Origin of the sequence: Desulfitibacter sp. BRH_c19, assembly GCA_001515945.1 — a bacterium.
GTDB lineage: Bacteria > Bacillota > DSM-16504 > Desulfitibacterales > Desulfitibacteraceae > Desulfitibacter.
Genome location: LOER01000022.1, coordinates 1 through 90,046 on the forward strand (window position 1 = coordinate 1; position 90,046 = coordinate 90,046).

Annotated in this window: 87 protein-coding genes and 2 pseudogenes; 78 read left to right on the forward strand and 11 right to left on the reverse strand. The window is 36.1% G+C overall.

Annotated elements, in window-relative coordinates; all coding sequences use genetic code 11:
• The 22 genes and pseudogenes from APF76_15040 (at position 1) to APF76_15145 (ending at position 21,959) form a co-directional block, all read left to right on the forward strand.
• Positions 1-630: pseudogene (locus APF76_15040) on the forward strand.
• Positions 631-996: 366 nt separating this feature from the next.
• A complete protein-coding gene (locus tag APF76_15045; protein ID KUO51699.1) occupies positions 997-2,490 on the forward strand; it encodes a hypothetical protein in 1,494 nt (497 codons plus the stop codon).
• Positions 2,491-2,532: 42 nt separating this feature from the next.
• Positions 2,533-3,936 (forward strand): hypothetical protein, encoded by a 1,404-nt coding sequence (locus tag APF76_15050; protein KUO51700.1) that lies wholly within the window; start codon positions 2,533-2,535, stop codon positions 3,934-3,936.
• Between the two features lie 74 nt (positions 3,937-4,010).
• Complete coding sequence (locus APF76_15055) at positions 4,011-5,063, forward strand: hypothetical protein (protein ID KUO51701.1); 1,053 nt, start codon at positions 4,011-4,013, stop codon at positions 5,061-5,063.
• A 95-nt stretch (positions 5,064-5,158) separates the two neighbouring features.
• Positions 5,159-5,980: a hypothetical protein gene (locus tag APF76_15060; protein ID KUO51702.1), complete on the forward strand. Its 822-nt coding sequence runs from the start codon at positions 5,159-5,161 to the stop codon at positions 5,978-5,980.
• On the forward strand, positions 5,965-6,753 hold the full coding sequence (locus APF76_15065; protein KUO51703.1) for a nitrate ABC transporter ATP-binding protein: 789 nt from the start codon (positions 5,965-5,967) through the stop codon (positions 6,751-6,753). The genes APF76_15060 and APF76_15065 overlap by 16 nt, the downstream gene beginning before the upstream one ends.
• A gap of 370 nt (positions 6,754-7,123) precedes the next feature.
• On the forward strand, positions 7,124-7,948 hold the full coding sequence (locus APF76_15070; GenBank protein KUO51704.1) for a hypothetical protein: 825 nt from the start codon (positions 7,124-7,126) through the stop codon (positions 7,946-7,948).
• 48 nt (positions 7,949-7,996) lie between these two features.
• Complete coding sequence (locus tag APF76_15075) at positions 7,997-9,790, forward strand: hypothetical protein (GenBank protein ID KUO51705.1); 1,794 nt, start codon at positions 7,997-7,999, stop codon at positions 9,788-9,790.
• A gap of 63 nt (positions 9,791-9,853) precedes the next feature.
• A complete protein-coding gene (locus APF76_15080) occupies positions 9,854-10,516 on the forward strand; it encodes a branched-chain amino acid dehydrogenase (GenBank protein KUO51706.1) in 663 nt (220 codons plus the stop codon).
• The gene (locus tag APF76_15085) at positions 10,509-11,171 is read left to right on the forward strand and encodes an acetate CoA-transferase (GenBank protein ID KUO51707.1); all 663 of its coding nucleotides are present in this window, start codon (positions 10,509-10,511) and stop codon (positions 11,169-11,171) included. Before APF76_15080 ends, APF76_15085 begins: the two co-directional genes overlap by 8 nt.
• 18 nt (positions 11,172-11,189) lie before the next feature.
• Positions 11,190-11,561, forward strand: a complete 372-nt coding sequence (locus APF76_15090; protein KUO51708.1) for a hypothetical protein — start codon at positions 11,190-11,192, stop codon at positions 11,559-11,561.
• Positions 11,562-11,792: 231 nt separating this feature from the next.
• Positions 11,793-12,272 carry a hypothetical protein gene (locus tag APF76_15095; GenBank protein KUO51709.1) on the forward strand — a complete coding sequence of 160 codons (480 nt, stop codon included), beginning with the start codon at positions 11,793-11,795 and terminating at the stop codon, positions 12,270-12,272.
• Positions 12,273-12,288: 16 nt separating this feature from the next.
• Entirely contained in the window at positions 12,289-12,906 is a 618-nt protein-coding gene (locus APF76_15100) for an SAM-dependent methyltransferase (GenBank protein KUO51710.1), read from the forward strand.
• A gap of 248 nt (positions 12,907-13,154) precedes the next feature.
• A complete protein-coding gene (locus tag APF76_15105) occupies positions 13,155-14,162 on the forward strand; it encodes a peptide ABC transporter permease (protein ID KUO51711.1) in 1,008 nt (335 codons plus the stop codon).
• A gap of 15 nt (positions 14,163-14,177) precedes the next feature.
• Entirely contained in the window at positions 14,178-15,035 is an 858-nt protein-coding gene (locus tag APF76_15110) for a peptide ABC transporter permease (protein ID KUO51712.1), read from the forward strand.
• Between the two features lie 17 nt (positions 15,036-15,052).
• The gene (locus tag APF76_15115) at positions 15,053-16,039 is read left to right on the forward strand and encodes a peptide ABC transporter ATP-binding protein (GenBank protein KUO51713.1); all 987 of its coding nucleotides are present in this window, start codon (positions 15,053-15,055) and stop codon (positions 16,037-16,039) included.
• Positions 16,040-16,041: 2 nt separating this feature from the next.
• Positions 16,042-17,013 (forward strand): hypothetical protein, encoded by a 972-nt coding sequence (locus APF76_15120; protein ID KUO51714.1) that lies wholly within the window; start codon positions 16,042-16,044, stop codon positions 17,011-17,013.
• 47 nt (positions 17,014-17,060) lie between these two features.
• Entirely contained in the window at positions 17,061-18,632 is a 1,572-nt protein-coding gene (locus APF76_15125) for a hypothetical protein (protein ID KUO51715.1), read from the forward strand.
• A 58-nt stretch (positions 18,633-18,690) separates the two neighbouring features.
• Positions 18,691-19,890, forward strand: coding sequence for a hypothetical protein (locus APF76_15130; GenBank protein ID KUO51716.1), 1,200 nt, complete (start codon positions 18,691-18,693; stop codon positions 19,888-19,890).
• Positions 19,891-19,933: 43 nt separating this feature from the next.
• Entirely contained in the window at positions 19,934-20,794 is an 861-nt protein-coding gene (locus APF76_15135; GenBank protein KUO51717.1) for a hypothetical protein, read from the forward strand.
• A 115-nt stretch (positions 20,795-20,909) separates the two neighbouring features.
• Entirely contained in the window at positions 20,910-21,377 is a 468-nt protein-coding gene (locus tag APF76_15140; protein ID KUO51718.1) for a hypothetical protein, read from the forward strand.
• Between the two features lie 30 nt (positions 21,378-21,407).
• Positions 21,408-21,959: a methionine sulfoxide reductase gene (locus APF76_15145; GenBank protein ID KUO51719.1), complete on the forward strand. Its 552-nt coding sequence runs from the start codon at positions 21,408-21,410 to the stop codon at positions 21,957-21,959.
• A 64-nt stretch (positions 21,960-22,023) separates the two neighbouring features.
• Here APF76_15145 and APF76_15150 read toward each other — a convergent pair whose 3' ends face one another.
• Positions 22,024-22,668: a TetR family transcriptional regulator gene (locus APF76_15150; protein ID KUO51720.1), complete on the reverse strand. Its 645-nt coding sequence runs from the start codon at positions 22,666-22,668 to the stop codon at positions 22,024-22,026.
• Between the two features lie 246 nt (positions 22,669-22,914).
• On the opposite strand from APF76_15150, the gene APF76_15155 reads away from it, so the two are divergent.
• From APF76_15155 to APF76_15215, 13 genes are all read left to right on the forward strand, one after another.
• The gene (locus APF76_15155; protein KUO51721.1) at positions 22,915-24,399 is read left to right on the forward strand and encodes a glycine/betaine ABC transporter permease; all 1,485 of its coding nucleotides are present in this window, start codon (positions 22,915-22,917) and stop codon (positions 24,397-24,399) included.
• A gap of 77 nt (positions 24,400-24,476) precedes the next feature.
• Positions 24,477-25,865, forward strand: coding sequence for a trimethylamine methyltransferase (locus tag APF76_15160; protein ID KUO51722.1), 1,389 nt, complete (start codon positions 24,477-24,479; stop codon positions 25,863-25,865).
• Positions 25,866-26,141: 276 nt separating this feature from the next.
• Positions 26,142-27,596: a hypothetical protein gene (locus APF76_15165; GenBank protein KUO51723.1), complete on the forward strand. Its 1,455-nt coding sequence runs from the start codon at positions 26,142-26,144 to the stop codon at positions 27,594-27,596.
• 145 nt (positions 27,597-27,741) lie between these two features.
• Positions 27,742-28,446 carry a hypothetical protein gene (locus APF76_15170; protein ID KUO51724.1) on the forward strand — a complete coding sequence of 235 codons (705 nt, stop codon included), beginning with the start codon at positions 27,742-27,744 and terminating at the stop codon, positions 28,444-28,446.
• A gap of 60 nt (positions 28,447-28,506) precedes the next feature.
• Entirely contained in the window at positions 28,507-29,682 is a 1,176-nt protein-coding gene (locus APF76_15175) for an MFS transporter (protein KUO51725.1), read from the forward strand.
• 262 nt (positions 29,683-29,944) lie between these two features.
• Complete coding sequence (locus APF76_15180; protein KUO51726.1) at positions 29,945-30,487, forward strand: hypothetical protein; 543 nt, start codon at positions 29,945-29,947, stop codon at positions 30,485-30,487.
• Between the two features lie 155 nt (positions 30,488-30,642).
• Entirely contained in the window at positions 30,643-31,395 is a 753-nt protein-coding gene (locus APF76_15185; protein ID KUO51727.1) for a hypothetical protein, read from the forward strand.
• A gap of 49 nt (positions 31,396-31,444) precedes the next feature.
• Positions 31,445-32,161, forward strand: a complete 717-nt coding sequence (locus APF76_15190) for a hypothetical protein (protein KUO51728.1) — start codon at positions 31,445-31,447, stop codon at positions 32,159-32,161.
• The gene (locus APF76_15195) at positions 32,146-33,009 is read left to right on the forward strand and encodes an ABC transporter (GenBank protein ID KUO51729.1); all 864 of its coding nucleotides are present in this window, start codon (positions 32,146-32,148) and stop codon (positions 33,007-33,009) included. The genes APF76_15190 and APF76_15195 overlap by 16 nt, the downstream gene beginning before the upstream one ends.
• A complete protein-coding gene (locus APF76_15200; protein KUO51730.1) occupies positions 32,999-33,415 on the forward strand; it encodes a hypothetical protein in 417 nt (138 codons plus the stop codon). The genes APF76_15195 and APF76_15200 overlap by 11 nt, the downstream gene beginning before the upstream one ends.
• Positions 33,416-33,534: 119 nt before the next feature.
• Complete coding sequence (locus APF76_15205; protein ID KUO51731.1) at positions 33,535-34,956, forward strand: histidine kinase; 1,422 nt, start codon at positions 33,535-33,537, stop codon at positions 34,954-34,956.
• A 247-nt stretch (positions 34,957-35,203) separates the two neighbouring features.
• Positions 35,204-36,187 (forward strand): hypothetical protein, encoded by a 984-nt coding sequence (locus APF76_15210; protein KUO51732.1) that lies wholly within the window; start codon positions 35,204-35,206, stop codon positions 36,185-36,187.
• A 99-nt stretch (positions 36,188-36,286) separates the two neighbouring features.
• Entirely contained in the window at positions 36,287-36,700 is a 414-nt protein-coding gene (locus APF76_15215; protein KUO51777.1) for a trimethylamine methyltransferase, read from the forward strand.
• Positions 36,701-36,818: 118 nt separating this feature from the next.
• Here APF76_15215 and APF76_15220 read toward each other — a convergent pair whose 3' ends face one another.
• Positions 36,819-37,778, reverse strand: a complete 960-nt coding sequence (locus APF76_15220) for a choline kinase (GenBank protein ID KUO51733.1) — start codon at positions 37,776-37,778, stop codon at positions 36,819-36,821.
• Between the two features lie 589 nt (positions 37,779-38,367).
• Here APF76_15220 and APF76_15225 point away from each other — a divergent pair.
• The 22 genes and pseudogenes from APF76_15225 (at position 38,368) to APF76_15330 (ending at position 58,842) form a co-directional block, all read left to right on the forward strand.
• Entirely contained in the window at positions 38,368-39,585 is a 1,218-nt protein-coding gene (locus APF76_15225; protein ID KUO51734.1) for a homoserine kinase, read from the forward strand.
• A gap of 39 nt (positions 39,586-39,624) precedes the next feature.
• Positions 39,625-40,620 (forward strand): hypothetical protein, encoded by a 996-nt coding sequence (locus tag APF76_15230; protein KUO51778.1) that lies wholly within the window; start codon positions 39,625-39,627, stop codon positions 40,618-40,620.
• 84 nt (positions 40,621-40,704) lie between these two features.
• Positions 40,705-41,013: a hypothetical protein gene (locus APF76_15235; GenBank protein KUO51735.1), complete on the forward strand. Its 309-nt coding sequence runs from the start codon at positions 40,705-40,707 to the stop codon at positions 41,011-41,013.
• A 149-nt stretch (positions 41,014-41,162) separates the two neighbouring features.
• Positions 41,163-42,605, forward strand: a complete 1,443-nt coding sequence (locus tag APF76_15240) for a trimethylamine methyltransferase (GenBank protein ID KUO51736.1) — start codon at positions 41,163-41,165, stop codon at positions 42,603-42,605.
• Between the two features lie 117 nt (positions 42,606-42,722).
• Complete coding sequence (locus tag APF76_15245) at positions 42,723-43,349, forward strand: haloacid dehalogenase (protein ID KUO51737.1); 627 nt, start codon at positions 42,723-42,725, stop codon at positions 43,347-43,349.
• A gap of 253 nt (positions 43,350-43,602) precedes the next feature.
• The gene (locus APF76_15250; protein ID KUO51738.1) at positions 43,603-44,967 is read left to right on the forward strand and encodes an ethanolamine ammonia-lyase; all 1,365 of its coding nucleotides are present in this window, start codon (positions 43,603-43,605) and stop codon (positions 44,965-44,967) included.
• Between the two features lie 17 nt (positions 44,968-44,984).
• Positions 44,985-45,884 carry an ethanolamine ammonia-lyase gene (locus tag APF76_15255; GenBank protein ID KUO51739.1) on the forward strand — a complete coding sequence of 300 codons (900 nt, stop codon included), beginning with the start codon at positions 44,985-44,987 and terminating at the stop codon, positions 45,882-45,884.
• Between the two features lie 40 nt (positions 45,885-45,924).
• Entirely contained in the window at positions 45,925-47,391 is a 1,467-nt protein-coding gene (locus tag APF76_15260; GenBank protein ID KUO51779.1) for an ethanolamine ammonia lyase-activating protein, read from the forward strand.
• 45 nt (positions 47,392-47,436) lie between these two features.
• Positions 47,437-48,096, forward strand: coding sequence for a microcompartment protein EutL (locus APF76_15265; GenBank protein ID KUO51740.1), 660 nt, complete (start codon positions 47,437-47,439; stop codon positions 48,094-48,096).
• A 39-nt stretch (positions 48,097-48,135) separates the two neighbouring features.
• Positions 48,136-48,867: a hypothetical protein gene (locus APF76_15270; protein ID KUO51741.1), complete on the forward strand. Its 732-nt coding sequence runs from the start codon at positions 48,136-48,138 to the stop codon at positions 48,865-48,867.
• Between the two features lie 17 nt (positions 48,868-48,884).
• Positions 48,885-49,706, forward strand: a pseudogene (locus tag APF76_15275).
• A gap of 82 nt (positions 49,707-49,788) precedes the next feature.
• On the forward strand, positions 49,789-50,055 hold the full coding sequence (locus APF76_15280; GenBank protein ID KUO51742.1) for an ethanolamine utilization protein EutN: 267 nt from the start codon (positions 49,789-49,791) through the stop codon (positions 50,053-50,055).
• A 13-nt stretch (positions 50,056-50,068) separates the two neighbouring features.
• Positions 50,069-51,400, forward strand: a complete 1,332-nt coding sequence (locus APF76_15285; GenBank protein KUO51743.1) for an NADH dehydrogenase — start codon at positions 50,069-50,071, stop codon at positions 51,398-51,400.
• On the forward strand, positions 51,400-51,948 hold the full coding sequence (locus APF76_15290) for a propanediol utilization protein (protein ID KUO51744.1): 549 nt from the start codon (positions 51,400-51,402) through the stop codon (positions 51,946-51,948). Before APF76_15285 ends, APF76_15290 begins: the two co-directional genes overlap by 1 nt.
• A gap of 79 nt (positions 51,949-52,027) precedes the next feature.
• Positions 52,028-52,723 (forward strand): hypothetical protein, encoded by a 696-nt coding sequence (locus APF76_15295; GenBank protein ID KUO51745.1) that lies wholly within the window; start codon positions 52,028-52,030, stop codon positions 52,721-52,723.
• 91 nt (positions 52,724-52,814) lie between these two features.
• A complete protein-coding gene (locus tag APF76_15300; GenBank protein KUO51746.1) occupies positions 52,815-53,090 on the forward strand; it encodes an ethanolamine utilization protein EutM in 276 nt (91 codons plus the stop codon).
• Positions 53,091-53,240: 150 nt separating this feature from the next.
• Positions 53,241-53,732 (forward strand): hypothetical protein, encoded by a 492-nt coding sequence (locus tag APF76_15305; protein KUO51747.1) that lies wholly within the window; start codon positions 53,241-53,243, stop codon positions 53,730-53,732.
• A 78-nt stretch (positions 53,733-53,810) separates the two neighbouring features.
• A complete protein-coding gene (locus APF76_15310; protein KUO51748.1) occupies positions 53,811-55,271 on the forward strand; it encodes an acetaldehyde dehydrogenase in 1,461 nt (486 codons plus the stop codon).
• An 89-nt stretch (positions 55,272-55,360) separates the two neighbouring features.
• The gene (locus tag APF76_15315) at positions 55,361-55,972 is read left to right on the forward strand and encodes a phosphate propanoyltransferase (protein ID KUO51780.1); all 612 of its coding nucleotides are present in this window, start codon (positions 55,361-55,363) and stop codon (positions 55,970-55,972) included.
• Positions 55,973-56,221: 249 nt separating this feature from the next.
• Positions 56,222-57,322, forward strand: coding sequence for a methylornithine synthase PylB (locus APF76_15320; protein ID KUO51781.1), 1,101 nt, complete (start codon positions 56,222-56,224; stop codon positions 57,320-57,322).
• Complete coding sequence (locus APF76_15325; GenBank protein KUO51749.1) at positions 57,319-58,488, forward strand: hypothetical protein; 1,170 nt, start codon at positions 57,319-57,321, stop codon at positions 58,486-58,488. Before APF76_15320 ends, APF76_15325 begins: the two co-directional genes overlap by 4 nt.
• Before the next feature lie 24 nt (positions 58,489-58,512).
• On the forward strand, positions 58,513-58,842 hold the full coding sequence (locus tag APF76_15330; protein ID KUO51750.1) for a hypothetical protein: 330 nt from the start codon (positions 58,513-58,515) through the stop codon (positions 58,840-58,842).
• A 35-nt stretch (positions 58,843-58,877) separates the two neighbouring features.
• On the opposite strand, the gene APF76_15335 is transcribed toward APF76_15330, so the two are convergent.
• Positions 58,878-59,702 carry a hypothetical protein gene (locus tag APF76_15335; protein KUO51751.1) on the reverse strand — a complete coding sequence of 275 codons (825 nt, stop codon included), beginning with the start codon at positions 59,700-59,702 and terminating at the stop codon, positions 58,878-58,880.
• 33 nt (positions 59,703-59,735) lie between these two features.
• Positions 59,736-60,572: a Pyrrolysine--tRNA(Pyl) ligase gene (locus APF76_15340; GenBank protein KUO51752.1), complete on the reverse strand. Its 837-nt coding sequence runs from the start codon at positions 60,570-60,572 to the stop codon at positions 59,736-59,738.
• 189 nt (positions 60,573-60,761) lie between these two features.
• Here APF76_15340 and APF76_15345 point away from each other — a divergent pair, with 189 nt between their 5' ends.
• The 4 genes from APF76_15345 to APF76_15360 all read left to right on the forward strand — a co-directional run bounded on the left by APF76_15345 (position 60,762) and on the right by APF76_15360 (position 64,798).
• Positions 60,762-61,247, forward strand: coding sequence for a hypothetical protein (locus APF76_15345; GenBank protein ID KUO51753.1), 486 nt, complete (start codon positions 60,762-60,764; stop codon positions 61,245-61,247).
• A gap of 25 nt (positions 61,248-61,272) precedes the next feature.
• Positions 61,273-62,649 (forward strand): hypothetical protein, encoded by a 1,377-nt coding sequence (locus tag APF76_15350; protein ID KUO51754.1) that lies wholly within the window; start codon positions 61,273-61,275, stop codon positions 62,647-62,649.
• Between the two features lie 206 nt (positions 62,650-62,855).
• Positions 62,856-63,194, forward strand: coding sequence for a hypothetical protein (locus tag APF76_15355; protein KUO51755.1), 339 nt, complete (start codon positions 62,856-62,858; stop codon positions 63,192-63,194).
• Positions 63,195-63,241: 47 nt separating this feature from the next.
• Positions 63,242-64,798: a carbon-nitrogen hydrolase gene (locus tag APF76_15360; GenBank protein ID KUO51756.1), complete on the forward strand. Its 1,557-nt coding sequence runs from the start codon at positions 63,242-63,244 to the stop codon at positions 64,796-64,798.
• A gap of 70 nt (positions 64,799-64,868) precedes the next feature.
• Here the strand turns inward: APF76_15360 and APF76_15365 are convergent, their stop codons facing one another.
• On the reverse strand, positions 64,869-65,882 hold the full coding sequence (locus APF76_15365; protein KUO51757.1) for a hypothetical protein: 1,014 nt from the start codon (positions 65,880-65,882) through the stop codon (positions 64,869-64,871).
• Between the two features lie 309 nt (positions 65,883-66,191).
• Here APF76_15365 and APF76_15370 point away from each other — a divergent pair, with 309 nt between their 5' ends.
• The 9 genes from APF76_15370 to APF76_15410 all read left to right on the forward strand — a co-directional run bounded on the left by APF76_15370 (position 66,192) and on the right by APF76_15410 (position 73,281).
• Positions 66,192-66,713, forward strand: a complete 522-nt coding sequence (locus APF76_15370; protein ID KUO51758.1) for a peptidylprolyl isomerase — start codon at positions 66,192-66,194, stop codon at positions 66,711-66,713.
• Between the two features lie 108 nt (positions 66,714-66,821).
• A complete protein-coding gene (locus APF76_15375) occupies positions 66,822-67,817 on the forward strand; it encodes a hypothetical protein (GenBank protein ID KUO51782.1) in 996 nt (331 codons plus the stop codon).
• Between the two features lie 20 nt (positions 67,818-67,837).
• A complete protein-coding gene (locus APF76_15380; GenBank protein KUO51759.1) occupies positions 67,838-68,710 on the forward strand; it encodes a hypothetical protein in 873 nt (290 codons plus the stop codon).
• Between the two features lie 365 nt (positions 68,711-69,075).
• Entirely contained in the window at positions 69,076-69,294 is a 219-nt protein-coding gene (locus APF76_15385) for a hypothetical protein (GenBank protein KUO51760.1), read from the forward strand.
• 166 nt (positions 69,295-69,460) lie between these two features.
• Positions 69,461-71,104 carry an AAA family ATPase gene (locus APF76_15390; protein ID KUO51761.1) on the forward strand — a complete coding sequence of 548 codons (1,644 nt, stop codon included), beginning with the start codon at positions 69,461-69,463 and terminating at the stop codon, positions 71,102-71,104.
• Positions 71,097-71,615 carry a hypothetical protein gene (locus APF76_15395; protein ID KUO51762.1) on the forward strand — a complete coding sequence of 173 codons (519 nt, stop codon included), beginning with the start codon at positions 71,097-71,099 and terminating at the stop codon, positions 71,613-71,615. The genes APF76_15390 and APF76_15395 overlap by 8 nt, the downstream gene beginning before the upstream one ends.
• Before the next feature lie 7 nt (positions 71,616-71,622).
• A complete protein-coding gene (locus APF76_15400) occupies positions 71,623-72,009 on the forward strand; it encodes a lactoylglutathione lyase (GenBank protein KUO51763.1) in 387 nt (128 codons plus the stop codon).
• Between the two features lie 94 nt (positions 72,010-72,103).
• Positions 72,104-72,691 carry a hypothetical protein gene (locus APF76_15405; GenBank protein ID KUO51764.1) on the forward strand — a complete coding sequence of 196 codons (588 nt, stop codon included), beginning with the start codon at positions 72,104-72,106 and terminating at the stop codon, positions 72,689-72,691.
• Positions 72,692-72,837: 146 nt separating this feature from the next.
• Positions 72,838-73,281, forward strand: a complete 444-nt coding sequence (locus APF76_15410) for a DNA-binding protein (GenBank protein ID KUO51765.1) — start codon at positions 72,838-72,840, stop codon at positions 73,279-73,281.
• Between the two features lie 8 nt (positions 73,282-73,289).
• On the opposite strand, the gene APF76_15415 is transcribed toward APF76_15410, so the two are convergent.
• Entirely contained in the window at positions 73,290-74,510 is a 1,221-nt protein-coding gene (locus APF76_15415) for a hypothetical protein (GenBank protein KUO51766.1), read from the reverse strand.
• Positions 74,511-74,915: 405 nt separating this feature from the next.
• On the opposite strand from APF76_15415, the gene APF76_15420 reads away from it, so the two are divergent.
• Together APF76_15420 and APF76_15425 are read left to right on the forward strand one after the other, a co-directional pair.
• Positions 74,916-75,308 carry a hypothetical protein gene (locus APF76_15420; GenBank protein KUO51783.1) on the forward strand — a complete coding sequence of 131 codons (393 nt, stop codon included), beginning with the start codon at positions 74,916-74,918 and terminating at the stop codon, positions 75,306-75,308.
• A 36-nt stretch (positions 75,309-75,344) separates the two neighbouring features.
• A complete protein-coding gene (locus APF76_15425; protein KUO51767.1) occupies positions 75,345-77,366 on the forward strand; it encodes an NADH oxidase in 2,022 nt (673 codons plus the stop codon).
• Positions 77,367-77,535: 169 nt separating this feature from the next.
• Here the strand turns inward: APF76_15425 and APF76_15430 are convergent, their stop codons facing one another.
• On the reverse strand, positions 77,536-78,426 hold the full coding sequence (locus APF76_15430) for a hypothetical protein (protein ID KUO51768.1): 891 nt from the start codon (positions 78,424-78,426) through the stop codon (positions 77,536-77,538).
• An 88-nt stretch (positions 78,427-78,514) separates the two neighbouring features.
• A complete protein-coding gene (locus APF76_15435) occupies positions 78,515-79,264 on the reverse strand; it encodes a hypothetical protein (GenBank protein KUO51769.1) in 750 nt (249 codons plus the stop codon).
• Positions 79,265-79,906: 642 nt separating this feature from the next.
• On the opposite strand from APF76_15435, the gene APF76_15440 reads away from it, so the two are divergent.
• The 6 genes from APF76_15440 (at position 79,907) to APF76_15465 (ending at position 85,575) form a co-directional block, all read left to right on the forward strand.
• Complete coding sequence (locus APF76_15440; GenBank protein ID KUO51770.1) at positions 79,907-81,247, forward strand: transporter; 1,341 nt, start codon at positions 79,907-79,909, stop codon at positions 81,245-81,247.
• A gap of 269 nt (positions 81,248-81,516) precedes the next feature.
• Complete coding sequence (locus APF76_15445; protein KUO51771.1) at positions 81,517-81,810, forward strand: hypothetical protein; 294 nt, start codon at positions 81,517-81,519, stop codon at positions 81,808-81,810.
• Entirely contained in the window at positions 81,779-82,573 is a 795-nt protein-coding gene (locus tag APF76_15450) for an ABC transporter permease (GenBank protein KUO51772.1), read from the forward strand. Before APF76_15445 ends, APF76_15450 begins: the two co-directional genes overlap by 32 nt.
• A gap of 18 nt (positions 82,574-82,591) precedes the next feature.
• Positions 82,592-83,584 carry an ABC transporter substrate-binding protein gene (locus APF76_15455; protein KUO51784.1) on the forward strand — a complete coding sequence of 331 codons (993 nt, stop codon included), beginning with the start codon at positions 82,592-82,594 and terminating at the stop codon, positions 83,582-83,584.
• A 50-nt stretch (positions 83,585-83,634) separates the two neighbouring features.
• Positions 83,635-84,381, forward strand: coding sequence for a hypothetical protein (locus tag APF76_15460; protein ID KUO51785.1), 747 nt, complete (start codon positions 83,635-83,637; stop codon positions 84,379-84,381).
• A gap of 288 nt (positions 84,382-84,669) precedes the next feature.
• Positions 84,670-85,575 carry a hypothetical protein gene (locus APF76_15465; protein KUO51773.1) on the forward strand — a complete coding sequence of 302 codons (906 nt, stop codon included), beginning with the start codon at positions 84,670-84,672 and terminating at the stop codon, positions 85,573-85,575.
• Positions 85,576-85,585: 10 nt separating this feature from the next.
• Here APF76_15465 and APF76_15470 read toward each other — a convergent pair whose 3' ends face one another.
• The 3 genes from APF76_15470 to APF76_15480 form a co-directional block, all read right to left on the reverse strand.
• On the reverse strand, positions 85,586-86,797 hold the full coding sequence (locus tag APF76_15470) for a pyridine nucleotide-disulfide oxidoreductase (GenBank protein KUO51774.1): 1,212 nt from the start codon (positions 86,795-86,797) through the stop codon (positions 85,586-85,588).
• Between the two features lie 23 nt (positions 86,798-86,820).
• Positions 86,821-87,141, reverse strand: coding sequence for a thioredoxin (locus APF76_15475; GenBank protein KUO51775.1), 321 nt, complete (start codon positions 87,139-87,141; stop codon positions 86,821-86,823).
• Between the two features lie 106 nt (positions 87,142-87,247).
• On the reverse strand, positions 87,248-89,272 hold the full coding sequence (locus APF76_15480; GenBank protein ID KUO51776.1) for a nucleotide pyrophosphatase: 2,025 nt from the start codon (positions 89,270-89,272) through the stop codon (positions 87,248-87,250).
• Positions 89,273-90,046 lie beyond the last annotated feature (774 nt).

Genomic DNA, 90,046 nt, shown 5'->3' on the forward strand with positions numbered 1-90,046 from the left:
TATGATGTCTTATTGATGATGGACGAGGTTGTTTGTGGCTTTGCAAGAACTGGAACTATGTTTGGATATGAGCACTATGGAATAGTGCCAGATATGGTGACAATGGCTAAAGGAATGGCCAGCTCGTACATGCCCATATCAGCAACCGTTGTAACCCAGGAAATATTTGATATGTTTGTTGATGATCCGTCTAAACCGTTAGCATATTTTAGGGATATTAGTACTTATGGGGGCTGTGCAGGTGGTTGTGCGGCTGCCCTAGAAAATATTCGTATTATCGAAGAAGAAAACCTCTGTGAAAATAGTGCAAAGGTAGGCGCTTATTTTATAGCTAGATTAAACGAACTCCTTGACCTGCCAATTGTAGGAGATGTACGTGGTAATGGATTGTTTGCTGGCATTGAGATAGTAGAAGATAAGGCATCAAAGACACCTATGAGTGATGCTGTACTTGGACAAATAATGGCCAACATTGCTAATGAAGGTGTTTTAGCAGGTAAAACTAATAGAAGCTTCCCTAATCAGAATAATGTAATCGCATTTGCGCCTGCATTGATTGCGACTAAAGATGATATTGATAGAATAGTTTCAGCTGTGAGAATAGGGCTTGAAAATTCATGTAAGAAATAGCTTCTGCTAGATGATGTAAAGATTTTAATAGAAAAAAGGCATACAAAGAGATGTATAGTTGCATCACGATGCAACTATACATCTCAACAATTATAAAGATTACTATAATAGAGACTGCAAATGATGCTAATATGCATCATTTGCAGTCTCTATTATTATACTATGTAAATTTTACTTGATACAGTAGGAGTATGAAGACCATAAATTTTTGGCATACTTATTGCTTATAAATAGATTAAATAAAGTTCATTTTAATAACTTATAATTATTATTCCTGGTTTCTAAAAAAGGGGGTGTTGGCACACAGGCTATATTGTTTAAAAATTTGTTTTTATCAAACACATTAAAAATACAGGAGGGATTTTTGTGTCAAAGTATCAAGGATGGCCAAGAGAAAGTATGTATATTCCACCAGGAGACGCACTTACTAAACCAAATAAAGATACTGTATATGATGCTATTTTTATAGGTGGAGGAGCAGCGGGTAGATTTGGATCTTCATTTTTACGTGCACTAGGAGGCACGCAGTTTACATTTGAAATTGACAATCACTTAGGCGGGCAATGTTGTAAACATAATTGTGTACCTGAACATTTTGCATATGACAATGCTGTAAATATGGATCACTTGCGTTGGTTTGCTGGGCACATGTGGTATCCAGAAATTCCTGAGAAAATACCCATGGTACCCATATTTGATACCTTTAGAAAAGTTCGTGATACTAATGTTTATAAATTCATGACAGATCAAAGTAAGGGACAGCTAGGAATGGAATTTGAGGTTTTTAAGGAAGCAAAAATCATTGATCCTAATACGGTAGAAGTAGCAGGTGAAAGATACAGGGCCAAAAATATAGTTATTGGGACGGGTGCTAGGCCCCAAATACCAGATATTCCAGGAGTGAATTTAAAAAACGTACTTACTAACCGTGACCTAGTAAAGCTAGACTACGAACCAGAAAAGGTTGTAGTAATAGGACAAGGTAAAACTTCTGCTGGGTATACATCATTTTTTAGTGCATGTGGCTGTGATGTAACAATAGTAAACCGGTCTAGGATTTATCGTTGGCTAGATGATGAAGTACGTGATTTTGTAATATCTAATATGAAAAGACGGGGTATTAAGATACATGAAGGTGTAACTATTAAGGAAATAAAAGGAAGTGAAAAAGTAGAAGCAGTTATTTTTGAAGAGAATGGCAGGATTGTTGAGGTGCCTTGCGATACTGTCTTATTGGGAACAGGAGTAATTCCAAATTCTGAAATAGCAAAACCTTTGGGAGTTGAGATAGGACCTAACAATGAAATTGTAGTTAACAAGAAATTCCAAACTAGCATACCAAATGTGTATGCAATTGGAGACGTAAATGGACCTCCTTATGTGATGTCAGCAGCTCGCCAATCAGGAATGATAGCAGCGAAAAATATCATGGGTGAAGAAACAGAAATGATGGATAGAACTATGCCTGAATTTATGTTCACAACCTATGAAGTGACTTGGGTAGGATTAACTGAGAAAGAGTGTATAGAAAAATACGGCGATGCTGTTGTAATTAAAATGCCACCTTTTAATCTAGACATTGGTTTACCTTTAGCTGAAAGATCAATGGTAATGGCTCATGTACATCCAGAAATGTCAGGCTTCCAAAAAGCTATCATTGAGCCTAAGTCTCGTAAATTTGTAGGATTTCATCATGTAGGGTATGGAGCCAAAGCAGCGTTTCAATATCTAGCTGTGCTTCTAGATAAAGGACTAACAGTAGATGAGCTTGCAACATATCACGAATTGTTCCTTAATGCAGAGCATTTCATACAGTTAACACGTCTCAGAGCAGGACAGAAGAATTTATCTAGCCTATAAAATGCAACAACGTATTTAAAGTATAAGGAAGGTGAAAAGAGAGTGAATTATAAAAAAGTACTTGTTGATTATTACGATCACAAAAAAGAAATTATGGTGCCAGAGGATTCAGTAATTGTTGAATCATCCCCCCCAGATGGTGCAGAAGATCCTCAACAAATAGTAAAAGATGCATTGGCAAACCCTCTAGGAATGCCAAGAATATATGATTCAATTAAACCGGGATATAAAGTAACCATTGCTATGGATGATTGTACCCGTCCAGCCAGACCAAGACAAGTTATGTTGCCCATAATAATTGAAGAGCTAAATAAAGCTGGAGTTCCTGATGCTGACATTACGCTGTTGCTAGGTAATGGTAATCATCAAAAATTTACTCAAGAGCAGATTAGGCAATATGTTGGAGATGAGATTTTTAGGCGTTTTTGGCCCAAAGGTACAGCTAATAGTATCATAAATCATGACTGTGCCGATCCTGATAACTTAGTTTTCATGGGTGTATCAGAAATGGGAGACTATGTGGAGTACAACAAACTTTTATATGAATCAGATTTCTTTATTTATTTAGGTTCTGTACTACCTTCCAATTGGGGTGGAATGACTGGTTGCGGAGTTATTATTGGCTTAGCTGGTGCTAGGAGTATGCGTTCTACTCACGGTTGGGATGTTGTAGGGGATAAAGATTCTTGTCATGCTGACCAACATAAAATGCTCTATAGAAAGCATAAAGATGCAATTATGGATCAGATTGAAAAATTCTGTGGCAAAAAAGTTTTTTATGTAGATTCTATTTTGGGCAAGGATAAAGAAATAGTTGCTGCCTTTGCAGGTCACTACAAAGAAATACAAAAGCCTGCTTGGGAACTTGTAGAAAAATATTATAGGGTAGAAGTACCTCAGGCTGATATAGTGGTAATAGGTTTACCTAGAAATTTCATGTATGGCTCAAGTGATAATCCAATGATGCCTTTTGTAGGCACTTGTACTGCACCAAGGCATTGGGTAAATAAACCTCTTGTACGTGAAGGTGGAGTAGTTATAGGTGTATGTAGGAGCTCTGGTGAAATAAGCGAAAGAGATCATCCAAACCATAAACAAGCGTTGGAATATTGGAAAAGGTGTTTTGATGCTTCAGAAATGCTTAACTATGAAGATGAGTGGAACAACCATCCTGAGTTTATATTTAAATATAGACATTGTTATGGTTATCACCCAGTACATGCAAGTTGGTTGTTCTATGAAAGCCAGTATATGTTAGATCATTGCAGCAAAATAATCATGGCAGGAGAGATTAATCCTGGTCCATATAGAGCACTAGGTGTTACGCCAGTTCGTGATTTTGAGAAAGCAATGATTAAAGCCAAGCAAATTGTGGGTGAAAATCCTAAGGTGGTAGTATTACCTAGTTTTTGGACTAAACCTAGAATGCAACTTTATGTAAAGTAAATTTTTAAAAATATAGAGGTAAAGGCTATTTAAGATCTTTACCTCTAAATAAAACAATGAGAGGAGGAAGATTGGTGAAAAATTTTGTTATAATCCCCTTACTTGCTGTATTGATATTTACTATTATAGGTTGTAGTGATGAAAAAATAGAAGAAAACAACAATACTAAAATCATTCAAAGTGCTCCAGTTGATATGCTTAATAGGTTAAAAGCAGGCGAAATAGATGGATTTATTGCCTGGGAGCCATTTAATTCAGAAGCTGTACAGCAGGATATTGGAAGATACTTGGTGCAATCTGGAGATATATGGGATCAACATCCATGTTGTGTGCTAGCTGTAAGTAAAGACTTCCAAAATGAAAATGTCCTAACAGCAGTAGTGTGGGCTCATATTAAAGCTACACAATTCATCAATAACCCCAACAATTTGGAAAGTATATTTGAACATGCTGCAGCATTTACTGGCAAAGATAGGAAGATTGTTGAAAAAGCTTTAGAAAACATTGAATATGTTGAGTATCCCCAAACTGAGGGTTTTATAACATACTACACAAAACTCCAAGAAAATGGTTTGTTAGTTCAAGAGCATCAGGACATTGGTTATAGTGGGGGTGATAGTTTTTTTGAAGACTTTTTACGCAAAGACATTTACAATTTGGTTCTAACAGAAATGTCAAAAGATGATAATTGGAGGCCGCTAGTAGATGAAACAACAAAAATTACTATTGGTTTCCTTGCGAGGGATTTACACCAATTAGCGTTTTTTGTAGCTCAAAAGGAAAAATATTTTGAAGAAGTGGGGTTAAAAATTGGCGACAATATAGAAATTAGAGAATATGCTAATGGTGTCGCAGTCATGGAAGCATTTAGGGCCAAAGAAATAGATTTTGCTTACCTAGGTGGCGCACCTGCTATGTTGAAACGTGTGAATGATGATATCCATATTCAGGTAATTGCAGGTGCAAATAATGAAGGATCAGCAATTGTAGTAGGCAAGGATAGTGGAATTAGTAATATAAATGACCTAGGCGGTAAAACGATAGCTATACCTGGTATAGGTACAGTACAACATTTTGTGGTTGATAGTGCTCTACGTGAGGCAGGGATAATGCCTGTATTGGAATAGTTCATTTATTTACTAGAATAGGATAAACATAGAGTTTATCCTATTTCAATAAATATCCACCAATCAATTAATCAAAAAATAAGGAGGACCTTTTTTTGAATAATGATACAGGTGTCTCCATAAAGCATGGTCGCGAAAAATATAAAAACAACAATTCCATCATAAGTATGAGTTCGTTAATCATCTTTTTCCTTGTATGGTATTTTTTGGCACACAATAATCTAGTCAATTTGCCTGGACCTGTGCAAACCATGAAAGTATTTTTTGTACTTATTACAACTGGAGATCAACTTTATAACAAAAGTATTCAAGAGTTAACTTTATCTAGCTTGAAAGTTGTACTACAAGGAGTATCTCTCAGCTTTATTCTAGGATTTAGTCTAGGAATGATTATGGGGTATTTTAAAACTTTTGAACTTTTTATTAATACAATAATTGAGATGTTAAGGCCCATTCCTCCGCTTGCCTGGATTCCTTTGGGATACATTTTATTTGCTTTTACTGATAAACCAAGTACCTATGTGCAGTTGTTAGTAGTTTTTGTTGGAGCATTTTTCCCCGTGCTAGTAAATACCGTAATGGGTGTAAAACAGATAGATAGAATACTTCTGGATGCAGCTAGAAGCTGTGGTGCCAAGAAAAAGGATATTATTTTCAGAGTGATTTTTCCAGCTGTATTACCATCAGTCATTACAGGTTTAAGGATTGGTTTAGGGGTTGGATGGATGTGTATTGTTGCAGCGGAATTTGTAGGAGGTAGATCCGGTATAGGCTATTATATTTGGTCTGTTTATAGCATTGGGGGAAGAAGTGCAGAAATAATTTCTGGGATGATAGCAATTGGAGTAGTCAGCTACTTCTTAAATAAGAGTGTACTAGTGTTAGAAAAGAGGTTGACTCCATGGCGCTATTGTTAAATTCAATTTGTAAAAACTTTAATGAATTGGTTGTGTTAAAAGACATCTCATTACAAGTAAATGAAAGAGAGTTTATCTGTATTGTGGGCCCAAGCGGTTGTGGTAAAAGTACACTTCTTAGAATAATTGCTGGATTTGAACATCCAACCTCTGGCTCTGTAAAAATCGATAATGAAAAGGTGTACCTGTCCGATGGCGATATAGGTTTTGTTTTTCAAGAAAACTCTTTGTTCCCCTGGTTGACTGTAAAGGAAAATATTGCTTTTGGATTGAGAGTAAATACAACAAAATCCAGAAAGAATGAAAAAATCATTCATTATTTTTTGGATTTAATAGGATTAAAACACTTTGCAGATTATTATCCTCATCAGCTATCAGGCGGAATGAAACAACGAGTTCAGATTGCTAGGGCTATGGCATATAATCCGAAACTATTACTAATGGATGAACCGTTTGCTTCTCTTGACGCACAAACAAGAAACATGATGCAAGATGAATTGTTAAATATTTGGTTTAGGGAACAAAAGACGGTTCTTTTTATTACACATAGTATTGATGAGGCAATTTATTTGGCTGATAGGATATTGATTTTTGACATAAACCCTGGAACTATTAAGGAAATTTTAGAAGTTAAAATTCAAAGGCCTCGTGTAAGAACAGCTAAAGATTTTAATGAAATTAGGGAGTATGCATTAAAATTAATAGAAAATGAAGAGACTTCTTCGGGAGCTCAAAAAAATGGGAAAATTATCAAATTATCAGTTAACAGATAAAAACTAAAGCCTAAAAATTATGTTTATAACAAACAGGATTCTTTATTCAGTTGGAGTTTCCCACAGGATTAGTTCAACTAGAGTTCCGGGAAAAGCACCTGAACTAAGTTTCACTGAATGACTCCATCTGAATAATATAGAGCGAAACTTGCCAACTTGTTTGGCGTAGCTGAGCTAATCCTTTAGGGAAAACCGTTATCCAGGGGCTTAGTACCACTTATCTTCCACTACGCCAGTAGTTCTAGCAGTGTGATTTAGCAATGCGTAGAAATACCAGTGCAAAGCAAGAGGTGGGAGTCTTAGTGGTAGTTAGCCATCGGATAAAATTTCAAACTAATCTTAAAGTGGAAACAGTAGAGGAGGATTGTGTATGCTTAGTGAAGAAATTAAAACTTTAGTGGCTGAACGTTATAATAAATTTTCCAGATATGGTGGGGTAAAAAGGTACCGGTCTCCAGGTAATATGGGTCCGGGACTTGGATGTATAGGACAAAAACTTTATACTCCAGATGAAATAGAAAAAATTCCAAATTTTGCTTTTGACTATTCTATGGGTTGTACTACCCCTACTAGGTTAGTTGAAATTAAAAAGGATAATGTGGTTTTAGACATCGGTTGTGGAGTTGGAATTGATGTTATTCTTGCAGCGAAAAAAGTAGGTGATAAAGGCAGAGTATATGGAATTGATATTTCTACGTGGATGATTAAAAGGGCTACGAAGGCTGCAAAAAAAGTAGGATTACAAAATGTAGAATTTCATGTTGCGGATATGGAAAAATTACCATTAAAAAATAGTTTTGTAAACATTATTATTTCTAATGGAGCAATTAATTTAAGTATTGATAAGGTAACTGTGTTTAATGAAGCCTATCGAGTTATGAAACCAGGAGGAAAAATGGCAATAGCTGATATTGTTACTTCAGAAAAAATTGACCCAAGAGTATTAGAAAATTTTAAAACTCAGTGGCTTGGATGCATGGGTGGTGCAACATCAGAAGAAGAATATCTTAATGCTATTAAAGATGCCGGATTTAAAAAGATAGAGGTTCTATCTAGACGTAAACTATGTCCTAATGAGCTGAGTATGATGGTAAGGTGTCCAGGTGAAGATTTTACACCCGCCCCAATGAAAGAGGATGTTGAAGCTATCCAGGGTAAAGTAATAAGTATTAAAATAATTGCTAGCAAGCTATAGAAGTAGTATGAAACGGTTCTTAAGGTTCTCTGTCTGGGAGGGAGATAAATGGGGAAAAGCGATGAAACAAGTAAAGAACTAGTATCTTTGATTAATGACAATTCTGAAATTTTAAATGTAATTTATAGCGGTGTGTTAATTATTGATTTAAAAGGAACCATTGTTTACTGTAATCCCGCTGCTCATAGGATTATAAATAAAACATTTAGTGACATAATCGGAAAAAATATAGAAGAAATTAATAATAGTTCTTTATTGTACACAGCAATAAAAGAAGATAACAGCTATGAAAATACATTGATTCAATTTGAGGGTAAATCCATACTCACAAGCGGAACTACAATTAAAAAAAATGGCCAAAAAATAGGCGGAGTATCTATCTTTCATGATGTTAAGGACTTTGAAGATGTCTTTGTGAACGAATTTAAGGTAATACAAGACATAAATAGGGAACTCAATGCTATCATAGAGTCATCTTATGATGGTATATGGATAAGTGATGGTAAAGGCGTTACTTTAAGAGTAAATAAAAGTTATGAAGATTTCGCAGGAATTAAAGCAGAAGAAGTTGTGGGACATTCCTTGTATGATCTTGTTGGTGAAGGATATGTTACTGATTCAGCTGCCCTCCGTGTTATTGAAAATAAAGCTCCGGTAACATTAATCCACGAGATTAGGACAGGGAAAAAGGCAATGGTAACAGCCAAACCAATTTGGGATGAAAATGGTGAAATCTGGAGAATAATTACTAACGTTCGTGATATCAGCTTAATAAATAATATGAGGGAAGAAATCGAGCGATTAAGACAGAAATCCATCAGGGATGAAATGGAACTGAAACAACTTCGAAAAGAAAACCTTCACATTGAAATAATTGGTTCTAGCATAGGAATTTTAAAAGTAGTCGATTTTTGTAAAAAAGTAGCTGACGTTGATTCTACTGTTCTATTACTAGGAGAATCAGGTGTTGGAAAAGATGTTTTTGCAAGACTAATTCATAAGTGTAGTCCACGCAAAGAAGAACCCTTTGTTAAAATAAACTGTGGGGCTATTCCTGATAATCTTATTGAATCTGAATTATTTGGATATGAAAAGGGTTCTTTTACTGGTGCTAACATTTCTGGGAAACTAGGGATGTTTGAAATGGCAGACGGTGGCACTTTATTTCTTGATGAAGTGGGCGAATTACCCCTTAGATTGCAAGTTAAATTATTACAAGCCATTCAGGAGTGTAAGTTTTATAAAGTTGGTGGCACCCAACCAATAAAAGTTAATGTTAGAATACTAGCTGCTACCAATCGAGATTTAATATCTATGATAAGAGAAGGAACATTTCGAAAGGATCTTTACTATCGTTTAAATGTGGTATCCTCAGAGATACCTCCTCTAAGAGAACGAAGAGAGGATATACCCTTGCTGGTTAAGTATTTTTTAAACAATTATAATAATGTTTTTAAAATTAAGAAGATTATTGATGCGGATGCAATGAAGTGTTTAATAGATTATGATTGGCCAGGAAACATACGTGAACTAGAGAATATAATAGAAGGTTTAGTTGTATTAACCAGAGATCAAATTATTAAGAATTATGATTTGCCTAAGCATATTCAAAAGAAAGCCTTAGATAATTCTGATAGTAATAATTATAGTGATGAATTAACTCAAATTACTATTTCAAAAAATAGTACCTTAAATGATGCCATTGAAGTTATCGAAAGAAAAATATTAAGCGAAGCTTTAATTGAACATGGTAGTACAAGACAAGTTGCGAAACTTCTTAATGTTGACCAATCTACAATAGTTCGAAAGGCACAAAAATATAATATAAAATGGGCCAAATAAGTTTTTTGAATTTCAATCTAAAAACAATTATTAATTGGATTTGAGGATATAGGAGGATAGAGCATGGTACAAATACTTTCCGCTAAACAAGCTATAAGTAAAATGGAGGATGGAATGACTATAGCCGTAGGTGGCTTTCTTGGATGCGGCTGTCCTGACATGCTAATAGATGAGGTTATTAAACAAGGCTGTAAAAACCTAACACTAATCTGCAATGATAGTGGTTTCCCTGGAAAAGGAGTAGGAAAACTTCAAGATGAAAATAGACTTTCAAAGGTTTATGCATCATATATCGGAGGTCACCCCGAAACAGGTAAACAAATGCAGACAGGGGAGATGGAAGTAATCCTTACACCTCAGGGCAGCCTAGCTGAAAAGCTAAGAGCTGCAGGTGCAGGGTTAGGGGGGATCCTAACACCAACCGGTGTAGGAACCATAGTAGAAGAAGGAAAAGAAGTTATAGTAGTAGACGGAAAACAATATTTATTAGAATTACCATTAAAAGCAGACATTGCATTACTAAAGGCACATAAGGCTGATGAAAAAGGTAATCTTGTATATAGGAAGGCAGCAAGAAACTTCAACCCCGTAATGGCAACAGCCGCTGACCTGGTAATTGTTGAAGCAGAGGAAATCGTAAAAGCAGGTGAAATAGATCCTGATATGATACATACACCTGGAGTATTTGTCAACATTTTGGTAAAAGGAGGTAGCCAAAATGGATAAAAAAGAGGCCAGAATAATGATAGCAAAAAGAATTGCCAGAGAGCTTGTAGGTGGAACAGTTGTTAACCTTGGTATTGGCATGCCAACCTTATGTGCCAGCTATGTGCCAAAAGATATTGACGTGATGTTTCAGTCTGAAAACGGTTTTATTGGCATAGGACCAGCACCCAAAGCTGAGGAAATGGACAAAGACTGCGTTAATGCAGGAGGAAGCCCAGTTACGATACTGCCTGGCGGATGCTGCTTTGACAGTTCAACCTCCTTTGGGATTATAAGGGGAGGCCATATTCATACTACTGTACTTGGAGCATTGCAGGTAGATCAGGATGGAAATCTGGCTAACTGGATGGTACCTGGCAAAATGGTACCGGGCATGGGTGGAGCAATGGATCTTGTAGTAGGTGCAGGCAGGGTGATAATTGCTATGGAGCATTTAGCTAAAGACGGAAGTACCAAGATATTGAAAAAGTGCAATTTGCCGCTTACTGCGAAAAATGAAGTTGATTTAATAGTAACTGACATGGCTGTAATGGAAGTTACCAAAGATGGTTTGGTATTAAAAGAAATTGCACCTGGTATTACTGTAGAAGAAGTTGTTAACTCTACTGAGGCGGATTTAATAATATTTACAAATATAGAAACCATTTCTGTTTAAAAAGGAGGAGAAACGAGAATGTATTTTGATAAGAATACTCTTACAGAACATAAGGCGCTTGAGCCATTTACGCGATACGCTAAAATTATTTTTGATGACAGAACTATTGATAAAGCCTCGTTGAGTATAGGTGTATTCCGTTTCGGAGAAGACCAAACAGGTCCCAAACATAGTCATGAAACAGAGGTTGAGGTATACTTTTGCTTAAAAGGTGAGGGTTGTGTAATAGTTGATGAAAAAGAATTTATATTAAAAGAGGGTAATATTTTGTACATTCCCCCTAAAGCAGTACATGAAACTAAAAATGTAGGGAATAGTGATTTTGAGTTTTTAGCGATTTTTTCTCCATGCTTAAATATGGATAATATTAGACAGTGGCCAGCAGTATGAAGAGACGTTTAAAGAAGGGGGAAAAGTAGTTCATGAAAAAAGCAGTTATAGTAAGTGCAGTAAGAACACCAATAGGTGCCTTTGGAGGTACATTAGTAAATACGCTAGATACTGGTTCTTGGGATATAAGGGGGTAACTAATCCCCTTTTCTTTTTTTATTCAGATTGTGGTAGAATGTTCATAACAAATATTGAATTTTAGCTTTGGAGGAGATTGCCATCAATTCGGCTTTGATTATAGTTAACTGTATAAATAAGTATTTTGATTTAAATGGTGAAAAATATCTAGGAAATAACTGCCAACAAGTAATTAGAAATATACGTGAGAAACTAATCATAGCAAGAAAAGTAGGAAATCCAGTTATTTATGTTAATGATGGTATGCCCCAACCAAAAACAAAAAGGCAAAAATTTAATAATGCTGTTAAAGAAGAGCTTGAACTACTAGCTGGGGAAAGTGTAATTTATACGGATACAATAAGCTCTTTTTATAATACTTCTTTGGAGATGGAATTAGATAGAAAGAACATAAATGAAATTATACTGGTAGGAGCCCATACAAATACCACTATTTTTTTTACTGCTGTTGAAGCTAGGATTAGAGGGTTAAGCGTAATTGCTTTCGAGGAGTGCATTATTTCTAATGATAAGATAGCCCATGCAGTATTTATTAATCAAATGGTAAAAAACCATGGGATAGAAGTTTTTTGATATTCGGGAGGTACGTATGGTTGATTATACTGGTGAAAGAGTTATCCCAAAACTCATGAATCGCGAAAATGGCCTTCTTATTGAGCATATTGCCAGGTACAAATTTGCAAGCAACTTCACATGGGGAAGGGTGTTAGATATTGCTTGTGGAGTAGGGTACGGTAGTGAAATTATATTAAAAGGACCTAGTAGATGGTTAATCAAGGAAATGGTTGGGGTTGACAATGACTTAGCTACCATCGAGTATGCTAGAAACTATTACTCTCTTCCACTAGCTAAATACGTATTGGGGGATGCCCTAGATCCAAATCTAAAGAAATCTCTAGGTGGCTTTGATGTAATAATTAGCTTTGAAACAATTGAACATCTAGAACAAGATGAAGCATTTATACATAACTTAAAAAGTCTCTTAAACGATGATGGACAACTTATTATTTCTACTCCATTGGGGCAGGGCAGAGAATATCCATGCATTTGCCCATTTCATTATTTTCAATATACTATGGAAGAGTTTGAGGACTTGTTAAAGAGAAACTTCAGAGAAGTGGATATATATTTGCAGAAAGGTATAATAATTGAAAAACCCATTCCTGATAAAAAGTATTATCTTGCAGTAGCTGTTTGTAAGCAATGACATTAGAAGATGCGACATGTGAGTCTCCTTGATTAAGGAGGCTTATTTCGTTTTACTGTTGATAGATAATATAATGGATTTTGTCTGTCTTTGAATAGTCAAAATTATTTAAAATTTCAAAATAGGCTTGAAATTATATTCTTGTACATGTTATAATGAAAAAAATAAATCATATAATATTATATGAAAATAATTTTTCATATAAAGCATTATTTCTTATAAGCCTTTTAGGAGATGAGATTTAAGATATGGCTTTCTACAAATATTTTATTAAACGATTTTTTCTTACCGTACCTACATTAATTGGAGTAAGTATTATTGTATTTTTATTAATACACATGATACCTGGAGACCCTGTTACTGTCATGTTAGGAGAGAGGGCAACTGATGCAGCAAGAGTTGCTCTTGAACAAAGGCTTGGACTTGATAAACCATTACATATTCAATATTGGAATTGGGTTAGCCATGCCATTAGGGGTGACTTTGGGATTTCTATTAAGAGCCATGAACCAGTTTTTAGGGAGATCATCAGTAGACTACCTGCCACTCTTGAACTTACCTTAACAGCAATGTTTATAGCTATAACTTTTGGGATGTTGTTTGGAGTAACTGCAGCTAGGTATAGAAATACAGCAATTGATCAAATGGCAATAGGTGTTTCATTATTGGGAGTATCCATTCCAATATTCTGGTTGGGAATGATGATGATTTTCCTCTTTTCAGTAATAATGGGTTTATTGCCTGTATCAGGGCGTATTACTATGGGCCTAACTATATCACATGTTACTGGTTTTTACTTAATTGACACTATCATAACTGGTAACATGCTGCAGTTTTGGAATGCTGTAAGGCATCTTATTATGCCTGCGACAGCTCTAGCTACAGTTTCTTTGGCCCTGATAGTGAGGATTACCAGATCTAGTATGCTTGATGTATTAAATGAGGACTACATTCGTACTGCTAGAGCCAAGGGGTTACCCATGAATATAGTTATATATAAACACGCTTTAAAAAATGCAATGATACCTATTGTTACAGTTGTGGGGTTACAGTTTGCAAAGCTCCTTGGGGGAGCAATTTTGACTGAAACAGTCTTTTCATGGCCAGGAATTGGAAGGTTACTGATAACAGCAATAGGTAACAGGGACTATCCTATGATACAAGGTGTTGTGTTTTTCATTTCATTTGCATTTATCTTAATTAATATCTTAGTTGATATGCTTTATGCTTATTTAGATCCGAGAATACGCTATTAATAGGGAGGTGAGCTAGTGAATAACGAGTTGAGCCAAATTGTAAGGCAATACAGAAAAAACAAACCAGCTGTATTTGCATTTTTTGTAGCAATTATATTAATCTTTTTAGCAGTCTTTGGTCCTATGATGGCACCTTATGATCCAATTGATACAAACTTAGAGAATAGACTTCTTCCGGGTTTTTGGGCAGGTAATACAGATAATCCATTAGGCACAGATAATTTGGGAAGAGATATCTATTCAAGATTATTATATGGTGCAAGTATTTCCTTAAAGATAGGTTATTCAGTAATTTTTATTACTGCGATAGCTGGAATCTTTCTGGGTATTGTATCAGGGTATTTTGGTGGCATAGTAGATAATATTGTCATGAGATTTGTTGATATACTCCTTGCTTTTCCTCCGCTGTTATTGGCCCTAGTAATTGCAGCTTCACTAGGTACTGGCATCGAAAAGGCAATGCTTGCTATTGCAATTGTGTATATTCCTAGTCTCGCTCGTATTGTGCGGGGTTCAGTACTGACAGTAAAGGAACTACCCTATATTGAAGCCTCTATGGCGATGGGTGGAAATCACTTCTGGATTACTCTAAGACATGTCCTACCAAACATTATGACACCGGTTGTAGTATATTTAACATTACTTTTAGGGGACGCAATTTTGTATGCCGCTGCTCTAGGGTTTTTAGGGGTAGGAATAGATCCGTCCATGCCAGAATGGGGTGCAATGTTAAGCTCAGGAAAAGATTTCCTGCTTCTTGGCAAATGGTGGATAACAGTATTTCCAGGAATTATGATATTTTTCGCAGTATTATCATTTAACCTTTTAGGTGATGGTTTAAGAGAAGCAATAGATTCTAAACTTAGAATATAGTGGAAGAGGTGCTAGTAGTGACTAGTGAGACAATCTTAAATGTGGAAAACTTACGCGTAGAGTTTGAAACTGGACGGGGAAAGGTAATTGCCATAGATGGAGTCGATTTTACTCTGCGTAAAAACCAAACCCTTGGAATTGTAGGAGAATCAGGTTGTGGCAAAAGTGTTACAGCTTTAACAATTATGGGACTGTTAGCAAATAATGCAGTAACTGGGGGAAAGGTATTATTTAAGGAAGAAAATCTCTTGGAAAAATCAGAAAGGGAATTGACTAAAATCAGGGGAAACAGGATTTCAATGATTTTTCAAGAACCAATGACTTCACTTAATCCAGTCTTTACAATAGAGGATCAGCTCTCAGAAGTTATATTCCTACATCAGGGCGGTACAAGAAGAGAAATTCAGAAGAAGGCTATTGATATATTAGCTAAGGTTGGAATACCTAACCCAGAAAGAAGAATGTTGGATTATCCACATAGATTAAGTGGAGGCATGCGGCAAAGAATCATGATTGCTATGGCATTAGCATGTAATCCTGATATTTTAATCGCTGATGAGCCGACAACTGCTCTGGATGTTACCATTCAAGCTCAAATCCTATTGCTGATAAAAGGATTGCAGGAAGAGTTGGGAACAGGCGTAATTATGATAACCCATGATTTGGGGGTTATTGCACAGGTTGCCCAAGAGGTAGCTGTAATGTACGCGGGGCAAATTGTTGAATATGCAAAAGTAGCCAATATTTTTGAAAGACCTTTACATCCATATACTCAAGGACTTATTAGAACCATACCAAATATTAAAAAAGAGCAGGTAAGGTTAGAGGAAATAAAAGGAATGGTTCCTGAACTATCTCTTCTACCTAAAGGGTGTCGCTTTCATCCGCGTTGTCCAGAAAAAATTGAAAGATGTCATTTGGATACGCCAGACATGATAGCATCTGATATTGGGGCTGTGAGATGCTGGTTGTGGCAAAATAACGAACTGTTTAAAGGAGCATAGCTATGGTTGAACCTATTATAACAGTTAAGGATCTTAAAAAATATTATCCGATTAAGAAACAAGATAGTTTATTTAAATACGATTACCTAAGAGCAATTGATGGTATAAGTTTTAAACTATATGAAGGGGAAACACTAGGACTAGTTGGAGAATCTGGCTGTGGTAAATCTACAACTAGAAAACTTCTATTAAATGTTGAGCCTCCAACTCAAGGAGAAGTTTTGTTTAATGAGAAAAATATTTTCACGATGAATAATCATCATATTAAGGACTATCGAAGGAATGTGCAAATGGTATTTCAAGATCCTTATGCCAGCCTTGATCCTAAATGGAAGGTAATAAACCTTATTTCCGAATCACTTAGAATACATAAAATTGGTAGCAAAAAGGAACAAACCGTTAAAGTCTTAGAACTAATGAAGCTTGTTGGGCTGAAAGAAGAGCACTGCCACAGATATCCACATGAGTTTAGTGGCGGACAAAGACAACGTATATGTATTGCCAGGGCTTTGGCTTTAGATCCCAAGGTGATTGTTGCAGATGAACCAGTCTCGGCATTGGATGTTTCTATCCAGGCACAGGTATTAAATCTTTTTAAGGACTTAAAAGAAAAGCTTAACCTTACATATCTATTTATATCCCATGATTTAAATGTTATTAAATACATTTCCAACAGGGTTGCAGTAATGTATTTAGGAAGAATTGTTGAAATTGCTGATACCCAAAAGCTGTTTAATAATCCCAGACACCCGTATACAGAAGCTTTGATGAATGCTATACCTGTACCTGACCCTAGAGAATGCATGGAAATGAGAGTTTTAGGAGGTGAAGTACCAAGTCCAATAAATCCACCTGATGGATGTACCTTTCATCCAAGATGTCCAAATGTTATGGAGATTTGTAAAACTATAATTCCTTCCTTAACAGTAATAAATAAAAACCATCAGGTAGCATGTCATTTGACAAAATGTTAGCATATCTACTTATCTATAAGGAATTAATTTGGTGGGGAGGTAAAAAGATGGAGAAGAAGTATAGACTCGTTGCTTTAGTATTAATTTGTTTATTTACGGCTTTTATTTTTCTCGGATGTGGTGGAGGTAATGAGCAGGTTGAACCAGTTGATGAAGAAAAAATATTTATTATTGCTAGAAGTAATGATGCTGGAACACTAGATGCTGGATATGGTTATTCAGAAAGTGAAATAGATTTAGTATATCATTTATATGAAGGTTTAGTTCAGTTTGTCGATGATGACTTAAACGTTGGTCCCGCACTAGCTGAAACATGGGATGTATCAGAAGATGGAAAGGTATGGACGTTCAATCTAAGACAAGGAGTAAAGTTTCATGACGGAACAGATTTCAATGCTGATGCAGTAGTTTTTAGTTTTATGAGAGTATTGGATGAAAGTCACCCATACTATGGGCTGGGAGACTATTCATATTTTGATTACCTTCTTTCAGAAGCAGTAAATGATGTCAAAGCTATAGATGAGTTTACTGTTGAAGTAACACTTAATGATGTTTTTGCACCTTTTCTAACATATATGGGCTTATACTCACAGTTTATCGGAAGCCCAACTGCCGTTGAGAAGTATGGGGAAGAGTACTTTAAAAATCCTGTGGGTACCGGTCCTTTTATGCTGGAGGAATGGAAAAGAGATGAGTATATTAAAATCACCAAGTTTGAGGATTACTGGGGATCAAAACCGGAGATGGACACTATAATTTGGAAGGTAGTTCCAGAGGGTTCTACTCGTTTAATGGAACTACAATCGGGACAAGTGCATGCAATTAAAAATATTATGCCTGAACAGGTAGCGACTATAACTAATGATGATAGTTTAGAGCTTATAAGAGTACCTGGTGCAAACCTATTTTATATTGTCTTGAATCATCAGGCTGAACCAATTGATAATTTGAAAGTTAGACAGGCTATAAGTCATGCCATTGATTTTGATAAGCTAGTAGATGGGATTTATGAAGGTCTTGGAACACGTGCTATCAATCCAATGCCATCTACAATTTACGGATTTAATAATGACATAAAACCGTATGCTTATGATCCTGATAAAGCCAAGGAATTGCTTGCTGAGGCAGGCTATGCTGATGGTTTTGACATGGACATTCATGTATTCTCTGGTGCAAGAACATATGTAGGAAGGCCAGTTGATGCAGCAGAGGTAATGGCTGATGATTTAAATAAAATCGGCATCAAAGCAACTGTTGTTGTGAATGAGTGGGGTTCTCATAAAACTGTACTAGATAATTTCGACCATCAGTTTGGGTTAATTGGTTGGTTTGATGTACCATATCCAAGTAATTTCCTAAAGGTAATGCTTTTAGAAGGAGCTCGTACAAATTATCATTCAGAGGAACTTGTGGACCTTGCTAATAAGGCTCTAAGCTCCTATGACAGAGCGGAGCAAGAAAAGTATTATCAGGAAATACAATTAAAGGTTCATGAGGACGTAATAATTATACCTATCGCTCATAGTGATTATACAGCAGCCATTTCAAAGAATGTCAAAGGTTTTAGAATAGATGCAATAGGTAATGCATTAATTCATAATGTAACCCTTGAGAACTAATTTTTGGGAGCAGACCAATTTGGTCTGCTCTACTCACAAAGTGAGGTTGAGCTAAAAAATGAAAACAATATTAAGAGGAGCCACCCTTATTGATGGCACAGGAAGACCTCCTATTTATAATTCAGTAATAATTGTTGATAATGGAATAATAAAAAATGTTGGAGCTACATCGTATACTGATACAATAGAAGGTGGTGCACAAGTCATAGAATTAGATGGTCATACTATAATTCCTGGCTTAATTGATGCACATATTCACATGGATCTTCACGGCATGGCCAATACATATGAAGAAAACCTTGTTGAGGATAAGTTACGTTCCATAAGAACAGCTTGTGATATGGAGGTTACTTTGAAAAGGGGAATAACTACCATTAGGAATGCAGGAAGTGTTAATCACATAGATTTTGCGGTAAAAGAAGCTGTTGATAATGGTTGGTGTAATGGACCAAATATTATTACTTGTGGTAGAATACTCAGTATAACTGCTAGCGGAAATGATTATTTCAAAGGAATGTACAGAGAAGCAGATGGTGTGCATGAGGTGCGTAAAGCTGCTCGTGAACAAATAAAAAATGGTGCGGGTTTTCTAAAAGTTATGGCAACAGGTGCATATATGAACCCGGGAGGTGTACCTGGGGCTACTCAATTTGAAGAAGATGAATTAAAAGCAATTGTTCAAGAGGCAAACAAGCTAGAATTGAAGGTAGCTGCCCATGCTCATGGTAAGGAAGGAATAATGAATGCTATAAGGGCAGGGGTAGATACAATTGAACATGGGACCTTTATGGATGATGAAGCAATTGATTTGTTAATTGAAAAGCAGATTTATTTAATACCAACCTATGTTGCCGGACATCTAATGTTGAAAAATGGAGTAGAAAATGGTGTACCTGCTCACATGATCCAAAAGAATTCACGTATCAGAGAGATTAGAGGTAAAAACCTGAAGAAAGCTATAGATGCAGGAGTGAAAGTAGCATTTGGTTCAGATGCCGGAACAAACTATAATTACCATGGCAATAATGCGCTGGAATTAATTCTATATGTTAACGAAGGTTTTATGGATTCTATTAAGGCAATTTGTAGTGCTACAAAGATGTCTGCCGAGGCTTTAGGGATATCAGATAAAACAGGAACTTTAGAAGTTGGTAAAGCTGCGGATATAGTAGTTGTAAATGGAGTACTTGAACAATCTCTAGAGCCTTTAATGGATTCTGTTATTATGGTGTTTAAGGATGGACAATTAGTAAAATAGTTTCACTTAGGATTATTATTAATATAAAAGGTGTGGACATCAATTGCAAAATCAAAGTTCATTTTTTGAAAAAGTTAAAGAAAAGAGCCATGAATTATCTCCGAAACAAACTCAACTTGCTAAATATCTTATGAATAACTATAAAAGTGCAGCTTTCCAGAATATTATCAAAATTGCTAAGGACGCAGAGGTTAGTGAAGCTACTGTTGTACGATTAGCAACTACTCTTGATTATTCTGGCTTTCCAGAAATGTTGGATGATCTGCAAAAGATTGTTCAGTATGAATTAAGTGCTTTTGAAAGTATTAGAAATACATACAAGGGAGAAAAAATTAAGCAGTTAAATGTTTTGGAAACAGTAATAAATTATGACCAAAAAAATGTACAAAAGACTTTGCAAAGTGTATTATTATCTGATATTGAATGGATTGCCCATGCTATACAGGCCTCAAAAAAAGTGATAATCGTGGGTTTATATGCATCAAGCTTTTTAGCACAATACTTTGGCTATAATTTGGGAAAGGTAAAGGAAAATGTTCATATAATTAATGAAGATAGCGTGGTATTAAATAACATATTATTGGATTGTGGACCTGATACCATAGTATTTTTAACTGCTTTTCCTAGATATCCTAAAAAGATTCAATACTTAGGAGAGATGTTTAAGAAAAAAGGAGCAAATGTAATTGGGATAACTGACAGTATCCTATCGCCTTTAAAGGCTGTATCAAATAAGCTATTAATTGTACCTCTGCAGTATATGTCCTTTACAGACCCATGTTGTGCAATTCTTTTTTTGCTCCAGTCAATTATCATGGAATTCATGTCAATAGACCCAGAAGGGGCGGAAGAAAAGCTAGGAGCTTTTGATGATTATGTAGAACAGATGAAATATTTTAAATAAAACCATATAGATAAACTCAATATGGTTTCCTTATAAAAACTCACAATTTATATACAATAATTCTTCATTTTGGGTAAAATAATATCAAATATCCACAGGAGGTATAGATTTTGCCATGACTAATTCTAAGGAAAAAGAAACTATTGAAAGTAAAAATAAGACAACTATTAATAAAACTGAAGATGAGTGGAAAAAGCAACTTCCTCCGGAGGCTTATCATGTATTAAGAGAAAAGGGAACAGAAAGGCCCTTTACAGATAATAAGTACTATGAACACAAGGAGAAGGGTTTATACAGCTGTGCTGGATGTGGAAATCCATTATTCAGTTCAGAAAAGAAATTTGACTCTGGAACAGGATGGCCAAGCTATTATGATGTTCTCTCAGAAGAAAGTGTTGAAGTAAAAAAAGATCGGAGTCTCGGAATGGAAAGGACAGAGGTTCTTTGTGCAAAGTGTCGGGGTCATTTAGGGCACCTATTTGATGATGGTCCCCAACCCACAGGGCAACGATACTGTATAAATTCAGCTTCATTAGATTTTAAAAAGGATGAAAAACAGAAGGCTTCTTTTGGATTGGGTTGATTCTGGGGCCCAGATGCCCAGTTTGGGTTATTGAATGGAGTCATAAGCACAAAGGTAGGGTATGCAGGAGGAACAACAATTAATCCTACATATAGAAATATGGGAGACCATACTGAATCATTGGAGATTGAATATAATCCTACTGTTATAAGTTATGATGAAATAGTAGATTTCTTTTGGAACAGTCATAATCCAACTAGTGAGCCATGGTCAAAGCAGTACATGTCTATAGCTTTTTACCATAGTAATCTACAGAAAGAAGTCTTACTTACCTTGAAAAAGGAGCAGGAGCTTAAGAAGGGTAAAAAAATATATACGGAATTGATGGAAGCAGATATGTTCTACTCGGCAGAGGATTATCACCAGAAATACTATCTACAAGGAGTAAGCGAACTGATGAAAGAATTGCTAGCACTTTATCCTAACTTTAATGACTTTGTAAAATCAACAGCAGCAGCAAAGATTAATGGTTATGTTGCTGGTTATGGTTCTATTGAAAATCTAAAACTTGAGATAGATAGTTTTGGCTTATCAAACAAAGGGCAGGAACATCTCACGAGATTGGTAAAGAAATTAATATAGATTATGAAATAGCGGTGTATATATGAATACTGATATATACACCGCTATCTGTTTAACTGCTTTTTTACCTATATGCATAAATTATTTTTTTTATGTATTTCATAGTTTTTTGAACTGCCTCATCAACAGAATAATCAACCTGCTTATTTATTATCCTCAGTAGCATTCCTTGGTATATAAGTAAAACTACCTCATTTACTTCTACTAGGTCTTTCTCTTTTATATACCCCTCTTTGACACAAGCCTCTAAGATAGTCCTTGCTCTGGCGTATATATCTTGTTTCAATAGCATTGGCAACAAATCTTCAGGTTGCTCTCCAAGATCCTGGGGGTAGAGTTCATAATATATTTTTATGGATTCCTCTAATGGAATATCTAGCTTAGCAAAAAATATAGCATGATATATTTCCGGTTTATCATATGAATAAAAACAAAAAGTCTCCCATACTCGAAAGTATCTTTCTAAAGCATTGGTTATTCCAGTAACATATCTTGGTAGGCTTTGTGCATATTCCCTAAGAAATCGCATGGATGCAAAAAATATAAGGTGATCTAAATTTTGGAAGTAGTTATACAATGTTGCACTATTATAGCCAGCTAGATCAGCTACTTTTCGAACTGTAACACCACCCAAACCTTCTTCTTCAACAATTTGGGAAGCTGCTTCTATAAAGTAACGCATCATTCTTTGCTTTTGAATTTCTCTCATGACTCTCCTCGCAATATCCATTTAATGATTCCTTGAACAGATTATATATTATAGAATATATATTTACAATGCATAAACACATTTGTTTTAATATATATGTTTACTAAATAAACATGATTATGATAGAATATATCCATAAATACGATAATTTAAAAAATTGATGAAAGGAGAAAAGGATTAGAATTGCCTAAATTTTAAGAAAATTTACTATTATTTACCTTACAAAATATTCTAAGGAGTGTTAAAATGGAACATAAAGGCAAGATTGACCCTATAGTTTTTTATGTGTCATTAGTTCTATGTATGATTTTTGTTGCTTGGGGGGTAATATCACCAGCAAATCTAAACAGTGTTTCAGGAGCTGTTTTAAACTATCTTATTGCTAATTTTGGATGGTTATATCTTTTGTCAGCATTTATATTTTTAATTTTTGTGATTTATTTAGCTGTATCACGATATGGAACAATAAAACTAGGCAAGGACAATGAAAGCCCAGAATATTCAACTTTTGCCTGGCTAGCAATGCTTTTCACAACAGGCATGGGAATTGGACTAGTATTTTGGAGTGTTGCTGAACCTATGACTCATTATATAAATCCACCCATGGGAGAAGGAGGCACAACTGAGGCAGCTGGTATGGCTATGAAATATACCTTTTTCCATTGGGGTTTACATGCGTGGGCAATTTTTGCACTAGTTGGCTTAGCGCTTGCATATTTTCAATTCAGAAAAGGAAAGCCTGGTCTAATTAGTTCAGTCTTTTATCCAATATTAGGAGACAAAGTAGATGGACCAATAGGTAAAACGATTGATATCTTAGCAGTTTTTGCTACTATATTTGGTCTGGGGACATCCCTTGGACTTGGCACACAGCAAATAAATAGTGGTTTAGAATATCTCTATGGAATACCGAATAGTCCAATGGTAAATATTATTATTATTGTAGTAATCACAACTATTTTTACTGGTGCTGCTATAGTAGGTATCGAAAAGGCAATAGCATTGATTGCCAAATTAACTGTTTATGGAGCAATTGGACTTTTAGTATTTTTGATTCTTTTTGGTCCAACAAGGTTCATATTTAATATATTTTCAGAAACCTTAGGTAGCTATCTAGGGCAAATAATTCCTATGAGCTTATGGACTGATGCCATAGAACAAAAGGGTTGGTCTGGTGGATGGACAATCTTTTATTGGGCATGGTGGATAGCCTGGGGACCCTTTGTAGGCCAGTTTATAGCTAGAATATCTCGGGGTAGGACAATTAGAGAATTTGTTTTAGGAGTTTTATTGGTACCAACAGTATTTAGTGTTCTCTGGCTGTCTGTTTTTGGAGGAAGTGGTTTATTTCTAGAAATAGTAGGTGGCGTAGATATTAGCACAGCTGTTAACAATGATATGGCATCTGCTTTATTTGTTACATTGTCTAATTTTCCAATTAGCTCTATTACCTCAGTTTTAGCCATATTATTAATATCTGCTTTCTTTATCACATCAGCAGATTCTGGAACATTCGTAGTTGGGATGTTGACTTCTAAAGGAAGCTTTGAACCGAGTAATTGGGTAAAAGGTATATGGGGGACTATTCTTGGAGGCGTGGCTGCGGTTCTATTATTATCCGGGGGATTAGGAGCTTTACAGACTGCATCTATTGTTTCTGCATTTCCCTTTATGTTGGTCATGTTGGTGATGATGTATTCATTATTAAAAGCCTTTAGTGAAGAGGTTTAAAAACATAGTATTGTAAAAAATTTTGCAAAGCGTTTTTTAAAGTGCGCAAATATAATAAAATACTAGGGGGTCTTAAAATGCAAAAAATGTTAAGTGAGGAGCAGCTAGAACAAATTCATAAGTCGTCTGTGGATATTCTTACAAATACTGGCATGGACTTTTTATATGATCCTGCAATAGATTATTTTACAAAAGCAGGATTTAAGGTAGAGGGTAAAAGGGTATTTTTTACCGAGGAACAGATAACGAAATACCTTGCGACTGTGCCAAAAGAATTTTCCATGTATGGTAGAGATGGTAATGATGTTGTAATAGGGGGAGATAACATTTGTTTAGCACCTGGATATGGTGCTCCCTTCGTTATGGAAAATGGTAAGAATAGAAAAGCATCATTAGAGGACTTTAAAAAATTTGCTAAGCTAGCAGGTTCCAGTAAATATATTGATGTTACTGGTGGAGTGTTAGTAGAACCAAATGATATTCCTGTAAATGAAAGACATATGGAAATGACTTACAACCTTGTCAAGCATTCCCCAAAACCATTTATGGGAAGTGCATCTGGGAAAAAAGAAGCAAGGGACACAATTGAGATAGCAAAAATCCTATTTGGATCAGATTTCGTAGATGAAAAACCTGTTATGGTTACCTTGATTAATTCATTAACACCTTTAAAGTACGATGATAGGATGTTAGCGGCTCTTGTGGAATATGCTGAGGCTGGGCAACCAGTAATAACAGCTTCCTTAGCAATGGCAGGCTCTACAAGTCCAGCAACCCTGGCAGGCACACTTGCAGTTCAGAATGCAGAAGTTCTTGGGGGTATGGTATTAACCCAAGTAATCAATCCTGGAACACCAGTTATTTATGGTGCAGCATCTTCAATTACTGCGATGAGATATGGAAGCCTGTCCATTGGAGCTCCTGAATCAATGATGGTTATAAGTGCAAGTGCTCAGCTAGCAAAATGGTATGGTGTACCAGTTAGGGGTGGCGGATCACTTACTGACTCCAAAATTCCAGACAATCAAGCCAGCTATGAATCAGCGATAGTAATGCTTGGTACTGCTGCATCAGGGATCAATTTCGTGTTACACGCAGCTGGCATCTTGCAATATTATAATGCCATGAGTTATGATAAGTTTATGATTGATGAAGAGGTTTGTGGAATGGTTAAAAGAATTAAAAAAGGCATAGAGGTTAATGAAGAAACATTAGCCACAGATTTGATTAAGCAAATTGGTCCAGGTGGAGAATTCCTAACAACTCAGCATACACTTAAGCACCACCGTAGTGAATATTTCCCTGCAGTTATATCGGATAGAGCGGCTTATGACGTATGGGGGATAGAAAGACATGATGCCATAGCGAAGGGTAAGTTAGCAATGCAGGAAAGACTAGCTGCAGATGTTAATTTCCTTGATGAAGATGTAGATAAAGCAATAAGAAACTATATGTCCAAAAAATAGATATATATTGAATCCTATAGTAACTAACAGAAAGATGGGCTGAGCCAAAGAAAATTTTGGACAGTCCATATTTTTGTTTAACTGAAACTAAACTGACCTTACAGTTAAAAAAGCGATACAAAATTTTAAGTGTGAGTCTTTTTTTACAATATTATATAGTCTTCGACACAATTTGTTTGTTTTCCCGAAGGAATTAGCGGTTATAATAGGAAACTATTCCTAAATCAAAGTAGTGATAATATTCAAATATTTATTGATTTAGGAGGAATAATTTTAATGCCGGAAGCTAAAGAAATTAATCTTTGTACAAGACATAAAGAAGTAGAGTACTCTAACTTACTTGAAACATTTTTTGAAGAGAGTGTAGCCATGTACGCCATTATGGATAGAGATTTTAATTTCATTAAAGTTAATAATGCATATGCTGCAGCAGACAACCGGGGCCCATCTCAATTCCCAGGACGTAATCATTTTGATCTTTATCCATCGGATGCTGAATTAATCTTTAAAGAAGTTGTTAACACAAAAAAACCATACCAAGTCTATGCCAGGCCTTTTGTGTATCCGCATAACCCAGAACGGGGAATAACATATTGGGACTGGACACTTGCACCAATCATAGATTCTAATGGAGAAGTTGATTTGCTTCTCTTTTCACTTTACAACGTTACGGAAAGTGTCAAAGCTACTGAAGAACTCGAGCGGTTTTTTACACTTTCAATTGATATGCTTTCTATTATGGATTTTGAAGGTAAATTTCTAAAAGTTAACCCTGCTTTTGAAAAAACCTTAGGGTATACAAGCGAAGAACTCATTACAATGGATTTATTTGATTTAACTCATCTTGAAGATAAAAAAAGAACTATCCATTCAATAGAAAATGCTATTACTTCCGCTGAACCCATAGTATACTTTGAAAATCGCCTATGTTGCAAAGATAAAACCTATAGATGGCTTGAATGGGATGGCTTTACAGATAAAAACAAAAGAGTAATTTATGCCATAGCTCGTGATATAACTGAACGTAAAAAATTAGAGGATGAGATACAACGGCTAGAAAGTTTGAGCCTACTGGGTACTCTGACTGCTGAAATTAATCATGAAATAAGAAATCCTATGGCGTCAGTCCGTGGCTTTCTGCAACTTTTATATAATAAAGAAGAATGCAAAAAGTACAAAGAATACTTTGATCTGATGATTAGCGAACTTGATCGAGCTAATTCAATTATTACTGACTACTTATCACTTAGCAGAACCAGTACAGTAAAGTTAAGAAAGACTAACCTTAATGAAGTAATAAGAAAACTAGAACCTTTTCTTGAAGCGAATGCAATGAATAGTAGTAATACCTTAGTAATAAAATTTGGTGAAATACCAGATGTTTTGCTAGATGAGAAATTAATTAGGCAGCTAATTTTAAATCTTGTACGCAATGGTTTAGAAGCTATGGATAATAGTGGAATATTATTGGTATCTACTTTTTACGAAGGTGGAAGTGTTGTTTTGGCAGTCCAGGATCATGGTAGCGGTATTGAACAAGACATTTTAAAAAAAATAGGAACACCTTTTTTAACCACTAAGAATAACGGTACAGGTTTAGGGCTCTCTATTTGTTATAATATCGTTAAAAAACATAATGCTACAATTGACATTGATACAGGAGCGGAAGGAACTACTTTTTATATCAGATTTCAGACGGAAAAAATTGAAGCAGCCTATTCCACCTACTAACGTCACCAAGGATTTAATTTATTCCAAAAGACGCTTAAACTAAAAGGTTTGGGCGTTTTCAAAGGCCATGTCTTAAACCAGGGCCTTTTATGTGTTAGAATAGGTAATAAACTAAATCACCCTTGTTTAACAAAGGAGTCGCAAAATGAAAATAAGGCATAATAAGTTTATTATTATCATTGCAATTATTATTGTTCTATTATTTGCATTTGACATAGTTTTCAAAGGTAAGGTTTATCAAATTTCATGTTATGTTATTAATGAGTTAAAATTTAAAGTTGAAGAAAAATTTGTGTCAGATTCCCTTGTTGAGGCAAAGCCTGTTGAAGAGCTGACAATACAGGACTTGATCCTTCTAGGAGCCCGTGAGGAAGCAGAAAATAAAACACTTTATGATGCATCATATGCTGCAATGGCTTACCCTGAAGGTGATGTATCATCGGATATAGGTGCTTGTACTGATGTTGTCATAAGAGCTTTAAGAAATGCTGAGATTGATCTGCAGCAGTTAATACATGAGGACATGAAGGAAAATTTTGAATTGTACCCACAAAGATGGGGACTCTCAGAACCTGACCCCAATATTGACCATCGACGTGTTCATAATCAGATAGTTTTTCTAGAAAGACATGGGGAATCATTATCTACTGAAGTGAGAGGAAACTTAGAAGAATGGAAATGGGGGGATATAGTTTACTGGAGTTTTCCTGATGGGAGTTTACATACAGGTATAGTAAGTGATCGAGCAACCAGGGAAGGCATTCCTCTTGTTATTCACAATACGAGCGTTACTAAAGAAGAAAATTGTCTATTTAGATGGCAAATAATTGGCCATTATAGATTTCCTTAAAGGGGAAACTGAATACTAGAAATATATAAAGCAAATACATTAAATTCTTGGAGGCAAGAAATGAATAATAAAGAGGCTCTTTGGACAAAGGATTTTATCTTGATTTGTATACTTAATCTATTAGTTTTCACAAGTTTCTATTTTTTATTACCTACACTTCCAATCTTTGTAACTGATGTGTTAAATGGGAATGAGAGTCAAGTAGGATATATTATTGGAATACTAACTTTAGTGGCCGTTTTGGTACGACCTTTGTCAGGTTATCTTATAGATGCTATTGGAAGAAAACAAATATTTTTCCTGGCGTTAGTGGGTTATGTTATAAGTATTGCAGGATATACATTTGTAACTAGCTTGTTTTTGCTATTTTCCTTGCGGATATTCCATGGATTAGCTTGGGGATTTACTACCACGGCAGCTGGTACGATTGTTTCGGATATTATGCCACCCTCTAGAAGAGGAGAGGGGATGGGTTATTATGGATTGTCAAATACATTGGCAATGGCAGTAGGACCTGTTTTCGCTTTACTCATCGTAAACCAGGCTGGGTTTGATATGCTATTTTCTTCTGCCTTAATTTTTTCTATATTAGGTTTAATATGTATGTTTGGTATTAAATATCCGGTAACTGCAAAGAAAACAACCAAATTCACGTTTACCTTTGAGAGTTTTTACGAACCAAAGGTATTATCCCTCTCGTTAATGCTGTTTTTTGTTACTTTTGGTTATGGGGGTATTGTATCTTTCATTACTATTTATGCGAAGGAACTAAATATTGATAACCCGGGAATTTTCTTTTTTGCATATGCTATTGCTTTACTTTTTGTGAGACCATATGCAGGAAGTTTGTTTGATAAAAAAGGTCCCAAAAAGATTATGGCAATAGGGTTTATAGCTATTATCCTATCTTTTATTGTCTTGTTTTTAGCTAAGGATTTACTATTATATATTATCTCAGCTCTAATTCTGGGGATTGGTTTTGGAATTGTACATCCAACTGCAGTTGCTATGGCAATTAACAAAGTAGAGCCATTTAGAAGAGGAGCAGCAAATGCTACTGTATTTAGTGCTTTTGATTTGGGGATTGGGTTAGGTTCCATACTTCTAGGGTACTTATCAAGATTTGCTGGACTGTCAGTTATGTATTTAATTTGTGGATTAATAATTGTTATACCCTTATGGCTATTTTACAGTAAGGTAATACCGGATTATTATTCAGAAAAAAATTTCCAATAATTCTATAACAGATGAATAGTTCCTCTAATATAGAGGAACTATTATTTATGAGGTGAGGTTTAATGGAAAAAACAAGATTATCTTATAAATACTTATTCTGGTTTTTAGGATTAGTGGCAGTACTATATTTTACTGCTAGGTTTATCATACCCATTATATGGCATTTAATTTAACGGTTTAATTGAAATTTATTTTCAAACACGTGGAAACTTGGTAGTCAGCAGGATATAATTAGAAGAAAGATGGTTAATGGGGTGATTGTGTGGATAATTTGAAAATTTATACTAAACAGGCTCAAGAGGCAATTGAAGGTTTGTTAGAAGTTGCTAGGTTAGAAGTAGAGGAAATAGTTGTAATAGGATGTAGTACTAGTGAAGTTGCTGGGAAAAGAATAGGCACTTCCTCTAGTTTAGAAATTGCACGAGCCATAATGGAAGGAATTTTTCCGGCAGTTCAAGGAAAGGGTATATTTATGGCGGTTCAGTGCTGCGAACACTTAAATAGAGCTTTAGTTGTGGAAAAGCAGTGTGCAAAAAAATATGCTTTAGAAGTAGTTTCTGCGATACCCCATGAAAAAGCTGGTGGTTCATTACCAACAGTAGCACTAGGTAAGTTTACTGATCCTGTTTTAGTGGAAACTATCTCTGGACATGCGGGTATGGATATTGGGGACACCTTTATAGGCATGCATTTAAAAATGGTTGCAGTTCCAGTTAGACTTGATATAAAAAGTATTGGTAGTGCTCACTTGACCGTAGCACGTACAAGACCTAAATTTATAGGTGGAGAGAGAGCCTGTTATTAAGTGACTTAATATAGTTTTAAGGAATACCTTCCATAAACCATGCATAAGTTTATGTTGACATGTCTTAATTAACAAGGTAAATTGTAGATATAGATGCAACTGTGTTGCATTGCGTATGCATTGACATCAGGAACTAAATGAGTGGGGTGATTTTTTTGAGCCATATACATATCCCTGATGGTATTCTACCTACAGTCATATGGGTAACTAGCTATTTAATTACTTTAGTAATTATATTTGTATTATGCAAAAAAATGGATGGGGAAGATGTCAGAAGAAAAGTACCTATTGCTGGAGTAATGGCAGCAATTATGTTGATAGCCATGTCCATCCCATTAGGGTTTATACCTCTTCATTTTAGTTTGGCAGTTTTATGCGGAATACTTATTGGACCGGGTTTAGGTTTTATTGTAGTTTTTGTTATTAGCATGATGCTTGCTTTTTTTGGACATGGAGGCATTACAGTAGTGGGGCTGAATACTCTTATCATAGGTTCTGAGGTTTTAATAGGTGCTTATATGTTTAGGGTGCTACTAAAACACCAAAGAATAGTACCGAGGGTTGTTTTGGCTACAGTAATAGCACTTTTAGTTTCAGTATCTTTGATGGTGGCTGTGGTTGGCACTACTATAGGAGTGGCTGAAGCTTTACCTGCCAACCAGTCTAACCATGATCATCAAGACGAAGTTGGAGATGACAAATATTATTATCACGAAGATCAAGAAGTGATAAATTATACATTAGATGAAGCCGTTGACGGCCAGAAATATATAAATTTTACTGGTTGGAGTGCGGTATTAACAATTTTATTACTAGGTATCTTTTTAGAGACATTTGTTACTACACTAGTAGTGAAATACTTTGTTAAGGTTAGACCTGATTTGCTCCAAACTAAAACAAATACTTAAATTAATCAGAACTAATTTATGGAAACAGTACCAAAGAGAGGTATGAAAAATGCATATATCAGAAATGGATCATATTGCTAATAATGGTCATAGCTTTTTTCATAGAGCAGGGGTTTTAGCCAAAATGTTTTTCACCCTGATTATGTTGACTGCCATAATCATTGCAAATACAATCAATACATTAGCTTTGCTTATTATAATTCTAATGGGAATGTTCTTAGTAACTAGAGTACCTTTACTAAAGGTGGGACATTTAGCAGTTTATCCTGCTTTTTTTAGTGTTCTTTTTGCCATAATAAAGTTCCAGGAATCTCTTACAAGTGGATTAATTGTTGTACTTAAGGCACTAGGCGCTGCTTTGACCATGATATTTTTAATCAGCACAACTTCCTATGTTGAAATTTTTGCCGTTTTGTCTCTCGTTTTGCCAAGGCTTTTAGTGGATATTTTCTTTTTTACCTACAGAGCAATTTTTATTTTACTTGATAAGGCTCAAAATTTGTTTACAAGTATTAAACTAAGGGGAGGATATCGTCCTTTCAGTATGATTATGAATATTAAAAATTTACCAAAATTGATTGGTACCCTTTTAATTCATTCCTTTGAGATGGGAGAACGAATGCATAAAATATATTCGCTAAGAGGCTATAATGGTCACATATATGTTCAGTTTAAATGGTGGCCTCTAAATAGTAGTGATATAATAATTTTTACTATATCAATTGGGATTTTGATAGGGACGGTGATTAGATGGAATCCCTGGTAAAGGTCCGGTGTTTAAAACATGTTTACCCTGACAAGACGGAGGTAAGCCTAAGTGGTTTGGATTTTCTAGTTAATGAGGGTGAAAGGGTTGTTGTGCTTGGGTCAAATGGAGCTGGAAAGACAACTCTTTTGTCACATATTCTTGGACTACTGGCACCTACGGAAGGATCTGTAGAGGTAATGGGCTTACGGCCAGATAATAACTTTAATACTATACGTAAAAGCATTGGTGTTGTTTTTCAAAACGTTGATGAGCAGATAATAGGACCTACTGTATTTGATGACATTGCTTTTACTATGCGTAATGAAAGACTGCCCAATACAGAAGTAGAGCAAAAGGTAAATCAGATAGCTAAGGAATTAAAAATTGAACACTTGTTAAATAAAATTCCCCATTATCTTAGTGGTGGACAGAAAAAAAAGGTTGCCATGGCGGGAGCAATTGTTATGATGCCTAAAATTTTGGTTATGGACGAGCCTTTTGATTCCTTAGACGCAAAATCAAAGTGGGAAATGATATATCTCCTAAATAAGCTAAATTCCGAATATGGTATCACCTTAATTATAACTACTCACAATATGGATTTAGTGCCTTACATTGCAGATACTATTTATTTAATTGATGAGGGTAAAATTAAATCTAAAGGAAGTCCAAGGAAAATACTTAATGATATTGAAATGATTAAAAAAGCAAACTTAGAACCTCCTATCCTCGTAGAGCTCTTTTCAAGGTTGAAGGAGAAAGGTTTTAGTGTTAATATCCCCATTGATTTAGAGGAAGCTGAGAAAGAATTGGTTATTATATTACAACAAAATGAACAACAAGAAGGTGAGATGATTGAACAATAATACTGCCATAAAAATACTTGACGGAGTAGGGTTAAAGAAAACTCCCGGTAGAATTGCTCTTATGGATATTTTACTAGAGGCAAAAAATCCCATGACGCAACAGGAGATAATGAAAAAGCTATCAAAGGTTAAATTGAACTATGTTAGTATTTATAGATCTTTAGAAACATTTGTGCAGGTGGGTATTATTCATAGGGTTGAGAGTGGGGACAGAATATGGCGATTTGCATTAGGTAGTGAAAAGAAACAAGGTCATGATCATCCTCATTTTACTTGTAGAGAATGTGGAATAACTGAGTGCCTTGATGGTATTGGGATACCTATTACAATACCCCTAAGAAAAGGATATACTGTAGAAAGGAAAGAGCTATACTTAAAGGGGCTTTGTCCAAAATGCTCGGGATAGATTTAAGTGTTTTACACATAATTATAAAACCTTTGAAGGAGATCTAGGACATTTATAGAAGACTTTTAAAATACTTTGAATATTGGTAAATTAGGCAGAGTCTCAGGGGGAATTTGCATATGACAAATAATCATAAGAAAGATCCTGCTAAGCTTGATTTTAATACCCTAAAAAAAATTCTTGATAATTCTCATGATGAAATATACGTTACGGATGCTGATGGTACAGTAATATATGTAAATAAGGCAAGCGAAAAGCATTATGGTCTAAAACCGCATGAGGTAATTGGAAAGAGTTCCAAGGAACTTACTGAGAACAACTATTGGAGTCCACGAATAAGCCCTATTGTATTTAAAAAGAATCAGAGTATTACCCTTGAGCAAAAGACATGTCTTGGCAAAACATTATTAACTACTGCAACACCTTTATTCGATAAGAGTGGCAATATTGAACTTATAATTGAAAATTCGAGAGATACTACCGAGGCAGAAGGAATAAAACATGAGTTAGAAATGAGTAAGCAACTTCTTAAGAGATATAAAACAGAGGTTGAAGAATTACGAAAGAAGGAAATTGATACACCTGGTTTTGTATGTCATAGTAAAAAAATGAAAAATATTTTGGAATTGACTAATAGAATTGCGAGTATAAACTCAACTGTATTGCTGCTTGGGGAGTCAGGTACCGGCAAGGGAGTTCTTGCTAAGTATATTCATAGAAAAAGTAATCAAAGAAAAGGACCTTTTATTGCAATAAATTGTGCTGCAATTCCATCAGAATTGATGGAAGCAGAACTTTTTGGTTACTCAGGGGGGTCTTTTACAGGAGCCCATGAGAAAGGAAAGATTGGTTTAATTGAGCTTGCTAATGGAGGCACGCTATTTTTAGATGAGATTGCAGAAATACCTCTAAGATTACAGGCCAAACTACTCCAGGCTTTACAGGAAAAACAGTACTTTCAAGTAGGAGGTCGGGAAGAAAAGCGTGTTAATTGCAGAATTATTGCCGCAACTAACAGCAACCTCCAACAAATGGTAAACAAAGGCGAATTCAGGGAAGACTTATTCTATAGAATAAATGTGTTTGAAGTGGATATTCCTCCACTTCGGGAAAGAGTAGATGATATTGTACCTCTTGTAAAGTTCTTTCTGAATAAATTTTGTGAAAAATACGATATCTCACATCAATTTTCTCAGGAGGTATTAGATGTCTTTCTGCTATATTCCTGGCCTGGAAACGTTAGAGAGTTAGAAAATACAATAGAAAGATTGGTTGTCATGGTTCAGGAACAAGTAATAAATGTATGCCATCTTCCAAAGACCTTTCAATATGATTCTAAATCAGAATCTTTAATTACATTTACGAGTAATCACATGCCTTTAGATGATGCAATTTCAGAACTTGAAAAGAAGCTTGTTGAGACTGCCTATAAAGAATTGGGTAGTTCTTATGCAGTTGCAAAGGTTTTAAAAACCAGTCAAAGTAAAGCAAATAGGTTAATAAGGAAATATTGTGTGAAGGATCAAACAAAAAATGCCTAAATCATTTTTGACTTAACCTACTAAATTATTTATAGAAAGATATATCGTTTTGTTCAAAAAATAAATCTTGGGGTTACTGTAAATAGGCATGTCCGGTCATTGTACCGGACTTTTTATATTTTATGGCATAAGAATTGCAAATTAAGAGTTGTAACTGTGTATGATACAAAAATTAGGAGGTGAGCCTACCAATAGGTATTTTAATTCAGATAAAGTAGATTACTAAAAAATTATGGAGGTGAGCATTTTGGTAAGAGGTTTAAATGCTGGTTCTTATAGACATAATGGGCTTGGATTAAACATGTTTTCCGAAGATGAATTGTATGACATTCACTTGGCTACATTAGATGTACTTTGGAATACTGGTGTTAGGGTAGATAGTGCAAAAGCAAGAGAAATTTTTCATAGTAGTGGATGTCAAGTGGATAAGGAAACTAACATTGTTAAGATTCCTGCCCACCTTGTAGAGGACGCTATTCATTCAATACCAAGTACATTTAGAGCTTGTGGTAGAAATCCAAAAAATGATTGGTATTGTGAGTCAAATAGAACAGGCTTTGTTAACTTTGGTGAAGCTGTAAAAATTATTGATCCTTATACAAGAAAAATCAGAAAACCTAACAAGCAAGATGTTTGGGATTCGGCTAGGGTTTGTGAATCTTTAGATAATATTGTTGTTTTTGAGAGATGCTTGATGCCAGAGGAAGTAGATCCTGATGTAGGGCAAGTATATGTTGCTGAAGCATTTCTTAATAATTGTACGAAGCACGGTTATATAGGAATGAACAGACCAGAAAATGTTCGTGCTGCTTTTAAAATGGGAGCTTTGGTAGCTGGTGGAGAAGATAAGTTTAGACAAAGACCTCTTTTCTCTACAAGTACTGATCCAATCAGCCCGCTTTTACATTCAGAGCATGCAGTAGATTCTCTTCTACAGGCAATTGAATTAGGTCTTCCTGCAAAGATTAATGCTATGGGTCTTGCGGGAGGAACGGCATGTGTTAATTTGGGTAGCGTATTGGTAACTCATAATGCCGAGATTCTTAGTATGTTTGTTCTAGGACAACAAGTGAAGCGTGGTTTCCCCATGGTTTATGGGACATCTACCACTATGATTGACTTGAGAACTACCATTGCTGCAGTAGGAACACCGGAATTAGCACTATTTAGTTCAGCTGTGGCAAAACTTGCTCAATATTATAAAATTCCAAGCTGGGTAGCTGGTGGATAGTGTGATAGTAAATTACCTGATGCCCAAGCAGCTCACGAGTTTACTTTAACTGCGCTATTACCAGCGTTGGCAGGTGCCAACATGATATATGGTTTAGGTATGCTTGAGGGTGGATTGACTTGGGACTATGCTCAGCTTTTAATGCAAAATGAAATGGCTGAGATGTTGCTTCACACAATAAAGGGAATACCCATAAGTGATGAAAAAATGGCTGTTGACCTAGTTTCAGAGGTAGGACCCGCTGGCGAATTCCTCAGTCACCAACACACTTATGAAAACTTTAAAGAATTGTCAAGAACCAAATTGATTGATAGAAACCCTCGCGAAGTTTGGACAGAGAGAGGTTCTAAGGATATAGTTGAAAGATCTTATGAAGCTGCAATAGATATTCTTGAAAACTTTAAACCAGATCCACTACCAGAAAATATTCAAAAGGGATTAAAGGATATCTTAGCAGAAGCAGAAGCAGAAACAGCAGAACTCAAGGCGAAAGAAAGTGAAAAGAGAAGATAATAAATTAAAGGGACTGGCTTTTCAGTCCCTTTAATAATTCAATTACTGTTTAAAAAAGGATTGTTTGAACAGTCCCTTCTTGCTGTACTATTAGCATAGTATCGTGGTAGATAGAATACTACTCTTTAATTGCTGCTATATAATTATCAAAGTTTTCATCGTTCATAAAACCAAGTGCTCTGTTAAATCTGTTTAAACCGTATGGCCAATACTCTTCGTGTGGCTTACCAGTAGCAATTTGTAGCAAGGCCCATACTGACCAAAGAGCATCACATAAGAATTTATTGATAACAACCTGACCATATTGTTTCATAGTCAATTCGCTACCGAAATATCCTTCCAAGAATACCTTTTCCAATTCTGGTGTCAAATTGTTCTCAATAATTAAAGCTGCTAGATCAAAGGAAGGATCGCACATTCCGGAGTACTCCCAGTCTATTAAGTACATTTTGTCTCCATTTAGAATATAGTTCTCTGGTAAAGGATCATTGTGACAGGCTACTAGTTTTGGAGGGTTCTTTTCAAAAGCATTTTTGATCAGTTCAAATTTTTCTTGAACCTTATCAAAGCCTTCAAAGAATTCCTTGAAATTCTTTTTTGCTAGTAGGGCATTGTATTCATCAGTAATCCTGATTGGATCAAAATGGTCCATGAATTCTTTGCCACAACTGTGATATTGCTGAAAAATTTTCGCAGCTTTTCTTAAAATTTCAGGCTCTTGGAAATCAGGTATATGAAGGGTTTTACCTTCAATGAAATGGCAAATTTGATTTCCGGTAGTTTCATCGTAATAATAAATATCGGCGCTAATGCCCATCTCAGACATCAAGGAAGCATTATTCTTTTCAGCTGGACGATTTAGATATTCTGTAGTTCCATCACCTGCAACACGTATGGCGTAAGGTGTTCCATCAATATATACCTTGTAGTTGCTATTTGTTAAGCCACCTGGTAAGAATTCCACTTGACTTACTCTTGCATCCTTGTCCGCAAAATAAGGGGTTTTACTCACCATATTTAGAATTCTAGCAATGTGGTCTAGCTTCATGGATGAGTCTATGGTAATTTGTTCCCGCATGTTGATATCCTCCATTCAAATAAATAAAGTTAGAATTACAAATGTAATGAAAGAAACACAAAAAAACTGTTATGATAAAGTTCCGAATAACGCACCTTTTAAAACTCAACTGCCCCCCTTTTTATATAATAAGTTAGGGAAATATGTTTCTTGTAAGATATTAAAAGCAAGTTTCATGCCGAAATTAGAGTTTTTCTAAAAATAATGAAAAAAACATTGCTGTTATAGAGAGACCATACTCTAATTTGAAGTATATAAATAATTTTGCGAGAACAAAATTAATCAAATTAATTTTAAATTTCAATCTATTCTCACAAACATCGAGTCAATAGCAACTTCAATAAGTCAGATAAGACTTATTGAAAGGTAATATCTAATTAATAATTGCATGATTATTAAGGTTTATGGTTTAAAAGACCATTGGCACATTAATTGCAATACTGTATAATTGACGTACTTTTTTAAATATTTTATAAACTGGTAAATTTGTATCATACACAGGAACAATATACCAAACTAGGGGGTGAAAGAGGGCTTAAGTAGCAAGATTTGCAATACCATTAAATTCGACCTTGTAAGGAGGACTACTATGGATACCAGCAGGATGTTACATTTGAAAGAAATTGGTACTAAGGAAGCAACTGCCTTGTTTGCACAGAGTGTACAGTTAAAGGAATTTGCACAAGGCCTATATGAAACAATGGAAATTACTCTAGTCAGAAACCAGATTCTTGATATTGTAAGAAACCAATATGATATCGGTAGTATTGAGGACGCGTATGAGATTTTTGGAGGCTATGTTAATAAAAGCTTTGGTATTTATGTAGAAAAAAATGGAAAGAAACAAGAATATTTTATCAGAAAATACAAAAAAGGTATTGCTGAAAATGAAATTAAATTTGAACATGCACTAATAAGCTGTGCTATTGAGAATGGATTGGACATAGCGGCTGGACTTATTCCTGCCAAGGATGGAAATACTTACGTAAAATTAATTGAGGAAAATGGTTCCAGCAAAACAGAAAGATTTTTTGCGATTTATGAATATCTTGACGGTGAAGACAAATATACATGGGATAATCCAACCTTAAATGATGAAGAATACGCAAGTGCTGCTGAAGTATTAGCACTATTACATGATTCAACCAAAAACTTTGATCCAATGGGACTTGAAAGAGTAGAGCCCAAAATAATGGAATTTATTCCTACACTCCCTGAAACTTATAAAGAATTTGCTCAAATGGGGATAGATAACAAATTCCATACTTATTATAAGAAAAATTTAAATGAGATTTTAGAAGAAATTGATAGAGTAATGAAATTAATACCTGATGCTGTTTTAACAAAACTGCCAATGATACCTATACATTGTGATATACATCCAGGCAATCTTAAGTACAAAGATAATAAGGCTGTTGGTATCTTTGATTTTGATTGGGCAAAAATTGACTTGAGATTATTTGATGTTTGTGAGGCATTAATCTATTTTTGCAGCTCATGGGATGAAGAAACTGACGGACGCCTATTGTTAAGTAAATGTGCTATCTTTTTAAAGTATTATCAGGATAAGCTTTCTGCAATTGATGGTTTGGAGCCGTTAAGTGAGGCTGAATTGCAGTATTTGCCTGACATGATGTCAATAGTGAATGTTTATTTGATTAACTGGGCTGTAAGTGCTTATTATGAAGACCCAGAAAACCTAAATGTTTTTGAATATAGGGTATATCTGAGTCATCATATCAAACTATTAAGATATATTAAACGCCATAAACTTGATATTGCTGAAATGGTTAAGACTATTCAATAATTATTTTGAGAATAAGGGGGAAAAGCTTTGAGAACTCAAATTGATGCAAAGAAAATGCTTGAACAGCATGAACTTGGACACGCAAAAAAAGGACTTGTATGGGGTGTTATTTCCGGTGCTACATGGGGTCTAGATGGTGTAATCTGGGGAATGGCTTATATGTTCTTGCCTTTTGCTATTGAATCAGATGTATTAAAGGTAATTATCGCTGTTTCAGTAGCCTCCGCTGCAATGCATGATGGTTTTTCTGGTTTCTGGTTGTTCTGGTACAACCTGTTTACGGGTAGATGGAAAGAGTATATCAGAACACTTCGTACGAAGCCTGGTATGATAGTATGTCTAGGTGCACTTTTTGGTGGTCCGATAGCCATGACAGGTTATTCGGCAGGGATTATGTTAGCGGGTGCATCGTATGCTCTTGCGGTAACCGCCATGTATCCTGCTGTAGGTGCAATTTTAGCCGTATTTATTTTAAAGGAAAAGATTGTGCCCCGTGTTTATATTGGAATTGCAATGTGTATACTTGGTGCAGTTGTTGTAAACTGGACTCCACCAGCAGGGGATGCATATCCCATGTTCTATCTTGGAATGGGTCTATCATTATTAGCTACTTTTGGATGGGGTGTTGAAGGTGTTTTAGCCGCCTACGGAATGGATATGGCTGACCCAGATGTAGCTATAGGTATTCGTCAAGCAACTTCCTTTGTAGTATATTTTGTTTTAATATTACCAGTATTTGCTGGAACAGCATTATTTTTTGAAGCATTTACTACTGGTGCCCTTGGCTATATGGCACTTGCAGGTCTCATGGGTGCAATTTCATATCTTGCCTGGTATAGAGCGATTAATATGACTGGTGTGGGACGTGCAATGGCATTTAATGTTACCTATGCATTATGGGCAATTGTATTTGGATACCTTTTAACTGACATTGAAATAACTACTAACTTGGTAGTTGGAGCTCTTATTATTACAGGTGGGACTATATTAGTCTTAGCTAATCCAAAAGAATTATTAAACTTAAGAAAAGTATAATTATAACTCTTAAACTTGAAATAAGTCATAAATGACTTAAGGAAAGAGGATTATTTTCAATTTAAACTTAAGGAGTGTGAGATAATGGCTCAACAGGTACTTCCCTTGAGATTTAGGATATTACATTTGTTGTCGGATAACGAAAGCTACTCAGTTGATGAGGTCATGGAAGCTCTGAAAACTGAGTATATGGGTGAAGGTCAGTTTACAAGACCGTTGATGGCTGTTCACCTTCAATCTCTAAAGGCAGTTGGAATTCTTGAACATTCAGAGGTATATTTTAATGAAAAAGACGAACTTATGACAAAGTTTAAGATTACAGAGTATGGATTTAGTAGATTATCATACCTTCCTAAGGGCTGGAATCCTATAGCAAAGTCATTTGGAGCTTAATAAAGCTAGAATACAGTAGAAAGTGAAAAAGATCAGAATTATTTCTGGTCTTTTTCCAAGCTATCAAATATTTATGGAGTCTAGAATTTGGCATAAAACTTGCTAAAATGAGAGTTATGTCGAAAAAGTTACGAAAGGGAGACTATACTATGCAATTTACAAAACTATTAACTCAGGAAGAAGTCCAAAAGGTTCATGATGCCTCACTTATAATACTAGAGGAAGTTGGACTTTTAGTTCACAATGAAAAAGCTCGGGATATATATGAAAAACATGGTTGTGATGTGAATAAAGAAACTGGACTTGTAAAAATTCCAGGTAAAGTGGTAGAGGAGTATAGAAAGGGGTTTGGACCTAAGTATACATTTACAGCTCGTGTGCCGGAATTTGATAAAACAATTCCAGATGACAGGCCACTAGTAGTTACTGGAAGTTCGGCACCTAATGTAATTGACCCTCATACCGGAGAAGAAAGACGTGCAACTTCAACTGATATTGCCAATATTGCTCACCTTATTAATGAATTGCCTGGATTTGATGTATTCTCGATTTCCACTTTGGCAGCAGATGCTCCTAAGGGGCAGTTTAGCTTATCTCGTTTTTATCCAGCGTTAAAGAACTGCAAAAAACCAGTTAGAAGTAACACTCCCGATATGAAAGATCTTTACCAGGTGCTTGAGTTAGGTTACCTAATAGCTGGTAGTAAGGAAGCTTATTTCGAACGTCCATTTATTAACCACCACTACTGTCCGGTTGTTTCTCCACTTACTATGGATGTAGAGTCGACCGAAGCAGTAATTTATTTAGCAGAGCTAGGTTTGCCGATTTATGGCACTATAGTACCAAATGCAGGAATGACCTCGCCAATGACAATGATCGGTACACTTGCACTAGGAAATGCTGAATTCCTTGCCCTAAGTGTATTGCTACAAATGGTTCGACCAGGCAACCCAGTTATCTATGCAACACTTCCTACTGTTGCTGATATGCGCACAGGAAATTATACACCAGGAGCTATTGAAACAGGAATGCTGCATATGGCACATAGCCAAATGGCTCAATTCTATGGAGTACCATCTGGTGGTTATATAGGTTTGACTAATGCACATTCTAATGATGCCCAGTCAGGTTATGAAACAGGGATGAATACTACTGCTGGTTTACTAGCGGGTGTTGATCTATTCAACATGGGTGGACTATTAGATAGCCTTACAGCTTTTGATTTTGCTAAAGCAGTAATTGACAATGAAATAGCCATGATGCTTAAACGTGTTAAACGTGGAATGGAGTTTAGTGAGGAAAATTTATGCCTAGATCTTATAAAAGAAGTTGGGCCAGCTGGCATGTATATGGATAAAGAACATACTGTGAAGAATATGCGTGACATAGCCTTTTTGACAAAAGTTACGTCTCGAGAGATGAGAAGCCAGTGGCAGGTAGAAGGCAAACCTGACACCCATGTACGTGCAATGAAGCAAGTTGACCAGATCTTTAGCGGAGATACCTCTCCAAAGTTTTCTGCAGAAGTTGATGAAAAAATTCGTGCCCATTTTCCAGAAATAGTAGAAGGAAACGTCAGTTGGAAAAAGTAGATTAATCTAAGTGGCAGACTACTCTTGATCCCCTGCTCACAAGAGTAAGGGGATTTTTTAGGTAATCTAGCTTAGCAATGTGGCATACGTTACCAGTACTGATAGAAGGTGATTTTAATGGTAAAAAGTGGCTTAATTATGTTTGACTATGATGGCGTAATCGTGGATTCCTTTGAAGTGCATGCTAGGAACTTTATCGTCGCATGCCAGGAAAATGAATTTAATGAAGTGAACAATTATAAGGATCTCTTGGATTTATATGAAGGGAATATCTATAGCGGCTTGTCTGCTAAAGGATTGACAAAAAGCACTATAGATCAGATATTAAAGGACTATGCTATTAAGCAAAAAACCAGCTTGCAAGGGGTTAGATTATTCCAAGGAATGAAAGAGTGCATCGAAATTCTTGCAAAATCCAATGAGATTTATATTATTACATCCAATGTATCCGATGCAGTAGTAGATGTTTTAGAGAGACTTAAGGTTAGGGGGTTCCAGGATGTAATAGGTGCTGAGAAAGAAAAGAGCAAGGTCAAGAAGATAAAGACTTTGAAGTCTAAATATTCAAATCTAGCTTCATTTTATGTAGGTGACACAAAGGGAGATATTTTTGAAGGTAAGGAAGCAGGCGTAAAAACTATTGGTGTATCCTGGGGGTGGCACGGGAAAGCAAGGCTTATGGAAGCTGTTCCCGATTATATCGTGGAGTACCCTGAGGAGCTAGTAAACTTACTTTCAAATTAAAATATGAGTCATTTATACTTAAATGAAGTCAAAAAGCATCAAGTCATTTTTGACTCGATAGATGCAAATTTGACTCTAAAGCGGTTATTTTCTTGGTATGTAAAGGCTTAAAGCCATAGTAGACAGCACTTATATTAATTAAAAGTGGTGGCACGGTTCTTGCAATTATTTTAAATAGTAGAAATAGGGCAAGTTTAAGTTTTGCCACAAGTGGCACACATAATGGTAAAAGTTTCTGAAGGGAGGCATTTGAATGAAATTAAAAGCAAACATTTATAACAACGTCTTTACGTTTAAGACCGTAAAAGAAGTTTTGGCAAAGGCCAATGAGGAGAAATCAGGTGACATCCTAGTAGGTATAGCAGCAGGGTCTTCGTCAGAAAGAGTAGCAGCCAAGCTAGTATTAAGCAGAATGAGCCTGGAAGATATTTATGAAAATCCGGTAATACCTTATGAAGAGGATGAAGTAACCAGGTTGATCTATGATACATTAAACACAAGTATTTACAATAAAATAAAGGGTAAAACAGTAGGAGAACTAAGAGAGTATATCTTGGATCTTGAAACAACAGGCGAGGATCTTCTTCATATCAGTCGTGGGTTAACAAGTGAAATGATAGCAGCAGTAGCAAAGATAATGTCAAATATGGATTTGGTATACGCATCCAAAAAGATTAGACCTTATGCCCATTGTAATACTACCATTGGAGTATCTGGCACATTAGCTTTTAGAAACCAACCAAACCATCCAACAGATGACATAAACGGGATAATAGCATCAATGAAAGAAGGATTAACCTTTGGATCAGGTGATGCTGTAATAGGAATTAATCCAGTAGAAGATAATGCAGAAAACACAGCATATATGCTAAAAACAGTAAAGGAATTCATGGAAAAGTGGGAAATACCAACCCAAAACTGTGTTCTTGCTCATGTATCAACCCAAATGAAAGCAATGGAAAAGGGAGCACCAGTTGATTTGTTATTCCAAAGTATTGCAGGAACTCAAAAGACAAACGAGGCTTTTGGAGTGGATGCAGCTCTTCTTGATGATGCATTAGCACTAGCAATACTTCAAGGAACAGGAACGGGTCCAAATGTAATGTACTTTGAAACAGGACAAGGCTCAGAGGTTTCCTTAAATGCACATTGTGGTGTTGATGAAATGACACTAGAATCAAGAACCTATGGCTTTGGCAGAAAATACAGACCATTTATGGTAAACAATGTATCAGGGTTTATAGGTCCTGAAACCATCTATGATGGCCGTGAGGTAATAAGAGCTGATTTAGAGGATCTATTTATGGGTAAATTTCACGGACTGCCAATGGGAATAGCTCCATGCTATACAAACCATATGAAAGCAGACCAAAATGACCAAGAAATAGGTTCAATGTTATGTGCCATGGCAGGAGCATACTTCTTCATGGGAGTACCAGGTGGAGATGACGTAATGTTGAATTATCAGGATACAAGCTATCATGATGATGCTACATTGAGAGAAATACTCGGACTAAGACCTCTCCCTGAATTTGAAAAGTGGCTAGAGAAAATGGGATTAATGGAGAATGGCAGACTTACCAAAAAAGCCGGAGACCCATCAATATTTGATAAATAATACAGGAGGTGAGATAGATGACAGTATCAAATGAAATGGAAAAAGCAATCATAGAAAGTGTTTTACAGGAGTTGAGTAAAAGAGGAGTAAACCCTGCGGCAGCAGTTGAAGAGAAAGTAAAAAATGTGGTAACTCAAGAAAAAACATCAAGTGAAGTTTCAGACGAAATTATAGATATGCCAGATATAACAAAACACTGGATACCAGAACCAGCAAATGAAGAAGCTCTTGAAGCAATGAAAAAGTCAACAAATGCTAGAATTGGATTATATAGAGCAGGGACCAGACAAAAGACAGATTCTTTAATAAGATTTCTCGCGGATCATGCAGTAGCAAGAGATGCAGTATTCATGGATGTATCAGATGAGTTCCTTCAGAAAATGAATTTATTCGGGGTATCTTGTGTAGCAGCAGATAAGGAAGAGTTTCTAACAAAGCCTAATCTAGGAATGAAACTTTCAGATGAGGCAGTACAGACAATAAAAGAAAAGTGTGAGAGCAATATACAGGTACAGATAGTCATAGTAGACGGATTAAGCTCAACTGCCATTGAAAGAAATATACCCGATATCTTACCAGCATTAACACAAGGGTTAAAAGCAGCAGGCATAAAGGTAGGAACACCATTTTTCGTAAAAAATGGCAGAGTAAGAGTAATGGATCAGATTGGGATGCTCCTAAACGCAGAAGTGGTATTAGAGCTAGTAGGAGAAAGGCCAGGTCTTGGAACGGCAGAGAGCATGAGTGCATATTTAATATATAAGCCAAGTGAAAAGACAGTAGAGGCAGATAGAACGATGATATCAAACATCCATAGAAGAGGAACTCCACCGGCTGAAGCGGGAGCACAAATAGTTGATCTAGTAAAACAAATGCTTGATAAAAAAGCTAGTGGTATCAAACTAAACAAAGCATAAACAATAATTAAGAGATTGCTTAATCAAGGTGGTGATTCATATAGGAGAGGCTGGGCACCAGAAAATAATAAGCGTAGGAATTGACATAGGTACTACAACAACCCAACTGGTAATGAGTCGATTGACTATTAAGAATTCATCACCTGGAGCAGTAATACCAAAGATGGATATAACGGACAAAGAAATATTATATAGAAGTAATATTCATATTACACCAATAAATGAACATTTATTAATAGATGCGCATCAAGTAAAAAAAATCATAGAGGCAGAATACAAGCTAGCTGGTGTTAAAAAAGAAGCAGTAGAAACTGGAGCAGTAATCATAACAGGTGAAACTGCAAAAAAGGGCAATGCCAAGAACATTTTAGAAGCTACAGCAGGTTTTGCGGGAGATTTTGTTGTGGCTACAGCAGGAGTGAATCTTGAATCCATACTAGCAGGTAAGGGTTCAGGAGCTGCAAAGTACTCAAAAGAAAATCACAAAATTGTAGCTAATATAGATGTGGGGGGAGGAACCTCAAATATAGGAGTCTTTAAAGGTGGAAGGACATTAGATACAGCATGCATTAACATAGGAGGTCACCTAATCGAGCTGGAAAAACACAGCGATAAGATAACCTATATATCTGACCCTGCAAGACTTGTAATAAATGATATGGGATTACAACTAGGCGTGGGAGAGAGAGTCACACAAAGCCAGCTTATACAGATATCCAAAAAAATGGCAGAGGCAATCCTAGAAACCATTACAAAGAGAAAAGTAGCTGGACTTGCTCAACAATTAATGATGACACCACCACTAAAAGAGGATTACAAGATAGAGAAGGTAATGATTTCAGGTGGGGTCGCAGATTATGTATATAGTGACTATCGTCCAGTATCAGTAACAGATATCACAAAATATGGTGATATGGGACCAATACTTGGCTGGGCAATACAAGAAGCGTTTAAAAAAGAAGGAATTCAACTGGCTAAACCTGCAGAAACAATACGTGCTACAGTCATAGGTGCAGGCATTCATTCTTTAGAAATAAGTGGTAGCACAATTCATGTCAATAGTGGCACGCTGCCTTTAAGAAATATAACAGTAATATCACCATTTCCAGAAGGTGTACCTGAAAAAGCAGCAGATATAGCAAAGCTATTAAAGAATCAGGTAGATAGGATAACGGTACAGGATATAACAGAACAGAATCTTGCAATAGCTTTGAAAGAACCCTATGATATGTCATTTAACTCAGTAAATGAATTAGCCCATGGTATTTTTGAGGCAATGGAGGAATATATAACACAAAAAAAACCACTTATTATAGTCATTGAAGCAGATTGTGGAAAGGTGTTAGGTCAGTGCTTAAGCATAATAGCTAAAGCTTCAAATGAGTTAATATGTATAGATCAGATACAGGTAGATGAAGGTGACTACATAGATATTGGAAAACCCGTAATGGGAGGAAGAGTAGTCCCTGTAGTTGTAAAAACCTTAGTGTTCGAAAAAGCAAAGTAAGTTGGGGAGGTGTGTCCCCGTACATTAAAAGGAGGTTTTAAATTAATGGGTATTCTAGATCCAATAAAACCAGAAATTCTGGCAGTTAAGTTTATCCCAAATGTTTCAGAAGACCTAAAAAGAGACTTAAATCTTACATCTGACCAAAGAAGTATTGGAATGTTTACTTGTAATGTAGATGATGCAGGTTATACCGCTATAGATGAAGCAACAAAAAAAGCAGCAGTAGAGGTAGTATACGCCAAAAGCTTTTATGCTGGAGCAGCTCATGCATCGGGTCCTCTATCAGGAGAGTTTATAGGCATACTTGCAGGGACCAACCCAGCAGAAGTAAAGGCGGGATTGGAAGCAGCTACCATGTGCATTAAAGAAGAGGCTTGGTTTTATACAGCTAATGAGGAAGGTACAATAGCTTTTTATGCACATTGTATCTCAAGAACAGGATCATATCTTTCAAAGGTGGCAGGGATAAATGAAGGTGACTCATTAGCATATCTTATTGCACCACCTATAGAATCTGTTTATGGAATAGATGCGGCATTAAAAGCTGCTGATGTAAAAATGGCATTATGGTATGGCCCTCCGGGAGAAACCAACTTTGGAGGAGGCTTACTTACAGGATCACAAAGTGCTTGTAAAGCAGCAACAGAGGCTTTTCGAGATGCAGTAGTAAGCGTGGCTAGAAGTCCAAAGGATTATGAATAGGTTGTATAAATTGGGGACATTAAAAGGAGGTCTTTTAAAATGAGGGTAGTAACAGAGATTGAACTTAGAGATGAATATAAAAAGGTGCCTTTTACCTCCTTTAAGCTACCTGAAGGATGTAGGCTAACACCCTCGGCCGCCCAGTTTCTTAGTGAACGCAAGATTGAAGTTATAACTGGGCAGCAAGCCCAAGCTCATAAAAAAGCAAAAGATACTAAGCCGACTAATAATGATAAGTCCGGATCTGGAAATGTAAAACCGGAGCACATGACCCATTTAAGAGGTACAGAATTGGTATCAAAAGATCATCCAGCAATTAAATTTAGGGGAAGACTTGATACTTTTGAAGCTCACTTACTATCTAGCATATTGGAGGCACAAAGTGCAGGGTATCAGGAATTAGTACGGGATTTACAAGATCTGCTCGATTATGCTAGACAAATGATGCGAGCTGAAGTGATGAATGAGCCCCTTGCACAGATTAAAATACGTGGTTGGTCTCCTCAGGAAATACGAGAGAGATCCCATTATATAAAAAAGTTTTATGATATCAATCATTTTACTCCGCAGACTGGACACGGTAGATTAATTGTGCAGCTAAATTATCTTAGAACCCAGGCTAGAGAGCTGGAGCTAACTGCTATAGATGCTTTTTATAATGACAACAAAGTGGAAAGAGAAGATATTATACAAGCACTTAACCGCTTTAGTAGCCTTATTTATATCTTTATGGCACAGCTTTTATCAGGTCACTATAAGATTGGAAACTGACGTAGGGAGTGGCATAAGTGGAATCACTAATCAATGCAAATAACCTAATAAAAAGCTTCGAAAACACCTTCAAAGAGCCAGCTTTAATGAATGGAAAAAAACTATATACAGGTGTAGACCTTGGTACTGCTTATATAGTACTAGCGGTTGTAGACGAGGATGGGAACCCTATAGCTGGAGCCATGCAGTTTGCTCAGGTGGTCAGAGACGGTCTTGTAGTTGATTATATTGGTGCTGTGGATATAGTTAGAAGGTTAAAAGATAAGCTTGAAAAAATACTAGGTTGTGAGCTTCTGATAGCAGGAGTTGCTTACCCACCTGGTACAATTAGTGGGGACCAGAAGGCAATAGGTTATGTTGCAGAATCAGCTGGATTTGAAGTTGTTTCCATGATTGATGAACCAACTGCAGCAAATAAGGTTCTAAGCATTGAAAATGGCGCTGTTGTGGATATTGGAGGAGGAACTACAGGAATAGCGGTTTTTAAGGATAGGGAAGTAGTTTATGTGGCAGATGAAGCTACAGGTGGAACACACTTTAGCCTAGTGATATCAGGATCTTATAAGATACCATTTTTGGATGCAGAAAAATTAAAAACTGATACTACAAGGCATAAAGAATTATTTCCAGTAATTAAACCTGTCGTTGAGAAGGTATCTACAATAATCAAAAGACATATTGAAGGTCATAATGTGGACACGGTTTATCTGGTTGGCGGAACAAGCTGTTTTGAGGGTATGGAAAAAATTATTGAGAAGGAACTTGACATACCTGTCATAAAGCCAGACAATCCGCTTTTAGTAACTCCCCTTGGGATTGCCCTTGGTGTTCAAGAAGCAAATGTTGGGGACATTCCTCAGCGACAAAGGATAGCTACAAAAGAGGTGTGTCCCCGTACATTAAAGGGAGGTTGATTAAAGATTGAAAATAGGAAAAGTAATTAACAGTATCTGGGCGACTAGAAAAGAAGAATCACTAGTAGGAGTTAAGCTGATGATAGTTCACCTTCATGATAGGACTAAAGAAGAAGACGGACGGATAATAGTAGCAGCAGATCTAATTGGAGCGGGAATTGGAGAAAAGGTATTGGTTACTGAAGGAAGTTCGGCCAGACGTATGGGAGGACTAGAGGATTCTCCCGTAGATGCAATGATAGTAGGGATAATTGACGAAGAGAAAGAAAGCTGATGGGGAGACAGACATGGGAGAACAGATGATTGAAAAAATTCAAGATGCAGGAGTAGTAGGAGCAGGAGGAGCAGGTTTTCCAACACATGTTAAAGTATCATCTACTGCAAAAACAATTGTAGTAAATGGTGCAGAATGTGAACCCCTTCTAAGGGTAGACCAGCAGCTTATGAGTATGAAAACTAAGCAGATGGTAAAGGGCTTATGTATCGTCATGGAAATATCGAGAGCTGGTCAAGGTGTAATAGCATTAAAGGCTAAGTATAAGGAAGCAATTGAGCAATTGAAAAAAGAAATAGCAGGAAAGCCTATAAGACTGAACATTCTAGATGATTTTTATCCTGCTGGAGATGAACACGTTACAGTATATGAAGCTACTGGTAACCTTGTACCCCAAGGAGCAATACCTCTAAAAGTTGATTGTGTTGTAATTAATGTGGAAACATTAATCAATGTTGCAGAAGCATTAGAAGGAAAGCCTGTTATGGATACCTACTTAACAGTCACAGGAGAGATTGCGAAACCTATTACCATGAAACTACCAGTAGGAACCCCCATTAAAGAGGTGCTTGCAATCGCTGGAGTCAAGTCCTTAAAAGGACTGAAGGTAATAGATGGGGGACCCATGATGGGTAAGATAGTGGAAGATTTGACAGACTCAATTACTAAAACCACAAAGGGACTCATAGTACTTCCAGAGGATCACCCATTGATCAGAAAAAGACTAAAAGTTATAGATAGAATTATAAAAGAATCGAATGTTGCTTGTATACAGTGTAGATTTTGTACAGATTTGTGTCCTAGATATTTGTTAGGGCATAAACTGGAACCCCATAAAATCATGAGATCATTAGGACACATACATGGGCAGGAGGATGCCCTAAAAATGGCATTAGTTTGCTCGGAATGTGGTGTATGTGAACAATATGCATGCATAGTGGACCTTTCCCCAAGGAAAGTAAATGCTATGCTAAAACAAGAATTAAGCAAAAAGGGTATTAAGCCTGATATGCCAAAAGAGCAGACTGTTTCACACATGCAGGAGCATAGAAAGATACCAGTAAAAAGGCTTATTTCCAGACTTGGACTTACTGCGTATGACAAAAATGCTCCTCTAGAGAAAATGGAATACCAAGTGAAAAGGGTGCATATAAAGCTTCATCAGCATGTAGGAGCGCCATCAATTCCAGTAGTAGAAGTGGGACAAAAGATACAAAGGGGTAGCCTTATAGCAAGAATACCTGATAATGCACTAGGAGCAAATATCCATGCCAGCATAAGTGGAATCGTCATGGAAGTATCTGATAGCATAGTCATTACATCAGGGGAAGGAAGTGGTGAGTAATGATACAGGCTATTGGCTTAGTTGAGTTTATAAGTATTGCTAAGGGAATAGAAGCCGCAGATATAATGTTGAAGGCATCATTAGTAGACCTACTAGAAGCTAAACCAATCTGTCCAGGAAAATACATTGTCCTTGTATGTGGAGATGTATCGGCAGTAGAAAACGCAGTAGAGGCTGGGAAAAATGTAGGCTCTACAGCAGTAGTTGATGACTTTGTACTGGCAAATGTACATTCATCTGTTATAAAGGCTATCTCAGCAACAACCGCTGCAACTGAAGTCGTAGCTCTTGGGATTATAGAAACCTATTCAATCGCATCTCTAATAGTAGCTGCAGATATAGCAGCAAAAGCAGGAGATGTTGAACTAATAGAAATCAGAGTGGCAATGGGCATAGGAGGAAAATCCTTTGTAACCCTAACGGGAGACGTTGGCTCTGTAAAGGCAGCCATAGAAGCTGGATCAGCTTCAGTTTCAGAAAAAGGTATGCTTGTGGAAAAGGTAGTAATACCCTCACCACATAAAAGCCTAAAGAAAACATTATTATAAAACCAACCATGGGGACGGTTCTCCTGGCTGGTAAATCCATTAAGAAGTGTGTCCATATTCCGCTTAAGGAGGTGAATTTTTGAAAACATTAATTACAGTTTCAGAGATAAAGCAATTTTTGGGTAAGGGCAAAAAGACAATGTATGTAGATACTAATACAATTATTACTCCAGCAGCAAAAGATGCAGCAGGTGAGTATGGAATCAAAATAGTACTTGGTGCACAAGCAAAGGAAGTTTATGAAACTAAGCAGGATGACGCAGAAGTCAAAGCATGTACAGATACTATCGAGACTGTCAAGCACGAAGTTACAGGGGTAGATCCAGCAATGATTGCAAAAATAGTTGGAGAGGTAATGAAAAACCTCAATCAAACACAACGGCCATCCCAGCTAGTTAAAGAAGCCGATGCAAGTGGATTAAGGCTTGTAAAAGGTGATACTGTTGTATTAGAAAATTTTAATACAGGAGATCCAAATCATAACGTAAAGATAAAAGAAATTCTAAATATTAAAGAGAGTCCAAATATGGCAACCGGCTTTATGTCAATGGAAAAAACAACTTTTGATTGGCATCTAACCTATGATGAAATTGACTATATAGTAGAAGGAACTCTTGAGTTCATAATAAATGGAAAGAAATACACAGGAAAAGCGGGAGATGTATTTTTTATCCCTGCAGATACCAAGGTAACATTCTCTGCACCTGATAAGGTTAAATTTTTCTTTGTAACCTATCCAGCTAACTGGGCTGAATTGTCAGGGTATGAGAAGTAATAAGGTTTAAGTGCAGAATTCAGAAGAATGGGGTCTACTGACTCCTGTATTCTATATTACAAAAAACAAAAATTCAAGGAGGTAATTTTAAATGAATAGTGCATTAGGAATGATTGAAACTAAAGGTTTGGTAGGATCAATAGAAGCAGCAGATGCAATGGTAAAAGCAGCAAATGTTACATTGATAGGAAAAGAACATGTAGGTGGTGGACTTGTAACAGTAATGGTAAGAGGAGACGTGGGAGCAGTTAAAGCGGCAACAGATGCTGGAGCAGCAGCTGCACAAAGAGTAGGAGAACTTATTTCCGTACACGTAATTCCAAGACCACATAGTGATGTAGAAGCAATTTTACCAAGTACTAAGTAAATACTGGTTAAAAAATGCTGGGGACATTCCTCAGCCCAAAAGCTATGTAATTGGGGACATTCCTAAGCCCAAATGATAGACCTTGAAAAGGTGTGTCCCCTTACATTATTTGAGGTGTGTCGCTGTACATTAAGAAGGGGGTTGGGGGACATGAATCGATCGGCACTTGGAATGGTTGAAACCAGGGGTTTGGTTGGAGCAATAGAAGCAGCAGACGCAATGGTAAAAGCTGCAAATGTGGTATTGGTAGGCAAAGAAAATATAAGTGGTGGATTAGTAACGATAATGGTAAGAGGAGATGTAGGAGCAGTTAAAGCCGCAACAGATGCTGGGGCATCAGCAGCTCAGAGAGTGGGAGAACTTATTTCTGTACATGTAATTGCCAGACCTCATCTAGAATTAGAACCAATCCTTCCTTTTCCAACCCCTGATAAACCTTATGAAGAAGAGCAGGTTTTAGAGGAACCGAAGGAAGAAGAAAAAGCACCAGAAGAAGAAAATGACGTAGATTTAGATAAGCTAACAGTAGGTCAGTTAAGAAAATTAGCAAGAAAGATAGAGGGCATTTCACTAACTGGACGTCAAATATCTGTAGCAAATAAGGAAGTTCTTATCAAAGAAATAACCAAAACAAAAAACTAATAAGAGCAATATTTGAGAGTTTTACGTTATTCGCAGCTATAGATAGACAACGTACCGGAGAGAGAAAGGGGGATATAGGTGGCAATAGATTATGATTTACGGATAATTCAAGAAGCAAGGGATACCGCAAGAAAAGCAAAAGAAGCTCAGGAGGTTTTAGCCACCTTCTCAGAGGAACAAATAAATAAAATTCTTGCCTACATGTCCGAAGCAGTTGTGGAAAATGCTAGGTGGCTTGCAAAAATGGCTGTAGATGAAACCAAATATGGAATAGTTGAGCACAAAGTTATTAAGAATTTATTTGCAGGTAAGGATGTATATGAATATATAAAAGAGTTAAAAACAACAGGAGTAATAAAAGAGGATACTGTTAATAAAGTAGTTGAAATTGCAGTTCCTGTAGGAGTGATACTTGGAATTATTCCTACAACAAATCCAACATCAACATTGATACACAACGCTTTGTGTGCCATAAAGGCAGGTAATGCAATAGTTTTCTCACCACACCCAGCCGCAATTAAATGTAGTTGTGCAACTGCTCAAATAATTAATGAAGCTGCCGTTAAGGCAGGAGCTCCAGATGGCGTAGTAAGCTGTCTGTCAAAGGTGAGTATGCAAGCAGTTAACGAGCTTATGCACCATGAGGCAATATCGGTAATAGTTGCCACAGGGGGATCTGCCATGGTTAAGGCAGCATATAGTGCGGGAAAACCAGCCTTAGGAGTAGGGCCTGGTAATGTTCCAGCCTTTATAGAAAGAAGTGCTAATATAAAGCAGGCAGTAAAAGATATTATCACAAGTAAGACATTTGATAATGGAATGATATGTGCCTCAGAACAGGCAATAGTAGTTGATGAACCAATAAAGGATCAAGTGATCAAAGAGCTAAAAAACCAGGGAGCTCACTTCTTAAATAGAGAAGAAACAGAGAAGGTTAGTAGACTTATAATGACACCTAAAGGTGGAATGAATCCAGCCTTTGTGGGAAAAAGTCCTGACTTTATAGCAAATAAAGCAGGTGTACAAATACCCGCAAAAACTAAGATTTTAGTTGCACCATTGGATGGATATGGTCCGGAATACCCATTATCCCATGAAAAATTAACCACAGTCCTAGGTTTTTATGTAGTTAAAGACTGGCATGAGGGTTGTCTACTAAGTATTGAACTACTAAAACTTGGAGGAATAGGTCACTCATTTGCAATTCATTCTCAAAATGAAGAAATTATTAGAGAGTTTATTGTAAAACCTGTTTTTAGAATTTTAGTTAACACGCCATCAGCACTAGGTGGTGTTGGTTTTTCAACAGGACTTGCACCTTCAATGACATTAGGATGTGGTACTTGGGGAGGAAGTAGTCTTTCTGATAACCTTACTCCATTACATTTAATAAACACTAAGAAGCTTGCTTATGGAACTGTAAATGTAGATTTTGAAAATAATACAGAAAGCACCTCTTCAGACATGTATAGCCCAGATCAAGTTGCAGAGGTAGTGAAGCAGGTAATAGCCAGACTTCAAGAAGGAAAACATGCGTAAAAGCAGGTGAAGTAATGAATCAAAAGCAATTGATTGAACTTGTGACAGAAGTAGTATATAGGCATCTAAAAGATCAAAAAAAGGATAAAATAGAATGCCAAATTTTAGATAAGGATACAATTCCTATAGGCATCTCTAATCGCCATGTCCATCTTTCCCAAGGTGATTTAGAAGCCTTATTCGGAAAAAATGTAAATTTGCGCATTTTCAAGGAGTTGTCTCAACCTGGCCAGTATGCCTGTGTAGAAACAGTTACCTTAGTTGGTCCAAAAGGTGTAATAGAAAAGGTTAGAGTTTTGGGTCCTACAAGAGATAAGACACAGGTTGAAATTTCATTGTCGGATTGCTTTAAACTAGGTGTTCAAGCACCTATAAGAGACTCCGGAAAACTACAAGGATCAGTTGGCTTAACCCTAGTTGGTCCTGCTGGGGCTGTTACTATAAATGAAGGTACTATGATAGCAGCAAGACACATTCACATGCACACCTCTGATGCTCTTAAGTTGGGAGTTAAGGATGGAGATAAGGTAAATGTTAAGACCTCAGGCCAAAGGGTGATGGTTTTTCTAGAAGTCTTGGTCAGAGTTAGTGACAAATATAAGCTTGAAATGCATGTTGATATTGATGAAGCAAATGCTGCTTCTTTAAAAAATGGTGATACTGTTCAGTTAATCAATTTTTCTGATAGCTGTTTTAATTAGATATATCTCGGTAAAATTATGGTAAACTGTAGATTTAGGAAGGATTTATTCATTCCATGTCTAATATAATAATAGTCGTGCTTTTTCACAATTATGGGGGGTGGATCGGCATAGATCGCGTAGACTCTAAATTTACGTAGCCGGGTGGAACCCCCGGACTCCTCGCCAAACTTTGTTTAATAAAAGATTCTAGCAATGGCTAGAATCTTTTATAATAATACTTTAAAAGAGGTGGCCTAAGTGCAAAGGATTGATCCAAAAGCAAGCTTGGAGCAAATACTGGACAAGGCAGATAAAAACCAGTTTTTATCTAGAAATGAAATAGTTTATATTTTAACATTAAATAAAAAAGAAGAACTTCAAAAGGTTTACGAAAAAGCACGTGAATTACGTAATAGGTATTTTAGCAATAAAGTGTTTCTTTATGGCTTTGTTTATTTTTCAACTTGGTGTCGTAATGATTGTGCTTTTTGCTATTATAGAAAATCCAATACACAAAGTCAAAGGTACAGAAAATCCAATGATGAAATAATGAACACAGTACTGGGCCTTGCAGAATCTGGAGTTCATCTTATAGACTTAACAATGGGTGAAGACCCTAAATACCATTTAAATAGTGGTGGGTTTAATTCATTGATGGAATTAATTGAAGATGTCAAATTACAAACCAAGCTACCTGTTATGGTTTCTCCTGGTGTAGTTTCTGAAGAAAATCTCAAGAAATTTGTAACCTTAGGTGCAGATTGGTATGCTTGCTACCAAGAAACACATAATGAAGAATTATTTAAGACTCTGCGTATCAATCAGAGCTATGAGGAGAGGCTTCAAAGTAAAATAAAAGCTATTGCAGCAGGACTATTGGTGGAAGAAGGGATCTTAACAGGTGTAGGTGATACAGCCCAAGATATAGCCCTTTCGATGGAAAACATGAGAAATTTAGGAGCCCATCAGGTTCGTGTCATGAGCTTTGTTCCACAGACGGGAATTACTATGGAGGCCCATTCGAAAACTTCACCGGATACAGAGATTAAGGTAATTGCTCTTTTAAGACTTTTGTTTCCGGATAAGCTAATACCTGCTTCTCTTGATATTGATGGGATTGAAGGTTTACGGGAACGTCTAGATGCAGGAGCAAATGTAATTACCTCTATTATACCTCCAATGTCTGGGTTGGCTGGTGTGGCACAAAATAGCAAGGACATAAAGGAAGGCCATAGAACAGTTCAAGGAATTACTCCAGTTCTCCAAGAAATGGGTCTTAAAAAAGCCTCAGTAGAGGAATATAAAAACTGGGTAGATGAAGAGAAAAAGAAAAAAGTTCATAATTTGCCAACAGGGTCTGTCATATGAAGGTAGTAATAGTGGGTGGAAAATTACAGGGAGTAGAGGCTACCTATTTAGCGAAAAAAGCTGGATGGGAGGTTATCCTTGTTGATAAGAAGGAAAATGCAGCAGCAACAGGTATGTGTGATGTCTTTCATAGAATTAATATAATGAATGATCAAAGTGAAACCTTTGCCGAAATTATACGCGGCAAGGATTTAATTATCCCTGCTTTGGAGGATGCTGATGCTGTAAAAGTCATTGAAAAGATAGCTGTTAAAGAAGATATTCCAGTTGCCTTTGACATAAAATCCAATATAATATCATCTTCCAAATTAAAATCTGACAAGCTATTTGCGAAGAACAATATACCATCACCAAAATATTGGCCTAATTGTAGTGTTCCTGTAATAGCAAAACCTTCAGGTTTAAGTGGCAGTCATGGTGTAAGAAGATTTACTGACCTTAGGACTTTAGAAGAATTTATTAACAACAATATTCAGAGCAAAGATGAAAAATGGGTAATACAAGAATACTTGGATGGACCATCGTATTCTTTAGAGGTAATGGGGTATAAGGGTAAGTATGTTACATTTCAAACTACAGAAATACAGGTAGACTCAACCTATGATTGTAAGAGAGTCTTAGCACCAGTAAATATTGGGGATAACCTCGAAAAACAATTGCATGAAATAACAGAAAAGATAGCTAGTGTTTTAAACCTCACAGGAATAATGGATGTTGAGGTAATTAATCAAAATGGTAAACTAAAGGTATTGGAAATTGATGCCAGATTACCAAGTCAAACACCTATAACGGTTTATAAGTCTACTGGAATTAATATGCTAACTCAACTTGCTGATATCTATGTATTTGGCAAATTACCTGTTATCAAAAAAAGTTTGAATATCAGTCATGTAATCTTTGAACATATATCAGTATCTTCTCAGAGAATAGAGATACTTGGTGAACATATAATGGCTAACGCTGGCCCGTTAAACCTTAAAGAGGATTTTTTTGGAGCTGACGAAGCCGTAACTAATTATAGACCAGGCAAAGAATTTTGGGTGGCTACTTTAATAATGACAGCAGAGGGCTATCATGAAGTTTGGAATAAGCGGGCAAAGGTGCTAAAGAATATCATGGATCATCTCAAAATATCGGAGCATAGTGATTCTTGTCCAACAGGATAATTCTCGAATTGGAGGGTATGGAATATGACTGAAAAGAAAAGGTACTATAGAAAGCAAGTTGATTTTTTCCGACTATTAAACAAAATAAAGCTTTGGCCCTCTCGTACTGGTGTGATTCATGGTATTAAGTCCATCAAGGAAAAAGGAAAATATGCTGAAATAACCACTCATTGTAATCAAACCTTTACAGTTATGAACTCAAAAAATAGTCGTGCAGCCAGATGGCTACGCAATAAATGGATGACTGGCACCTGTAAAGCATGCAAGATACCTAGTTGGAAGCTAGAAAAATTTTCAACTACTATGTTTACTCAACATTATGGTTCGGAATTAAGAGAGAAAAAGAATGGATAAACAAAGTCCGCCTTATGGCGGACTTTTACTTCTGTTTAGCTCTTGTTGTTTGCTCCTTGGACTGCCATGGCTAGCATTGTTACTACGCCTATTTGTAATGGGTCATGGATAATTCTATTTTTAAATACCTCATAAGCTTCATCAGATACACCTAGTGGCATTCCTGGAGCGGATATTTTGGCCTCCTGGTGTAAATTATTTAAAGTCATAAAGGCTTTTTCAGGAGATGCATCGATAATATATTTGTATTTTGGAATAGCTTCAGAAAGGCTTTCTTCAATAATGATACTTGGATTTAGGGAGGATAATTTATCTTTATCTATATCACATACTGCAACCTTTGCTTCCATATTTAAGAGATAATCTATACAATGGCTTCCTACTATCCCAGCCCCAACTACTAAGACCTCACAGTTTTTTAATCCATTGGATAATAGACTCAAGGCTTTTACAAACCCTTTCCCTGTTGCTTCTCCATTGTCTACCACTTTTCTAGATGCCAGGTTGATAGCTATAAATTGGTTGTCATCAGCCATAAAAATAATATCAGCATCCCTGTTAATAGCTTCTGCAATACCTGATACATCGTAGTTATTTGTTACAAAAACATGAAAACCTAAATAATTTATAAAGCTTTGTATTGATTGAGAAAAATTACCAATTATTCCTTGGCCAGATGTTATTGGCACAACAGCGACTTTACTGTTTGAAATAGCTTCTTTGAAGTCTTTGATGGTTATACCCGCTGCAGAGACAGCAATTTCAGCCAGATTTACTCCACAATTTTCAAGTAATCTTCTATCATAAGCTCTAATCTGTTGATTTAAATCTTTCAGGTCCACTTCAGTTAATCTTGTCACAATTCATAACTCCTCCAGTCTAAATAAAATGGTTTAAATATTTAAACGGGACCCATCAAGGTATGAAATACTTCGCCCAGTCCTTCGAATATTTTTAAAACCTTTTTTAACAGTTACCAATCTTTCTAAGCCAAAACCTATTCCTACCCAGGGGTCAAATATACCCCAGCTATTGTCCAAGGAATGAGGTCCATAGGCTCCTGATCCTATTTCCAAATCATTTACGACTACATCGATAGTCTCAATATAGACTTCTGATTCGCAGTTCTCCAGACTATAATTTGTTATATCTGCTGCTTCCATGACAATATGTGCAAGCTCTTTGAGCCTCTCGGTTTGTTTCCCCTCGAGCTCTCCCAATTCAACAAGATTAAGCATGGTAAACTCATTTAAATGGTTTGCTCCCTGAGATTCTTTGCGAAAGCATGTACCAATCTCAAAAATTTTAATAGGTTTTTCCCATATTCGCTCTAAGTCTCTCAATAGAGAATAGAGATTAGGAGCAAGCATGGGACGGAGACATTTGTTTTTGTCTACCCAGAATACCTGATTTGACAGAGGATGTTCACTTGTGATGGTCATTTTATCAAGCATTTCTTTTGGCAAAATATGTGGAGTAACTACCTGTACAAAGCCCTCCTGTGTAAGGCGTTCAGTAAGCTTACTTTCTAGTTGACAAAGTAAAGGACGAAATTCATTAGTTTTTAGTTTAAATAAGTTTTTCTTGTTTTCTGTTACCAGCTTTTTATCGAGTTCTTGAAAAGCCTTGTCTCTTGCTCTTGTATTCTCAAAAAGATGCTCCAAAAATGAAGGATCTGCATTTAATTCAACTAGTCTTTGCCTTTGAACTTTACTCCAAGCAATGTCCATTTAAACCACTCCTATGAAAATATATTCTATTATAATTATTACCATTAAATGCATTTACATATATTATGTATATATTTCAACAGCATAATTGACGAATCCTTCATTTATCCCAATACTTACTAGCTCAAAGAATAATTCTTTTAAAAGGAGGGAAATATAACATGGAAAAACACGAAAGGGAGGTTGTTTATGAGACAGTTTATAGGTGGCTTCATACTTGGTATATTCTTGGTTGGTATAGCCTTTGGAATGTTTTCTGCTGTTCAGCAGGGAGCTATAGATCAGTTCATACCAGCCCAGGGTGGGGTGGGTCAACCACGGCAAGATGATGTATGGATGATTTCCAGAATGGTAGCAGCTGAAGCTCGGGGAGAACCTTTCGACGGGCAAGTTGCTGTTGCAGCCGTTATTGCTAATAGGATAAGGGATCCACGTTTTCCCCCTACAGTAAATGGTGTAATATATCAGCCACTAGCTTTTGAACCAATATTAAATGGTAGTTTTTGGAATGTGAATCCTTCAAGCGAACATGTTAGAGCAGCCAGATTAGCACTTAATGGTTGGGATCCTACTGGTGGGGCGACATTTTTCTGGAACCCTGCTACAGCAACGAGTAGATGGATTTGGAGTAGAACAGTCACATCAAGAATAGGTCGACATGTTTTTGGCTTTTAACTGAAAAGAAGGTGAGGTGAAAATTTTGAGTTATAGAGATTGGTTTGCAAATTATAAGAACGTACTTTTAGGTGTTTTAGCGGCACTTTTAATCGGTGCAGGTTTAATGTGGTATTCAGGAATAGGCAACAGGACTTATGCAATGGACAATGCCCTAGAAGCCAGATACCAAACAGCGTTTTTTGATTTGATTGATAGTACTGAAAATCTAGATGTACTCCTTGGAAAAGCACTTGCTTCAAACTCTAACAGCCACAATATAATAACCCTGTCAACAGCTTGGCATGAGGCGGAGAGAGCAAGAGGTAGTTTAGGTGAACTCCCATTAGAGATGCCATCTATGATGCGGAGTCAGCAATATATGGCACAGCTCGGTGACTTTTGTTACTCTTTAGCTACAAAGCTAGCTGATAATGTTGAAATAAGTGAACAAGAAAAGGAAACCTTAGAAGAACTCCATGGTGAAACACGAACGATGCATAGAGAATTAAGGGAATTAACTACTTTAGCACAGGATAGAAAGTTTAGATTTGGAAATTTAACAAGTGACAATCAGCAGCGCTTAACTCCAGAAACACAGAATGTGGTTGATGGTTTTGGCAAGATGGATGAGCGTCTTCAAGATGAAGTGCCAACTCTAACATATGATGGACCATTTTCTGACCATGTTGTCAATATGGAACCAAGAGGGATAACCGGAAAGGAAGTCAGTCCACAGGAAGCAGCAAATATAGCCCAGGAATTCATGAGTGAATTGGGTTATGATTTTGATACTAATAGAAGTGAATCATCAGAAGGAGATATTCCTATATATCATGTACAGTTTGGAGAAGCCGACCAAAGAGACGAAGCTGCAGGTGTAGGAATTAGCCAACAAGGCGGTCATGTAGTCTGGATGATAGTAGCAGATACTCCAGATGGCGAACAATTAGATAGGGGAGAAGCTTTTTCTAGGGCACAGGAGTTTGTTGATGATTTAGGTCTAGGTGAGTTTACTCCTATCGGTCATCTTGAAGAAGGAAACGAATTGCTGGTAAACCTAGCATTGGTGCAGGATGAGGTTATTATTTATCCTGATATGGTTCAGGTGACTATTTCTCTTGAAAATGGCAATATAATTGGCTATGATGCAGCAAAGTATTACACATCACATACAGAAAGAGATTTGCCTGAATCAGAAATTACTGAGGAAGAAGCAAGAGAAAAAGTTAACCATGAATTACAAATCGAAGAGGTTAGACTTGCTCTTATTCCGCTAAGCAATCTAGAAGAAAAATTGTGCTATGAAATACGAGGAACAATGGGCGAGGACATTTATTATGTATATATCAACGTAGAAACAGGTCAAGAAGAGATGGTACTCTTAGTTGTAGAGACGGAGGGTGGAACTAGAAGTATTTAGATTATAAGTTAGGAAAAGGCCTCAGTTTTAAAAAGAGCTGAAGGCTTTTTCTATTAAAGACTGCTTACCCCCAAAGAAGTAGCATTTTTTGCATGATATGAAGGATTAATACAAAAAAAATAGAAACATGAATATAGTTAACTGTTGAATAGATTTAGTGCCTTTGACATAAATAATAACAAAACATTTTTTGGGGAGTGAAAAGCATGACAGGTTTACTAGTAAGATGGGTAATTAATGCTCTCGGTTTGATTATAATTGCAAATATAATTCAGGGGATTAATTTACAGGGCTTTGGAGCAGCTTTAATTGCTATTTTAGTTTTAGGAATAGTAAATGCAATTATTAGACCCATATTGTTATTACTTACTTTGCCAATAAATATTTTGACTTTGGGTCTCTTTACCTTTGTAATCAATGGTTTTATATTATTTATGGTGGCCTCTGTCGTAGATGGTTTTGAAATTTCAGGGATTTTAGCTGCTATTATTGGCACCATACTGCTCTCTTTAATTAGCGCTATTACCAATAAACTAGTGAAATAGTGTACCCTTAACAGTTGTTAAACACCTTCATAAAAGGAGCACAATAAATGACAAATATTGATCTAACTAAATTCGAAAAAAAGATTGTATTAAGAAATATAACCAGAAAGGACATTGATTATATTATTGAGCTAGGAAGAATATGTTTTCCTAAAATGGAAACATGGACGCGGGGACATCTTGAGAGCCATTTAAAAATTTTTCCTGAGGGTCAATTTTGTGTTGAATATGAAGGACAAATTGTGGGATCATGTTCTAGTTTGATTGTTGATTTTGAAGAGTATGATGATCAGCATACTTTTGATGAAATTACTGACGATGGTTATATTACTAATCATGATTCAGAAGGCACAAATTTATATGGAATAGAAGTAATGGTGCATCCGGATTTTCGTAATATGAAAATTGGCAAAAGGCTTTATGATGCTAGAAAAGATTTAGTCCAAGAACTGAACCTAAAAAGTATTATAATTGCAGGAAGAATTCCAAATTATCATTTACATGCTGATCAAATGACTCCAAGGCAATATGTAAAAGAAGTAAAAATTCATAACATTTTTGACCCTATATTAGGCTTTCAATTAAAAAATGACTTTGTAGTCAAGAGAGTAAATACCAATTACTTACCGGATGATGAACGCTCTCTAAATTATGCTATTCTTATGGAATGGTTCAATATTGATTATCGCCCTCAAACTAAAAAACATTTTAAGACTGCATTCCCAGTAAGGGTATGCGTTATTCAATACATGATGAAAAGTATATCCTCTTTTGAGGAGTTAGCTAACCAATGTGAGTATTTTGTTGATGTAGGCTCAAATTATAAAAGTGATTTTGTTGTATTTCCAGAAATTTTTACAATACAGCTTTTATCATTTGTTGAAGAGAAGTCCCCTAGTCTATCTGTGCGTAAACTTACAGAGTTTACTGAACAGTATATAGAAATGTTTACGGAATTAGCTGTTAAGTACAATGTAAATATTATAGGAGGATCCCACTTCGTTGAAGAAAGTGGCAAAATTTATAACATTGCATATTTATTTAGAAGAGATGGAACAATTGAGAAACAATATAAAATTCATATAACACCAGATGAAAAAAAATGGTGGGGCATATCGGGTGGAAATGAAGTAAGAGTCTTTGATACAGATTGTGGCAAGATTTCCATTTTAATTTGTTATGATATTGAGTTTCCTGAATTATCAAGGATAGTAACAGAAATGGGAGCAAATATTATCTTTGTGCCTTTTTGTACTGATGAGAGACAAGGATATCTACGGGTAAGGTATTGTGCTCAGGCCAGGTCTGTTGAAAATCAGACATATACGGTAATCGCAGGTACTGTAGGCAATTTAACTCAGGTGGAAAATATGGATATCCAGTACGCCCAATCAGCTATATTTACCCCATCTGACTTTGCCTTCCCAAGAGATGGAATATTAGGGGAGTGTAGTCCAAACATTGAGATGGTTGTTGTTGGAGATTTAGACCTAGAAATTTTAAAACGTCATCGTAAATCGGGTACAGTTACTCTTTTAAATGATCGAAGGAAGGATATCTATGAATTAATAATTAAAGATTGTTCTAATCTATATGAGCAATAAAGTAAGCTTATATTTCAAGAAAAATAAGTAGGAGGGATTTATACTCTCCTACTTATTATTTTACTACAATTTACTGTATATCTGCATCGGGTACATCTTCTCCTGTTAGTTCACTATAAGACTGCTGTAATAGTTGAACTACGAATATTGGGTTATGAATTCCCAAGCTACCATCATTGCTAACTAACATATAGTTAAAAGCTGCCTGGTAAGCTTCATTAGGAGCTTGAATTTCATTACCTGCTTCATCTGTAAATACTACTGAGCCATGACTTGATTCAAAGGATCCCCCATCTATGGATTCAGAAATTGCTTCCTCTAAAAGGGTTAACAATCCTTCAGTTTCATCCTGGAACCCTGTAGCCTCACCATTACCATCATAGTCCGCATTTGCCTCTAAGTTAACATCTGTAATATCTCTATGACAATCACCACATGCTGCTTCAAGATTATCTACGGCAAAGGTATGAGATTGCCATCCATCTTCAGTTGGAGTCATATGACAGGCATTACATGTGTTTTCAATTTCAAAATGAGAAGAAGTTTCATAATCGAAATCCTCAGCCATTATACCTCCTGTTCCAGTATAAATACCTGCTTGACTGCTATAGTGGGGTGCTGGTCTGTCTTCATCGTCGATAGTGGGGTTTTTTCTCTCATTGTGACAAGCTAAACATTGTGCTCCAGTACCTGCCTCTACATTTTCTTGAGAAGGTATACTTACTGTTCCAGATTGCATTAGCTCATTACCCTGTCCAGTATGACATGCCCGGCAATCAGTTGAGACAGGAAACTCTCTTTCCAACTGATCTATTTCTGTTATTTGCTCTGCAAATGCACCACCATCATGACATACAACACAATTATCCCTTTCAGCTGGACTAAGCACTATGTTTGAGTGGTTGGATCCAACCCATTGACCAACAAGCTCTGATGGGTCAATATTTTGGGCTTCCTCCTGAGGTTGTTGAGGTTCTGGATCTTGCGGAGCAGGTTCTTCAGCTGGAGGACATCCAACTGCAAGAAGCATAAACATAAATAGAATTAAAATTAACACTACTGGTTTAACTTTCCTATGTATCAAATAGTGACACCTCCTGTTTAATGAGCGGGGACAAACTTCTTCTGGAGCATTAATGTATTGGGCACACACCTCTATTTAAAGCTATTCCTTTTGGACGAGGAATGTCCCTAACATATATGTCTGAGGAATGTTCCCAGCTTATTAAGTCATGTATTTTTTCAGTATTAGTTTGAGTATATTTGAAACAGTTTATGTGCCATAATGTATAAAAAAATAAAAACATCCAAAGCAAGGTTAAATTTTGCAAAACTACTTAAAAAAGGGTACAATAATTTCATTCGAAGTATTAATAGGAGAAAGGATGGTAATATGTCTAAAAATCCAATAGTAACAATGGAAATGGAAAATGGAAGTTTAGTTAAAATTGAACTTTATCCAGAGGAAGCACCAAATACTGTTAGGAATTTTGTGTCATTAGTTAAAAAAGGTTTCTATGATGGTTTAATTTTTCACAGGGTTATACCAGGTTTTATGGTCCAGGGAGGTTGTTCTGAAGGTTCAGGCATGGGTGGGCCAGGGTATTCCATTAAAGGGGAATTTAGCAAGAATGGATTTCCAAATGATTTGGAACATGAGCGGGGAGTGCTTTCCATGGCAAGAACAATGGCTCCAAATTCTGCAGGTTCTCAATTCTTTATTATGGTAGAGAAGTCTCCCCATTTAGACAGGGACTATGCTGCTTTTGGGAAGGTTACTGAAGGTATGGAGGAAGTTGACAGGATAGTGAGTGTAAAACGGGATTCTAGAGATAAACCTCAGGAAGACCAGAGAATTAAGAAGATGACAGTTGAAACTTTTGATGTGGATTACGGAGAACCAGAAAAAATTTAAAAACAGGCACCTTGGCATTTTGTCAAGGCGTCTTTCTTTGAGCATAAGAAAAGGGATAAATGAAAGAAGGAATTAAATTTGAAAGGCAATAAAGTTTCTATTGAAGAAATGAGAGAACTACATAATGTCATAAGTATTGATGTCCGATCTCCGAGTGAATACAAGGAGGGGACTATTCCAGGAGCGATAAATATCCCGTTGTTCGAAGATGAAGAAAGAACAAAAGTGGGAACAGTTTATAAACAGATTTGCACGGAAAGGGCAAAGGATCTTGGTTATAAAATAGTGGAACCAAAGCTTCCGCATATTCTTGAGCAGATAAAAAGTGCGTCACAGAATGTCGACGATAATATTATTTTATTCTGTTGGCGTGGGGGAATGAGGAGCCAAAGCTTAAAAGACTACTGTAATGAAATGGGATTAAAGGTTGTATATCTCTCTGGGGGCTACAAGGCCTATAGAAGGTTGGTCCATTCTTTCCTTAGTGATATAACAAATATTCCTGAGATGGTTGTTTTGAATGGCCTTACGGGTGTGGGGAAAACGGATTTGTTATCGTTATTGTCAGAAAGAAAAATACCAACAATCGATATCGAGAAAATAGCTAATAACAGAGGATCGGTTTTTGGACAGATTCATGGAGGGAATCAACCAAGCCAAAAGGCATTTGAAGCTGAGATATTTGAAAATGTATGTAACAATCAATTGAACTATTCAGTAATAGAATGTGAAAGTAAGCGAATAGGTAAGCTTTATATTCCTGATTCTGTATTTCAAAAAATGAAAACTGGCAAACAAATTCATTTATATGCTAGCCTCAAAACAAGAGTTGACAGGCTGATAGTAGACTATGCCACTTTTCCGGAGGAAAGATTAATAGATGCAATTTTACACTTAAAAAAGGCCCTTGGGCGGAATAAAATGAATAATCTTATTGACTTGGTTAATGAAAAAAGATTTGATGAGGTTGCAACCATACTCTTAAAAGACTACTATGACCCACTATATGGTTATCCAACAGGAAAAGTAGCAGATTATGACCTTTCTGTAAACTGCGATAACCTTAATCATGCTGCGGAGGAAATAATAGATTACTTGAAATAAAATATCAGGGGGTAATTATCATGGATTTTAGGAGTTTTATGAAATTGAAAAAAACAATTCTAGTTGATGGAGCTATTGGAACCCAGATGATTGAGAGAGGAATAGAAACTGGTGGTGTAGCTAACTTAAACAACCCTAAAGATGTTATGGAGATTCATAAGGATTATTTTGATGCTGGTAGTGATGTGATCTTTACAAATACATTTACAAGTAACCGTATTTATGTTCAAACACATAATCTTGATATTGATGTGATGGCAGCAAACAAGGCTGGTGTAGAGATTGCAAAAATGGCTTGCCCCAAAGGAAAATATGTATTAGCTGATATGGGCTCTACAGGACAACTATTAACTCCATATGGAACTTATACAGAAGAAGAATTCTATCAAAACTTTAGAGAACAAGCACAAATATTTTTAGAAGGCGGGATAGATGGGTTTGTAATTGAAACCCAGACTGATGTAAGGGAAACCCGTTGTGTTACGCGTGCTTGTCGAAGCATTTCTGATTTGCCTATCTTGGTTTCCTATACGTTTTCTAAAACTCCAAAGGGCTTTGTAACAATGATGGGTAACTACTTAACTGAGTGTGTTCAAAATGCGGTAGATGAGGGAGCAGATGTGGTAGGTGCAAACTGTGGAGAGTTAGCTCCTGCTGAACTTGCTGAAGTTGTTTCTGCAATAAAATCAATTTCCAACATACCAGTAATAGTGCAGCCCAATGCGGGTAAACCAAAGTTAGTTGATGGTATAACTAAGTATGATATGTCACCAGAAGTCTTTGCGGAGGGTATTAAGAAATGTATCGAAGCCGGTGCCCATTTAGTGGGAGGTTGCTGTGGTACAACCCCAGAACATATTGGCAAGGTAAGATGTTATATGGATGACAGATAGAATACTCTCAAATAATCAAACACGAGTTATCTACAAATACTGCCCTTAAAAGCAGTATTTTTGTGTCCATAAAAGTTTAAATGGAATTCTTTACATAAAGGAATAATTAAATCTAAATATAATTATTAATACTTGTAATAGATAAATACATTTAATAAGTTTTATTTATAAACAGGTTCTTGAATGTAGTTCAAATGAAACTAATTGATGTCAGGTGACCATTTAATATAATCAATATTTAACTTAATTCTAACATTAACAGTTTACATCTTTTTTAGCGGTTATTTCTTTGCACTTCCATTTTAGAATTGAGAGGAGTATAATTTAGATAATAAATATATTGAGTGAATGGGGAGAGTAATTAAATGAGCAAAGTGGCCCAAGACGAAAGTAAAAATTTACCGAAATGGTTGAGAAATGTAACTTTTATCGTTTTTGGTATTATACTATTTGGCGCTATATCGATTGTTTCCTTAGATACAGGCAATTATGCTGACCAAGTAGCTGGTGCTGGGGATATCTGGTGGGCTGATGTACCAGAAGTTGAGGATGCATATCAGGCTGCGCGCGTGCGCGATTATTAAATAGAGTAAAAACAATTAAATTGATTGTTGCTACAAATAAACAAAATCTCTGGATGAAGGATATCCAGAGATTTTGTTTGAATTCATTATATCTACACATTTTAAGGTAGGAAATTAAACATACTATGAAGAAATAGTTATTACCAGCTGCTCATAAGCAGGAATTATGGAGGTATTTATGACAATTAATGTTACTCTAAATACGGGTGAAAAACTATTAATAGAACCTGGAACTAGTTTGCTGGAAATAACTAAAATGATAGGTGAAGTACCATACCCAATTGTTGCAGCAACAGTAAATAATGAGCTTAGGGATCTAAATTTTTGTATTTATGAGCCTTCTGAATTGAAATTTATTGACATAACTAGTGACACAGGCAATAGGATTTATGCTAGAAGCTTGAGCTTTATATTTATTCGAGCAGCCAGGGAAATGATTCCAAATAGTGATGTGATGATTGAGCATTCACTTTCAAAGGGTCTATATTGTGAGATTAAAGGGAAAAAACTTACAGAGGCTTTAGTGAAAAGCATAGAAAATAGAATGAAAGAAATAATTGAAGCTGATGAAGTTATTGAAAAAAGGGAAATTTCTAGAGAAGAAGCTCTTAAAATCTTTGAAGAATATGGGCAGGTTGACAAGGTTAAAATGCTAAAATATCTGCCTACGTCTAGGGGTAAGGTTTATAAAACAGGTTGGATGTATGATTTCTTTTACGGATATGTAGTACCTAATACTGGGTATTTGAAGAAGTTCACCTTGCAATTTCATTTGCCAGGGGTGATAATACGTTTTCCTCTAGCTCAGAATCCAGAACGTATACCCGAATTTGTACCACAGCCAAAATTAGCAAAAATATTTTATGAGGCTGAAAGATGGGCAGAAATCATGGAAGTTAATACTATTGCAGATTTAAATGACGCTATAGTTAATAATAACGTATCAGTGCTAATAAAAGTAGCAGAAGCTCTTCATGAAAAGAAGGTTGCAAATATTGCTGATGAAATAGAAGAGCACAAGGATAGAGGTAATGTGATTCTCATAGCTGGACCGTCTTCATCTGGAAAGACGACATTTGCTGATAGGCTTATGATTCAGTTAATGGTCAATGGTTTAAAGCCAATTTCCATATCGATGGATAATTATTTCGTAGATAGAGAAAAAACTCCCCTTGATGATAAGGGCGAATATGATTTTGAGTCTATAGAGGCTATAGATTTGCAATTATTAAATGAACACTTGACCCAACTAATTCAGGGTGAAGAAGTGGAAATGCCAATATTTAACTTTAAGACTGGTATGAGGGAGGATTTTGGTCGTAAAGTACAAATTAGACCAGATCAACCTATTATAATAGAGGGCATTCATGGCTTAAATGAAAAACTTACTTATTCAATTCCTAAAGACCATAAATATAAAATTTATATTTCATGTTTGACGCAATTAAATATTGATAACCATAATAGAATACCAACTACTGATATACGTAAACTTAGGAGGATTGTAAGAGATTACCAATACCGGGGTCTTAGTGCTTCAGATACATTAAGGATTTGGCCATCGGTCAGAAGAGGCGAGGATAGAAGTATATTCCCCTTTCAAGAAGATGCAGATATAATGTTTAACTCCTCATTGATATATGAATTAGCAGTTTTAAAGCACTATGCACAACCGCTTTTACTTGAAATTGATAAATTCAGTCCGGATTATATAGAAGCACAGAGGCTATTAAGGTTTATAACGTATGTTTCATCTCTAGATGGAAAAGAGATTCCTTTAAATTCTATTATTAAGGAGTTTATTGGGTAGGAGAGATATTCTTTTGGATACTATAAGTCATGGACTTTGGGCATTTGTTTTACTACATAGGCATTCAACTGTTATAAAGTTTGTTGCTGGATCTATTTTCGTGGATAGTCCATTTCTTTTAGCTGGACTAGGGTTAATTATTCAACAAGGTGCAATTCCTGACAAACTGCCCCTTCTTGTACTAGAAGCAGGTTTTTTGTCTGTAGTTGGCTATGCACTACATTCGATAGCAATATGGGGAATTATGCTTGCTGTAGTCTATATTTACTCTAAACAATGGATATTTTTTGTTCTAGGCTGGGGTTTTCACATTGCTGTAGATATTTTTACCCACGTAAATGATGCATTACCACTATTTTGGCCTTTAAGTAAAGCCACCAGTAGAAGCTTTGTGTCTTATTGGGAACCTGATTATCATAGTATAGCTTTTAATATATTTCAAATAGGTAGCCTGGCAATTATTTTTACATGTCTGTATTACTTTAGAAACTTAAATAACAAAAGGAGGTAGTTCTATTATGCAGGTTCAATTTGCTCATGTATGTATTAGGGTAATGAATTTAGAAAAATCGATTAAATTCTATCAGAAAGCTTTAGATTTAAAGGAATCTAGGCGAAAAGATTTCCCAGAATATAAATTTACCTTAGTATTCCTTAAAGAGGATAAAACAGATTTTGAGTTGGAATTAACGTACAATTATGATCAAGAAAAACCTTATGAGATAGGTAATGGGTACAGTCATTTGGCTATATATGTAGATAATCTAGAAGGACTACATAAAAAGCATAAGGATATGGGTCTAGACCCTACTGAATTAAAGGGTTTACCAGGAACCCCCCCTGGCTATTATTTTCTGAATGATCCTGATGGATACCACATAGAAATAATTAGAAAAAAGTACTAGACCAAAGACTCACACTAACAAATTTCCCCCTTGAAGCATATAAATAGAAGGAGACTTATTTTGAAAATGTAAACTTGAAAGGGGGGACTTTTATATGTTTTTTACCTATGAGATACAAACAGGAGATACCTTGGAAAGCTTAGCGGAACGTTTTGATACTACTGTTGAAGAAATCCTAAGATACAATGAAATACGCAATCCCAGTAGGCTTCCTGTTAGGGTTGTAATTAGAATTCCAGTTCCTATGCTTCCACCTACAGTACCTTCTCCTAGACCTTTAAGAAACTTTTCTGTGCGAGTAGTAAGGGGTTTGTTATATATTTTATCTACTGATAGGATGCTTTACAGGCGAAATCAAAGTGTTCAAATGACATTGGTTAAAACTAATATTACTGCTAGTCCTATTTCATTAACATATCCAACTACCCAACGTTTCGATTTTTTTGTTCGTAGGGGTATAACTGGTAGAATACTATGGCAGTGGTCAGCAGACAGAGTTTTCGCTCAAGTAGTCGAGACAATTGTACTTCAACCGGGACAATCTCAGGTATTTAGAGTCACATGGGATCAAAGGACAAATGAAGGGGTTCCTGTAGGGACCGGTATCTTCACCGTACAAGGTGAAAATGTCGCACAGGAATTACGAAACCAAAGAATATCAACACGGATAAGAATAGTGTAAATTGCATATCTAAAAACCTTATTAATGGACCTCTGATAAAAAGGCCATAATGAGGTTTTTCTTTATCTGAAGAGAGAAACATGTAAAATTACAAGTTGTTACGGTATACTAAGAGTAAATGATAAAAAATTTTGGAGGAACTTTATTTGAAGTATACTGAAGCAAGTTTAGGTAGGATATTTATATTACGATTGGAAAAAGGCGATCGTATTCCAAAGACCATTGAGGATTTCGCACAAGAAAGGAAAGTAGGGTCTGCTACAGTATTTTTCCTTGGCGGAGCTGATAAAAATAGTAAGGTTGTTGTTGGCCCTGAAGACGGTGAAGCTGAGAAACCGATACCTGTTGTAATACCACTTCCTAGAGTTAGTGAATCTTTGGGAGTGGGCACTATATTTAGAAATGAAGAAGGTGCTTTTAAACTACATATGCATTCTGCCTTTGGTCATGGTAAAGACACAATAGCAGGCTGTACTCGCCAGGGAGTTGATGTTTGGCTCTATGGGGAGGTGGTAATTATGGAGCTGTTAAATGGTACTGCTAAACGAAAAGTAGACCCGCAGACGGGTTTTGAACTCTTAGATGTGTAGGAAAAGGATTAGAGGCTAAGCCTTAACAAAGGCATACTCATACATCTAGGACCGCCCCTGCCCCGAACTAATTCTGATCCTTCTATTTCAACAACCTCTACACCACTATTTCTCAGTACTTTATTTGTGGCTTCATTGCGATTGTAGCATATTACAACCCCTGGTTTTATCGCCAGGGTATTTGTGCTATCCCCCCATTGTTCTCGAGTTGCTGTAATTGGCTCATGACCACCCGAGAAAATAAGTTGTGCCTTTTTTACACCTAGATACCTTCCTAGCAATTCATCTAGTTTATGGTCATTAGTTGCTACTATCCTCTCTTTTGTACCTTTTTCTAAAAGATAAACATGAATATCATCCTTTACACCGGGATACATTAAAAATTTGTCATAATCAATCATAGTAAATACAGTATCTAGGTGCATAAAGGCTCTTTTTGCTGGAATTTGAATAACTACTATTTGGCGAATTTGTTCTGTCTCAATTATGAATTTTTGTGTAATATATTCTATAGCTTCTTCAGTAGTTCTTTCACTTAAACCAATCACTAGAGTACTCGAATTTATCACTAGAATATCCCCTCCTTCAATTCCCCTAGGTATCTCTTCTTCAAACCAGAGCTTGGTATTCTCAAAAAGTTTATGGTGCTTCTGCAAAAAACGTAAAAAGATTGTTTCACGCCTTCTTGCAAAATTAAACATGCTGCTTACAAGTAACTTGTTAGCAATCATAGCTCCATGATCACGTGTAAAGTACATACTAGGCATAGGATCTAAATAAAAAGGATAACTTGAGACGGTTAAATCACTTAATGTGCGGTGTTTTTTCAACTTTTGGACTTCTTTTTTATGTATGCCTGCTAATAGCTTACTATTAAGCTCTTCTGGGGGAAGATTATATAGAAATTCAAAAACAGCTTTAGACACTTCTTTATCGCTTTGTAAGGAAAACTTTAAGTGTTCTTCAATGAGTTGCCGCTTGACCTCTAAATCTTGAATGAGCTCAACCATTAAATCTTCAATATAAAAGACTTTTGTGCCAGTATCTTTTATTGATTTTGCAAATCCGTTATGTTCTTCTTGAGCTTTTCTAAGCCATGGAATTTCATCAAATAATAAGTTTTCAAGATAACGAGGAATTAAATTATTTAATTCGGAACCTGGCCTATGAAGCAATACTGACTGAAGCTTACCGATTTCTGAGGTTACATGAAATCCTTTTTTCTCCATGTAGATAGACCTCCTACTTAATGTACGGGACACACTTCTTAAATTCTCACATCTAACATCCAACCTCACACTTCCAGAGAGCAGGAATGTCCCCAACTTATTATTTGTCCGATGGCTAACTACCACTAAGAGTGGTACTAAGCCCCTAGATAACGGTTTTCCCTAAAGGATTAGCTCAGCTACGCCAAACAAGTTGGCAAGTTTCGCTCTATATTATTCAGATGGAGTCATTCAGTAAAACTTAGTTCAGGTGCTTTTCTCAGAACTCTAGTTGAACTAATCCTGTGGGAAACTCCACCTGAATAAAGAATCCTGTTTATTATTATTTGTAGTTGGTATCTTTTTTAGACATTTATTGTATAGTTGGCTATAATACTTCGAAAACTAAACATGGAGGTGATAAAAATTAAACTCAATCAGGGAGAACGCTCTATTATGGCATATTTTCCTAGTAGCTCAAAGGCACAAAAAGCTGTAGACGAGCTAAAGGATATGGGAATTAATACTGCACAAATTGATAGAATTAGCAGATATGGAACAACATTTAACCAACATCTTAATAACCCCATTTCTGGACAAGCAATAACCCAAACTGGTTTAACCATATCTTCAGATAGTACGGCTAGCGATAGTGATGCAGCAAGGGTATTAATGTCAGCGGATCCTTCTGTATCGGGAATGGCCAATAAGGGTTATGGAATAGCTGGCGGAAAGAATTTTCTGGTAACTGTTGTTACTGATGAAAAACATTTGAATAGGGTTGTAAAAATATTAGAGAAAAATGATGGAATGGTTTAACTATTATATTAACATAAATAGGGAGGGAATTTGCAAATGAAATATCCGAGACTTTTTCAAAAAGGTTTAATTGGAAATATGAGTATTAAAAATCGAACTGTCATGCCAGCAATGGGAACAAACTTAGCAAGTGAAACAGGCGCAGTTACCCAGGCAATGCTTCATTATTATAGAGCACGGGCTAAAGGTGGAGTAGGTTTAATTATAACAGAAATAGTAAGTGTGGATTCTCCAGGGGGGTATGCCATTCCTAAACAGCTTGATTTACATAGTAATTCCTTCATAGCTGGGCACAATGAGCTTGTGGAGGCTGTTCATGAGCATGATACAAGAATTATTCCCCAATTACATCATGCTGGGCGTCAGACTACAAATGAGAATACCAAGGGATTACAACCTGTAGGACCATCTGCTATACCAGATCCATATTTAAAGGTTATTCCTAAAGAATTAACAATAAATGAAATACAGGAAATAGTTAATAAGTTTGTGAAGGCAGCTAGCAGGGCCCAACATGCAGATTATGACGGTGTTGAGATACATGGAGCTCATGGATATCTTGTGGCCCAGTTTATGTCACCCCGAAGCAATAAACGGACAGATCTTTATGGTGGAGATATTAATGGACGTATGCGTTTTCCCATTGAAATCATAAAAGGAATTAAAAAGGAGACTAAAGGTAACTTTCCAGTTATATTTCGTTATAGCGGAGATGAGTTTGTAGAAGGTGGTATTGATTTAGAAGAAGCAAAGAAGATAGCGACTATGCTTGAAGAAGCGGGTGTAGACGCATTACATGTTAGTTCTGGCACGTATTCTTCCATGCATACAATTATAGAGCCCATGAGTTATCCAGAGGCTTGGAGGGCATACCTGGCTGAGAATATTAGAAAGGTTGTTAAGATACCTGTAATAACTGTTGGCAATATACGGAGTCCACAGGTAGCCGAAAATCTTCTCAAGGAAGAGAAGGCAGACTTCATAGCTATTGGAAGGACACTTATAGCAGACCCTGAATGGCCTCTAAAGGCCATGCTGGATAGGGATGAAGATATTAGAAAATGTATTAGTTGTAACATTGGATGTATAAGTGAGCGTGTCTTTAAAAACCTCCACATTAGGTGTACAGTTAATCCAGTTGCAGGCAGAGAGATTGAATATCCATCAATTCCCTTTTCATATAACTCCAAACACTTTGTTGTCATTGGAGGTGGGCCTGCAGGGATGGAAGCATCCAGAGTACTAGCGACTGGAGGAAATAAAGTAAGCTTGATTGAGAGAGAGGCTGAACTTGGAGGACAAATTCGAATTGCTGCTGTTCCTCCAGGAAAAGATAAAATACACTGGAGTATTGATTACCTTGAGACCCAAGTTCGTAACCTGGGGGTTGATATACAGTTAAATACAGAAGCAACAATAGAAATGCTTCAGGAAAAGGATGCAGATTATTTTATAATTGCTACAGGTGCAGCTCCTATTATTCCTAGCATTAAGGGTGTAAGTAATGCCAATGTAGCAACAGCGTGGGAAATTTTAGCAGGACAATATGAAGTAGGTGAAAAAGTTATTGTGGTGGGAGGGGGTAGTGTTGGATGTGAAACTGCTCTTTACCTAAGAAAAAAAGGTGTTAATGTTATGGTTTTAGAGATGAAGAATAGTCTTGCAGATGATATGGAACCAATCACGCGATCTGTGTTTTTGGAGGAAATGCAAAAGTTGCAGATACAGTCTTTCACAGGGTACAAGGTGCAGAGCATAGATGCAGATGGAGTTGTAGCTATGGATGAGAATTGGAAGGAGCATTGGTTGCCATGTACACATATCGTATTATCTATGGGTGCAGGGTCTATTAACCATTTAGAGGGTGAATTGAAGCAACGGGGAATGCGTGTTATGGTCATTGGAGATGCTAAAAGTCCCCGAAAACTAAGAGAAGCAATTTCAGAAGGATTTATGACAGCCTACCGGTTAATAATAAATGACAATTATCCTCAATTACGTAAGCCATATATGATGGAAGAAGTAGGGGTCTTAACCCAGATAGAATATTATGGCTAAACCTTGGTTTTTGGCAGTAGTTCTAGCGTTGTGTACTGTACAAGCGTAGAAGTACCAGTCCTAGTGGGGTGACTAATCTATCATCGAAAGCTATTATTTCTGAATGATATAGTACTGACAGTGTAAACTAAGCCCGGGTTTGTCACCCGGGCTTAGTATAGCTCAGTTCTTAATCACGGGTTATTGGTTCATCTAGTACCATATGTTCAATATTCATTGGTTCACCCGTTACTGTCATTTTTATTTTATCAATATAAGGAAATTCGAATAATGTATCTGCTATTGAGTTAATTGTCATGGCCTCACCAGCTGCTCCTCCCCAATGATCAGTATACATCTCTTGTGAAAAGTCTATTTCAACAAGATTATCTTCAAGCATTAAATCTTGAATTTTTACTGTTTCAGGGATGGTTGCATATAAATCTTGGTTTTCAGGACCTTTTATTAGTTCCTCTAATACTGAAATGATGAATTGTTCTTGATTTAGGGTACCAGTTAACTCCCGCTTTTCCCCAACTACCTCTGTAGCTTGTTGGTTTGAAAAGTAGAGTGTTACTTCAGTAATCTTAGGATCTGTGGGAAATGGTTCAAAAAATCCATATGGTTCACCACTAGGGCCTATAAGTTCATTACCTTCCACAAGTATCTTGACACGGTCAATCTCCTCAAATTGTGTCATGGTGTTTACTACTGAGCCAACACCAATTATTTCAGCAACGCTTCCTCCAAACTGAGCAAAATCCTGAGAGAAGTCTACGATTAAATCTCGATTTTGCTTAATAGTTCCATAAACAACAGTATCGGGATTAATGTTGGCATTATAATCTGAGGTATCTGGTCCTTTAACGAGCGCTTCAAGAGCCTCTACATATTTGTCATCCTCTCTCTCATAGACTATTTCACGCTCCTCAGTTACCATGGTTTCATTATTACTATCTCCGTAGTAAAAATTAATAGTCTGGGTTATCTGATTTGGAGTGTTGCTTTGTGGTGATTCACATCCAATAAAAAACAATAGTAGAAGCATTATTAAAGGTACTATTAGTATATTTTTTTTCATTTTAATCTCTTTCCTTCCATAGTTATATTAACTAATAATATAATAATAGTATTTGTAATATTAAGAATTGTAATACAAAAATTCATTTTTAAAACTGATATTCAACTGCTACCCTAGCCTGTACCTCTATATTTCCAGGTACTATTGGAGTGGGAGTGCCGGAATCTGCATCTTTATCCATCATTAGTGACTCATTCTCAAATGAAGTTCTATATGGGGAATAACTTGACCCTTCTTCGGAAATAGACTTAATTCCTGATATGGTTACACCTGCACCCTTTGCTATAGCTTCACCCTTAGATTTTGCTTGAGTTGTAGCTGCTTGAAGTGCCTGCAATTTAACTGCCTCAGAGTCTTTTAATTCAAAGCGTACTGACTGTACTTGATTTGCGCCAGATTTGATTGCTGTATCAATAACCTGACCCATTTTTTCTAAATCATCATTAATTGTAATAGTTAGAGAATTATGTGCTATATACTGGGTGGGTTGTTCTTCTCTAAGCTTTTCTGGAGATACATAATCTACGTAACTGTAAACATTGTAGGATCCAGTCTTTATTTGATCATCATTTAATCCAAAGCTTTTTAACGCAGCTATTACTTTATCAGTAGCTTTAGAATTCTCAGCTACGGCTTTCTGTGCATCGGCATTTTTTGTTTCTACTGCAACCACAACAATACCTTGATCTGGAGCTGCTGTAATTACAGACTCACCAATTACCCTAATCACTCCATCATTATCTGGAACAGATGCAATGGTAGGATTGGAGACACTATTTAGTGCTAGACCTGTTAAAACTAAAAGTGTAGCTAAAATAAGTAAAAACTTTTTATTCATAATTTAAAAGCCCCCTTTTTTAATGTATATATCTATAGACGGGCTTCGAGAGGAATTGTTCCAGAACTGAAAGTATCCTTGATCTGCTTGTAATAAAAAAATCAAATTCAACATAGATTTTTTAGTAAGAATAACAATGACATTTGATGTAAGTCAGGTTATAATAGTACTATGAGAAAATTCTAACAATACAGTTATTTGGAAAAATTCTGTTAATTGGCTCTAGCGGTTTTTGGATGAAAATAATATAAAAGGCAGGCACGGAAATTAACAGGCATTCATACGATACTATTTGACTTGGTAATGGTTATCTACCATTACTTGCACCTATGAACGAAATAGATGGTAAGATGTCTTTTCCAGATAGGTGCACAATTTTTAGAAAAGCCAAAAAGGGGAAGGGAGGTTATTAGGGGAGTGCCTGGGGTACCACCTACTCATGTAGTTATTATCGGGTATTAGCTGGAACCAATGCTGCCAAAGTGGCTATGAATATGGGAGTTAGGGTGAGTTAGATGTAGAGGTGAGAAGACTACTATATTTAGATGACATATATGGTAATTCCTTAAGACAGCAGTCTCTTGTAGCTACGATGCCTCATTTGGGAAATTGCATGAAAAAATTAAAAAAGGAGTGAAATAAATGGACTTTCTAAATGCACTAAGTAGCTTTGTTTGGGGTCCTCCAATGTTGATTTTATTGGTTGGTACAGGTATATTTCTTACAATTCGCTTAAAGGGGTTACAATTCAGTAAGCTTATTTATGCCCATAAGCTTATATTTACAAAAGATGAAAAAAGTGAAGGTGATATATCACATTTTCAAGCATTAACAACTGCACTAGCCGCTACAATTGGTACAGGTAATATTGCAGGAGTAGCTACAGCAATATTCCTTGGTGGACCAGGGGCAGTATTTTGGATGTGGATGACTGGTCTGGTCGGGATGGCAACAAAATATTCTGAGGCGGTTTTAGCGGTTAAGTACAGAACAGTAGATAAAAAGGGTGAAATGTCAGGTGGACCTATGTACTATATTGAAAAGGGCTTAGGGTGGAAATGGCTTGGTGTTGCTTTTGCATTCTTTGGTGCTGTTGCAGCCTTTGGGATAGGTAATATGGTACAGTCAAACTCTGTAGCAGCATCTGTTCAAACTACATTTAGCATACCTCCATTCGTTACGGGAATAGTGTTAGCGGCATTAACAGCTCTTGTAGTACTTGGAGGAATTAAAAGTATTGGACGTGTAACAGCTTATTTAGTACCATTTATGGCTGCAATTTATACTATCGGTGGATTAATTGTATTATTTATTAATATTGATGCGGTTCCGGCTGCGTTTGGTTCAATTTTTAGTTCTGCATTTACTGGAAGTGCAGCAACAGGTGGAGCTGTTGGAGCGGCAATAAGGTTTGGAGTAGCTAGGGGAGTATTTTCCAACGAAGCTGGTCTAGGAAGTGCACCAATAGCAGCAGCAGCGGCCAGAACAGATTATCCGGGTCGTCAGGCCCTTGTAAGCATGACCCAAACATTTATTGATACTATAGTAGTTTGTTCTATTACAGCCTTAGCTATTTTAACCACAGGTGTATTAGGCACACCTGATTTAACTGGAGCAGCACTTACAACAGCAGCATTTAATGAAGCCTTACCAGTCTTCGGTGGCCTGATTGTAGCTATTGGTATTATGCTGTTTGCCTATTCAACAATATTAGGCTGGTGTTATTATGGAGAGAAATGTCTCGAATACCTAATAAATGAGTCTGTAGTTCTCTATTATAGAATTGCCTTTGTATTAGTAGTTTTCGTAGGGGCTGTTTCAAAGCTTGACTTTGTATGGACTTTTTCAGATGTTATGAATGGGTTAATGGCAGTACCAAACTTAATAGGCTTAATAGGCCTAAGTGGTGTCGTTGTTGCTGAGACTAACAGATTTTTAAATGCCCAAAAGAGTGAGATTAAAGTAAAGGGACAGTCTATGTAAGTTGTAAAAGAATATTATATAGACTATGGAACATATTTTAGTTGAACATAAAAGAATTAGATGATACTATTTATATAATCCTATTAACATTTATTAAAAAGGGGAGCTGGGGCAACCTGGCTGAGATAGAACATAATGCTGTTCTGACCCTTAACCTGATCTGGATAATGCCAGCGTAGGGAAATAGCAAAGGTATTTTTTGTGATACTAAGCTGCTGCCCATGTTGGTGGCAGCTTTTATTTTGCTCTTAAAAGAGAGGAGGGTTAGAATGCCCATTTGTAATGTTAGCTTACAGGTAATACCTAATGTCTCTGAAGAAAGGATTTATGAAACAGTAGATAAGGTTATTGATTATATTAGTAAATCAGGCGTAAAGTATACTGTAGGACCAATGGAAACCACAATGGAAGGTGACCTTGAAGAACTTCTAGAAATTGTAAAAAAGGCACAGGAAATATGTGTAGAAGCTGGTGCAAGAAGAATATGTTCTGTAGTTAAAATAGACTACAGTCCCCAAGGAGTGACCATAGATGAAAAGGTGGGTAAATACAAGCTGGGTTAAAACAGGTATAAGTCCCTCGTTTTTATTCATGGTGCTACTTATATTTATCTGGGAGTTTATGATTAAAATAATAAAGCTTCCTGAATATATATTACCTGCTCCTACTTCCATTGCAATATCATTAATCAATAATTTCACACTACTTTTGTCACACACCAAGACAACTTTTTTGACAGCGATTGTTGGTTTATCAATGTCTATTATAGTGGCTCTTATCCTATCTGTTGTGATGGATAAGGTTAAAACTATTAAAAAAGTGTTGTATCCACTTCTCATTGTTTCACAGACCATACCTATAATAGCTTTAGCACCGCTGATGATAATCTGGTTTGGTCTTGGGATCTTACCAAAAATCCTTGTTGTTGCCCTTGTCTGCTTTTTTCCTATTGTAGTCAATCTGGTGAACGGATTAGAGAATGTGGATAGTGAGTTGATGGAGCTTATGAAGGTTATGGGAGTTAGTCCTGCTATGATTTTTACTACAGTCCAATTTCCATCAGTACTCCCGTATTTCTTTTCAGGACTAAAGATTTCTGCTACCTATAGTGTGATGGGAGCAGTAATTGGTGAATGGCTAGGTGCTAGCTCTGGCTTAGGAATATATATGACCAGGGCAATGCATTCTTATAATACTAGCAATTTATTTGCTGCTATTTTGATAGTTGTCCTGTTGAGTATATTTCTATTTAAGATTGTTGATTTGTTGGCCTGGATATCAATGCCCTGGAATAGGGCAGAAGAACAAACATCATGGGAGGAATAGAAAGGAATGAATATAATAATGAAAAATAAAAAGTACCTTTGGATATGTGCCATACTTGTTATTGCGTTAGGTTTAGGTTTTGCAGCAGGATGCAGCTCAGAAAAGACTGAAGATCAGCTTGAAAAAATTGTCGTAACCTTAGATTGGACACCTAATACCAATCACACAGGGTTATATGTTGCAAAGGACAATGGATATTATGAAGAGGCTGGATTAGACGTTGAGATTGTTCAGCTATCGGGAGGTAGTGTTGAACAGGTAGTAGCATCTGAAAGCTCCCATTTTGGAGTTGCATATCAGGAAGGCGTTACCTATGCACGTTTAAGTGATATTCCTATTGTTTCAATTGCAGCAGTAATTCAACATAACACTTCTGGGTTCGCTTCTTTGAAATCTAAAGGCATCGAGACTCCCAAGGACTTCGAAGGTAAAAAATATGGAGGTTGGGGTTCGCCTGTAGAGGAAGCAACGATTAAAGCTTTGATGGATAGATATGAAGCCGACTATAGTCAAGTTGAAATATTGACAACTGGAGCGGTAGATTTTTTTGTAAGTAGTGAAAAAAATGCTGACTTCTCATGGATTTATTCAGCTTGGGATGGTGTTGCGGCAGAAATAAGGGGAGTAGAATTAAATTATATTGACTTAGGTACTATTGATCCTGCTTTGGATTATTATACACCAGTCCTAATTACAAGTGAGTCTTTGATTAATGAAGATCCTGAGCTCGTAGAGAAGTTTATGAAGGCAACTGCTAAAGGGTATGAATTCGCCATAGAACAGCCAGAACAAGCAGCTAGTATACTTCTTGCAAATGCACCAGAATTAGATGAGGAATTGGTAATTGCTAGCCAAATCTGGCTGAAGGATAAATATCAAGATGATGCAGAAATGTGGGGATTGCAACAAAAAGAGGTATGGCAAAACTATACAAACTGGTTATCTGAAAGAGATTTGATAGAAGGTGAACTAGATGTTGATAAAGCCTTCACCAACCAGTTCATTAACTAAAATACAAAAAAAGTACCTAGGAGTTGTTAGTAGTGGCAACTAATCAAACTATCTTACAGCTAACAAAAGTGAGCAAGACCTATACCAGTAGAGGAAATTACTTGCCAGTAATCAGGGATATCTCTTTGCATGTTAATAAGGGTGAATTTGTATCCTTGCTAGGACCTAGTGGTTCAGGAAAAAGCACATTGTTCAGGATTATATCTGGTTTAGTTAAAGCCGAAGAAGGTAAGGTCTCTATTGATGGACAGGAGGTACTGGGTAATTATATTTCCATAGTAGGTTATATGCCTCAAAAGGATCTTCTATTGCCTTGGAGAACGCTTATACAAAATGCAGCTCTGCCACTATTAGTACAGAAGGTTAGTCAAAAGGAGGCCTACCTAAAGGTAAGAGAATTGTTACCTGTTTTTGGTCTGGAGGAATTTGAAAATGTATTTCCTAAGCAATTATCAGGGGGAATGAGGCAAAGGGCTGCTTTATTAAGAACAGTACTTATTGATAGTAATTTAATGCTTCTAGATGAACCCTTTGCTGCTTTAGATGCTCTAACCCGTGAAAAGCTACAGGAATGGTTAATGGGGGTCCTGCAATTATTCAATAAAAGCGTGCTCTTTATTACCCATAGTATAGATGAGGCTATTTATCTTTCTGACAGGATTTATGTGATTTCCCATAGACCGGGTGAAATTGTATTAGAATTAAAAGTAGAGATACAACGCCCTAGAGATAGAAAGATAGTTACAACAAAAGAGTTTATAAACTACAAGGAAGAATTGCTAGAAGCTTTAAGGTAACTAATTCTTCCAAGTTCTTTTGACCTTTATGACTAGGAGTAAACCCTTTTCAATGGTGATAGTTGCCATATTGTTAATGAACTCATTGCTTAGCCCCCGAGTAGATGCAAAATATAATGTTTTCTGAGTATTTAATAAGGATTCCTATAATATTTACCCACCTTATGTAAAGGTGGGGATTATTTTGCCATTACATTGCAGGAGTTTAGTTGATTATGGTGAAATATATTACATATATTAAATAGAAGAAAAAATGGAAATGTATTAGACTAATAAGGGGGCGTAGTCGTGCGTATGGAAGAATTATACTATTTAGTTGATTTGTCAAAAACAAAATCCATAAACCGTACTGCAGAACGTATTCACGTTTCCCAGCCAGCTATCAGTAAATCTTTAAACAAACTTGAAGATGAATTGGGAGTAAAGTTGTTTTCCCGTTCTCATCAAGGTGTATATTTAACAGAGGCTGGTGAGATAGCTGTTGAAATGGCTAATGAAATTATTAAAAATATTGATGATTATAAATCAAAATTAAAAATCTACTCGGATAAATCTTCGATGCTACCAGAAAATTTATCCGTTTATGCAGTACCCGCCATAAGTAATGGTATACTGCTTGATATATTGACTGATTTTTGTAAAGCCTTTCCAAATGTCAATGTAACCGAAAAAGATCTAGAAGTCCCTAATATATTGGAGGATGTAAAAGTTGGCAAAGCAGATTTGGGTATTATTAGAATAGTCGACGGCCTGTTTGAAATTGATGAAAATGAGTTTTATATGGAAAAGTTGTTTCATGATAAGTTAGTTGTTTGCACCAGGAAATCATCATCACTTTCAAAAAGAAAATCTATTTCATTAAAGGAATTGGTTAAATACCCAATAATACTCTATTATTCTGATTCGTTTATAAAGCATTTTTTAAAAGAAACTGCCAATGCTAAGGTAACACTTAATTCAAACAATTTTAGCATCTTTAAAAAAACTGTTATGGAAGGATTGGCAGCAGGAATCATAACTGAATTTATGGCAACTTCAGCTTTAAAACAAGAATTTGATTCCCAGGAAATTATTAGGATACCTATTAGTGACAATATCAAAATAGGCTATGGATGGGTACGTTCAAAAAAATATCCATTTTCAATAGCTGCACAGGAATTTGTAAAGATACTAAAATCTCGATGTTATTTTTAAAGTTTTTGTCTTATAGTTGCAGATTTAAACTCTCTTTATCAATTGAACAATCTAGTAGTTTTATAACTTCACCTTTATTTAATAGAACAACGGCAGGTACTTCTTTGATGCCATATTTCTCTGCAATGGACTTTTTAGTAGACATATCCACTTTAATAATCTTGTATCTTTCTCCAATCTCACTTGCCACTTCCTCAAGAAGTGTACCAAATTGCAGGCTTTCAGCAACTAGTGGCTTAAAGAATAAAAGTAAAACGGGGATATTACTTCCAAGAATGATTTTTTGGAAATAATTTAATTCCTCAATATATCTTTCAGCTGCCACGGCTGCAGTAGCACCATCACCTGCAGCTGAAACAACTTGTCTCAAATATTTAACTCTATTGTCACCCGCCGCATAAACACCTTCAATATTTGTTTCCATCAAGTCATTAACAGGTATATATCCATTTTGATTATATTGTAAACCACTATCTTTTAAGAATCCGGTAGATGGAACCGTTCCTACAAAAAAGAATACCCCTTGACACGCAAGTTGTGAAGATACGCCTGTTTTTAAGTTCTTAATTTGAACACCATCAACATTAAATTCACCTAAGACTTCTTCAATAGTCGAATTCCATACAAAGTTCATCTTTTCGTTACTAAATGCTTTCTCTGCACTTATCTTATTACAATCAAGAATTCCTTCATCATGTAAAACAATAACAGTAACCTTACTTGCAAATTTTGTAATATACATACCTTCTTCAATTGCCTGGTCTCCACTACCAACTACAACTACATGTTCATCCTCAAAGAACTCAGCATCACAAGTGGCACAGTATGCCACTCCATTACCTCTCAATCGTTTTTCACCAGGGATATTAAGAACCCTCGGTTGAGTACCGCAGGCTAAAATGACTGCTTTTGCAGTAAATTCCCTTCCATTTTTAGTTGTAATTATTTTTTCCCTCCGGGAAAAATCTACTTCAACAACTTCATCTTTTATTAATTCTGTTCCTACATTTTCTGCATGTTTTTTGAAAGTACTCATTAACGCTGGCCCACTATCCTTCTCATGTCCAGGATAGTTTACTATTTCTCTAGTACTATATATTAACCCACCAAAAGAACCTTTGTTAATAACTAGAGTTTTGATTTTAGCTCTTCCTCCATATATTGCTGAAGTTAATCCGGCAGGTCCACCACCAATTATTATTAAATCATAGTTGCTACTCATCATATGCACCTCAATCTTGAACATTATAGTATTTCTACTATCTTCGCTTCTACGTCTTCTTCTTCAACTTGGCCGACTAATTTGCCTTTGTATTCACCACCATAAAAAAATAAAATTTGTGGGACCCCTCTTAAAGAGAATCTTTTATATAAATCTTTATTTTGTTCTACATCAATATAATAAAATCCCAACTTGCCCTCATATTTTTCTAATAAATCCTCTATTATTGAAATTATTTCTTGACATACATGACAACTTTTCCTTGAGAAAACTACTAGGCAAGCCTCGCAATTATCATAAATCACTTCCTCAAAAGATACTGCATCTAATTTTTTAAGTTGCATATAAAACACTCCATTCTTAATTCTTAGTTTTGGAAAAATACTATTTCCACCACAATTATATTTTTGAATCTTTTAAAAAAAAGCATAGCTATTAGCTATGCTTTTTTTAAAACTCTTCCTCAAAAATTTGATAAACCGGTGCACCTTCACATTGTGCAGGCATTCTTACACCTCCAAGTATAGCAATTGTTGGCGCAATATCTACTTGTCTAATAACACGTTCTGTATAAAAGCCTTTTTTAAAACCTTGACCAGCAGCTATAAATAAAGGTGATACTGTTGTATCAAAATAGCCATTTACAGTAGATAAAGAATCACCGTGGCACCTATTAAAACCTTCTTCCAAAAATATGATAATGTCACCACATTCAGGCCCACCCAAACCAATCACTTCGGCATCTTTATTCCTTAATGCTACCGAAATTACTCGTTTGCCAGTAGAAGAATCTCTGTAATTATATAAATCATCAATAATTTTTACTACTAAATCATTATACTCTTCAGGTTTTACAATGCCGGTTTTATTTCTTCCTTTTAGATTTATCCAAATATGATTTGAACGTGTAGCGATAGCTTTTGTTTTTTCCCAATCAATTTCTTTTATGTCGTTACCATTTTCGTCTTTCTTGACCGCGGTGTATCCTAATTCTTCCATAACACGAACATTTACTCCAAAAGGGTCGCCTATTAAAGGTGGATGTTCATCTGAAACCAATAATCCATGATCAGAAGTTACTATAATACTCCATCCTTTATCTAATAGGTGCATAAATTCACCTAGATACCTATCAGTATCTATATAAACATCTTCTATGAATTTTTGATATGCTTTTTCATCATTTTCTAAATAATCTCTAGTCTTAGCTAACTGCCAGAATAAGTGCCCTTGGCTATCTACATTGTGTATATGTGAAAAAACTATTTCGTAATTCTCTTTTTCAATCATATAATTCATTGCATCGGCTTGCCACTTTGTATGTTTTTCCCATGTTGGAATTAAAGTTTTTTCTGTTAATTCTACATCATTCCCACCAGACATACTAATTGGCGGGACATAGCCAATATTTTCAACCACATCTTTGTAAATAGACTTTGGATGCCAAACTTCATCATTATTAACATCAAATGCATTACTCATCCATAATCTTACTTCAGAACCATCACAAGCAATCTCCAGTACCTTATAAAATCTTGCACCTATAAAAGTTTCTTCTTCAACTTGTATTTCATCAGAAATAAGCGGAGAAAGCTCATCACTTTTAAGTGTAATAAATGGTTTTACTTCACTTTTAGACTTATAGATTGCTACCCTGTCAAACTCATTATTTCTGTTTTTTAAAATTAGTGCGGGTCTTCTTACAAACCCACCTGATGTAATTATTGTAAATTCTTTTGCACCTTCAGGTGCATTTTTCCAGCCTACTGGATCTTTTATTGGAGAATTTACTAAATCAAATGGTATTTTTTCTAAAGCTAAATCACCATCATCATGAGATAACATGATATTTATAACTTCTTTAGTACTATTTAGAGTATCCAGATTATCAGCAGCTCCACTTCCACCATGACCTTCTACATCTGTTATAACACACCCTGCACCAGTATCAGTAACTGCATAAGGCTGATATTTTACAGTTTCAAATTCATTTGAAGCTACTATTAGTTTTTCCCAATCAATGCCTGCATGGCCTAAATTAATGGCACATGGCTGAGTACCATCTACCACATGTAGATTTGGACTATCTAATGTTGGTGGCCAAGCACCACCTGGCCAGTGCCAAACAAGTGTCTTTTTACCTCCAGATGCAAAAACATTCCAAAGTGGTTCTGCTTTACATCTTCTGGAATCCATTGCATATACCATTGTATCCAAATCCTCTTTTGACTGGTTCCAAAAACATGTTAATCCATGTGTTCTAGGATAAGCACCAGTTGCAAGAGTTGCCCATAATGGAGGCGTAACTGTCGGGTGAGCACCCAGCATTACTAGATCTTGCCTTTGAGCACCGTTTTCAACAATTTTTTTAATGTTTGGAAGTTTCCCTTCATCCATGAACCTCTTAGTAAGGCTTGGATCCATACCGTCTACACCAAGTACAATAATTTTGTCGCTTAATGCTTTTCGCACCATATCTTTCACTCCCCGTAAATAGTATTAAACTTTATTAAGTTGTTTTTTGTTGCATGTGTGTTTTTAATCTATGATTTACAAAGATTATAAGTCCAATAATCACTTTTGGCTAATTCAAAAAAATTATTATTGTATCCAAAGTAATAACAAAAGATTATATCTTACTTTCTGGCGTGTATTAAAATCTCATGGCTGGAAGTTCTTCCAGATGTATTTGAAGTAAGGTCTTAATTCAGGGGGGATTGAAGCAAACCAAAGGCATTTTATTGCCGGTGGATTGTTTAATGCAAGTATACTCCCGATGAATTTCACTTCAAGGTCTTAACTTAGTAAAAGGTTTCTATTTACTAAGCTTAGAACCACTAATACAAAGTTAGAGCTATTGAATTAAAGACTTAGTTGGCCTTAAATTCCACCTACGCCAGTAAGTAAAATTTTACTTATACTAGTTCAAAGCTAGAATACGGGAGAATTACGCCAAGTTAAGTCAGTTAAAATGATCAATTTCAATTTTTATAAACAGGGTTCTTGACTTTAGGTGGAGTTTCCCACAGGATTAGTTCAACTACAGTTCAGGAAAAAGCATCTGAACTAAGTTTCACTGAATTACTCCATCTGAAGGTTATAGAGCGAAACTTCATTTAATCAGCAGATTAAATGTTTGAGCTAATCCTTTAGGGGAAACCGTTATCCAGGGACTTAGCACCGCTTATCTCCCACTTACGACCGTAGTTCTAGCATTGTGTTTTAGCAATGCGTAGAAATACTAGTGCA

Coding starts and splice junctions, on each gene's coding strand:
- APF76_15065 (KUO51703.1), top strand. CDS start 5,965: ATGGCGCTATTGTTAAATTCAATTTGTAAAAACTTTAATGAATTGGTT.
- APF76_15070 (KUO51704.1), top strand. CDS start 7,124: ATGCTTAGTGAAGAAATTAAAACTTTAGTGGCTGAACGTTATAATAAA.
- APF76_15075 (KUO51705.1), top strand. CDS start 7,997: ATGGGGAAAAGCGATGAAACAAGTAAAGAACTAGTATCTTTGATTAAT.
- APF76_15080 (KUO51706.1), top strand. CDS start 9,854: ATGGTACAAATACTTTCCGCTAAACAAGCTATAAGTAAAATGGAGGAT.
- APF76_15085 (KUO51707.1), top strand. CDS start 10,509: ATGGATAAAAAAGAGGCCAGAATAATGATAGCAAAAAGAATTGCCAGA.
- APF76_15090 (KUO51708.1), top strand. CDS start 11,190: ATGTATTTTGATAAGAATACTCTTACAGAACATAAGGCGCTTGAGCCA.
- APF76_15100 (KUO51710.1), top strand. CDS start 12,289: ATGGTTGATTATACTGGTGAAAGAGTTATCCCAAAACTCATGAATCGC.
- APF76_15105 (KUO51711.1), top strand. CDS start 13,155: ATGGCTTTCTACAAATATTTTATTAAACGATTTTTTCTTACCGTACCT.
- APF76_15120 (KUO51714.1), top strand. CDS start 16,042: ATGGTTGAACCTATTATAACAGTTAAGGATCTTAAAAAATATTATCCG.
- APF76_15125 (KUO51715.1), top strand. CDS start 17,061: ATGGAGAAGAAGTATAGACTCGTTGCTTTAGTATTAATTTGTTTATTT.
- APF76_15130 (KUO51716.1), top strand. CDS start 18,691: ATGAAAACAATATTAAGAGGAGCCACCCTTATTGATGGCACAGGAAGA.
- APF76_15140 (KUO51718.1), top strand. CDS start 20,910: ATGACTAATTCTAAGGAAAAAGAAACTATTGAAAGTAAAAATAAGACA.
- APF76_15150 (KUO51720.1), bottom strand. CDS start 22,668: ATGAGAGAAATTCAAAAGCAAAGAATGATGCGTTACTTTATAGAAGCA.
- APF76_15155 (KUO51721.1), top strand. CDS start 22,915: ATGGAACATAAAGGCAAGATTGACCCTATAGTTTTTTATGTGTCATTA.
- APF76_15160 (KUO51722.1), top strand. CDS start 24,477: ATGCAAAAAATGTTAAGTGAGGAGCAGCTAGAACAAATTCATAAGTCG.
- APF76_15165 (KUO51723.1), top strand. CDS start 26,142: ATGCCGGAAGCTAAAGAAATTAATCTTTGTACAAGACATAAAGAAGTA.
- APF76_15170 (KUO51724.1), top strand. CDS start 27,742: ATGAAAATAAGGCATAATAAGTTTATTATTATCATTGCAATTATTATT.
- APF76_15175 (KUO51725.1), top strand. CDS start 28,507: ATGAATAATAAAGAGGCTCTTTGGACAAAGGATTTTATCTTGATTTGT.
- APF76_15190 (KUO51728.1), top strand. CDS start 31,445: ATGCATATATCAGAAATGGATCATATTGCTAATAATGGTCATAGCTTT.
- APF76_15195 (KUO51729.1), top strand. CDS start 32,146: ATGGAATCCCTGGTAAAGGTCCGGTGTTTAAAACATGTTTACCCTGAC.
- APF76_15205 (KUO51731.1), top strand. CDS start 33,535: ATGACAAATAATCATAAGAAAGATCCTGCTAAGCTTGATTTTAATACC.
- APF76_15215 (KUO51777.1), top strand. CDS start 36,287: ATGCTTGAGGGTGGATTGACTTGGGACTATGCTCAGCTTTTAATGCAA.
- APF76_15220 (KUO51733.1), bottom strand. CDS start 37,778: ATGCGGGAACAAATTACCATAGACTCATCCATGAAGCTAGACCACATT.
- APF76_15225 (KUO51734.1), top strand. CDS start 38,368: ATGGATACCAGCAGGATGTTACATTTGAAAGAAATTGGTACTAAGGAA.
- APF76_15235 (KUO51735.1), top strand. CDS start 40,705: ATGGCTCAACAGGTACTTCCCTTGAGATTTAGGATATTACATTTGTTG.
- APF76_15240 (KUO51736.1), top strand. CDS start 41,163: ATGCAATTTACAAAACTATTAACTCAGGAAGAAGTCCAAAAGGTTCAT.
- APF76_15245 (KUO51737.1), top strand. CDS start 42,723: ATGGTAAAAAGTGGCTTAATTATGTTTGACTATGATGGCGTAATCGTG.
- APF76_15250 (KUO51738.1), top strand. CDS start 43,603: ATGAAATTAAAAGCAAACATTTATAACAACGTCTTTACGTTTAAGACC.
- APF76_15255 (KUO51739.1), top strand. CDS start 44,985: ATGACAGTATCAAATGAAATGGAAAAAGCAATCATAGAAAGTGTTTTA.
- APF76_15265 (KUO51740.1), top strand. CDS start 47,437: ATGGGTATTCTAGATCCAATAAAACCAGAAATTCTGGCAGTTAAGTTT.
- APF76_15270 (KUO51741.1), top strand. CDS start 48,136: ATGAGGGTAGTAACAGAGATTGAACTTAGAGATGAATATAAAAAGGTG.
- APF76_15285 (KUO51743.1), top strand. CDS start 50,069: ATGGGAGAACAGATGATTGAAAAAATTCAAGATGCAGGAGTAGTAGGA.
- APF76_15290 (KUO51744.1), top strand. CDS start 51,400: ATGATACAGGCTATTGGCTTAGTTGAGTTTATAAGTATTGCTAAGGGA.
- APF76_15300 (KUO51746.1), top strand. CDS start 52,815: ATGAATAGTGCATTAGGAATGATTGAAACTAAAGGTTTGGTAGGATCA.
- APF76_15305 (KUO51747.1), top strand. CDS start 53,241: ATGAATCGATCGGCACTTGGAATGGTTGAAACCAGGGGTTTGGTTGGA.
- APF76_15325 (KUO51749.1), top strand. CDS start 57,319: ATGAAGGTAGTAATAGTGGGTGGAAAATTACAGGGAGTAGAGGCTACC.
- APF76_15330 (KUO51750.1), top strand. CDS start 58,513: ATGACTGAAAAGAAAAGGTACTATAGAAAGCAAGTTGATTTTTTCCGA.
- APF76_15340 (KUO51752.1), bottom strand. CDS start 60,572: ATGGACATTGCTTGGAGTAAAGTTCAAAGGCAAAGACTAGTTGAATTA.
- APF76_15345 (KUO51753.1), top strand. CDS start 60,762: ATGAGACAGTTTATAGGTGGCTTCATACTTGGTATATTCTTGGTTGGT.
- APF76_15355 (KUO51755.1), top strand. CDS start 62,856: ATGACAGGTTTACTAGTAAGATGGGTAATTAATGCTCTCGGTTTGATT.
- APF76_15360 (KUO51756.1), top strand. CDS start 63,242: ATGACAAATATTGATCTAACTAAATTCGAAAAAAAGATTGTATTAAGA.
- APF76_15370 (KUO51758.1), top strand. CDS start 66,192: ATGTCTAAAAATCCAATAGTAACAATGGAAATGGAAAATGGAAGTTTA.
- APF76_15375 (KUO51782.1), top strand. CDS start 66,822: ATGAGAGAACTACATAATGTCATAAGTATTGATGTCCGATCTCCGAGT.
- APF76_15380 (KUO51759.1), top strand. CDS start 67,838: ATGGATTTTAGGAGTTTTATGAAATTGAAAAAAACAATTCTAGTTGAT.
- APF76_15385 (KUO51760.1), top strand. CDS start 69,076: ATGAGCAAAGTGGCCCAAGACGAAAGTAAAAATTTACCGAAATGGTTG.
- APF76_15390 (KUO51761.1), top strand. CDS start 69,461: ATGGAGGTATTTATGACAATTAATGTTACTCTAAATACGGGTGAAAAA.
- APF76_15400 (KUO51763.1), top strand. CDS start 71,623: ATGCAGGTTCAATTTGCTCATGTATGTATTAGGGTAATGAATTTAGAA.
- APF76_15405 (KUO51764.1), top strand. CDS start 72,104: ATGTTTTTTACCTATGAGATACAAACAGGAGATACCTTGGAAAGCTTA.
- APF76_15415 (KUO51766.1), bottom strand. CDS start 74,510: ATGGAGAAAAAAGGATTTCATGTAACCTCAGAAATCGGTAAGCTTCAG.
- APF76_15425 (KUO51767.1), top strand. CDS start 75,345: ATGAAATATCCGAGACTTTTTCAAAAAGGTTTAATTGGAAATATGAGT.
- APF76_15430 (KUO51768.1), bottom strand. CDS start 78,426: ATGAAAAAAAATATACTAATAGTACCTTTAATAATGCTTCTACTATTG.
- APF76_15435 (KUO51769.1), bottom strand. CDS start 79,264: ATGAATAAAAAGTTTTTACTTATTTTAGCTACACTTTTAGTTTTAACA.
- APF76_15440 (KUO51770.1), top strand. CDS start 79,907: ATGGACTTTCTAAATGCACTAAGTAGCTTTGTTTGGGGTCCTCCAATG.
- APF76_15445 (KUO51771.1), top strand. CDS start 81,517: ATGCCCATTTGTAATGTTAGCTTACAGGTAATACCTAATGTCTCTGAA.
- APF76_15450 (KUO51772.1), top strand. CDS start 81,779: ATGAAAAGGTGGGTAAATACAAGCTGGGTTAAAACAGGTATAAGTCCC.
- APF76_15455 (KUO51784.1), top strand. CDS start 82,592: ATGAAAAATAAAAAGTACCTTTGGATATGTGCCATACTTGTTATTGCG.
- APF76_15470 (KUO51774.1), bottom strand. CDS start 86,797: ATGAGTAGCAACTATGATTTAATAATAATTGGTGGTGGACCTGCCGGA.
- APF76_15475 (KUO51775.1), bottom strand. CDS start 87,141: ATGCAACTTAAAAAATTAGATGCAGTATCTTTTGAGGAAGTGATTTAT.
- APF76_15480 (KUO51776.1), bottom strand. CDS start 89,272: ATGGTGCGAAAAGCATTAAGCGACAAAATTATTGTACTTGGTGTAGAC.